Source organism: Actinomadura mexicana (genome assembly GCF_900188105.1).
Classification (GTDB): domain Bacteria; phylum Actinomycetota; class Actinomycetes; order Streptosporangiales; family Streptosporangiaceae; genus Spirillospora; species Spirillospora mexicana.
Map to the genome: position 1 here is coordinate 343,215 of NZ_FZNP01000004.1, position 115,343 is coordinate 458,557.

The following is a 115,343-nucleotide window of genomic DNA, read 5'->3' on the forward strand; positions in this document are numbered from 1 at the left end:
GGCCACAGACCGATAGGGCTGCTGCGCTCGTTGCCGAACGGGGCGAATCGGCGGACGCTCCAGTTGTCCTGGTCGACGGCGTTGACGGTGGTGTCGGCGCTGCCCTGGTAGTCGGGAACGAGGAACTGGACGGTGGAGCTGGAGGTGCCCGTCCGGTAGGCGACGTTCTGACCGGCGTGGCTGTAATAGCGGACCGCGGTGACGGTTCCGCTCGGTGACACCTTCACTTCCTGGCTGGGCAGGTAGAGGGTCTTGCCGTTGGTGTCCTTGCGGATCAGGCGGTTGGCGGCAGCGTCATAGATGTAGCTGGCCAGTTCCTTACCCGCGTCATCGGTGACCTTGGACAGGTTGCCCTCAGCATCCCAGACCAGCTTCTGGCCGGGGTGGGTGGTGGTGCTACCGAACCTATCGTTGGTGAGCGGTACTGACGTTGCCGTGTGCGATCGGGGTACTCGGCGATGAGCGGGATCGGCCGAAACCAGAGGGAGGCGCGATGCGCGCCGTAGAGATCAACTGCACGCTGAAACGCTCGCCCGAGACGTCCAACACGAGGCGCTCGCGGCCGTGGTAGCAGACGCCCTGCGGGCCAGAGACGTCGAGGTGGAGAGCATCCGCGCCGTCGATCTGGACATCCCGTCCGGCGTGGAGACCGAGCTGGGCAAGGGCGACCCGTGGCCCGCCGTGCACCGGTCACTGCTGGAGCCGGAGATCCTCATGCTCGCCTCGCCGACCTGGGCCAGACAGCCGCCTCGATCGCCCAGCGGGCCATCGAGCGGATGGACGCGATGCTGTCCGAATCCGACGACGATGGCCGTCCGGCCGCCTTCAACCGGGTCGCGGGCGTGATCGTCACCGGTAGCGAGGACAGCGCCCACCACGTGGTCAACAATCTGAGCGGTGCGCTCAACGAGTTCGGCTACAAGATTCCCGGCCAGGCCTGGACGTACTGCAACAGGGGTCCGGGACCGGGCCCAGCTACCGGGGGAGCACGGAGGGACGGGCCCGGTCGGAAAGCACAGGCCGGGCGATGGCCTCCAACCTGGTGACGGCCGCCTCGGCGCTGGCCGGAAACCGATCCTCGCCCCGCCGTCCCGACGAGCCGTCCTGGCGCGGCGTCGCCGGCCCAGTAGTACGACTAGAAATTCAGGTGCGGAGCATTGGACGCATTGCCCCACGTGAGCACCTTCCGCAGACCCTGCTTGAGCATGGTGCGCTGGGACCGGCTCACATCGGACAGGCCCACCGTCACCCTTTCGTCCGCGCCGAGGGCTTCCGCGGCTTCTGCGGTGAACACGAAGACGGCCAGGTCATCGATGATCTGGCATTCGAGGAGGCCGCCGGCGTAAGTGCCGGCGGGGGCCGCGATCGAGTAGGTATCGCCGGGGCCAGGTTCGCCGGTCAGGATGGAGAAGGTCAGATACTGACCATCCCCGGACATGGTCTCAGACAAGCCAATGGTGTAGCTGTCGGAGTTGGCATCTTCCCCGACGACATCGGCGCCGAACCCCCAGACCCGCACGGGCTCTGGGGGGCCTCCGTCACCCACATACTCGGGATATTCGTCGATCCACACGTCGTGGAGGTGTTCTCCAGTCTTATAGGGCGGGAAGATCGATGCCGCGGTTATATCCGGCATCTCGGCTAGCACTTCGACGCCTTCGAAGAGGTACGTGAGGCGCGTGGCGCCCAGGAACCACTCGAGCCCTACCATCGGTGATGCCGCGACTTCCGCAAGAGTGCCGTCCTGCGGGTTCCTTGCGCGGAGCACTTCAATTTCAGATCTTGCCGCTTCATCGATGCCGGCAAGATCGGCAATGCGAATCTTCATCGGAATCGCAACGAAGTACTCATCGCTCATCTCAGTCCCTCTTCACAGCCGACGGTGATGAGGTGCCGACTCTACCACTCGTGTCGAGGTAGTGTCGGCGAAGGGCAGGGCGAGCGCCGAACAGGATGGAAAGGTATCCAGTAGGCGGGAGATATCGCGCCTACTCGGCTTCCTCGGCGCGCACCCAGAGTGGGCCCCGGGGTGCGCGCACTGAGTTGTCAGCGCCGAGACGAGCGCAGGTACCTCAGCCATGTTCGGCCTCCGTTGGACTGCCAGACCGCCTCGCCGGGAGCGTTGTACACGATCGTTATCCTCCCCCCGGATTCGCGATACCATTTGTTCATGGTGCCCTTACAGACGTTGCATGCCGCATAATCTCCAATCATGACGACGCTGTACCCAGGGCGAACATAGGAGCGGAAATGACGGTACGCCTTCGGCTCTGTATGAGCCGCCTGCATCGCCTTGGGAAAACCCTGCTCTATCTGCTTGGAGGTCAGGTCATGGAAGCCGCTCTTGAAGGTTTTGGTGCGCAGGATCTTTCCTTTTTCATCCAGAATCAGGACTCGGAGATTATGGAGGCCTTCTGCTTCCACTCTTCCCCCCAGTCGCTGCCGCCGCCGCCACGACGACGGGTATTTCTTTTCCTGCAGTGTAGGAAATGCACCAATCCGGATTGTCCTCGCAGATGAACTTACCCATCATCGGGTCGGTCCAGTCGCACGCGAGCCTGTTTCCCTCGCTGCAATTATCCAGGAGTCTTGCCGGAATCCTGCTTCTTGCCTTGTTCCTCGCCGCCGCAAGTGCACCCGAGGAAGGCGCGACGATTACCTTGTTTCCCAGCGTCGTCGTCCGGGATTTGATGTCCTGCTCTGGGCCGTAGTTGTCGGGTCCTGGATCACGTCCGTTGGGCCCCATGCCATTGGGTATGCTGTTACCGTCGGTATCGGTGCATCCACCCATCGCCGGGGCGCACCGGCTCTGCTCCGGCGTCGGACATGCGCCTACATCACAGCGAGTCTCCCCAGACGGGTCACTGTAGGTGACAGGGGAGTTTCCGGCGTAGGTGTAACCGTTCATCTGCTGCGGATCGGCTGCGTCGATGACGGGGTCCACCGAGATGAAACGGCCGGTATCGGGGTCGTACTCGCGGGCGCCGAGATGGGTCAGGCCCGTCGGGTCGGCTGTTCCCCCGAGGAAGCCCCTTTCGTTAGGCCAGCTATCTTCCTCGGCCGTTCCGCGTGGTTGCCCGAAGGGGGTGAACCTGCGAACAAAGGACTTCTGGTCGCCGGCGTTGATCGCGACCTGAGAGGTTCCCTGGTGATCGCCGATCAGATAGCGGACTCCGGAGGAGTCACGCATCGCCACGTTTGCTCGCCGAAGGTGTAGTAGCGGGTCCCGGCCGCCGTGGCGGCTCCCGCGGGTGCGCGCACTTCGGCGCCGGGGAGATAGAGCGTGGCGCCGGTGGGATCGCGGCGTATGAGGCGGCTGCCGTCGACGTCGTAGACGAAGCTGGTGGTCTTGTCGCCCTCGGTGACCTTGGCGAGGTCACCTTCGGGCGTCCATTCCAGCTTCTGCGTGCTGCTTCCGATCTGTCGAGTGGTGGGGTTTCCCGCGGCGTCGTACTCGTAGCTCTCGGTATTACTGGCTGGACCGGTGAAGGGGCTGTCACCGGTCTGGGTGACGCCTCCGAGCCTGTGGGCCTGGATGCTTTCTCCGACTCCCGGGCCTCCCTTGTATTGGTAGGTTCGGGTGGAGATCAGCGTTCCGGAAGTATCGTATGCATCTTCCTTCTGACGGCTGCCGTCGAGTTTGTAGGTGTATGCCAGCCTGTAGGGGGCAGGGCCGCCGGAGGTGGAGGGAGCCGCTGGACATTCGCTTTGCGAAACCGCCCAGGCGTCCGTGAGCCGCCGTAGGTGGTCATATTTGAAGCATTGGGTGTCGATACCGGCGGTAGAAACATCGGATATCTGCAGGATGTTCCCTGCAGCGTCGTACTTGTAAGTGGATTCGCGGTCGTTGCCCGCTACATTTTCCCGGTATGTTCGGGAGCCTGCGAGCCGCTGCGTCCCGTACTCCCAGCTCAGGGTATTCCATGCCCGCTTATCACCTGCGCCGAATTCGACCAGCTTTATCTTGCCTGTCGGCGTGTACTCGGTGGCGTTGACATAGGTGCCGATTTGGCCGGCCATTCGTGTCGGCCGCTGGAATTGATCGTAGGACAGGCTCAACGTCTCTTGCGCGAGGCCGCCGACTGCCGGAACGGTCTCGTCCTTGGGCGTCCCGTCCAGGTTGTAGGTCTGGCTGAAGGTGTAGTGACCGGCCAGGGCGCCTTCGGTACCCGGAATGTCGATGCTGGTCGATTCGGGGCGGCCGAGCACGTCATAGCCGGCGACCTGCTTGGTGTAGTCCCCGTTGGGGCCGTGCCTGGTGGAGGACGCTAGTTTGCCTTTGCCGCGCGTCGCCGTGTCGTAGGTCCAGGAAGCCAGCAGGGGGCCGGTCTCGGATCCTTCTCGCTTCCCGGTCGGACGTCCGAGGCCGTCATAAGCGTTGAATACCGTCGCGCCACGCGCGTCGGTCGTGGATTCGATCCTGTCCAGGTCGTCGTAGGTGTACGTACTGGTTCCCGCGTCCGGGTCCGTAACCTCGGTCTTGCGGCCTCGAAGGTCGTACGTGTAGGTCCAGATGTTGGCGGACGGGTCCTTGACGGTGGTCAGCAGGCCTGCCGGGCTGTAGCTGTACTGCGTGCCGTCGTACACCCCCGAAGGGCTGCCGCCGCGATATTCGCGGCGCTCAACTATCTGACCGCGCGCATCGGTGAACTCCGCGGTCGCTGTGCCGCCTTCTGGCGGATCGACAGCTTTCCAGTTCCCGCCGTACGTAGTGGTCGTGCGCCACTTCTCTTGCGCTCCTTCGTCCTTGCCGACCAGAAGCCGTTCGACGGTTTGCCGGCCGAGACCGTCATACGCATGGTCGGTCTGCGTCTCGACGTCTCCCGGAAGCTCGACTCCGAAGAGCGCGGGCTGCGGGGCGCCGGCGGCAGAGTACTCCTCATACTCCTTCGCGATCGCTCCCCGCGAGTTGTAGAAGGTGTCGCTGATCAACCGGCCCGCCGGTCCTGGCAGCTGCGTCTGGCGTGTGCGTAGCAGGCCGTCCAGCAGTTCGACCGACGCCTGCTGGCCTTCCGTATTGGTCAGCCTCTTTGTGGTGACGGCGACGATCTGTCCCTCAGCGACCCGGTAGCCCATCTCCAGACTGGGAGAACCCCCGCCCGCCTTGGGCCGGTTCGGCAGCCATGCCTTGGTGAGGCGCCCTAGTGCGTCATATTCCAGATCCGTGCGCAGGTTGCCGTTGGAGGTGTCGAACTTGACCGAAGGCAGGCCCCATGCGGGATCCAACTGTTCCGTGGCCTTGAGCGCCGTGGTGAGGTTTCCAGGAATGGCGGGGGGTGTGGTGGTGACGGTCTTCGTTGTCAGGCCACCGGTGTCGGTGTAGGCCGTGGTCGTCGTTTGCTCCAGCGCATTCGTCACCGTCAGAGGCCGACCGAACTGATCGTAGGTCGTCTCCTTGTCGGTGACGTACTTCGCCTTGCTTCCGTCATGGTCCGACACCTGCTGAGTCTTCGTGATGGCGCCCTTGGTGGGTGCGTCACCGAATTCGCCCTGATCGTAATACGTCTGTACATCGGAGATGAGCTGCTTTGACCTGTCCACCTCCGCGCCGCATTTCACCGAAACTGTCTCGACCCGGGACTCGTAGGAGACCATCCATTTGTCAAGGTTGTCGGCGTATTCGGTGCGAGCGCACCTGTCGTCGATGGCGGTGGAGACGTCGCCGAAGTCGTCGACCTGCTTGACGCGGCCGACCTTCTTCAAGTCGGTCTCGTAGACCGAGGCGACCTTGGTCTCGCGCCAGGTGCCGCCATCCATCGCGGTCCAGGTGCGGCTGTTGTCGGTTTGCACTGCCTCCGCGGTGACAGTGCTCCACGACCGTGTCCTGGTTGCGGTCTTCAGCCGCCACGGTACGTTGACGGTCTTGTCGTGGACGGTGCCGCCAGGGCCGGCGTAGTTGACGGTCTTGAGGACGAAGCCGTCCAAGCCCTCGGCATCGGTGTGGGTGCCGCCTTCGCCATCGGAGACGGTGACGCTCTTGCTGCCTCCGTCAAGGGCGGCCTTGTCGCCGTGCATGCGCGCAGGTAGTACGTGTCGGTCTGCGTGGACGGGTTGGCAAGGCTTCCGGTCTTGACGCGGACCTGGCCGTATCCGCGCCATTGGGACCAGGTTTTGAACTTCTCGCGGGTAAGGCCGTCGTCATCGTCGAAGTGCCAGGCCGCATCTCCGATGTACTCGTACTGGGTGGCCATGTCGGGAGAACCGCCGGTGCGGTCCTTCTCCACCACCGATGTGGTGACGAACCTGTTGAACCAGTCATCGTGGGGAGTGGTCTGACCCGGTAGGTGCCAGATGGAGGGGTAGCAGCGTTTGGTGTTGGTCTGGGGTGTCGGCGGCGCGGGTCTGTCCAGTTAACGGTGTAACTCGATCTTGCGGGGTCTAGTTGGGGGCGGCGGCCAGGCGGCCTTCGAAGGTGATCTCGAAGGCGTTGAGGGCGGCCTTCCAGCGGGTCATCCAGCGTTTGCGGCCGGTGCCGGTGGGGTCCAGGCTCATGACCGCGAGGTAGACGCATTTGAGTGCGGCCTGCTCGTTGGGGAAGTGGCCGCGGGCCTTGACCGCACGGCGGATGCGGGCGTTCACCGATTCGATGGCGTTGGTGGAGCACACGACCTTGCGGATCTCGGGATCGAACTGCAGAAACGGCACGAACTCGGCCCAGGCGTTCTCCCACAGCCTGATGATCGCCGGGTACTTGGCGCCCCAGGCCTCGGCGAACTCCAGCCACCGCTCCATCGCCGCCGATTCGGTAGGTGCGGTGTAGACCGGCTTGAGCGCCTTGGCGATGGCGTCCCAGTCCTGCCGGGCGGCGTAGCGGAAGGAGTTGCGCAGCAGGTGCACGATGCAGGTCTGCACCAGCGCCTGCGGCCACACGTGCGCGACAGCGTCCGGCAGGCCGGTCAGCCCGTCGCAGACCACCATGCAGGCGTCGGCGACCCCGCGGTTCTTGAGTTCGGTGAGCACGTGCAGCCAGTACTTGGCGCCCTCACCGCCGTCGCCGGCCCACAAGCCCAGGATGTCGCGAGTGCCGTCGGCGGTGACGGCCAACGCCACGTAGATGGGGCGGTTGGCGACCTGCCCATCACGGATCTTCACCTGGATGGCGTCCAGGAAGATCACCGGATAGACCGGGTCCAGCGGCCGGTTCTGCCATTCGACCATGCCGTCGATGACCTTGTCGGTGATGGTGGAGATGGTCTGCTTGGACACCGACGCGCCATACACCTCGGCCAGGTGCGCCGAGATCTCGCCGTGGGTGAGGCCCTTGGCGCTCAGCGACAGCACCATCTCATCCACCCCGGTCAGCCCCCGCTGCCGCTTGCGCACGATCTTCGGCTCGAAGCTGGCGTCCCGGTCGCGGGGCACCTCGATCTCCACCGGTCCGACCTCGGTGGTCACCGTCTTGGAGCGATGCCCGTTGCGGGAGTTGCCTCCACCCTCGCCCGCCCGGTCGTGCCGGTCATAGCCCAGGTGATCGGTGATCTCGCCCTCCAGCGCGGACTCCAGCACCTGCTTGGTCAGCTGGGCCAGCAGCCCGCCCTCACCGGTCAACTCCAAGCCCTGCTCGCGGGCCTGCGCGACCAGCTTCCCGACCAGGTCCTGGTCGACCCGGCCCGCGCCGCGGCTCTTGGAGGGCTTGTCGGACTTGGCCACCACGCCGTCCGCCTTCACTTCAGTTGTCGTCATCAGGTGTCACTCCTTGATCAGGAGTTACACCGAAAACCGTACAGTCCCGGTGTCGGGACCCTGCGCGGCTCGGTCCACGACCTCACCGCGGCCCGGATCTGGGGCGTCCCCCGGGCCCTGGCCGCCACCGGCCTGCTGGTGCTGGCCGACAAGGCCTACCAGGGCGCCGGCGCACACATCCTCACGCCCTACAAGGGACGCAACAAGCCCGAACCGCAAAAGGACGCCAACCACGCACACTCCAAGCTCCGCGGACCCGGCGAACGAGCGAACGCCCAGCTCAAGTCATGGCGAATCCTGCGAAAGCTGCGCTGCTGCCCCCACCGCGCCAGCCGCCTCGCCAAAGCCAACCACACCCTGCAACTCCGCGAGACCGCATCTCACTGAAAAAGGCTCACTGTTGACCTGGGGTCACCCCTGATCACCAGGAAGGCTGTTCGCCTTGCCCTCACAACACCCGCCCGAGTTCCGACGCCGCGACATTGAGCTGGCGCGCCAGGGAGACGAACCGCTCGTCCAGCCCGCCTTGGACCTGGAAATCAGCTGTTCCTGTCCACTGAACCGAATGAACCAGACTGACGCGACGGCTATAAGACAGGGTGAAACCGGCCGGACGGAAGGTGCCCACAATAAGGAGCTGGCCGAATTATGGCGCTGTAAACGGCCGTTGGAAACCGACAACAAGATCCTCAAGCGGGCCGCCGCTGCTTCGCTCCAGTATCCAGGGAAAGGGGTGTTGTGCCAACCGCAGAGCCAGTAGCGTGATCGGACGGAGTCCGGGAATCACTGGGAGTGGCGAATGCAGGCACCCGCGACCGTCGTGCAGCTCGCTCTGCTCGTCTTTCTGGTGCTGCCTGGAGTCACCTACCAGTTCGTCCGAGAACGTCGCCGGGGACCTGTGCCCGGTGAGCGTGATCTCGGTGAGCGGGTGCTGCGGGCAATCGTCGCGTCGATCGCGCTGGACGCTCTGTACACCGTGGTGGCGGGGCCGGCGTTGATTCGCCTGGCTCGGGGCACCGGCGGGGGCTGGGACGGCTTCGCGGAGCGGTCGCGGGTGGTCGGCTTCGTCGCCGTGGTGCTGTTCCTCGTCGCACCGGCCTCAGCCGCGGTCACCGTTTCCCTGGTGGATCGACAGCGGCGCAAGGCTCGGTTCCTGCGTACGCCCAGCGCCTGGGACCATGCGTTCCGCGACCGCGAACCGTGCTTCGTGCGCGTGCGACTCAAGGACGGCAACTGGGCGGGCGGCTGGTATGGCAACCGGTCGTACGCTTCCTCGTACCCGCACCCGGCCGAGCTGTACCTCGAATCGGCGCGCGCGATGGGCCCCGACGGAGCATTCGGGGCGCGCGTACACGGGACGGCTGGCCTGCGGCTGCGAGCGGAAGACTTCGACGTGCTGGAGTTCATCGAAGCCGGAGAACCGGCGGCTATGCCGGAGGAGGAGCGGTGATGTCAGACAACCCCGATCTCTCGCCCGAAGAGGCGGCGCTGCTGGAGAAGATCACAGAACGCGGTTACACTCCAAAACGCAAGGTCACCGAGCCTGATGAGGCGCCCGGCGGACCGGCAGGCACCTCGCAAGGCAACGAGGATTGACCCGTGAGGAGCGGGCCTGCGGACGGCTTGGCCGATCGGTTCTGGGAGGCGTTCAGCGTGGCCCGGCACAGCCCGGACCCCGCATCGGTCGAGAAGGCGATCAACCTCGGCCGTGACCTGCTGGCCGCCGAAGACGTGGCCCAGCGCGACTCGGTGCTGTCCAATCTCGGGGGCCTTCTGCAAACCCGCTACCACCAGACCGGCGACCTCCGGTTCCTGCGGGAAGCCGTCCGGAAAGCCATTGAGGCTTACCTCCTGGCGTTCGAAAGCCCAGAGAAGTCGGCCAGCTACGCCAGCAACATCGGCATGCTGCTACACACCGCGTTCCTGCAGAACCAGGACCACGGGACCCTGGCCGAGGCCCTGGAGTGGAGCCGAACGGCCGTCGATGAGGAACCGTCCACGGAGAAGGCGTCCTACCTGGGCAACCTCGTCGTCGCGCTGCGGACGGCGTTCACTTTAACGAAGGACCTAGACCTCCTAGCGGAAGCCGTCGAACACGCGCGGGCCGCCGTCGCGTGCTCCCCCGACAACTTGATCACCGCGAGGGTCCTGCACCTTCTCGCCGTGGTTCTGCACGACTGGTCCCGTGAGACCAGGGAGAGCAGTGTCATGGATGAAGCTGTCGACACGGCGCGGCAAGCGGTGGATCTAACGCCGGCCGGGTCGCCTGAAGTGCTCGACCGATTGCAGAGCCTCGCTTACCTGCTCGACAACCGCTACCAGGCTCGTGGGGTGCCGGATGATCTGGCCGAGCTGCTTCGGGTCGGGCAAGCCCTGGTAGCCCACACCCCGGTCACGGATCTGCGGCACTCGCAGAACCTCGCCGAACTGGCTATCACGAAACGAGACTGGGCTGCGCTCACCGGCGAGCACCTGGGATTAGCTGGCGATTGGGAACGCGCCGACTCCGACGCCGAAGCGTGCGGTCGGTATGCCGCCGAGTTCAGGCAAACCCGGGATCCGACCCTGCTTGAGTGGGCGATCAGGCTCGGGCGCTCGGTGGCGGCCGCGACCCCCGCCGGGCACCCGCGACGCGGCATTCGCCTGGATCATTTCGCCGCGGCGCTGGCCGCCCGCGGGGAAGAGCTGGGTGACCACGCCGCGCTGGCGGAGGCCGTCACCATCGAGCGGGATGCGGTCGCGTGCACGTCGGAGGGCCATCCGCTGCAAGCCCAGTTCATGGGCAACCTCGCCGTCAACCTGAACGCGTTGTTCCACGCGACCGGAGACCTAGCCCACGTCATAGAGGCGATCGACGTCGCTCGCCGTGCCGCCCAGGCCACCGCCGGGCAGGGGAACCACTCGCGTGCGCTCGGCACCCTCGCCGTCGTGCTGCATAACCGTTTTCGGGTAACCGGTGAGCTGCAGGTGCTGTCGGATGCGGTCGACCAGGCGCGGGAGTCGGTCCGGCTCGGCGCGGGCTTGGTCGCCGGGCATGCCCAGCGGCTTTCCAATCTTGGCGCCATGCTGTCCGACTGGTTCACCAGGACGGGCGAGGCGAGTGTGCTCTACGAGGCGATCGACGCGCACCGCGCGGCCGTGGATGTGACGGCGGACGACGACCCGCACCGGGCAGTGCGGCTGGCCAATCTCGGCGGTGTGCTGGGGATGGCGTACGAGAGGTTCGGCGACCGGAAGGCGTTGGGGGACGCGATCGCCGCGCGTCGCGCGTCCGTGGCCGCGACTCCGGAGGACAGCCCGGACTGGCCCGGGTACGCGGCAAGCCTGGCCGCCGCGCTCGGCGACTGGTGCACGAACCCTGTAGCACCCGCCGCCGCGCGACGGGAGCCGCCGGATCCACAGGTTCTCGACGAGGCGGTCGGCCTGGCCCGCAGTGCGGCGCGGCGGCCTGAGAGGGACGCCCCTTCTCAGGCGGGTTTCCTGACCGACGTCGCCGGCGTCCTAGCGCTCGGCTTCCGGCACCTAGGTGACGCCGACGCGCTGACCGAAGCGCTCAACTGCTACCGGAAGGCCGCGACGTCTGCCGGATCACCGGTGGGGAGCCGGGCGGTAGGGGCGTACCGGTGGGGTGATCTGGCCGTCGAAGCCGGGCAGTTCGAGGCGGCTGCCGAGGGATACGCCGCCGCAGTCCGGTTGCTGCCCCGGCTCGCCGGGCGTCGTCTGGGCCGCGAGGACGCCCAGTACTGGCTCGGCCAGTTCGCCGGGCTCGCCGCCGACGCGGCTGCGTGCGCGCTGGTCGCCGGCGACGTGGTGAGCGCGGTGACCCTGCTCGAATCCGGGCGCTGCGTGCTCGCTGCCCAGGCCCTCGACAGTCGCGACGATCTCGCCGACCTGTACGAGCGGGCGCCCGAGCTGGCCGAGCGCTTCCGGACCCTCGCCGCGGAGTTCGAAACCGACACTACGAGCGACCGCGTGGCCCTCACCGATGAACTCGACGCGGTGACCGATCGAATACGTGCGCTGCCCGAGATGGAGCGCTTCCTCCGGCCCCCCCTGCTCACCGACCTCACCGCGCAGGCGCACCAGGGCCCGATCGTGTACGTCAACGTCAGCCGGCACGGGTGTGACGCGCTGATCATCACTCTGGACGGGGTCCGGTCACGCGCGCTGGACGGTCTGAGTGAAGAGGCCGTGAGGCACCGCGTGCGCGCTCTGCACGCCGCGTTCACGGAGGGGCGGCTGGAGGCTGAGCAGGCGATCCACGACACCCTCGAGTGGCTGTGGGACACGGTCGCGGGCCCTGTGCTCGGCGAACTGGGGTTGACGGCGGAACCGGCAGCGGACGGTCCGTGGCCGAGGATCTGGTGGGCCCCAGTCGGGTTGCTCAGCCTGCTCCCCCTGCACGCGGCGGGCCACCACCGCGATGGTGGACCTGTGCTCATTGACCGTGTCGTCTCCTCGATAACGCCGACGATCCGCGCTCTAGGCCACGCCCGTGCGGGTCGCCGCGACGACGGGAACGAGCCGCGGCCGCTGGTGGTCGCGATGCCGCACACGCCGGACGCCCCGGACCTGCCCGGCGCACAGGTCGAAGCCGACCACCTGGCCGCTCTCATACCCGGTGCTACGGTCCTGGTCGGCGCGGACGCGACTCGTGACGCCGTTCTCGACGCCTTGCCGGCCAGCGGCTGGGCGCACTTCGCCTGCCACGGGTACAGCGACCCGGATAACCCTTCGGACAGCCACCTCGCGCTGCACGACCACCACCGCGCGCCGTTTCGGGTCCTGGACATCTCCCGCCTGCGCTTGCGGAATGCGGAGTTCGCGTTTCTGTCCGTCTGCGACACGGCCCGCACCACCGCGCACCTTTCCGACGAGGCGATCCACCCGTTGGCGGCCTTTCAGATAGCCGGGTTCTCCCAGGTGGTCGGCACGCTCTGGCGCGTCGACGATGCCGTGGCACCAGCCTTCAGCCGACAGATCTACGGCGAGTTGATCGCGGATCAATCCGGGCCATTGTGCGCGTCGACGGTGGTCCATCGCACGGTCAGGCAATTCAGGACGAGGTATCCGAACTTGCCGTCAGTGTGGGCTGCATACGTCCACGCGGGTGCTTGACCACGCGCACTCCGTCGTTTCGGAGGCTGATCGGCAGCCGGCCCAGACGGCTGCGTCGGTAACAGCCATCGGCATCCGCTCATGGCTCAGTTGATGTCGTGGCTGAAGGCGGTGCCACCGGTCGGGGGCCGGACTGTGGCACCGTCGAAGCCCCGGGTGGCTGTTGGCGACCGCGGCTACGACCACGACAAATCCCGGGGCCTGGTGTAGGCCAAGGGCATCAAGCTGGTCAACGCCCGCCGCGGATCCACACACGAATCGGCCTGGCGCACCGCTAGGGCCTGTCCGGTAGATCTTGGTGTTTGGCTGAGGTCGATCTTTGGGTGTGGGTTGAGGGTGTGTCATGGTGCGACGGCATGAGTTGACCGATGCGGCGTGGCGGCGGATCGAGCCGCTTTTGCCCGCGCAGCCCGTTCGGAGCGGCCGGTGGGCCGATCACCGCACGGTGCTGAACGGGATCTTATGGAAGCTGGACACCGGTGCTCCGTGGCGGGACCTGCCCGAGCGGTACGGCAACTGGAAGACCGTGTACGAGCGGTACCGGCGGTGGGCCGCCGACGGCACCTTCGACCGCATCCTCACCCACGTGCAGGTCCACGACGACTCGGTCGGCCGCATCGACTGGACCGTCAGCTTCGACTCCACCATCGTGCGCGCGCACCAGCACGCCGCCGGTGCCCGCGAAAAGGGGAACCGGACGGGACGAACCCGGCATCACCGGCGGCCGGGCAGGCCCTCGGGCGGTCACGGGGCGGCCTGACCACCAAGGTCCACCTGGCCGTCAACGGGCTCGGAATGCCGCTGTCGATCGTGGTCACCGCCGGCAACGTCAACGACTGCACTGCCTTCCCCGACGTCCTCGCTGGGATCTGGGTGCCGCGACCTGCGCGGGGGCGTCCGCGGTGCCGGCCGGACCGGGTGATCGCCGACAATGCCTACAGCTCGGCGGCGATCCGCCGGACCCTGCGCCATCCCGGACTCGTCTCCAACGATGGTGTCGGTCACCTGGCGTCTCCTTGATCATCGGATCCGCCGTTAATTAGGCACTCCCCTCCGGTAACCCCAACTATTGAAGCTCTCTAGAGCACAAGGTCCTGTTTCCTGGATCTCCTGAGGTGATCAGGGGGCTGGGGTCAGGCTGTTCAGCCTGGGTGGTCGAGGGGATCTGACGAATGGTGAGTGGGAGCGGCTGGAGCCGCTTCTGCCGCGTGGTGGTGGTCAAGGCGGCGGGTGGAGTGATCACCGGGTGGTCATCAACGGTGTGCTGTTCCCGGTCCGGACGGGTGTGCCGTTGCGGGACATGCCGGAGCGTTTTGGGCCGTGGGAGACGGTCTACAAGCGGCATCGTCGCTGGTCGGCCGATGGGACCTGGGAGTTGCTGCTGTCGCGGGTCCAGGCGGCCCAGGACGCCGAGGACGCGATCGACTGGGAGGTGTCGGTGGACTCCACCACGGCGCGGGCCCATCAGCATGCCGCTGGCGCACCACGGGCGGCGCCGCCGGTGGTTGCTGCTCAGAAGGGGCCTCACGGCGGGACAAAGCAGGGCGATCCGGTGCTGGACAAACGCGCCTATGTCTACCTCGGCACCGTCACCGTCGCCACACTCGCGATCTGGCTTCGCACCTGATCCAAGAAACAAGACCTCTAGAGCCGTGGAACGCCACTCGATCAAGTGCAGACAGCGGGAATGATGCATGAGAAACGCGTCGAGTTCGGTGTCGTTGGCGCGGGCGCCGCGCCGCGCGGCACTCGGCGGCCAGCGCCGTGACATGCGCTGGCCAGCGTCCGCGGTTTGCCGTGCCCACGCAAGACGTAGCTGGCCGCCCCATCTACCCGGGCACGATGACCGGCTCGCCCACATCGCGTAGGGTCCGCCGACCATGTCGGCGTACCTCAGCAGAGAGCGCCGACTCGCGCGGGCCGCAAGATTCTCAAGGCAGCCAGCATGGCATCCGCCGCCGACCTCGACCGGCCCCGGATGGCGCACTCAGGATGATCGACCGTCTGGGTGAGCGCTTCGGGAAGCTGCGAAGCGTACGGTGGCTCCCGAAACTGGCTCCCGAGACTACGAAGCGCTCATTGGAACACACAAGATCGCGCCGTGAGCGGCGCTGTGACCTGCGGAAACTTGGGGTGGGCGATACTGGGTTCGAACCAGTGGCCTCTTCGGTGTGAAGCAAAGCAGAGAAGTCGATCTAAGTCCATCCGAGTCGAACGGGGAGCCTCTCACCTGCAAAAACGCCCTGACTACGTCGAGTTGGGTCGATCGGAGCCTGACTGCGGTGGCTCCCGAAATTGGCTCCCGAGGGCACGCGGAAGAATCCTGAGGGAACAGCGCTGGTCTCTCTACATGGCAGGCGTGGAGGCCGATAATGGTTTCTAATACTACTATCAGGGTTTGTGATCTAAATCTGGATGTGGTGGTGGCGGAGCCAGCGTTTCCAGTAGTGGGTGCTGCGGACGCGTGCTTGGCGGGTGCGGCGCAGGATCGACCAGGCCAACGCGTGGTCGAGGGATCTGGCGGCGGCGCTGGTCAGGTGTGCCAGGAGACGGCGGATCTCCGCCGGGGTGAGGGGGACCAGGCCGCGGTTGCTTTTGGGGCGTGGGCGGCGGTGACGGCGAGGTAGGCGTGGGCGAGCATGGCCAGGGTGATGTGCCGATGCCAGGCGTCGTACCGTCTGACCTGGTATTGGTCCAGGCCGACCTCGTTCTTGGCGGCTTGGAAGCATTCCTCGATCGCCCAGCGGGCGCCGGCGACGCGGACCAGTTCCTGCATGGTCGTGCCCGCCGGGCCGAAGCACAGGTAGAAGGCCAGTTCGAGTTCGCCTTGTTCGTTCGGGGTGAGGCTTCGGCGCACCAGCAGCCACCGCCCGAACGCCTCGGGCCCGCCGAGGTCGTCGCCGGGGTGAGGCTCCAGACCGGCCATGGCCCACTCGTACAGGCGCTCGCCCTTGGCCCCTTGGCCGGCCGATAGCTGCTTCCACGCCTCGGCCGGTGCGTCGGCGGTGACGGCGTCGGCGCGTGACCCGCCGTTGCCGTAGCCGATACCGGGTCCCAGTGACTGGCTCTTGGGCACCGCCACCACGTATCCGACTCGGCGTTCCTCCAGATGGCGGCGGAACTTATGGTCCTGGCCATAGGCCTCGTCCGCCGTCACCCACCGGGCCGGGGCCCCGACACCGCCGCCGTTCAGCGCTCTGTCCAGCATCCGTCCCGCCAGCACCGGCTTGGTCGCGAACCGGGCCTGCCCGGGAATGCCCGCGCGGGCGCAGCGTTCCCGGTCGGCCAGCCATGACTTCGGCACATACAGTTCCGCATCGATCAACGCCGCCCGCGCGTGGACGCATAGGCCACAAAGACGCCCAGCCGGCAGTTCTCCACCCGCCCGGCAGTGCCGGAGTACTGCCGCTGCACCCCGGCCGATCCGGTGCCCTTCTTGATGAACCCGGTCTCGTCAACGATCAGCACCCCCGAGTCGGCCCGAGGTGCTCAAAGACGTACTCGCGCAGGTCATCCCGTATACCCGACACATCCCAGCGGGCGTTGCCCAGCAACCGCCGCATCCGGTCCGGCGCCGCATCCCCCGCCGCCTCGGCCAACTGCCAGCTGTTCTTGCGTTCCACCGGCGCCAGCAGCCCGGTCACATACGCCCGCGCCTGCCGCCGCGGCTCCACCCCGACGAACCGGCCCGCCACCCGAGCGAACAGGTCATCCAGCCCCGCCACCCACGACTGCAGAACGTCTCCACCCCTGGAGTGATCCCCCCTTGGAGATCTCGGTCTGGTCGAGGTCGGGACGTGAGACGGCCACCGCTGTGATCGTCTGGGTGTGTGTGAACCAGACGATCGGCGGTGGCCGTGCCCCTTACTGTAGAAGATGTCGACCCGGCCGGGTGGGCTGATGGGTTCGATGAGCTTTTCGCGCAGGTGGTGGCTCCCGTTCCTGGACGGCGGGAGCCCCGGGTGCGGGCCCGATGGTTTCTGCTGGGTTTGCTGAGCGGACTGGAACGCAAGAACGGCTGGTCGGCGGAGTTCGCCGGGTACACGCGGCCGGACGGGATGCAGCGGCTGCTCAACCACGCCCGCTGGGACGCCGACCAGGTGCGGGAAGCGCTGCGGGCGCAGGTGGCCGAGCGGCTCGGCGACGCTGAACGGGGTGCTGGTGGTCGACGACACCGTGGTTCGAGAAGAAGGGCCGCCGCTCGGCCGGGGTGCAGCGTCAATACACCGGCACCGAAGGCAAGATCACCAAGTGCCAGATCGGGGTGTTCTGCTCGTATGTGAACCCCGACCAGCAGCGGGTTCTCATCGACCGGGAGCTGCATCTGCCCGAATCCCGGTTCGCCGATCCCGACAGGCTCGCCGACGCGGGCATCCCCGAGGGTGCACTGTTCGCGACCAAGCCGGAGCAGGCTTGGCGGATGATCGAACGCACCTGCGATGACCCGCTGCTGGTGTTCGGGTGGGTGACCGACGACGAGGCCTACGGCGACAACACCGCGCTGCGCCGCCGCTGTACCGGCCGCGGCATGAACTGCTGTTCGCGGTCTCCCGCGACCACCCACTCGTACTCGGCGGCGCCCGCACCCGGGCCGACACTGCGTTCGCCGACCTGGACCAGACAGCGTGGCAGCGGGTCTCGTGCGGGGACGGAGCCAAGGGCCGCCGCTGGTACGACTGGGCGTGGATCGGCCTGGGTGAACACCAGGGCGAACACCACTTGGGGGCTGTCCCGCCGGTCGATCAGCGACCCCACCGACCTGGCGTCCTACCGGTGCGCAGCCAACCGGCCGGTGGACCTGCCCGAGCTGGTGCGGGTGGCCCGGCTCCCGCTGGAGCATCGAGGAATGCTTCCAAGCGTCCAAGAACGAGGTCGGCCTGGACCACTACCAGGTCCGCAAGCACACCGCCTGGTACCGGCACGTCACCCTGGCCATGGTCGCCCACGCCCACCCGGCCTTCCTGGCCGCCGGCCCGCCCCCAGACCCCGGCGCCCCAGACTCCGGCGACACCAACGATGGCGAGGCTGACGACCTCGCCACACAGGGGGCCCGACCAGCAGGGACGGTCACGTCCCCTCGACGCGGACCGGGACGAATCCGGCGAGATGGTCCCGCTCACCGTCAACGAGATCCGCCGCCTGCACACCCACCTCCACCAACCCCGGCACCCACCCCAACACCGAATCCGCTGGTCACGCTCGCGACGCCGCCACCAAACCCGCGCCCGCCGCTGCCACTACCAACGACAACGCCGCCTCATCGATCACTAAATGCGGCTGGAGTACTAACTTAGCGACCAGAAACAAGTCCCGCGAGTCGGACCATATCAAGTCCACCTACACAGCTTCGACAAATCACCATGCCCACGCAAAAATGGGGCTTTAAAATCACAGTCCCCTTCGTGTGATAAATTCACCAATTAGGGCGACTCAATCAGTCCTTCGCAATGGCCCAAAATGTGACGGAGATCGGGCATCCCCAACATCTTCATGCCATTTACAATGGGAAGCAACGATAAAGTCCGGTCCACCGTTGATCAGGAAAACATTTTGCCATTCCTCATGGCCCTCTACTACCTCACGTCCCGAATCGCCAACTCCAAGTTGGTCAATGACAAGAGCGGCATATTCGTGGCTCAGGAGAATGCGTCGAACATTACTGAAAAGGACATCGATACGCGTCCGCTCTCTTTCGATATTTACACTACGAATCAGCAGCTGCGAATAACTCACCGAGTAATGCCACAGCCGGAATTCTCGGCTCCATCCAATCAGGCGCTCCACGTCTAACCTCCAAGGAACTCTGGTATTGGCATATCGACTACGTCACCGCCTCGGTAGAAGATTATACTGTCCCACGTGCGACGCCCTCGCCGAACTGCATCTCCGATGATCGCCATCTCTCTCTCCGTTGTGAACCAATTATCACCTTTTCCGTTGTCATATGCTGCCTCAAATAGATCTGCAGGCCCCGCTTCGCCCTCAAATTTAGGATGAGGCTTAAATCCGTCCAGTGTCACATGAATTTTTGTGTCTGGATTTTCCATTGCAACTTCCCGGACTGCTGCGAGCGCGCCATCTCGATCCAGATGCGTAAACGTCTTCAGGCCTCTGTCAGCAGCGAACTGAGCCAGTTTACCCTCTTTCTGTATGCCGAGGGCGATGCCACAGTTGTGAACCAGGACCGAGGTGTCACCAACTGCCACATAATATGTATGGATGCTGGTGATTGTGAGGTTGTGGACGCTCTGATGATGTACAGCCCAGTGGCGGGTGGAAGCGACCTGGACGTAGGTGCCGGCACTGGTGCGGAGCCACATACCCGGCTTGAGGTCAGCGGCCTTGACCCAATCGTTGGTGTCGCCGGCCACCCAGAAGGGATGCCCGTCGGTGGCAATAATCGCACTGGACTTGGTGCCCCGGCTTCCCGTCAGGCCCTTAATATTATTAAGGCGAGTGGCACCTGGAACGAGTTGAGGAGCATCAGCTTTTATGCTGATTTGCACTAGCTTCTTGTCGCCTCTACTGGCGATGACAGCCTGTACCGGCTGCGCCGATGTTTTCCCCGTCTTGGGGTCGGTGGCGAGTACCTTATCCCCTACTTTGATTTTTCCGATACTGCGGCGGCTACCGTCCGCCATTACAACTTGCGTTCTAGGGACAAAACTGTTGCATAGTCTCGTTACCAATCCAGCCGCCTTCACTCCTTCGGCGGCTCGTCTTGCTCGCCAGGCGATTCTTGCGAGTTTGGCGACCGGCCTTGCAGCTTTTCCTACCACAGGGATGAGGCCTATACCTGCCCACACGCAAGACCCGGCACTCTTTCCGGTAACGCATTGTTTAATATCGTCATAGCCGATGTACTTGCTAATCGCCCACTTGGTCGCGTCAATTCCATCGCGCCAATCAAGAGGCGGGGGCGGTGGGCCCTGCGGTTCCGCCAGCTGCCGAAGCTTGTCCCGCGGCGTATAGCAGACCCCCGCCCCGTAGACCGCGGTTACCGAGCAGCCTCTCCAGCCGCCCGCCGAGTTTCCGGATCCAGAGCGCCCGGAAGGCCTACGGGTTTTCTGGCCCGTGTGATTTCCAGGTGGGCCGCAGTCGTGGCCGCATCCACCGGCGCCGCCGTGCTTCGCTGGTTCCGAGTGGCCGGGATTTACTACACCGATGCCGCAAATGTCAGGGGGGCATAGGCCGTCGGGGTCGGCGTGGGTGGTCGGGTTGTTGTTGGCGTAGGAGTAGCCGTTCATCTGTTGAGGATCGGCCGGGACCATGACGGGATCGACTGAGATGAAGCGGCCGGTGTCGGGGTCGTACTCGCGGGCGCCGAGATGGGTGAGGCCTGCGGGGTCTTGGGTGCCGCCGAGGAAACCTTTGTCGTTGGGCCAGGTGGCATCGTCGTCGAAGCCGCGGAGAGACCCGAAGGGAGTGAAGCGGCGGACGGTGGCCTGCTGGGTCGTGGCATTAACAGCGACCTGTGATGTGCCTTGAGTGTCGCCGGTTAGGTAAGTGAGCGCGCCGTCGGAGGTGCGCATGGCGACGGTCTGGTCGCCGTAGCTGTAATAGCGGGTGCCGGTGGCGGTCGAGGCGCCGGTGACCGCGCGGAGTTCGGTGCCAGGCAGGTAGAGGGTGGAGCCAGTGGGGTCTTTGCGGATGAGACGGTTGCCGTCGGCGTCATAGATGAAGGAAGTGTCGTTGCCGTTTTCAGTGAGCTTGGTGAGTTCGCCTTCGGCGTCCCACTCCATGGTTTGAGTCGGGTTGGAGGGGCTTGTGCCTATGGCGCGGGTGAGTGTGTTGCCGGCGTCGTCGTAGGTATAGGTGTCGGTGCGTTCTCCGTCTGGCCCGGTTTGAGCAATGCTGTTGAGCCGGTTGCCATGGCCGGGAGTTGCGTAAGTGTAGGTGCGGACGGTGTCGGTGACGCCGCCAAGTCCGTGGCGGGTTTCGTTGGTGCGGTTCCCGGCCTTGTCGTAGATGAAGCTCTGCCAGTACGGGGCGGGGCCACCGATGGCTGGGGCGGATGGTTCGCTGGCGCAGGCATCGGTAGTGCCTTGTGTCCAGGCTTGGGTGAGGCGTTGCAGGGGGTCGTAGGAGAAGCACTGGTTGTCAGTGCCGTCGTGGGAGAGATCGGTGATTGAGGTGATGTTGCCGGAGTCGGTGTAGTGGTAGGTGGCTTGGCGGTCTGTGCCGGCAATGCCTTCACGTGTGGTTGTCGCGGTGTCGAGCCGTTGGGTGCCGTGCTGGTACGTGAAGTCCTGCCACACGCGTTTTCCGGCCGAGCCGAGTTCGAGGATCTTCGTTTTCCCGGTCGGGGAGTAGACGGTGTTGCCGACGTAGGTTGTGGTGATGTTGTTGACGGTCTTGGTGAGGGTGAGGGGGCGCAGCCAGTCGTCGTATTTGTAGTTGAGCGTCTCCAAGGGGAGGCCGCCTGCCGCGGGCACCGTGTTGGATTGGACGGTCCCGTCAAGGTTGTAGGCAGTGGAGAAGGTGTAGGAGCCGACTAGTGCCCCTTCCTTCTGAGGAATTGTAATGGTGGTGGCTTGGATGCGTCCGAGAACGTCGTAGGCGCGGATCTGGTTGGTGTATTGGGCGCCGTCAAGGTGCCGGGTGGCGGTGGCGGGTTTTCCTTTTCCGCGGCTGACGGTGTCGTAGGTGAAGGTGGTGAGCAGGGGGCCGTCGGCGGTGCCCTCGTGGGTGGCTGTCTTGCGTCCCAGACCGTCGTAGTCGACGAAGATCTTTTTGCCGCGGGCATCTGTGGTGGACGTCAGTTGGTCGAGGTCGTTGTAGGTGAGGGTGGTGGTGCCCTTGTCGGGGTCGGTGGTTTGGGTCTTGCGACCGCGTAGGTCGTAGGTGGTGGTGAAGGTGTTGCCCGACGGGTCGGTGACCGAGGCGATCTGGCCGGCTGGCGTGTAGGTGTAGTGGGTAGCGTCGTAGTCGCCGGTGGGCGTTGCAGTCTGGTACTGGCGACGTTCGGTTACCTGGCCGCGGGCGTTTGTGATCTGCGCGATGGGGGTTCCGCCATCGGGCGGGGTGACTGAAACACGGTTGCCGCCGCCGTAGGAGTAGGTGGTGCGCCACAGCTCCTGGGCCGGCTGGTCACCGTTGTCGGTGGAGAGCCACTCGATGCTCTTGCGGCCGAGGCCGTCGAAGCTGGTGTGGCTCTGGGTTTCGACTGCGCCCGGGGCCTCGATGCCGAAGAGTTCGGTGTCGGGTTCACCAAGGGCCGGGTAGGTAGCGTAGGTCTTGGTGACCTGGCCGCGATCGTCGTAGAAAGTGTCGCTTATCAGTCGTCCGCTGGGACCAGGGCTCTGGGTCTGGCGGGGTCGCAGCCATCCGTCTAGCAGCTGAATGCTGTCCAGGCGCAGGCCGCTGGCGGTCACGGTTTTGGTGATGACTGCAACGATCTCGCCTTCGATCACGCGGTATTCGAACTGGTAGTTGGGGGAAGGGTCGCTGCCCTTCACTAGGTTGGGTAGCCAGACCTGAGTCAGTCGTCCGAGTCCGTCGTAGACCAGGTCGGTGTGAAGGTTGTTGGCGTCGATCGTCCGAGTGGGGTGTCCACGAGCTGGGTCGAGTTCCTGAGTGTTGGTCAGGGCGGTAGTGGCGTCACCGGCTTTGGCCGGCGGGCTCTTGCTCTGGACTTTGGTGGTCAGGCCCTGGATTTCGGTGTAGGCCGTGGTGCTGGTCTGTCCCTTGGCATCCGTGACCTCTGTGGTCCGGCCGTAAGCGTCGTAGCGGGTCTGCGCCTGCGTCACGTATTCGGGCGTCGCACCGTCATAGGTCGCGACGTTTTCGATCTTGGTGACGTCGCCCTTGGAGGGTGCCTGGTCTAGGTCACCATTGTCGTAATAGGCGCGGACGTCGGAGATGACCTGGGTTGGTCGGTTGGCGGTAGCGGTACAAGCGACCGCGACGGACTCCACGCGCGAGGGGGTCGTCACTATCCAGGCATCGATATTGTCGGCGTAAGTGGTGCGTGTGCAGGCGTCGTCGTCGGCGGTGGTGATGTCGCCGAGGTCATTGACTGCGGTGGCACGGCCGACGCCAGGCCCGGTGCTGGTGTAGTCGGTATCGGTCTTTGTTTCGGTCCAGCCGCCACCGTCCTTGGCGGTCCAGGTATGAGTGGTGTCTGTGCGAACGACGTTGGCGGTGGTGGTGCCCCAAGACCGTGCTCGCGTTGCGGTCTGCACCCGCCAGGGGGTGTTAACGGTCTTGCTGTGGACGCTGCCGCCGGGCTTGGTGTACTGGACGGTCTTGAGGGGGAAGCCGGCCAAGGCATCGTGGTCGGTGTAAGTGCCACCCTCACCGTCAGAGACCGTAACGGTTTTCTCCCCACCGTCCTTGGTCTTGCGGTCCCCATCCATGCCACGCAGGTAATAGGTGTCGGCCTGAGTGGAGGGGGCGGCGTAGTCGCCGGTCAGCACGCGAACGTGCCCGTAGCCGCGCCACTGCGACCACGTCTTGTTCTTCTGTTTGGTGAGCCCGTCATCGTCGTCGAAGTGCCAAGCCGCGTCGTCCGGGTACTCGTACTTGGTGGCCATGTCCGGGGACAGGCCAGTGCGGTCGGTCTGGATCACAGAGGTCACCACGTACTTGTGGAACCAGTCGGTGATGAAATCTTCCTGTCCTGGGGGTGTCCAGATCACCGGCATGCAGCGTGTGCCGTTGGTTTCCGGCGTCGGTAGGTTCGACAGGGAGCAGTCGGGTTCGGAGTAGGCGATGTCGATCTGGCCGCCGGACTCGTCGTCGATTGCGCCGAGCCGGTAGCGGATGTAGCGCAGGATGTCGTCGCCGGTCTTGTCCAGGCGGTTGTCCATCTGCATGTGGTGAAAGGTGACCTTCGGCAAGGTCGTTCCAGTCCCCTCGGCGGTGTAGCCGGTGTGCTGGATCTGCTGGAGCAGAAGGTCTCGCTCGACGTCAGCCGTTCCCCAGTCGTGGTTCATCGCCCAGGAGTCGACCGGGCGGTACCCGGAACCGTCTGGTTTGAGGATCTGGGTGGTGACCTTGCTCAGCCGCTGGCGGGACCAGAACGTGGGCGCCACTGTGCCGTGGGTGTCTTTGCACTCCTGTCCGGAGTCGCAGTGCAGGTCCCACGGCACGTCCCACCATTTGTCCGGGTTGGTGCCGATTTTGGAGGGGTCGCAATCGAAGGTGTCGGTGGGGATGCATCTTTCAGCGGTAGTGAAGGTGACTTGCGCAGGAGGCTTGGCTGACAAGTTGTCCTTGCGCAGGCCGTAGGAGATCGTCTTGAGGTAGCCGCCGCGGACGTACGGGGTTTCGTCCTCGGGCTTGAGGTTGCGGCCGTAGTGGTTGGTCTCCTGGCCGTAGGTGTAGAGGATCACGTTGCCATGCGGGTCGACGACGTAGTCCAGGTTCCAGCGGTAGGCCTGCTGGCACCAGGAGTCGGCGAACGCCGACTTGTGGCATGGTTCGTCGGCGTCATCACCGAAGACCGGTGTCGTCCAGGTCGAGTCGGTGTCCGGCTTGCCGGTGACCCGGTTGAGACCGAAGAAGTACTGAGTGCCGTCGGTCGTGGTGACCTTCCAGTACTCCCCGTCATCGTCGCCGTTTGCGTTGGAAGAGCTGGTGAGCTTCTCAAACTTGGTGCCGTCGTCACCGCGCGTTCGCCAGGTTCCGTCGGCGGCTTTGATCAGCTCCCCGCCCTTGCCGTTCCACGTCACCGTGGCGTTGTCATAACCCCAGCACTGGTCACCGGGTGAGTTGCCCCACTCGTCCTTGGGGGCGCCGTCGTCCTCGCACGACTTGTAGCGGCGTTCGATGTAGCCCGGCCATAGGTCGAAACCCTCGCCGACCCAGGATGGCTGTCCGTTGGTGTTGGCGGTCCGGCCGTCCACGCTCGCCGAGGAATAGGAGAGCGTCACGTCGGGCGCTAGGCCGCTGGGCACAGGGGGGACCTGCATCGGATACGACCATGTGAAGTCTCCGCCGCTGCCGCCGCCCTGCCAGGTCGCCGACGCCTCCAACGAGGTGGACTGGTAACTCCCCTGCGAACTGGACGAACCGGCTGCGGCGACGAGCAAAGTGGCGTTCTGCGGTGCGGCGCCTGCTGGCGACCCGGAGGTGGCAGCAGGCGCGGCTTCCACCTCGGCGGTCAGGGTCTTGCTCGTCCCATCGTTGTTCAACATCACCTGCTTGCCCGTTCGGCAATGAGGCGAATTGGGCGTCGTTAGGGCACACGGTGGCAATTGAATGAGCTGCAGGCGCGCGCCATAGGCACCGCCGAACGCTTGAGCGAACGTCGAATAGTCCAGTCGGACTTTGACCCGGCCGGGGACTGCGGCATCGGTGCGCGCCACGGTGAAGGCCAGCCCGTCCAGTCCGAGGTTGGCCGCGGCTTGCCGTTCCAGTACCTGAAGTCGAACCTTGTCCGCTACCGGTAGGGCGCGGGCGGTCCTTGTCTGTTGCGCTGGGGGGAGCACTTGTAGCGGCAGGCTCCCCGCCTGAACACGACCGCTTGACGCGGCGCTGGGAACACGGACCTCGGCGGTGCCCGGCTTGGGCCAAGCTGCCTTCGCCGCTGGCCCAGGTTTAGTCGATGCGTGAGCCTTGCGTGGGCGGACCTTCAGGTTGTGCCCGGGAACCGGCTTCTCGTGATCGCTGACCGTGGGGGGGTGAGAGTTGGGAGGTTCGGCTGTTGCCGGCACAACCGTGACCAACCCAATCGGCATCGCCAGCGTCATGACGGCCGCGGCCATGCTCACGATGCGCCGCGGTCCCAGGAGCAGCACCTTGCGGGGGGTGCGTCTCTGCAGTTTGCGGGGTGCGTTCACGACATCCTCCATCGCCGCCACCTGTCAGAGGGGCGTGAGCATCACAAGTTCGGCAAGAGGTCAGCAGTGTGCGGGGGGACTCGGTCGGCGGCGCGACAGGAACCAGTCGGTCAGGGGCCGTCGCTGGTCTCCCGCTCGACCGGAGCCGCCAAGGTCTGGATCTGGCTGGCGGTTAGGGCACCTTGATAGACCCATAGGTCATCGATTGCGTCCGGCCAAAATTCGGTGCCGTCGGCTGCTCCGAGTTTGCTGCGGCCCACCTGAAGGCCGCCGTTGCTGGCTTCGAAGCCCAGGACGCCGTCCTCCTCCGAAATCTCATCGGCGGTCTGCTGAAGTTCTCCGTTGACATACAGGCTGAGGCGGTCACGCAACGCGTCGTACACGATCGCCAGGTGTTCCCACTCCCCCGGCAGGAACTTCGAGTGCGACGCCACCAGGGGCGTTGCGGTCACAGTGTCGGTGTTGCGCATCACCGCTTGCCATCCGCCCTGATCCTCTGGATCTGCACCCGGGACGTACCGGAGCGTGACCGCATTGGTATTGGTTCCTGCCTGGGAGAATACAGTTGCTGGTTTTAGCGGCCTTTCCGTGCTGCGGACCCAGCCCGCGATCGTAAAGCTTTGCTCTGTCTCAAGCCCCAGCGAAGTCTCGGCGAAGGCCCCTGGCTGAGCGAGAGATAGGCCTGCTGGTGAAGCCCAGATGCTGAATCCTGCGTCGGAAGATATTTCCGCCCCGTTCTCTAGCGTCAACGCGGGCACTTCCTGCTCTTCCGGCTCCCCTGGGCTGGCCACGCCCTCAGCGGTGTTGAGTTTCCAACGCCCCTTCAGAACCGGATACTGCTTCACCAGCTCCTCGACTTCGGGACCTCCCACGCTGCGGTCGTAAACACGCACGTCATCGATCAGCCCCGGCCAGAAGTCCACGGGATTCTCTGCATACTGTGCGCGTCCGATCTGCAGGCCGCCGGTCGCGTTCCACACCGAGGTAACTTCGGCGCTGTCATTACCCACAACACCATTGACATAGATCCGGAGACGTTTGAGCGCGGAGTCCCAAACGCCGACCAGGTGCGTCCAGGCGCCAGCCTGCGCAGGTGTCGCGGACTCTGCCTGCCACCATCCCGGGTCGTCGGAGTCAGCCGCCGTGCGAGCGAACACCCAGCGTTGCAGATGTTTCACGTATTTCAGGTAGAAAGCGCTCTTGTTGTTACCCTCCGCGGACAGCGCCGTGAAGTCATTGCCCGCAGCATTCGGGTCAACCCACACCCACGCTGCAACCGCAAAGCTCTTGCTGGTGTCTATGACCGGAGTCTCGGTGGAGGCATATCCGGTCGAGCCGTCCAGTTTGATCGCACGGCCGTCCTGCCCGTCAACTCCCACAACGGAGCCGCCGTGCGCGGTCGCGGAGATCGTGGGCTCGCCTTCGCGAGTCACCGCCTGCAGGGTGGTTCCGCTCTGCTCGTCCAGTGTGAACCGAGCTTTTGCTGGTCTACCTAGATTAGCCAGGAAGTTGTAGGTGTATGTGGCTCCCCGCTGTGAAGAGGGGGTGTACGCCACTACGTCTAGATGGTTGGGGCCTGATCTAGAAGGAGCGATCTGGACCTGGCGAGCAGCGCCGGCAGTAGTACTCAAAGTGCTGTAGTAGAAGCCGTTCAACCACAACTCGTAGCGATCAGCGAGCTGGGCGCTGTCGCTTATCGTGAACGTACCCGGGGTGCCCACGCCATCGTGCCAGTTATCGTCTTCCGGGTAGTCCGTTGAGGTAACGCTCGGTTTGGCCGGCAGGTCCGGATCGTAGTAAAAGTAGCAGCCAGTCTGCGCACCATCGTAGCTCCACGGTCCCCATTGCTCGCCGTCCCAGGCCCTCACACCCCAGCCGATCTTCTTTCCATGCGGAATCGTCAAAGGCAACTGCTGCTGAAACTGAGTGTTTGAAGTCTTCGCCGGCGTCAGTCCAGAGGTCCATTTCGGACCCCAGTCCGAGCCATCGGCATTATTTGCCCAGTGGAGCGTGAACTGGCCTTGTACCTTGTTCTTGTCTTCGTCGTCCGGATCGATCAAAGTAGCAAAGACCTTTGGAACGGTGTTGACCCACTTCGCGCTCCCGGATACGCAAGTGCCTCCCGGCATCGCGAACATCGTGTCGGTATCAGGCTGCTTCGGTGGGTTGTTGTACTGCACGTGGAGGTAAGCATCGTCAGCGAATCGCTTCCACCAGTCCATTGTCGATTCGCTGTATGCCTTCAACCCTAGGGTGATACTTCCATATCCCTTGTTCACTGCATCCTGCACGTGCGAACGCAGATTGGCGCCTCCGAACTCCACCGGGGCCTTCGAGCAGTGAACTACATCCTTCGAGGTCAGATGCTCAAGCCATACTGATGACTTGTTGGTGTTGTTCCACGTCGCATACGACTGCAGCGTCGCCGTCCGCCACAATTGAACCGAAGTCGGGTTGTCGCAGTTGTAAGCACTGGTTTCGAACGGGGTGAACTCCACACTTTGGATATAGCGGCCCTTCAGGGATGGCAGGGGCATGCGAAAGAATAGTCGTTTGGTCTGGTTCTTCACACAGTTCGGGTCCTTAGCCACCTCACAGCGCCCCATCCCCTCGGTCGACTTCCCAGCAAACTTGTAGTACGACTGGTCCGGCCACCCTGATGAGACCATTCCCCAACCGGTTGCCTTCTTTGTGTCCCATACCGGATCGATGTATACCGGAAAAGTGGTGTCCGGTGCGGTCAACATCCCTTGATCCGGCGTCAAGGTGAGCTTGCCGTCCCCGACGGATACCTCGATGGGAGCCGTCTTGGCTCCTTCCACAGGCTCTTCGGCCGGATCTACCGTTGCTTGGGTGCGGGCCTGCGGGGTCCCGTAGGCTGCCTGAGAGGAGTCCCACATGAAAGGGGACGGTGCCTCGAAAACCACAGCGCCCGAACTGGCGTCAACTGCTTTTAGTACCCCGCTGCTTTCCTCCTCACTCACAGATAGGCGGGTTGTCGACATTGCCAATGCCAAGGAGGAAACCCGCGGATCTCTGGCCGCCTCCGCCGTCTTGATCACCAAGACGTGCGCAAATCCGTCCGCCTGTGCTCGCAAACGCAGATCAACGTCTGGGCCGGCCACGCCGCTGTACACGGCTGTGTCCCCAGAGAGAGTCGGTTCCGGCAGTGCCTGCGGCCACGAAAGCGCCAACTTGCGACCGTACCGCGTCATCTGCACCATCGGGCCGGTCCCACCAGTCGAGAACTTCAGCCCAACTGTCGACACATTTGGGACGATCGTTTCGCCGGAGCGATGCAGACTAGTGTCGATGTCCGCCCATTGGTCCCCCTGCCGGGCACGTATCGGCCGGAGCCGCTCTTCGACATCGATGCGGCCGTTCGGCAGGGCTCGCACCGTCCGGTTCTCTCCGCGCTGCGACACGATCTCCACTGACTCACCGGTCAGCTTTGCCTTCGCGACCGCTTGCTGCTCCGTCAAATCCGGTTGCGGTTCCTCAGCGAGGGCTGGGGGTTTCGGCGACACGACAGCCAATGGAGCCTGAAGCGCTCCGGCCACCATTATGAGAACCAAGAGGCGGGCCAGCGGTGCCGGTCGGTGAAACAAAAGCGACCGAATGACAGGCACACGACGGGCTGTGACACCGCGACCCATATGGACCCCAAGGTGTAAAGGGCTTGTTAAAGCTGCCTTAACGTAACCCGCCCCCCGGGCTAGGGGAAGATCTCTCGTTGATCTTCGCTTAGTGATCTGAGTCACAGGGATCAGCGGTCATCCATCTGGATCACTTAAGCGTCCTCTACTAATTCTCGTTGAACACTAGGACGGGTTGTCATCGGTTCGCTTCAGAAAGTGATCACATGGCTGACCGTATGCGGTCGTGGGCCGATGTTTAAGCAACAGATGCTTGCACTCTGGACCGGTTTCAATGAGCAGTCAGCGTGCTACTACGATGATACGCTCGCTGCCTTCCGGGATGGCCCTGGCCTCCCTGGGCCGCAGGACGCCAGCCCCGCTTTTCGCTGGGACCAACTGAGCCGATCCCCAGCCGAGGTAAGGCCGTGGGATACGAGGCGTCCCCAGTCAGATTTGGTCAGCACCCCCACGGGTCTGAAGCGCTCCGCCGCCCCTTTGGCCTGACGCGTGGCTGTTTGCGTACCTCACCCACTGGTCCTTCTTCTCTGCCCTCTGTGTCAGGCTCAGATGAGTGTCAATGGCCGTTTGGAACTGGCTCTGACCCACTTTGCGTGATCGCTGCGGGCCGCGAGGGTCACGGTTCGGGTGTTCTCGTCGGTAGTGTGGATCTTGATCGCGAGCATGGTCGGTGTCGATCACGGAAGTGCTCACGGTCCTGTTTCCCCATCTCGCCGACGTGTGCGTCGAGCGGGTGTCTCTGGTGGGCCGGTCCGTACGGATACGCGCCAGAACCCGGGCTGTCGAGGCCATCTGCCCGAAGTACGGGCACACGGCGACCAGGGTGCACAGCCGTTATGAACGGCGGCTCTGCGATTGGCCGGTCGCGGGACAGAAGACCATCCTCCACCTGCAGGTTCGCCGGCTTTTCTGCCGCAACATCGGGTGCACCAAGAAGACGTTCGCCGAGCAGGTTCCGGGGCTGACCGTCCGGCATGGCCGACGCAGCGCCCGGTTGACGGAGGCGTTGCGGTCTATCGCGCTGGCGTTGGGCGGCCGCGCGGCCGAGCGCTTGGCCGGACGCCTGGTCTCCACGGTCGGCCGCTCGACACTTCTGCGGTTGATCCGCGGCAGCGGCCGATCCACGACCACCGACACCCCGTGTGCTGGGGATCGATGATCCTGCCTTGCGGCGCGGTGCGACTTACGGCGCCGTTCTGGTCGATGTGGAGACCCGGCGTCCGGTTGACCTGCTGCCGGACCGGTCAGCCGCGTCGGTCGCTGCGTGGCTGGAGGCCCATCCCGGCGTCGAGGCGATCTGCCGAGATCGCGCCGGATGCTACGCCGAGGGCGGCCAGCGCGGAGCACCCCTGGCGATCCGGGTCGCCGACCGCTGGCATCTGCTCCATAACCTGACCGGTGCCGTCGAACGGGCCGTCGCCCGTCACCGCAGCGGTCTCCGCGAACCGCGGCAGGAACCGGCCCCCCGCCGACTGCTGCCGACGCCGGCGACGTCGGGGAGAGCCCGGGTGCCACCCGGACCCGGGCGCGTCATGACGAGGTCCACCAGGCTACGCGTCGCGACCTGACCATCACCGAGATCGACCGTGACCTGCGCCTTGACCGCAAGACGGTGGGCCGCTACCTCAACGCGGCCATCGCAGAGGAGCTGCTGCCCGAGGGGCGTTGCCCCCGAACGACACTCCTGGACCCACATCGTGGCTACCTGCATGCGCGGTGGGGATGAGGGTTGCCGCAGCACCGACCGATTGCCGGAGGAACTGCGCGCACGCGGCTATCGCGACACCGCCCGGACCTTGCGCCGAGTCACTGCTCAGCTGCGCGCACATGCCGTCCGGACCACACCGCCGCCGGTGCCGAAGGTTCGCGAGGTGACTGGCTGGATCGTCACGCCGCCCGACAAGCTCACCGACGATGACCGGCTCGCCCAACATCGCGCACGGTCCGCCAACCATGTCGGTGTACCTCAGCGGAGAACGCCGACTCGCAGCGGGCCACAAGATCCTCATGGCAGCCAGTGCGGTTCGCCATCGACCTCGACCAGCACTTGATGGGGCACTCAGGATGATCGACCGTCTGGGTGAGCGCTTCGGGAATCTGCGAAGCGTACGGTGGCTCCCGAAACTGGCTCCCGAGACTACGAAGCGCTCATCGGGACAGACGAGATCACGCCGTGGACGACGCTCTGACCTGCGGAAACTTGGGGTGGGCGATACTGGGTTCGAACCAGTGGCCTCTTCGGTGTGAACGAAGCGCTCTCCCACTGAGCTAATCGCCCCTGCGGAACGTGCGTTCCGACGTCGGAAACTCTAGCGCATGTCGGGGGGTGGTCGCGCGCCGGTTTTGCGCCTGTGGAGGCGGGGGGGCGCCTTGCCTGGCGGCGGGGGTGAGGGACGGACGGGAGTCGATTGGTTACGCTTGGCGACTGTGGCGTCAGGTCCAGAAGGTGGGGTCTTCGATGTTCCAGGGCAGCGTCAGGCCGTAGACGGCCAGGTAGGCGGTCAGGGCGGCGGCGAGGGCTACGGCGGCCAGGGCGCCGAGGATGGTGTTGCGGCGGCGGGTGCGGGGGTCGAGGGCCTTCTCCTTGGCGCGGTCGGCGGCGGTTCTGGCGCGGTGGAGGGCGCGCTGGGCCCAGGCGAACTCGGTGGCGAGGATGGCCAGGCCGATGACGATGCCGAGGAGGCCGGGGCCGGGGGTCACCATCATGATCAGGCCGCCGGTGAGGACGGCGGCGCCGGTGAGGAAGACGGCGGCGCGCCAGGCGGTGTTGAGGAGGGGGTTGCGCCGGATCCGGGCGCGGAAGCGGTGCGAGAGGCGCGGTTCCGGCGGTGGGGCCTCTTTTTCATGATTTATTGCCACGGTTTTACCCTAAGGCAGCGGATGGGCCCGCGGGGGCCCGGGGGAGCGCGCGGATCGGCCTGCGGGGCAGGCGGGCCGAGGCGAAGGAAACTTGCGAATGATCCGCTTTTGCCCTGGTCAGACGCGGGTTTTGCTATGGTGAGATGGATCACAAACGCCGGGGACGCCGGAATGTTCGGCCGAGTTCAAGCAGTTAGGCGTCATAGATCGCGGGGATGTCGGTGAGAAGGAGTACCGCCACCGAGGCACCCCGTGAGCCAGCGGGACCGACGTAAGAGGGAATGGCCATGAACAGCAGTACCACCGTCTCAGCAGAGCTGGGCCTTCGTCTCGTCGTCCCCGACCGCACGACCGTCCCTCTGCTGGCCGGGCTGGAGTACGCGGCCGACGACCCGTACGCGATCCGGATGGCCTTCTACGTGGGCGACGACGAGCCGGTCGAGTGGATCTTCGCTCGGGAGCTGCTCACCGTCGGCATCGTGCGCAAGGTCGGAGACGGGGACGTCGAGGTCTGGCCCGGCGAGGACGACGGCACGCTCAACATCGCGCTGTCCTCCCCGTTCGGGGACGCGCTGTTCGAGGTGCCGCTCTCCCCTCTCGCCGACTTCCTCCACCGGACGTACCAGGCGGTGCCCGCCGGCGAGGAGAGCGAGTTCATCGACATCGACGCCGAACTGGAGAACCTGCTCTGGCCGTCCTAGCCGGACAGGCGCGCGATGTGGCGCATCTTGTTCATGGCGTCCAGGGCGGCGACCTTGTAGGACTCGGCCAAGGTGGGGTAGTTGAAGACGGCGTTGACCAGGTAGTCGATGGTGCCGCCGCAGCCCATGACCGTCTGGCCGATGTGGACGAGTTCGGTGGCGCCGGTGCCGAAGACGTGGACGCCGAGGAGCCGCCGGTCCTCCGGTGAGACGAGGAGTTTCAGCATCCCGTAGGAGTCCCCGATGATCTGGCCGCGGGCGAGCTCGCGGTAGCGGGACACGCCCACCTCGAAGGGGATCTTCGCCTCGGTCAGGGCGTCCTCGGTGCGGCCGACGAAGCTGATCTCGGGGATGGTGTAGATGCCGATGGGCTGGGTCTCGTGGATCTGGGAGACCGGTTCGTCGCAGGCGTGGTGGGCGGCGAGGCGGCCCTGCTCCATCGAGGTGGCCGCGAGGGAGGGGAACCCGATCACGTCCCCGACCGCGTAGATGTGCGGGACCTCGGTGCGGTAGTGCTCGTCGACCTTGATCCGGCCGCGGTGGTCGGCGGCGAGGCCCGCGGCCTCCAGGCACAGGTCGCCGGTCATGCCGTGGCGGCCGGCGGAGTACATGACGGTGTCGGCGGGGATCCGCTTGCCGCTCTCCAGGACGGTGATCGCGCCGTGCGCCATCCGCTCGACGGACGCGACGCTCTCGCGGAACCGGAAGGTGACGGCCAGGTCGCGCAGGTGGTATTTGAGCGCCTCGACGATCTCCAGGTCGCAGAAGTCGAGCATGCGCTCGCGCCGCTCGATGACGGTGACCTTGGTGCCGAGCGCGGCGAACATCGAGGCGTACTCGATGCCGATCACGCCGGCGCCGACGACGACCATGGTCTCGGGGATGCGGTCCATGTGGATGATGCCGTCGGAGTCCATGATCGTTCGGTCGTCGAAGTCGACGGTCTCGGGCCGCGCCGGGCGGGTGCCCGTCGCGATCACGATGCGGTCGGCGGTGAGCTTCTGCTCGCGGTCGCCCGTTCCGCTGACGGCGATCGTGTCGGGCTGCAGGAAGCGGCCGGTGCCGGGCAGCACGGTGACGTGGTTGCGGGCGAGCTGGCTGCGGACGACGTCGGTCTCGCGGCCGATGACGTGCTGGGTGCGCATCCCGAGGTCGGCCACGGTGATCTCATCCTTGACCCGGTAGCTCTGCCCGTACAGCTCGCGCTGGTTGAGCCCGGTCAGGTAGAGGACGGCCTCACGGAGCGTCTTGGACGGGATCGTCCCGGTGTTGATGCAGACGCCGCCCATCATGTCGCGCCGGTCGACGATGCCGACCCTGCGGCCGAGCTTGGCGGCGGCGATGGCCGCGCGCTGCCCGCCGGGCCCCGAGCCGAGGACGAGGAGATCGAAGTCGCTCACGCTCCCCAGTCTGACGGCCGAACACCGTGCTGATAAAGGCTTTCGCCGGACCTATCCCGATCCCAGGAGGCCGCCGGCCAGGGTGTCCAGGCCGGCCTTGACTCGGTCGAGGGGCATGCCGCGGGTCCGGCGCTGGTGGAGGAACAGGTTCGCGGCGAGGGGGGCCAGGAGGGCGTCGGCCAGGTAGGCGGCGTCGGCGTCCGGGCGGATCTCGCGGAGCAGGATCGACAGATGCCGGTGGTAGAGCCTGTACGAGCCGTCGCGGAAGCGGGCCTCGGGCGGGTCGGACTCGGCCATCAGGAGCAGATCCGCCTGCGCCTCGGTGCGGTCGGCCAGGGCGTGCAGGAAGGCGCGGATGCGCTCGGCGGGGGCGGCGCCCGGGCCGAGTGGCGCGGGGCCCTGGATGAAGGCGGCCTGGAAGTCGCGCTCGCGGTCGTCGATCACGGCGTAGACGAGCCGGGCCCGGTCCCCGAACCGGCGGTACACGGTTCCGACGCCGACCCCGGCGGCCCGCGCGACCTCGTCCATGGAGACTGCCTCGGGCCCGCGGGTCGCGATCACCTCCGCGGCCGCGCGCAGGATGCGGCGGCGGTTGTGCGCCGCGTCCGCCCGCTCGGCGGGCGGCCGCCCGACCACGGGCAACTCCCGCATCCAGCCCCCTCTCGGCACGGCATCAGCGTAACGGGTTTGTATCCGGAAAGTTCTCCGGTTAAGCTCGCCAAGCGGAAATTTTTCCGGTTGAAGGCGGGAGCTGGGATGACGATGGATCTGGCAGGACGCGTGGCGCTGGTGACGGGCGGCGGGCGCGGCATCGGAGCGGCGATCGCGCGGCGGCTGGCGCGGCATGGCGCCGACGTCGCGGTGACCTACGTCCGGGCCCCGGAACGGGCCGCCGGCGTCGTCCGCGAGATCGAGGCGGCGGGCGGGCGCGGGCTGGCGATCGCCGCGGACGCCGCCGACCCCGCGGCCGTCGTCGCGGCCGTCGACCGGGCGGCGGCCGAACTGGGCCGCCTCGACATTCTGGTCAACAACGCCGGGATCGCGCCCTACGGGCCTCTGGAGGACGTGTCGGCCGACGAGATCGACCGGACCCTGGCCATCCACGTCCGGGCGGCGTTCGTCGCGGCGCAGGCGGCGGCCCGCCATCTCGGGCCGGGCGGCCGCGTCATCAACATCGGCAGCAGCCTCGCCGAGCGCGTCCCCTGTCCCGGCTGGACGCTGTACGCCATGAGCAAGTCGGCGCTCACCGGTCTCACCCGGGGCCTGGCCCGGGATCTCGGGCCGCGCGGGATCACCGCCAACGTGGTGCAGCCGGGCTCGACCGACACCGAGATGAACCCCGCGGACTCCCCCGACGCCGAGTTCGAGCGGGGGTTCACGGCACTCGGCCGGTACGGCCGCGCCGAGGAGATCGCCGCGATGGTCGCGCATCTCGCGGGTCCGGGCGGGGACTATGTCACCGGTGCGGCGATCGCCGTGGACGGGGGGTACGCAGCCTGATGGCCTGGATCTTCCTGCTGATCGCGGGGTTGACGGAGTTGGTGTGGGCCACGGCGCTGAAGCAGTCGGACGGCCTGACGCGGCTCTGGCCGACCGTCATCGGCCTGTCGGTGGCGCTGCTCAGCGTCGTGGTGCTGTCGCTGGCGCTGCGGACCCTGCCGGTCGGGACGGCGTACGCGGTCTTCGTCGGCCTGGGGGCCCTCGGCGTCGCGCTGGTCGGCATGGTGGCGTTCGGCGAGAGCGCGTCGCCGGCCCGGCTGGCGTTCCTCGGTCTGATCGTCGTCGGTGTGGTCGGTTTGCAGGTCCTGGAGGGCTCTTAGCGGGGGCAAGATCGGGCAGAGTGAGGGCATGGCGAGGGAGATGCTGGGGATCGACATCGGCGGGTCGGGGATCAAGGGCGCGCCGGTCGACCTGTCGGACGGGTCGTTCACCCGGGAGCGGTTCCGGGTGGACACGCCGCGGCCGTCGAAGCCCAAGGCGGTCGCGAAGGTGCTCGCGCAGGTCGTGGAGCACTTCGGGTGGGACGGGCCGGTCGGGGTCACCTATCCCGGGGTGGTGATCGGCGGCGTGACGATGTCGGCGGCGAACGTGTCCGGGCACTGGATCGGGCTGGAGGCGCAGGCGCTGATCGCGGACGCCACCGGGCGGGAGGTCACGCTGCTCAACGACGCGGACGCGGCGGGGATCGCGGAGATGCGGCTCGGCGCGGGACGCGGGCGGCGCGGCACGGTCGTCGTGCTCACGCTGGGGACGGGGATCGGCAGCGCGCTGTTCAGCGACGGCGTGCTCGTCCCGAACACCGAGTTCGGGCACCTCCAGATCGACGGCGAGGACGCCGAGATCCGCGCGGCGGCCAAGGCGCGGGAGGAGCACGACCTCAGCTGGAAGAAGTGGGCGAAGCGGCTCAGCGTGTACATGGGCCATCTGGAGGCGCTGATCTCCCCCTCGCTGATCATCGTGGGCGGCGGGGTGAGCAAGAAGTCCGAGCACTTCCTCCCGCTGATCGAGGGCGTCCGGGCGGAGATCGTTCCGGCGCGGCTGGTGAACAACGCGGGCATCGTGGGAGCGGCCATGGCGGCGGACGCCGCTCATGGTGGAGGGGCGGACGCCGCTCATGGTGGAGGGGCGGACGCCGCTCATGATCGAGAGGCGGACGACTCCATGGTGGAGGGGCCGGCGCCGCGCGGTCCGTCGAGGCCGCGCGCTAGGACGTCCTGAAACGGACGGTCGCGATCTCCCAGGGCCGCAGCGCCAGCGTGGCCGTCCCGTCGTGCACGTCGAGCGGGATGCCGGGGCGTCCGCGCAGGTCGACGCGGATCGCCTCGGCGAGGTCGCCCTGCAGGACGGCCGTGGTGGGATGCGGGCACTGGGCGACCATCCGGGTCTCGGTCCAGCCGTCGCGGAGGCGGAGCGAGGTCATCGCCACGCCGTCGCCCGTGATCGAAAGGCCCGTCCGGGGGGGCGGGACGGGCGCGGCGGCACGTCCGTAACCGGCCGCGGCAAGCAGGTCGTGGCGGTATTCCTCGGCGGCCTGCAGAACGTCGGATCCGGGCGCTTCGCCGGAGTACGGCATGATCGCGAGGCCGACCGCGCGCTCGCCCCGGCACTGCGCCTGCGGCGTGGGGAGCTGCGGCCCGGCGGGCTGGTCGCGGTAGGCGTTGCGGTCCCGCGACAGGTAGCCGATCGAGCGCAGCAGGGTGAGGGCCATCTCCCGTCCGCCGAGCACCTCGTACTCGGTGACGTGCTCCAGCAGGACGGCGAGGCCGCCCGCGGCGACGAACCCGGACGCGGGGAAGGTCGGCACCGGCCGCTCCCCGAAGCCGCCCTCGGCCGTGGGGCCCCGCTCGACGATCGCGAACTGTCCTTCGGCGAAGGACGAGCCGGCCTGGCGCGGCAGCGACATGTGCAGCCGGACGCGGTGGTCGTCGCACCGGTTGTCGAACGCGACGCGCAGCCGCAGGAAGGGCTCCCCGGCGCGCAGTTCGGCGCGGGTGGTGACGGTCACGTCCTCTTCGGCCTCGGACCGGGCGTCGCGCGGGACGTCCCCGGAGGCGGGCCACCGGTAGGTCCGGACGATGTCGAGCGCGGCGACGAGCGGCCCGTCCCACACGGGCCGGACGTGCACGGTCAGGGGGTCGCCGACGATGCGGTCCTCGGCGGGCGGCGCGTGGTTGTAGGAGTCGCCGAGGTCGCCGCCGTCCACGACGCGGCCGACCCCTTCGACGACGTGGCCGGACGGGGTGCGCAGCTGGAGCGTGCCGTCCTCGCGGGCCTCGGCGCGCAGCAGCCCGTTGTCCAGGACGTTCCCCTCGGCCTTCACCGGCCCTTCCGCGGCGCCGCCCGGCGCGACGGGCCGGACGGCGGTGAGCCCCAGGGCGGGCACGTCGACCAGCGCGGCGACCGTGCGGCGCGGATCGGCCAGGATCCGGACGCGCCAGTCCCCGTCGGCGTCGCGCAGCGCCTCCCGCACCTCGCCGATGTCGAACGGGACGTCGGCGCGGGACGTGACACGGAAGGTGAGCGCGCGGTCCTCCCGGGAGACCGTCCAGTCGCGGATCTCCTGCCCGAACAGCACCCGCCCGTACACCCGCTCCAGAAGTACCGGCAGCTCGGAGGCCGGGTGGACGGCGTCGTCCAGGACGGTGGGCGCGATGTCGAGCGTCTGGACGGGGACCGGCCGCCCGTCCCCCGTCACCAGCCCGGGTTCCCCTTCGCACGCGATGTCCAGGGTGACGAGGCCGGTCCGCCGGGCGGGGGTCGGGTTGAACACCAGGTGCGAGCCGAGCGGCACCGTCGCGGCGCGTTCGGCGGTGACCAGGTCGCAGACCGCGCGGCCGAGCTGCTCTGCCTCCGCCATGCGCGCCGCGACCTGCTCGGCGGTCTCGTCGCTGCCGCATCCGGTGACCGAGTCGTGGCAGCTCACCTCGATCAGGCGCCGCCACGCCAGGTCGAGGAACCGCTGAGCGTCGCCGGTGTACCAGAGTGCCGCCAGCGGTTCGGCGTACCGCTCCACGAGCCGCTCGGCGCGTCCCATCAGCTGCTTGAGCCGGACGCGGGCCGACAGCACGCCGGGCAGGATGTTGGCGCGGGCGTGCGACCGCAGCTCGCCCCGGACGCGCGGCAGGCCGTCCACGGACGGCTCCTCCCCCGCGAAGTACCCGGCGAGCGTGTCCAGGCGCATCGCGGGCCCGGCGGAGGCGACCCGGTCGGCGAGGTCGGCGGCGGGCGCGGTGTGGTCGGCCCCGTACATGGCCAGCAGCGGGCCGCCGCCCGGGTACCAGCGGCCCATCGCCTCCGCGAACCCGGCGACGCGGCCGGGCAGCAGGGACGCGCCGTCCTCGAACTCCTCGAACATCGACGCGGCGTTGCCGTAGCCGCCCTCGGGGAGGTACTGGGTGCGGATCGCGGTGCCGTCCGGCGCCTCCCAGGCGAACGCGCGGGTGCGGACCCGGTCCGGGACGCCGCGCCACACGCAGGCGTGCTCGATCCCCGCGAGCCTGAGGATCTGCGGCGTCTGCGCGCAGTGCCCGAACTGGTCGGGCAGGTAGCCGACCATCATCGCGGCGCCCAGCTCCTCCGCGCGCCGCAGCCCGAGCTCCAGGTTCCGGACGATGTTCTCCCCCGAGCACAGGAACTCGTCGTGCAGGATCTGCCAGGGCCCGACGGCGAGCCGGCCCTCCCGGACGAGCGCGGCCAGCCGCTCGCGCCGCTCGGGACGGATCTCCAGGTAGTCGTCGACGGCGGCCATCTGCCCGTCCAGGGTGAAGTGCCAGCGCGGGTCGGCCTCCATCCCGTCGATGACGCCGTCCAGCAGCGACACCAGGCGGAGCCGGAACCGCTGGAACGGCAGGTACCACTCGCGGTCCCAGTGTGTGTGCGGCACGACGACGATCTCTGAGCCCTCGGCCCGGCCCGCTACCCGCACAGTGCGATCACCTCGTTCTCGTGGGTCTCCAGTCGGTGCATGCCCGCCTCGTCCGCCGGCATCCGGACGCGGTCCCCCCGGACGGCGGTCCGGCGCCCGTCCGGCCGGACCAGCACGGTCCCGTCCGCGCCGAGGGCGACGATCTCGTCGGCGACGCGCAGCAGTACCGGCGCGTCCAGGCCGATGGACACCGCCGTCCGGCCCGCCGCGATCCCGCCCAGCACGTCCTGCTCCTCGGCGAGGACCCAGGTGACGGGCTCGCCGAGGTTCTTCGTCTGCGCCGGGTCGTGGAAGTCGCTGCCGCCGAGCGGGACGACGCCCTGCGGCCGCCATACCTGCGCCCAGGCCAGCGGGGCGCCCCAGCGGCGGTCCCACCAGGACGAATGCCAGATCTCGGCGTAGCGCGGCCGGTGCTCGGCGGGCAGCGGGCGCCGCCAGGCGCAGTCGCCGCTGAGCGGGTGGTTGATCGACATGAGCCCGCCGCGCGCGGCGGCGGAGGCGGCCCAGTCGGCGCTCGGCCCGCGGAAGTCGATCCAGCCGGTGTCGCCGAAGACGTTCGCGTGGCCGAGGTCGGTGGTGAGCTCCTGCCCGGGCAGCAGCAGGACCCCGGCGCGCGCCCCGGCGGCGGGCAGCTCGGGGTGGTGGCTGACGGTGTTGTGGTCGGTCACCGCGAGGTAGTCCAGGCCGCGGGAGGCGGCGAGGCACGCCAGTTCCTGGACGGTGAGCGCGCCGTCGCTGTGGACCGTGTGCGAGTGCAGGTCGCCGGCGAGCCAGCGCATCCCCTCCGGGGCGGGGAGTTCCGGGCGGGACTGTCGTTCCGGCCGTGGAGGAGGCGTTTCGTCCGGCTGCCTTGGGTTCGTCCCAGAGGTGGTGACGGTGACCTCGTACGGGACGCCGTCCGGTGGAACCCGGTGCAGCCCCAGCCAGACGTGCCACAGGCCCGGTTCGAGCTCGCCGGGGAGATATCCGGGCGTCGCCCAGTCGGCGCCAATCGTGAACCGGCGGCGCGCTCCACCGGACCAGCCGCGGAACCCGTCGGGCCCATGGCAGCCCAGGTCGATCACGCCGCCGTCGAAGGACAGCTCGACCGTGACGGACGCCGTCCCCCTCGGCACCTCGAAAGGGAGTTCGCGCAGACCCTGCTCCAGCCGGTCTTCGAGGCTCCACCGTCCGCTGTGCACGGTCATCCGCTCCTCCCGTCCCTGGTCAAGGGCGCCGCCGCCCGCCCGGTCTCGTCGCCACCGCCCGTCACCAGCTCACCGTCGCGGTAGAGCAGGACGCGCCCCGGACGCGGCAGTGCCCACCCCTCCGCGGAGTACCGGGCCTCGAAGCCCTCCCCCACCACGACGCGCACCGCCTCGCCGTCGACGTCCAGGGTCACGAGTGAGGACGCGCCGAGGTTCTCCACGACGGACACCCTCCCGCCGAACGCCCCGGCCACCGGCTCGGCGCTGAACTCCATGTACTCGGGGCGTACCCCGCACACGACCTCCTGCCCGTCCAGGACGAGGCCGCGCGCCTCCTCCGGGACGGGCAGCTCGATCCCGCCGACCGCGACGGCGGCGCCGCGGACCGTGCCGGGCAGCAGGTTCATCGGCGTCGAGCCGATGAACGAGGCCACGAACAGGTTCACCGGACGCCGGAACACCTCCGCGGGCGTGCCGACCTGCCGGATCTGCCCGGCCTGCATGACCGCGATCCGGTCGGCGAGCGCCAGGGCCTCCGCCTGGTCGTGGGTCACGAACACCGTCGTGCACCCGAGGCGGTGCTGGAACCGCTTCAGGTAGGTGCGGGCCTCCAGGCGGAGCCGCGCGTCCAGGTTGGACAGCGGCTCGTCCAGCAGAAGGACCCGCGGATCGGCCACCACGGCGCGGGCCAGCGCGACCCGCTGCTGCTGGCCGCCCGACAGGTTCCCCGGACGCCGGCGCTCCAGCCCCTGGAGACCGAGCTCCCGGACCGCCTCGGCCGCGCGCCTGTACCGGACGGCGCGGCTCTGCTTCCTGACGCGCAGCGGATAGGCGATGTTGTCCATGACGGTCATGTGCGGGAACAGCGCGTAGTCCTGGAACACCATGCCGACCTCGCGGCGCCCCGGCTGGAGCCGCGTCACGTCCTCGTCGCCGAGGCGGACCGTCCCGGCCGTGGCCGCCTCCAGGCCGGCGATCGTGCGCAGCAGCGTCGTCTTCCCGCAGCCGGACGGGCCGAGCAGCGCGAAGAACTCGCCTGCCGCGACGTCGAGGTCGAGCGCGTCCAGGGCCCGGACGGCGCCCGGGTACACCTTCGTCAGCCGCCGGATCGTGATGGACCCCATCAGCGCTTGATCCCTCCGTGGAAGCGGAAGCCGTACCGGCGGCTGACGAACAGGTACATGAGCACGACCGGCAGGGAGTACAGCAGCGAGAACGTGGAGATCAGGGGCAGGTCCGGCTGGCCGCCCTCGGTGTAGAACGTGTACATGATCACCGAGGCGGGGGCCTTGTCCGGATCGCGCAGGAGCAGGAACGGCATGAGGAAGTCGCCCCACACCTGCGCGACCGTCCAGACCGCCACGGTGGCGAGCCCCGGCCGGATGACCGGGACGACCACGTGCCGCAGGACCTGCAGCGGGGAGGCGCCGCAGACCCGCGCGGCCTCCTCGTAGGACGTGGGCGTGGCGTCGGTGAAGTCCTTCAGCAGGAAGATCGCCGCCGGCAGCAGGCCGCCGGTCAGCACCAGGATCACGCCGAGCCGCGAGTCGATCAGGTGCAGGTTGAAGGCCAGCAGGAAGACCGGCACCATCGCGGCCGTCCCCGTGATGATCGACGACAGCAGGAGCAGGACGTAGAGCAGCAGGTCCCGGCCGGGCACCCGGACCCGGCTCAGCGCGTACGCGGCCAGCGACGCGGTCGTGACGACGAGCGCGGCCGTCCCCGCGGCCAGGAGCACCGAGTTGCGCAGCGACGCGAGCGCGTACGGGTTGTCCAGCAGGACCCGGAAGTTGTGGAGGGTGAACTCGGGCAGCGATGCCGAGATCCCCGGGTCGGCGTCGAACGGCGCGAAGGCCAGCCAGAGCAGCGGCAGCGCGAAGAACCCGAGCACGGCCGAGACGAACGTGGCCAGGCCGATCCGGCGCAGGATCTCCCGTACGGTGCCGTTCACGCGGCCGCCCCCTCCGCCGCGCCGGCGTCCCCCGTGCGGGCGTCCCCCGCGGGCGCGTGCGCCGTGCGGGCGCGGCCGCGGTCGCGCAGCGTCCGCAGGTAGACCAGCGCGATCACCAAGTTGATCAGGATCATCACCAGCGAGATGGCGGCGCCGAAGCCGAGCCGGCCGTCCCCGAGCGCCGTCCGGTACACGTACACCGACATGATCTCCGAGCGCCCGTCCGGGCCGCCCGCGGTGATCAGGAAGGGGGTGAAGTCGTTGAACGTCCACAGGCTGACCAGCAGCAGGCTGGTCAGCGCGTGGCCCCTGATGCGCGGGAGCACCGCGTCGCGGAGCGTCTGCCACGTCGAGGCGCCCGCGAGCCGCGCCGTCTCCAGATGGGACGGTGGAACGTTCCCGAGCGCCGCCCCGTAGAGCATCATCGAGAACGCGGTCCCGCGCCAGACGTTGAACACGACGACGCACGCCATCGGGTGGTCGAGCAGCCACGCCGTGCCCGGGGTGCCGAGCACGGCGTTGAGGGTTCCGCCGTCGCGGTCGAGCAGCGCGATCCACAGGAACGCGATGACCGAGGACGGCAGGATCCAGGCCAGCAGCACCAGTCCCTCGACCAGGCGCCTGACCAGGCCGGACCGGTCGCGCATCACCCACGCGATCGAGAAGCCGAGCAGCGTCTGCCCGATCACCGCCGAGCCCAGGACGAACTGCAGCGTCAGCCACAGCGACCGGTGGAAGTCCCCGTCGCCGAGCACCGTCCGGTAGTTGTCCGTCCCGACGAACCGGGGCTCGCTGGCGGCGATACCGGTGAGCCGGTAGTCGGTCGTGCCCAGGTAGAGCGTCCAGAGCGCGGGGAACACCAGGAACACCGCGACCAGGACCAGCGCCGGTGCGACGAAGGCGGCGGCGCGGCCCCGCCCCAGTCCGGCCGCGTCGCCCCCGAAGGACGGCGCGGCCGCGGGCGCGACCTCAGCGCGGGGTGACGTGGGCGGCGCCACCGACGATCCCCTCCAGCTTCGCGGCGTACTCGGCGGCGGCCTGGTCCGGGCTCCTGCCCGACACCACGCTCGCCGTGGCCTCCTGCAGGGCCGTCGACACCTGCGGGTAGGCCGAGAGCCCCGGACGGTACGACGTGACGGGCAGAACCTTCTCCGCCACGAACGTCAGGAACGGGTCGCCCGCGAGGATCTGCTTGTTCACGTCCGTCCGGGACGTGATCTCCGGGGTGCCGGCCGTCCGCGCCCTGACCATCTCCGGGGAGTTCATGAAGGCCAGCAGTTCGAACGCCTGCTGAGGGTGATCGGTGTTCGGGTTGAGGACGGTCACCGAGCCGCCCGACATGCTCACGAACGACTGCCCGCGCAGGCCCCGGCCCTGGGAGACGGCGGGGATCAGCGCGTAGCCGACGTCCTCGTCGCGGGTGGGCATCTTCGCGACGCCCGTCTTCGGGTTGAGGACGTCCCGCCAGAAGTAGTCGCCCTCGAACAGGATCCCGACCTTGCCGGCGGCGAACTCCTCGAACGACTTGTCGCGCCCCTTGGCCTCCTGCTGGAGCCTGGGGTCGCCGAGGCCCTCGCTGCCGTAGACCTGCGCGTACAGGCCGAGGACCTGCTTGAGCGCCTGGCCGCCGCCCGTCCACCTGCCGTCCGCCCAGATCTCCGCGCCCGCCCCGGCCAGCAGCGGGAGCGCCCCCTGCATGCTGGTGGCCTCGCCCATCGCGGTGCCCGCGTTCAGCTGGATCGGGGTCACGCCGGGGACCTTCTTCAGGGCCCGGCCCGCCGCGATGATCTCCTGCCAGCTCTTCGGCTGCCAGTCGGCGGGCAGGCCGGCCCGCGCGAACAGCTTCCGGTTGAAGAAGATGAGGCGGCCGTCGGTCGCGGGCGGGACGCCGTACCGCTCGCCCCCGAACATCGCCAGCCGCTGGACCGATCCGGGGATCTGCGACCAGCCGTCCCAGGCGCCGGCGGGTGCGCCGACCGCCTTCGAGAGCGGTAGGACGTAGCCGGCCTGGGCGAACTCGCCGACCCAGATCCCGTCGATGTCCATGATGTCGGCACCGGAGCGCGACTTCAGGTCGAGCGCCAGCTTGGTCTTGTACACCTCGTCGTCCACGCCCTGGCCGCGGAACGTCACCTTCGCCGTGACGCCCCTGGCCTTCTGCGCCGCGACGAACTTCGGGATCACCGTCCTGGTGATCCACTCGGCCTCTTCGGTGTTCTTGCCGCCCTCGATGGCGTTGCGGGTGATCGTCAGGGAGAAGCTCTTGGCGTCCTTGCCCCGGTCGGGGTCCGTCGAGGATCCGCCGCCGCACCCGGCGAGCACCGCGCCCGCCAGCGCGAGCGCGGCCGCCGCGCCGATCCGCCTCCTGGAGAAGTCCCTGGAAGAGAAGACCATGGGTGACCTCCTACAAGCGTCACCACATAACGTGAACGAAGAATTCGATCACGTAAAGACTCGGAGATCGTTTTTCTGGTTCAGGGGTCCATCAGCTCGGCGGACCGGGCCGCGAACGCCTCCAGCGCCTTCGCGGTGATCGGACCGGGGGCCGCCGGGAGGACCGTCCCGTCCACGGCCCGGATCGGCTGGACGTCGCGGGTCGTGGACGTCAGGAACGCCTCGTCCGCGCGGTACAGGTCGTCCAGCGCGACGTCCTCCTCCTCGCCGCCGCACCACTCCAGCGTGAGCGCGCGCGTCACCCCGGCCAGGCAGCCCGACGACAGCGGCGGCGTGACGAGCCGCCCGCCGAGCACGACGAAGATGTTGCTCCCCGTCCCCTCGCACAGGTTCCCTGCGGTGTTGCCGAAGATCGCCTCGCCGCCGCCCCGCTCGTGGGCGTGGGCCAGCGCCAGCGCGTTCTCGGCGTAGGACGTGGTCTTGAGGCCGGACACGGCGCCCCGCTCGTTGCGCGGCCACGGCACGACCGTCACGTCCGCCGTCGCCGGGAACGGGTCCTGCGGGCCGACGATGATCGACACGGTCGGGCCCTCGTCGCCCCGCGCGGAGCCGAGGGGGCCGGGGCCGCTCGTGTAGGTGATGCGGATCCGGGCCAGCGGCCACTTCGGGGCGGCGGCGAGCACCTCCAGGGTGCCCTGCGCCAGAGCGTCGTGGTCGGGCTCGGGCAGACCGAGGCCGGCCGCCGAACGGGCCAGCCGCCGCAGATGCCGGGTCAGCGCGAACGGCTCCCCGTTCGTCACCTTCACGGTCTCGAAGATCCCGTCCCCGACGAGCATGCCGTGGTCGAAGACCGACACCGTCGCCCGCTCAGGGTCGAGCAGTTCCCCGTTCAGCCAGATCCTGGCCTGCTCCGTCACCGGAAGCCACCTCCAATAGCCGAGCCGCCTTCAGCTCGGTCTCCCGCCACTCGCGACGTGGGTCGGACCCCCAGGTGATGCCGGCACCGGTGCCGAACCGCAGCAGCCCGTCCTCCGCCCAGAAGGTCCGGATGCCCACGGCCAGGGCGCCGCGCCGGGAGTCCGCGTCCACCCACCCGATGGCCCCACAGTACGGCCCCCGGGGGACGGGTTCGAGTACTTCCAGCAGCCTCAACGCGCTCGACTTCGGGGCGCCCGTCACCGAACCGGGAGGAAACGTCGCCGCGATCAGTTCCGGCCAGCCGCCCCCCGCCAGCCGCGCCCGGACGGCCGACACCAGGTGGACGAGCCCGGGATGCTCCTCCAGCGCGCACAGCTCCGGCACGCTCACCGAGCCGGTCTCGGCGACCCGTCCGAGATCGTTGCGGACCAGGTCGACGATCATCACGTTCTCGGCGCGGTCCTTGGGAAGCAGGTCGTCCGCCGTCTGGCCGGTCCCCTTGATCGGACGCGACTCGACCATCCGCCCGTCCCGCCGCAGGTACAGCTCGGGCGAGGCGGAGGCGACCTCCAGGCCCGGCACCTCGAGCGTCATCGCGTAGGGCGCGGGATGGCGCTCGGCGAGCCTGGCCCCCAGCCCGGCGATCCCGGCGCCGCCGGGCAGCTTCGCGGAGAGCACACGGCAGAGGTTGGCCTGGTAGACGACACCGTCCGCGATCGCGCCCCGGATGCGCTCGACCCCCGCGACGTAGGCGGCCTCGTCGAGCGAACTCGTCCACTCCCCCGGGCCGGCCCACGCGCCCCCCGGATGCGGTGCGGGCCTCACCTTCTCGAACCGGGCGCACGTGACCTTCCCCTCGTAGGTCACCACGACCGCCCACCAGCCGCGCGAATCCAGCGCCGCCAGGTCGGAGGTCACGTCCGCGAGCCCGGTGGCCAGCAGGCCCCCGGCATAGGCGAAGCTCACCCCAGCACGCACCCGAACGAATCGGCCAGACCCGCCAGCCCGGCATCGGTCACGACCAGCGCCCGCCGCGTGCCGCCCCGCTCGAACCAGCCGAGCTCGATCATCCGGCCGGTGAGCGCCTCCCCCAGCGCCCCGTTCAGGTGCGGCCGCCGCTCCGTCCAGTCGAGACAGTGCCAGGCGAACCTCCGCCGCGCGCTCCGCAACGCCTCCAGATCCAGGCCCAGCGCCTCAAGGCGCTCCTCGCCCTTCTCCGTCACCTCGTAGGCGTCGCCGCCGGCCGCCTCGATCAGACCGCCGTCCACCAGTGCCGCGAACAACGTCACCCCGGCGACGCCGGCGAGGTGGTCGTAGCACGTCCGCGCCTCGTGCAGGCGCCGCGCGTCCCGCGACTGCCGCAGGCTGTTCACCCGCACCGGCGGACTGATCCGCGACAGCGCCTCGATCACCTGGGCGACCTCGCTCCCCCGCAGCCGGTAGTACCGGTGCCGCCCCTGCTTGACGACCGTCACGAACCCGCCGTCCAGCAGCCGCGACAGATGCGCGCTCGCCGTCTGGGCGCTCACCCCGGCCGTCCTCGCCAGCTCCCCCGCCGCGAGCGGACGCCCGTCCAGCAGCGCCGTCAGCATCGCGGCCCGCGCCCGGTCCGCCAGCAGTGCCGCGACCGGCGCGAAGTCCACACTCACGACCTGTTCCGAGCCCATGCCACCGAGCCTAGGCGACCCGCTCTTCGACCGGCGTCGAAGCATCCGCGCCCCGCGCCACCGCGTAATCCGGTTCGCATCGCCGCCCCGGACGCGCTAATGTTTTCCCCGTCGCCGCAGGGCGCAAGCGGAAGTGGCTCAGGGGTAGAGCATCACCTTGCCAAGGTGAGGGTCGCGGGTTCAAATCCCGTCTTCCGCTCTGAGGGGCCTTTCAGGCTATGACCAGAAGGTCTCCTTCTGGTGGAGTGGCCGAGAGGCGAGGCAACGGCCTGCAAAGCCGTGTACACGGGTTCAAATCCCGTCTCCACCTCAACCCGTACCTCCCCGGAGGGCACGGACCCGGGCGATTAGCTCAGTGGGAGAGCGCTACCTTGACACGGTAGAGGCCACTGGTTCAATCCCAGTATCGCCCACGAGGCGGGCAAGCCTGCTCAGTGAGCTTTGCTCACTTTCGCTGGTGCCCGCCATGCCTCCCCGGGAGGCGACCCCGGACCCCCGATATGGGGGACTCCGTCCCCCACGCCCCCTGCGCGCGGGCGGGATTGGGTGCACATTCTTCGGGCCCCTTGATCGGCTCTGGCACACCGGCTTTGCCGGAGTCTGGGCCCATCCTCTTCCCCGGGGCACGGCCTCTTCGGGCTTCGTCACACCCAGCAACTTCTCGGGCTCCCGCCGCGCGGCGACAAGGCGCCGCGGACTCGTAGCAGCCCGTCCTCCCTTTGGCCGACCTCGGCCGCTCCTGGTTGGCGGTCATGTCGGGCATCAGCACGATCCTGAACCCGGGGTCGACCTGCTCGGCCGCCTTACCATGGTCCTCAACACCGTCATGGTCGTCGTGTTCCAGGTGCGAGCCAGCCGCGGCATCGACTCCCCCGCGAGCGGCGGCGGCGCCTACCGGCGGGCGGGTGTGGCCTTCCTCCTCTCCTGCTCGTTCGTCTCGCTGTCCGCGGGGACGCCAGTGTGGGCCGCCGCGGCGCTGCTGATGACCGCCGTCGTCGTGCACACGCTCGGTGAGCTGTGGCATTCCGCAGGGGGCTTCATCGTTCGCCCTCGCCCCAGACCATGCCACCGGCCAGTACCTGGGCGTGTTCGGCCTGGGCGCCGGGCTGGCCGAGGCCATCGGCCCGGGCCTCCTCATCTTCCTGTGCATCACGTGGGGACGTCCCGGCTGGTACGTCGTGGGGGCCCTGTTCGCCTTGACGGGGCTGGCGGCGCCGCTGGCCGTCCGGTGGGCCCAAGGACCGCGCGGGCTCCGGGTCTCCTCCGGAAGTGTCCCGACCGTCTGAACCTGCGGGGGTGCGCCAGGGGTCATGATTGACATTAGGCAGGCGAATACCTGCATAATGAGGGCGTGAATCCGAGAGGGATGGATCCGGTCTTCAAGGCGTTGGCCGATCCCACGCGGCGCCTCCTGCTCGACCGGCTGCGGGAGCAGAACGGGCAGACGCTGCGTGAGCTGTGCGAGCGGCTGGACATGGCGCGGCAGTCGGCGACGCAGCATCTCGACGTCCTGGTGGGCGCCGGCCTGGTGACCGTCGTCAGGCGGGGGCGGGAGCGGCTCCACTACCTCAACCCGGCGCCCATCCACGAGATCGAGGAGCGCTGGATCTCGGAGTTCGACAGGCCCCGCCTGCAAGCGCTCAGCGCCATCAAGACCCAGGCAGAGGAGTACACCATGACCGGCGAATCGACGACCGTCCCGACCTACGTCTATGTCACCTACATCCGCGCCAGCGCGGAGCAGGTGTGGCGCGCCCTGACCGACGCGGATCTGACGGCGCGCTACTGGGGACACGCCAACATCTCGGACTGGCAGCCGGGCTCGCCCTGGGAGCACCGGCGCTCCGACGGGTCAGGCGTGGTCGACGGCGTCGGCCGCGTACTGGCGGCCGAGCCGCCGACGCGCCTGGCCATCACCTTCGAGGACTCCCCCGGCGTCGAGCCGCCCAGGGACGCGTCGGTCGTGACCTTCCTCGTCGAGCCGCACCACGACATCGTCCGCCTCACCGTGACCCACGAGAACCTCCCGAACGAGGAGATGCTCAACGGCATCTCGCAGGGGTGGCCGGCCGTCGTGGCGAACCTCAAGTCGCTGCTGGAGACCGGCGACGTCCTCCCGCAGGTGCCGTGGGAGATGTCCGGAACGCACGCCTGAGCCGGCCGGCCACGAGCAGGAGGACATCATGGACACCGCTCCGCTGCGGGACGCCTACCGTGCGCTGCTGGACGCCGCGGCCGAGGCCGCCGAGGCGGCCGACTCCGATCCCGTCCCGCCGCCGGGCGAATGGAACGTCGAGCAGATCCTGGCGCACGTCAGCATCATCAACGCCGTCACGATCGCGGCCGTCTCCGCCGTCGCCTCGGCGGCGATCGCGACCTATGACAACCGCATGTCCCAGGAGGCCTGGACCATCGAGCGCGTCATCGCGCAGGCCGGCGGCAGCGCTGGACTCCGGAGCCGCATCGCCGTACAGTCGGACGCCCTCTGCGCGTTCGGGCCGATGCTCGGCGACGCCGAACTCGACACCCTGGTGCCCACCCGGCTGGTGTCCAACGGCGCACTCCTGGTCGACCAGCCCGTGCCCCTGCGCGACCTGATCGGTGGTCTCGCGGAGACGGAGCTGCCCGGCCATACCCGGCAGCTCCTGGCCCTCGCGCCGAGCGGGGCGCCCGGCTAGGGCGCGGTGCCGGCGCGGGCGTGGTTGCCGAGGACGTGGGCGAACAGGGCCGGGACCCGGGTACCGCCCACCGTGTCCGGGAGCACCTCGGGGTTCAGCGTCCATTCCGCGCCCACCCACGAGTCGCCGATGGAGCCCTCGCTGGAGGGCAGGTCGTTGCAGGACTGCCGGACGCGCATGGTGCGCACGGACTCGGCCGCGGGCGTGTCGGTCTCCACCAGGAGCACGGGGACGCCGACCAGCGGTCCGTCCTCGACCAGGCGCAGGAGGTGGTGCGCCTGCTCGCCGTCGAGCGCGGCGCCGGCGTCCAGGACGACGACCACGCGCAGCGGCGGTCCTGCGGACGGCCCGTCGTCGCCGCCGATCCGGCGCAGGTCGACCAGGTCGAGGAGGCGGCGGAGGCGTTCGGCGGCCGCCGGGCCGGTCGCCACGCCGCCGCCGAGCATGCGGGCGGTGGTGGACGGGTCGAACCCGTGCAGCCAGCCGGCCCCCGACAGGCCGGCTGCGTCGATCACCTCCAGGCCGACGAGCCCGGGCGGGACGGCCGCCAGGAACCGCGTCACCAGCGACCACGCGTAGGCGGCCGAGTCGCCCGGCATGTTCCCCCGCGAGATCCACACGGCGCGCCGCAGCGGCAGCCGGAGGATGAGCGGCACCTGCAGGCCGGGCAGCTCGGCGGTGGACAGGCGGCCCAGCAGCATGCCTTCGGCCAGGTCGGGGCGGGGCTGCCAGGTGAGCCAGGCCGGCGCGTCGAAGGGCGCGGCCTCCGGGGTGACCTGCGGCTCCACCCGGGCCAGTTCGTCGCGGAGCTGCCCGGCGTCGGCGCGCAGCCGCTGGTCGGCCGCCTCCATGAGCCGCTGGAAGCCGCCGGGCGGCCTGCGTCCGGCGATCTCCTCGTTGCGCACGACGAGCGCGTGCTCGGTGGAGGAGCGGAACGCCGCCAGGGATCGGCTGGCGTCCTCCCAGACGAGCCAGCACCGCTCGACGTAGCCGACCTCCGAGGCGGGCGGCGGGCCCGCGGGCCGCGAATCCGCGGGCGGGGGGCTCGCGGGCGGCGGGACCGCGGGTGAGGGGACCGGCGGGGGCGGGCCGACGGCGGGGGTGGGCTCGGGTTCGCCCGGGTCGTCCACCTCGATGCCGTGCGCTTCGAGCAGCTCGGCCAGGCCGCCGGCGTAGCCCTGGCCGACGGCCCGCACCTTCCAGCGGCCGTCGCGGCGGTAGAGCTCCAGCCCGATGATGGCCCTCTCCGGGCCGAGGCCCGGGACGGTGAACTCGACGAGCGGGTCGCCGGTGCCGGAGGTGAGGACGAGCCGGGGCGGCGGCATCGTGCCGAAGGTCGTCGCGCCGGTGAGGCTGACCGCGATCAGCACCGCCGCGGCGTCGGCCGGGACCGCGTCGAGGTCGACCTCGACGCGCTGGCGGCCGTCGCCGGACCAGCGCACGCCGGGGGCTTCGGGCGCGTTGTAGAACACCAGGTCGGCGTCGGAGCGCGCCCGCAGGCCGGGACCGACGAGCAGGGCGCTGACGTCGACGGGGACGGCGCAGGACGCGGTGGCGGTCACGCGCCGGGCGGGCAGCGGTGCGTTGGCGCCGGGTGGCAGTTCGGCCATGGGCGGTCAGGCGAGACCGATGATCGTGGGCAGCATGTCCTGGAAGGTGCGGCCGTGGCAGGGCTCGCCGATGGCGTTCATCTTCCAGATCTCGCCGTGCCGGTAGAGGCGGGCCATCACCATGGCGGTGTGGGCGCCGCCGCCGGTCAGCGTGTAGCGGGCCAGTTCGCCGCCGTCGGCCTCGTTGACCAGGCGGCAGAAGGCGTTCTCCACCTCGTTGAACGTCTGCCCGTTGAAGGAACTGACGGTGAACACCAGCGAGGTGACGTGCACGGGCAGCCTGCCCAGGTCGACGATGACGGACTCGTCGTCGCCGTCGCCCGCCCCCGTGAGGTTGTCGCCGGTGTGCCGGACCGAGCCGTCGTCGCTGACCAGCTTGCCGAAGTAGACGACGTCGGCGAGGTTGCCGTCGGCGAAGAGCACGCAGGACGCGTCGAGGTCGATCTCCCGCTCGCGGGAGCCGAAGAAGCCCTTCTTCTTCACCGCGTCCCACCCGAGGCCCATCCGGACCATGCTGAGCGCACCGCCGGGCTTCTCCAGCGATATTCGCTGACCCTTCACCATTGAGACGGTCACAACCGTCGCCTCCTCGCTGTCCCTGAAGGCACCCCGAACACGGTGCGCGCACAGCCTTTCAGCCGATCCGCTCGTTGTCATCCGATTCGCGGCTCAGGTGTCGCAGGCGATGCCGATGGCAAAAGGAGGCCCAGGCCGAATGTGGTCTGGGCGTCCTTTTCACGGGGTCAGCCGATTTCGGCGCCGAAGACCTGGAGGGCCTCGGTGACGGGCTGGAAGAAGGTGACGCCGCCGGTCCGGCAGTCTCCCGAGCCTCCGGAGGTGAGGCCGAGCGCGGTGCCGCCGGCGAAGAGGGGGCCGCCGCTGTCGCCCGGCTCCGCGCACACCGTCGTCTGGATCATGCCGGTGACCGTCCCTTCGGCGAAGTTCACGGTGGCGCCGGTGGCCGTGACGCTGCCGGAGTGGACACCGGTCGTGCTGCCGCTGCGGAACACGCGCTGGCCGACCACGGCCTCGCCGGCCTCGGTGATCTCCTGCGCCTGGCCGTTGTAGAGGTTCACCGCGCTCTGGGCGGCACCGCCCTGCTCGGTCTGGACGAGCGCGAAGTCGTTGCCGGGGAAGTCGCTCGCCACCGTCGTTCCGAGGGCCTCGGCGCCCTGCTGGTCGGCGGCCCAGTTCTGCACCTCGTTGCCGCAGTGGCCCGCGGTGAGGAAGAAGTCCTGCCCGCCGCGCTCGACGTTGAAGCCGAGCGAACAGCGCGCGCCCTGGCCGAAGATCGCGTCGCCGCCGAGGGCGAACGTGTGCAGCGTGCCCTGGATGCGGACCATCCGGACCGCCGCCCCCATCTGGCGGGCCGTGCGCTGGACGGCGGCCATCCGCGCGCCGGTGACCGAGTCGTCCGTCCACACCGTGACGCTGGACGTCGCGGGGTCCACGGCCCATCCGGTGCCGGGGATGTCCGACACCGAGCGGCGCAGCGCGCCGGTCACCCGCCTGAGCGTCGCCGGGCTGCGCCGCGTCATCTTCGGGATGGCCCCCGCGGCGCGCACCGCGGCGGCGTCCGTGGCGTTGGTGACCGTGACGACGGGGCGTCCCGCCGAGTCGACGTAGGCGCCGGTCGTGCGGTCGCCGAGCCGGCCGGCGATCCGGGCGGCCTTCGCGGCGGCCTGCCCCGCGGGCGGCGCGGCGTTCCCGCGGCCGGCCCGCGCGTCGCCCGCGAGCCTGGCCTCCTGGCCGCCCGACCGCCCCTCGGTGTGCACGACGTACAGCGAGCCGGCCAGGAGCCCGGCAGATCCGGCGGCCACCGCGGTCGTCGTGACCGCGGTGCGCAGCCGGCTGTTCCTCACGCTCTTCCGGCGCCTCATGAACCCTCCCGGTTCCGGGGTGTCGATCTACGCGTGGGGGTACGCGCCCCGGCGGGACTGAGTTCAATGCGCCCCGGTGCTCCCGCGTCCTGCCGCCGGGCCGGGGGGCGTGTCCGCTCCCCCGGCCCGGCGGGGCCGGGTCAGCCGCCCAGACGGACGGCGCTGCTCGCCGTTCCTCCCTTCGCCGCCTCGAAGGCCACGGTGAGGGTGCCGGTCGCGCCCGGCACGGTCACGGTGGTGGTGCCCGCCTTGCGGATCTCGACCTGCCTGGTGCCGAGCAGCCTCCCGTCCCACACGTGGACGTGCGCGGTGCCCGGTCCGGTCGCGAGGAGCCGGACGGTGGTCGAGCCGCCGGAGACCGCCGGTCGGCCGGCGATCCTCGCGGTGTCGGAGCGCGGCGCCGCGGGGCCGGCCGCGAGCGGGACGCCCGTGCGCACCGCCTGGATGATCGACTCAGGCGCGTTCACCGACCGCGTCGCGTCGGTCGGCATGACCGGCGCCGGGGGCGTGGTCGGCATGCCGGACGGCGGGGTGTGGCCGGGCAGGGACACCAGGCCCCACCGGTACGGGTCGCCCTGGACGCCGCCCCAGGTCGACCAGCCGATCCGGGTCTGGCCGGTCTTGTCCTGGGTGTCGGAGTCGTAGACGAAGACGTTCAGGCCCATGCGCCGCGGGTCCACCGCGGTCGGCAACGCCGTGAACGGGATCTCCGCCTCGACGACGTACCCGTCGTAGGGGTCGGCGACCGTCGAGGCGACCTTCATGCCGGGCGCGGTCTCCTCTCCCGGGCCCTGGCGCGCGTCCGCGTCGCGTTCGAAGCACGGCTTCCCGTCCGACATCTTGGGGAAGATTCCGGTCTTGAACGTGGTGGAGGTGTTCTCGGAGTCGCCGCGCGGGTCGATCCCGATCTCGACCGAGTCGGTGCGCCAGTGCCGCTTGCAGTCGTCGGCGCCGAGCACCGTGCCCTGCTTGTCGTCGCGGACCTCGACCAGCACGTGCAGCGCCTTGTCGGTCCAGGTGACCTTGCCCGTGGCCGAGCAGTCGTCGGCGGACTCGCACGCCGACCCCTCCCAGCGCCGGGACAGGTTCAGTTCGGGCCCGGGGTACTCGCCGGGCGACTCCTTGCCGTCGACCGCCGGCGCGGTCGGCGCCTTCGGCAGTTCGGCCGCCGGGACCAGTTCCAGGGCGCCGTTCTGCACGTCGGCGTCGCCCGAGGAGGAGGTCGTGGTGATGGTCAGGTCGTAGTCGCCGTCGGTCCCGCCCTCGTTCGAGGTGGGCAGCGACTTGTCGGTGTTGGTGACGGTGAAGGTGGCCGAGCCCGTCCTGCCCGCGTCGAGGGTGTAGGGCTTGGACGCGGCGTCGGCGGTGAAGCCCGCGGGGAGGCCCAGCCCGACCGTGCCGGACTGCGCCGATGCGGTCGTGTTGGACAGGTCCACGCGCACCTGGCGGGACGCGCCGGACGCCAGCGTGAGCACCCGCTTCACCTGCCCCGTCAGGGCCGGGACGCCCGTCCTGTCCGCCCAGGTGTCGAAGTCCGAGACGCGGGGCAGCGGCTCCAGGACGCCGGTGACGGCGGGCCGGACCTCGACGGAGGCGGCCGTCTGGCCCTCGGCGCCGCCGCCGGTGAGCGTCGCCGAGAGCTGGGTGCGCCCGGCCTTGACGCCGGGCGGGGGCGTGACGGTGAAGGTCGCGGTGCGCTCGGACCGGCCGACCGTCCCCAGCCCACCGGAGCCTGTCACGTTCCAGCCGGTCGGGACCGCGAGCGTCGCCTTCGCCGCCCGCAGCCGCTTGGGCGAGCTCGCGTGCGCGGTCACCTTGAAGGGCCGTCCCGCGGTCACGCCGTACGCGTCCGTGGTCAGCGAGAACCGGCTGCCGAGCGGCAGGCCGCCCTTCGCGGGCAGCACCGCTCCCTCCAGCATCGCGGAAGGGTCGGTGTTCCCGAGCGTGAACGGAACCCGGCTGTGGATCTGCCGGAAGTAGTCGCAACCGATCTGGGCCGGGTCGGACGGAACGTCCGGGAACCCGCCCCAGCCCTGGCTGACGTACGTCCGCTGGGCCTCGCGCTCCACCTGTGCCCACGTCTTGCCGCCGTTGCGGGCGGACGCGCGTCCTCCCCACACGCCGTAGGTGACCGACGCCGCGGCGGACGGCGTCCCCTTGGCGGCGCAGCCGGAGCCGGCGGGCCCCGACGCCCCGCCGGTCTGGAACAGGCGTCCCGGCGCCCAGGTCCGCAGCCCCTCCCCGCCGAGTTGCGCGGGGTAGGACTTCGGGTCGGCGGCGGCGAAGTAGGCCTCGGTCGCGAGCCGCGCGGCCTGCTGGTGGTTGCCGTGCTGGCCCGGAAGCGGCGCGGGGACCATGGTGACGATCACCTTCGGCCGCGTCTCGCGGACGAGCCGGACGACCTTCTCCAGGGTCTTGTCGTGGTCCCAGGTCTCGGCGGTGAGCGGCGTGCTCACGGTGTAGTAGAAGTCGACCTTGTCGAGGTAGTGGATGTCGGTGACGCCGGCCTTTCCGACGGCGCGGCGCTCCTCGTTCTCGCGGAGCAGCCCGAGCGCCGGGCCCTCCTCGGTTCCGGAGGCGTTGCCGCCGCCCTCGCCGCGGGTGACGGTGAGGACGCCGACCTTCGCCTTGGCGTCCTCGTTCCACTGGCCGAGGGTCGACAGGGCGCCGGCCTCGTCGTCGGGGTGAGCTCCGACGAACAGGACGTCGAGCCGGCCGTCGGCGGAACCGGCGCCGCCCGGACCGGCCGCCTGCGCGGGCGGGCCCGCGAGGGCGACGGACATGGCCGCGAGCGCGGCGGACAGGACTGCGGGTAGGGCGAGTCTTCGCATGAACTCTCCTGTTCTTTCCCTACTCCTTGACGGCCCCCGAGAGCATTCCTGCGATGAACTGGCGCTGCAGGAAGACATAGACGATCACGATGGGCGCGGCGATGATCAGCGCGCCCGCCATGAGCAGTGAGTAGTCGGTCTTGTGGGTGCCCTGGAAGAAGGACAGCCCGAGCGGCGCGGTGCGCAGCCCCTCGTCGGAGTTGACGATGACCAGTGGGAGCAGGAACTCGTTCCAGGTCCACATGGTGGTCAGCAGCACCATGGTGAGGATGGCGGGGCGGCCGACCGGCACGAGCACGCGCCACAGCGTCGTCCAGCCGGACGCGCCGTCGATGCGCGCCGCCTCCAGCAGCGAGCGGGGGATGCTGCGGAAGTAGGCGCGCATCCAGAACGTCCCGAACGCCACCGACATCGCCACCTGCGGAAGGATGAGCCCGGCGTAGCTGTTGTCGAGCCCGGCCGACCTCAGGTCGAAGTACAGCGGGACGACGATGGCCTCGGTCGGGATCGTCAGCCCGGCCACGAACAGCAGGAACAGCGCGCCGGAGCCGCGGAACCGCATGGTGCCGAGCGCGTAGCCCGCCATGATCGACAGCACCGCGGCCGTGACGACGGTGACGGCGGTGACGATGACGCTGTTGCGCAGGTAGGTGGCGAAGTGGCCCTCGCGCCAGGCCGTGCCGAACGTGGACAGGTCCGCGTGCGGCAGCTGGAGCGCCTGCGCGACGACCCCGACCATCGGGAACACCGCGATGACCGAGAAGACGACGAGGATCGCGTGGTTGATGAACCGTTCCGCCCGGACGTTCATGCGTCCTTCCCTTCCACGAGCCGCCGGACGCCGGCCGTGACGGCGAACGCCAGCACAGCCAGCGTGACGCCGATCGCGCAGCCGAGGCCGACCTCACCGGTGTTGAACGTGCGGTTGTAGACCTCGTAGGCGGGGACCTTCGTCGCGTCGCCCGGCCCGCCGGAGGTGGCCATGTAGATGAGGTCGAAGTTGCGGATCGCCATGATGGTCGTCAGCGTGAGCGCCACCGCCAGCTCGCGCCGCAGCCCCGGCAGGGTGACGGCGAAGAACTCGCGGACGGGCCCGGCGCCGTCGATCCGCGCGGCCTCGTACAGCTCCCGCGGGATCTTCTGGATCCCCGCGAGGAACAGCACCATCGCCAGGCCGATCCCCACCCACGTCCCGACGGCCCCGACCGCGGGCAGCGCGAAGGTGAAGTCGCCGAACCAGCCGCGCCGCCAGTCCGGCAGGCCGAGGGCGTGCAGCCGGCCGAGGACGGTGTTGACCGGCCCGTCGGCGGAGTACACCCACTGCCACGCCACGGCCACCGCGACCATCGCGACGACCTGCGGCAGGAACAGCACGGTCCGGAAGAACGTCAGGCCGCGGATCTTCGTCCGCGACATGGCGCCGACCAGTACGAACGCGATGCAGCACGGCAGCACGGAGTAGAACAGGACGAGGACGAGCAGGTGTCCGAACGCGCCGCGCAGCGACGGGTCCGACCAGGTGGCGGTGTAGTTGGAGAACCCCGCCCACGTCGCCTCGCCCAGGCCGTCCCAGTGGTAGAGGGAGAACTGCGCCCCCCGAGCCAGCGGCCACAGCAGGAACGCCCCGTAGACCAGCAGGGCCGGCAGGGTGTAGAGCCAGCCGATCCGGCCGGGCTCCCCGGGGGACCCGGAGGCGGCGCGGCCGCGCCGGTGCGTCGCGCGCGGGGCGGACGCCTCGCGCCTGGGCTTGGGGGTCTTTCGCCGCGCGACGGTCGTCATGTGCGGGCTCCTTGGTCGTGCGTCCGGCACGGCCCCGCTCCCGGCCGCGCCGCGGACGAGGCGCGGCCGGAGGCGGGCATGGCCGATTCCTACTTCTTCTTCTGGAAGGCGGAGTAGTCGTCCTGCGCCGCCTTCATGACCTCATCGGCCGGCTTGCGTCCGGCGAGGAGCTCCTGCAGCGGTCCGCCGAACCCGTCGGTGAAGGTGGGCGTCGCGTAGTCGAGGTACGGGGTGATGCCGTCGTTCTTGCTCAGCTCGGCCCACGCCGTCGACACCTCCTTCAGCAGCGGCTCGGCCGGCTGCCGGGAGGGCGCGGCGAGCGCCGGCAGGTTGCCGGTCTCGACCGAGACGTCCATCGCCTCCGGGGAGGTGATGAAGTTGATGTAGGCGGCGGCGACGTCCGGGTGCTTGCTCTTGGCGGTGATCGACCAGGGCAGGCTCTCGCCGCCCATCGTCGCCGACGGCGCCCCGGCCTGCGCCGGGGGCGGCAGCATGAAGCCGACCTTGTCCTTCATCTTGCCGTTGAGCTCGGACGCCCACCAGGTCCCGCCGAACATGAACACGCCGTCGCCCTTGGCGAAGTTGACGGGGGTGTCGTCCCACTTGACGGCGTTGGCGTCCTTGGTGAAGTACCCCTTCTTGGACCAGTCGCCAAGCTTCTGCGCCGCCTGGACGTTCGGGGCGTCCGTCCAGGAGCCGCCGCTGCCGAACACGAGCTTGCGGACGGCCTCCTTGTCGGCGGCGCCGTCCTGGAGGATGCCGTACAGCTGCATCGCCGGCAGCTTCTCCAGGTTGCCGAACGCGATCGGGACCTCGCCCTTGCCCTTGGCCGTGGCGAGCGCCTGGTCGAACTCCGCCCAGCTCTTCGGCGGCTGGACGCCGAGCTTGGCGAGCTTCTCCTTGTTGTAGTAGAGACCGACGATCTCGCCGTTCAGGGAGACGCCGTACAGGCTGCCGGACCCGATGAGCTTGCCGTCCTTGGTGACGCTGTTCAGGTCCGTCAGGCCCTTGGGATAGCGTTTGCGCCACCCGTAGACCTGGTCGTAGGAGTCGAGCGGGAGGAGCATCCCGGCCTTGACGTACTGCGCCATGGACGCGTAGCCCTGGTTGGCCTCCACGACGTCGGGCGGGCTGCCGCCCGACAGCGCGAGGCGGAGCGTCTTCTGCAGGTCGCTGAACGACCGCGACACCCGCTTGATCTTCACGTTGGGGTACTTGGCCTCGAAGCGCTGGTTCAGCGCCTCGATCTGCTTCTTCTGCCCGCCCTGGACCTCCTGGTCCCAGACGGTGAGGGTCACGTTCCCGGCCTTGGCCACGTCGGTGCTCACCGCGGCGGGCGCCTTGCTCTCCGGCTCGTCGCCGGACGAACCCGGGGCGCACGCCGCCGCGAGCACGGTCGCGAGGGCCGCGACCGCCGCGGCCGCCCCTCTCCTCGTCAGTGTCGGCATTCCTACGGCTCCCTATCGCTCTGTGTCCTGCTGCGTCCGCGCCGGTCGGGGACGGCGCGCTAGTGGTCGGCCCGGAGGGTGGGCTCGGCCCGGACGACGGTGTCGGTCGCCGAGTCGGGGATGAAGTCGACGACGAAGGAGTACGGTTCGAGGACGGACTCGGGCACCTCTCCGGACTCGCCGAACGCGGCGATCTCCCCCCAGCACGGTGCGCCGAGCGAGCCGCTGCGGTGCCGGACCGACAGGCCCGCGCACAGGTTGGCGAACCGCAGCCGCTCCACGAGCGGGAGGCCCGCGAGCGTCCCGAACAGGAACCCGGCGCCGAACACGTCGCCGGCACCGGTCGCGTCGAGCGGCCGCACCGGCAGCGCGTCGGTCTCGGCGACCTCGCCGGTCACCGAGTCGATCGCGATGGCGCCCGCGCCGCCGCGCTTGACGACGACGACCGGGACCCGCTCGGAGAGGGCGCGGGCGGCGTCCTCCGGTGTGCTCGTGCGGGTGTAGGCCATGGCCTCCACGGCGTTGGGCAGGAACACGTCCACGTGCTCCAGCCGGTCGAGGACCTCGCTGGACCACGTCTCGGTGGCGTCCCAGCCGATGTCGGCGAAAACCGCGGCGCCCGCCCGCCGCATCTCCTTCGCCCAGCCCGGCACCGGATGCTCGATGTCGACGAAACAGGCGCGCGCGGCCGGCGGCGGGGAGCCGAGCACCGCCTCCGCGTCGACCGTCTCGCCGGGGTCGAGGTCCGGCAGGGGCCTGGTGTAGGTGACCATGCTGCGGTCGGAGTCGTAGGCGAGTGACACCGTGACCGGGGTGGGCCAGCCCTTGATGCGGCGGGAGTGCCCGAGGTCGATGCCCTCCTGCTCGGCGAGCGTCCGCCACAGGTAGGAGCCGAACATGTCGTCGCCGAACGGGGCCGCGAGCCCGACCCGCAGGCCGAGCCGGCTCATCGCCACCGCGATGTTGGCGGCGCCGCCGGGCGCCGAGCCGAGCCCCTCGGTGAACATCTCGGTCCCGGGCGGCGGCAGGCCCGGCAGCCCGGTGAAGATCATGTCCATGAAGACCTGGCCGCTCAGGAAGACGTCCAGCTCGGGCGCCGGGCCGGGGGCGTCCCCGCCGCGCAGCAGGTCGCCCGCCGGGACGCGCTCGGTGCACGGGTCGGCCATGGAGGGTTCGGGCGGCTGCCCGGGGGCCGCCGCCCCGCCCTGGGCGGGGCGGTCCACGGGCGGGCTCCCGTCCAGGATTTCCACTGTCATCACGACTCCTCACGGGAGAAGACGGCGGCGACCTCGGGGATCTGGTCGATGTAGCCGTCGAGCAGCAGCCGGCCGATCCGCGCCGAGTCGACCAGGGGGTGCAGGGCGAAGGCCTTGGCGGCCTCGGTCCGCGAGCCGGTCACGGCCGCGCCGACGGTCAGCCGCTCGACGGCCTTGACCTGCTGCATCAGCCCGGCCTGGTGCAGGTCGGGCTGGTCGAGCGGGAGCGGGTGGACGCCGCCGGCGTCGACGGTGACGGGGACCTCGACGACCGCGTCCGGGGGCAGCGCGGTGACGGTCGCGCCGTTCCGCACGTTGAGGATCATGGTGGCGGGCTCGTCGCGGCTGATCGCGGCCATCACGTTCAGCGCGACCCTGGCGTAGCCCTCCTCGGCGGGGTCGACGCCGGAGTGGTCGTCGAGCGCCTCGCCGGTCCGGGCGCCCTTCATCTCGGCCATGTAGCTCGCGCTGCGGGAGGCGACCGTCTCGCGCCACAGCTCCATGGCCGCGCCGCCGGAGGCCGCCGCGATCCGCTGGTAGAACGCCTCCTGCTGCTTGAGCAGGAACTCGCCGCGCGTCTGCGGCGCGTCCAGGGTGGCGCGGACCGCCTCCCGGTTGAAGTAGTAGTAGTACAGGTACTCGTTGGGGATCAGTCCGAGGTCGCGCAGCCACTCGCGGCCGAAGACCACGCCCTCCTCCAGCGTCCCGAGCAGGTCGTCGTCGGCCAGCAGGCGGGGCAGGACGTCCACGCCGTCGTGCAGGACGCGGCGCATCCAGCCGAGGTGGTTCAGTCCGACGTAGTCGAGCCGGATCCGGTCCGGGTCCAGGCCGAGCGCGGCGGCCACCCGCATGCCGAGGCCGGACGGGGTGTCGCAGATGCCGAGCACCCGGTCGCCGAGCACGCCCTGCATCGCCTCGGTGATCATCCCGGCGGGGTTGGTGAAGTTGATGACGTAGGCGTCCGGCGCGAGGGCCTTCACGCGATGCGCGATGTCGAGCATCACGGGGATGGTGCGCAGCCCGTAGGCGATCCCGCCGGGGCCGGTGGTCTCCTGGCCGAGCACGTTCAGGTCCAGCGCCACGCGCTCGTCGCACACCCGTCCGCGCAGGCCGCCCACCCGGACGGCGGCGAAGACGAAGTCGGCTCCCTCCAGCGCCTCGTCGAGCCCGGTGCCGGTGAACACGCGGGGGGCGTCCTGCACCCCATCGGCGAGCGCCGCGAGGACCTCGGCCATCCCCGCCAGGCGGCCGGCGTCGGAATCCTGCAGCCAGACCTCCTCGATGCGCGGGGAGCCGGGGTCGCGCAGCAGGGCCTGGTACACGTAGGGCACCCGGAACCCGCCACCGCCGAGAATGGCCAGCTTCATGCGATGTACACCTTCCCGCCCGCCTCTCGGCAGACCTCCAGAGTCCGGGGATCGGCCCCGGCCGTCGTGACCAGCGCGTCGACACGGTCGAGCGAGCACACGCGCAGGGAGCCGGTGCCGGGGAACTTGGCCTCGGAGGCGACCAGCACCACCCGGTCCGCCGACTCCAGCATCGCCTGCTTGATCGGCGTCTCGACCTCCATGTCGTCCATGACGTGGCCGTCCGGTCGCACCCCGGTGCAGCTCAGGAACACCAGGTCGGCGCGGACCTGGCGGAGCGCGGTCTCGGTGAGCGAGCCGACGAGCGAGAGGTAGTTGCGCCGCACGACGCCGCCGAGCAGGCACAGCCGGACGGCGTCGTCGTCGCGCAGCTCGTCCAGCACGGCCAGGTTGGCGGTGATGACGGTGACGGGCCGGCCGCGCAGGTGCCGGGCGAGGAGGCGGGTGCTGGTGCCGATGTCAAGGACCACGACCATGTCATCCTCCACCAGCCTCGCCGCCCGCTCGGCGACCGCCGCCTTCTCGGCGCTGTCGTGCTCGGCCGACGCCGCGAAGGAGATCTCCGGCGCCGCCGGGCGCGGGGACAGCGCCGCTCCCCCGTAGGTGCGCAGCAGCTCGCCGTTGCGGTCGAGCACGTCGAGATCGCGGCGGATCGTGGACTCGCTGACCTGGAGGGTCTCGGCCAGCTCCCGGACGGAGGCGGCGCCCTTGGCGCGCAGGGACGACACGATCTGCGCCCGTCGCATGCTCGATGTCACGCCGTGGAAGGTAACACCGCTGCTCGACATCCGTCATCACCCTGGCGGAAACCTGCTCGAAGTCCGTCATTCACTTCTCTGACGTGCGCGGACACGGTCAGGACGGCAGTGGAGTCAGCGGACGCTGTCGAATACTCGGAACGTTCCACAGGCGTACGGGCGGAGCGTCGGAGGGTCCCGCGCGGACTGTCAGGACGGAAGGTCAAACCAGCGGAAAGGGGCCCCTTGACGGCCATATAATTCCCACCTTAAATCATGGTGTGAAATAACGCGCGTGTTCTGAGGGGCCCCGCTCACCCACCCACGCGAAGGGGATGCGCGTGCATCCCGTCCCGCCCCGAGGGCCGTCCAGGAGAGCCTGGCCGGCCGCCGTCTCCACCCTGCTGCTCATGGTCGCGCTCGCCGTTTATGAGCCGCTGGTGACCGATGCCGGGCGGCCGCAGCCGTGCCGGCGCGATCGGTATCCCGGCCACGGCTGGCCTTCCGTGCTCATACTCGAAGGAGGAGCCCGGTTTTCGAACGAGAACACGCATCGGGCAGCGCGGAGGACGTGGGCGGTGAGGCCGGACTTGGACCAGGTTGTGGCGGTTCTCGCTGGGCAGCTGGTCCTGTCGGCAGCGGCGTGCGCCGGGCCGACGGGCGCCGTGACCGGCAGTGTGCGGGTGCGGCCGCGTAGTCCGGGTGGTGCGGGTGCGGTCCTCGCATGTTCATGATGTTTTCTGCTCTCTACACTTCTGTTTCGAGCATTACTGAGCATAAAGTCTCCGAACGGATCGAACTTCGGGAGGGCTCATGGCCGGGAACCGCATCACGACCGAGATCGCCGCGCAGCCGGAGTGCTGGCGACGGGCCGCCGTGCTGGCCGCCGGGCTGCGGGACGCGCTGCCGGCCCGCGGGGAGCGGGTGGCGGTCGTCGGATGCGGCACCTCCCTGTTCATGGCGCAGGCGTACGCGGCCCTGCGGGAGGGCGCCGGGCACGGGGAGACCGACGCCTTCGCCGCCTCGGAGATGCCGGGCGGCCGCCGCTACGACCGGGTGCTGGCGCTCACCAGGTCCGGGACGACGACCGAGGTCCTGGCAGTCCTGGACCGGCTCGGCGGCTCGGTCCCGACGACCGCGATCACCGCCGCCCCGGACACGCCGGTGTCCCGCAGCGCCGGGCGGCTGATCGTCCTCGACTTCGCCGACGAGGAGTCGGTCGTGCAGACCCGGTTCGCCACCACCCAGCTGGCGCTGCTGCGCGCGCACCTCGGCGAGGACCTGACGGCCGCGATCGCGGCCGCCGAAGTCGCGGTGGCCGACCCGGTCCCGCCCGAGCTGCTGGACGTCGAGCAGATCACCTTCCTCGGCCGCGGCTGGACGGTCGGCCTCGCACAGGAGGCCGCCCTGAAGATGCGCGAGGCCGCGTGCTTCTGGACGGAGGCCTACCCGGCGATGGAGTACCGGCACGGACCGATCAGCATCACCGGCCCCGGCCGGGCGGTGTGGATGTTCGGCGACCTTCCGGACGGCCTCGGCGAGGAGGTGGCCGCGACCGGCGGCCTGCTGCGCGCCGCGGGCGCCGACCCGCTCGCCGAGCTGGTCCGGGTGCAGCGGCTCGCGGTCGCCCGCGCGAGCGCGGCGGGCCTGGACCCGGACCGTCCCCGCCACCTCACCCGCTCGGTCATCCTGGACGCCGCGCCCGGCGGTCCGGCGGCATGATCCTCACGGTCACGCTGAACGCCGCGCTCGACGACACCTACGAGGTGCCGGACGTGCGGCTCGGCGCGGTCCACCGGGTGGCCGCGGTGCACTCGCGGCCCGGCGGCAAGGGCGTCAACGTGGCCCGGGTGCTGCACGCCCTCGGGCACGAGGTCGTCGCCGCCGGGCTGGCCGGCGGCCACGCGGGGCGGCGCATCGAGGAGGGGCTCGGCTCCCTCGGCGTGCCCGCCGTGTTCACTCCGCTCGCCGCGGAGTCGCGCCGGACGGTCACCATCGTCGGCGCCGAGGCGACGATGTTCTGCGAGCCGGGTCCGGAGGTGACCGGCGCGGAGTGGGCGGCGTTCCACGCCGGCTTCGCGTCCCTGGCCCGCGACGCCGCCGTCGTCGTCCTGTCGGGGAGCCTTCCGCCGGGCGTCCCCCCGGACGCCTACGCGCGGCTCGCCCGTCTCGCGCCCGGCCCGGTGATCCTGGACGCCGACGGGGAGGCGCTGCGCCTCGGGCTCGCCGGAGGCCCCGGCATCGTGAAGCCGAACGCCGAGGAGCTGGCCCGCGCGAGCGGCACCGGCGACACCGCCGCGGGGATCCGCGCGCTCCGCGAGGCGGGCGCGGGGGCCGTGGTCGCCTCGCTCGGCGCCGGCGGCGTCCTCGCCGCGACCCCGGACGGCGTCCTGCGCGCCGCGCTCGACCGTCCCGTCGCGGGCAACCCGACGGGCGCGGGTGACGCGCTCGTCGCCGGGCTCGCGGCGGGCCTGGCCGCCGGGCTGCCCTGGCCGGACCGCCTCCGCCGCGCCGTCGCGCTGGCCGCCTGCGCGGTCCGCTCCCCCGTCGCCGGCGAGATCGACCCCGCCGGGCTCCCCGCGCTGCTGCCCCGCGTCACCCTCCGGACCGAGGAGAACCATGCCGCTCACCCCCATGAGTGAGGCCATCGCCGCACCGGCCGCGCAGGGCCGCGGGCTGGGAGCGTTCAACGTGATCCAGTTGGAGCACGCCGAGGCGATCGTCGCCGGCGCGGAGCGGGCGGGCGCGCCCGTGGTGCTCCAGGTCAGCGAGAACTGCGTCGCCTACCACGGCGCGCTGGCCCCGATCGGGGCGGCGGTGCTGGCGCTCGGCCGCGCCGCGTCCGTCCCGGTCGTCGTCCACCTGGACCACGCGACTTCGGCGGACCTCGTCAGCGAGGCGGTCGCCCTCGGGTTCGGGTCGGTGATGTTCGACGCGTCCGGCCTCCCGCACGAGGCGAACGTGGCGTCCACCGCCGAGGTCGCCGCCCGCTGCCGGGCCGAGGGGGTGTGGGTCGAGGCGGAGCTCGGCGAGATCGGCGGGAAGGACGGCGTGCACGCCCCGCACGCCCGCACCGACCCGGAGGAGGCCGCCGGGTACGTGGCCGCCACGGGCGTGGACGCCCTGGCGGTCGCGGTCGGCACGTCCCACGCGATGCTGACCCGCGACACCGTCCTCGATCTCGCGCTCATCACCCGGTTGCGCGCGGCGGTGCCCGTCCCGCTGGTCCTGCACGGGTCGTCCGGGGTACCCGACGACGGGCTCGCCGCCGCCGTCGAGCACGGCATGACCAAGATCAACGTGGCGACGCAGCTCAACAAGGTGTTCACCGCGGCCCTCCGTGAGCGGCTGGCCGCCGATCCCGGCCTGGTCGACCCGCGCCGCTACCTCTCCGCCGGCCGCGGCGCGGTCGCCGCCGAGGTCGCCCGGCTGCTGCACGTCATCCGAGCGGGCGGCCGACGCGATAGGTCACGTGGGTGACCAGGGGCTTCCGGGACGCGGCGACCGGCTCCAGCGCCAGGTCGCCGACGCCCTCGAACAGGCGCTCGCCCGCCCCGAGGACGATGGGGGCGACGTGCAGGCGGAGCTCCTCCAGCAGGCCCGCCGCGAGGTACTGGTTCACGGTGCTCGCTCCCCCGGCGATCGCGACGTCCTCGTCCCCCGCCGCGGCCCGCGCCCGGGCCAGCGCCGGCTCGATCCCGTCGGTGACGAAGTGGAACGTCGTGCCGCCCTTCATCTCGATGCTCTCGCGCGGGTGGTGCGTCAGCACGAACACCGGCGCGTGGTAGGGCGGCTCGTCGCCCCACCAGCCCGTCCAGTCCGGGTCCCAGGACGGGCCGCGGTCGGGGCCGAACATGTGGCGCCCCATGATGTAGGCCCCCGCCGAGGTGATCTTCGCGATCGCCTCGGCGTTGGCCTCCCGCTCCTCGAACATCCACCGGTGCAGCCGCTCGCCGCCGTCGCCGAGCGGCTCCTCCGGGCGCTGGTTCGGGCCCGCGACGAAACCGTCGACCGAGATTCCGATGTCACAGGTGACCTTGCCCATCGTGTCGCCTCCTTGGCGGGCGCCCCGGCGGCGCCCTTCACCAGTGGATCGGAGCCGCGCCCGCGTTCTCTACATCCCGGACCCCGCGAAGATGAGATCTTTTGAACCCACGGCCGTGGGCCGGACGTGCTGTGGGGTGTCGCGTGCGCGGCGGGAGCCCGAACCGGGGAGGACGACCTGACCACCGACAGCCGCTTGGAGCGGATCACAGACGAAAACGAGCCGGCCGACGCCCCGGAGGCGGGTGGGCGGCCGGGATGGCGGCGGGTGGCGGCGCGGGCGGTGACCGGCGCGGCGTTCCTGCTCGTGCTGGTCGCGCTGGTCGCGCCGGCCGAGTTCGCCCGCCTGGCCCCGGGGGCGTTCGTGCGCGTGCCGGTCGAGGGCGTGATCGGCGTCGCGCTGGTCCTCGTGCTCCCGGCCAGGGCGAGACGGTACGCGGCGGGGGCGGCGGGGGCCGTTCTCGGGCTGCTGCTCGTGCTGAAGGTGCTGGACATCGGGTTCGACGCGGTGCTCGTCCGGCCGTTCGACCTGGTGCTGGACTGGCCGCTGCTGGGGCCGGCCGTGGAGTTCGTCAAGGAGTCGTCCGGGCAGGCGGGGGCGGTCGCGGCCGTCGTGCTCGCGGTCGTGCTGGCGGTCGCCGTGGTCGTGCTGACGGCGCTGTCGACGCTGCGTCTGAGCGGTGTGGCGGTCCGGCACAGAAGGCCGGCGTCCTGGGCCGCCGGTGTGCTGGGGACGGTCTGGCTCGCCTGCGCCGTGCTCGGGGCTCAGTTCGTCCACGGTGTGCCGGTGGCGTCCAGGAGCGCGGCGGTCCTCGCCTACGACCACGCGCGGCAGGTGCGGACGAGCCTGAACGACCGCAAGGAGTTCGCCAAGGCCGCCGCCGTGGACGGGTTCCGCGACACGCCGCCCGACAAGCTGCTGACCGGGCTGCGCGGCAAGGACGTCGTCCTGGCGTTCGTGGAGAGCTACGGGCGGTCGGCCGTGGAGAGCCCGCAGTACGCGCCGCGGGTCGGCGCCGTCCTCGACCAGGGGACGCGGCGGCTCCGCGCGGCGGGGTTCTCCGCGCGCAGCGGCTGGCTCACGTCCTCGACGGCGGGCGGCGGCAGCTGGCTGGCGCACGCCACGCTGCTGTCGGGCCTGTGGGTGAACAACCAGCAGCGGTACCGCGCCCTGGTGAACAGCGACCGGCTGACGCTGAACGGGGCGTTCCACCGCGCGGACGCCCGGACGGTCGCGCTCATGCCGGCGATCACCCGGGCCTGGCCGGAGGCGTCCTTCTACGGGTACGACAAGGTCTACGACGACCGGAACCTCGGCTACCGCGGCCCGCGCTTCAGCTTCGCCACGATGCCCGACCAGTACACCCTGTCGACGCTCCAGCGCACCGAGCTGGCGAAGGACGACCGGGCACCGGTGATGGCGGAGACGGCGCTGGTGTCCAGCCACGCCCCGTGGGCGTCCGTCCCACGGCTCGTCCCGTGGGAGCAGGTCGGCGACGGTTCGGTCTTCAACGGGATGGGCAAGGGCTACGACGCGCCGTGGCCCGCGCCCGGCCGCATCCGCGCCGAGTACCGCACGTCGATCGAGTACACGCTGAACACGCTCGTCTCCTACCTGGAGACCTACGGCGGCAAGGACACCGTGCTGGTCTTCCTCGGCGACCACCAGCCCGCGCCGCTCATCACCGGGCCGGGCGCGAGCCGGGACGTCCCGATCACCATCGTGGCGAAGGACGGCGCCGTGCTGGACAGGATCTCCGGGTGGGGGTGGCAGGACGGGCTGCGCCCCGCCAGGGACACTCCGGTGTGGCCCATGAGCGCGTTCCGCGACCGATTCTTGACCGCGTTCGGAGGCTGAACGGAGATCGGGGGGACGGTCTCCGGGAAGGGTGGCGGCGTGACCTCCTTGTCCGCGGAGCCCGGACGGCCCGCGGCGCCAACGGCCGAGCCGCCGCCGGGCCGGTTCCGCGCGCTGCACCGGCGCTGGGTGCTCGCGGCGGTCGTGGTGGCGCTGCTGGCCCAGATGGCCGCCGCGATGGTCACCACGGCCGTGCAGCAGAGCCCGACCGTCGACGAGCCCGTCTACATCAGCACGGGCGTGGTCTACCTCCGCGAGCACGACCTGCGCCACAACGCCGAGCACCCGCCGCTCGGCAAGCTCGTCATCGGGGCCGGGGCCGTGCTCGCCGGCCCGCACCTGCGCACCCCTTTCACCGGCAGCGACTACAGGCTCGGAAGGCAGTTCCTGTACCGGTGGGGCAACGACGCGCAGCGGGTGCTGCTCGCCGGGCGGCTGCCCGTCATCGCGCTGACCCTGCTGTTCGGGCTGGTGGTCTTCGCGTTCGCCCGCGACCTCGCCGGTCCGGCCGGCGGCCTGGCCGCGCTGGCCCTCTACGCCTTCTCCCCCGACGTCATCGCGCACGGGTCGCTCGCCACGCTGGACGTCCCCACGGCCGGTCTCCTGCTGACGTCGGTGTGGCTGCTCTGGCGCGCGAGGCGCAGACCGAGGCTCTACCTGCCGCTCGCCGGGGCGGCGCTCGGCGCGGCCTTGGCGACCAAGATGAGCGCGCTTCCCGCGCTGCCGGTGCTCCTCGTCCTGGCGGCGGTGTCGGTCTGGACGTCCCGCCCGCCACGCCGTCCCGTGACGACCGCGGTGCTGTCGGCGGCCGGTGTCGGCGTCCTGGCGGTCGCGGTGGTGTGGGCGAGCTACCTCGCCGTCGACCCCCGCCTGCGCTGGGCGGCGCCCGCCGACCTGCCGTCCGTCGGCGGCCTGCGCGGGGCCGCCGCCGGCTGGCTGCCGTTCCCCCGGCCCTTCCAGGACGGGATGCGCGCGCAGTTCGGATTCGAGGACATCCGGTGGACCGGCTACCTGTTCGGTGACGTCTACCGGGGCTCTCGCTGGTACTACCTGCCAGCCGCGCTGCTGGTGAAGACGCCGCTGGGCATGCTGATCCTGTGGGCGGCGGGCGTCGCCGCGGTGGCGGCGCTGCCCCGGCTGCGCCCGGCCGCGCCGTACCTTCTCGCGCCCACGGCCGTGCTGCTGGCGGTCGCGATGACCGGTTCGCGCGACCTCGGCGTCCGTTACGCCATCTTCGTCCCGATCTTTCTGGCGGTGGCGGCGGGCGGCGCGGTCCTCGTCCGGTGGCGGTGGGCACGGGCCGCGGCGGTCGCGCTTCTGCTGCTCGTCGCGGTCAGCTCGCTGCGGGCCTTCCCCTACTACCTGCCGTACTCCAACGAGGCGTTCGGCGGCCCGTCCAAGACCCACCTGCGGCTGCACGACTCCAACGCCGACTGGGGCCAGGACCTCGGACGGCTCGCCGACCGCCTCCGGGAGCGTTATCCGGGCGAGCCGGTCTGGCTGGTCTTCAAGGGCAGCGGCGTCCCGTCCGCCTACGGCATCCACGCGCGCGACCCGCTCACCGCGCCGCCCGGCGAGGTGCGCGGGCTGCTGGTGGTCTCCGACAGCTGGATCGTCAAGAACGACCCGCGGCTGACGCCGCTGCTCCGCACCAGCGAGCCGATCGACGAGGTCGGGCACTCCGTCACCATCTTCCGCCGGCCCGCTCCGCGCCCGTAGCGCCTTCCCCGGGCCGCCGGGTCAGCGGCGGCGGGTGTGGGCGCGGGACCAGAGCGCCGCCCAGCCGCCGTGCGCCAGCCAGGACGCCGGGACGCGGAGACCGTGCTCGGCTATCTCGTCCCAGAACACGGCCGTGTCGCCGCCGAGCTCGCGGGCGGCGGGCAGAGCGCGCTGCCAGGGGCCCTCCTCGTCCTCCAGGGTCGTGGCCGGGAAGCCGGGGACGGTGGTGGTGCGCGGCGGCATGACGGGGACGAGGCCGATGTCCGGCGCGGCGCAGGTGGTGGCGACGGCGAGCGCGCACAGCGGCTGCTCGGCCGTCTGCTTGGCGAAGGCGCGGGCGATGACCGGGGCGTCCTGGAGCGCGAGGGCGCCGATCGCACGGCGGACGCGGCGCGCCACCAGGTCGAGGGAGTAGGCGTCGGCGACGTCGGGGCGCTTGACGAGCCTGCGCAGCGTCTTCGGCAGCGGCGGCTCGCCGAGCAGGAGCGGGAGGTGGTCGTAGCGGTCGCGCAGCGCCGGTTCGAGGGCGTCGAGCGCGGAGCGCAGGGGGCGGTGACCGGAGGCCGTCCAGAGCCGGACCAGATCGGTGGCGCCCTCGTCCAGGGCGCGGCCGACGGCCCCCGTGAGCTGCGGGCCGCCGAGGCGGCGCAACCGGGCGAGCGCGGCGTCCGGCCCCGTCCCGGCCACGGCGGCGAGGGCGCCGAGCGCCTCCGGGGCGGCCCGCGCGTACGACCGGAGCGCGAGCTCACCGAGGGCGGGCCCGGCCTCCTCGACGAGGCGGGGCGCGGCGCGCCGCCGGGCCGGACGCGCCGGCGGGAGCTCCTCCGGCGCCTGCGCGGTGTCGTCCTTGGCAGGGCCGGGGATCTCGGCGATCCAGGCGCGGAACCGCTGTTCGAGGGTCTCCTCCGGCGCGTCGTTGAACCTAGCCGCGATCTCGCTGACCCGCCAGCCGCGTGAGGCGGGCCGAAGCGGCATCAGTTCGGCGTTCACGACCAGCAGGCCGTCGGCGTCGTAGAGGCCCGCGAGACCGCTCCGGCCCTCCTTGGCCTCCTCGACGTAGGCCGGTCCGGCGATGCAGTTGCCCATGTAGTCCGCCCATTCGGCGACGTCCCGGGCGCTGTGGGCGATCTTGAGCCGGAGGCGGGTCCCGGGGACGGTCGCGCCGTCCAGGGCGGCGAGCGGCGCCGGGACGGCGAAGTCGCCGGTGAGGGCCTCGGCGATCGCGGTGGCCGACATCAGACCCGCGGTGAGGGCCTCCCAGGTCCGGGGCGCCCGGGGCGGGACGCCGCCGAGCGCGACCAGCTGCGCCGCGCCGGAGACGGCGCCCATGAGCGAGTCGAGGCGCGGGGTCAGCGGCTCGCCGGCCGGCGGCGGGTCGTGGTCGTACCAGGGATCGCCGGTGCCGGGGGTGGGCTGCGCCCGCTCGTGCCCGTGCAGCCGGGCGAGGGCGTCGATCAGGTCGGCGTACCAGAGGAGGTCGGCGGCGGTCTCCACGGTCGCCGGGTCCTGACCGGGAGCGAGCCTGCGGCGCAGCGGCTCGGCGTCGCCCAGCATCGGCCCGCTCCACGGCGGGATGCCGTCCCATTCGGCCGGCGGACGGTCGTACCCGGCCGCCTCGCGCCAGCTCTCCAGACTGGGCGACCACTCGCGCAGAAGGTCGTCGTGGGTCCCGACCATGTCACCCATCAGACGCCCGATGTCCTCGAAGACGATGAGCGCGAAGTCGCGGGCGCAGGCCAGGCGCGGCCTGACATAGCCGGCGGTCTTGGCGTCCATCGGCCTGCCGGCGGCGAGCCTGCGCGCGAGGTCGCGGACGTAGGCGCCGGGACGCGCGGGGAGGCCGGTGAGCCCCGGCACGCGCCGCGCCGCCTTCCCGGCGGCCCAGTCGGGCATCAGGGACGCGGCCGCGCGCAGCACCGGGGCCGACCGCTCGAGGCCGTCCTCCAGGCCGTGGTCGGCGACGGCCACGGCGGTCCGGAGCAGCGCGGTGGCGGCGATCGCGTCCGCGAAGGCGCGCTGGAGGCGCTCGTGCCAGTACCAGCGGCCGGGGGTCCAGCGGGCGATGTCGGCGAGCGAGGGGTTCTCGTCGCTCAGGTCCATGCGGACCTGCCACACGATGTGCTCGTCGTCGTTGTGGCGGCGGCGCGCGCGCAGGTCCTCGAGCCGGTCGCGGCGGCTCTGCGTGGCCAGCCGCGCCTCCCTCCGGGCGAGCCCGGTCCGGTGCTCGGCGACCCGCTCCCACAGGTCCAGGATCAGCGCGAGCCTGCGGGGCGCGGGCACCGGCCCGAGCACCTGCCGCAGGTACCCCGCGAGCACGGACGGCGATCCGCCCGGGGTGAGGTCGACGCCTCCGGGCGCCTCCAGGGCGAGCACCTGCTCGATCTGCTCCGGGCCGAGGACGTCGCTGGCCGCGGACGCCAGGTGCAGCGCCGCCCAGCGCCCCTCCTCGGCGGCCCGCCCCGCGGCCGCGCCGACCCGCTTGGTGACCGCGGGCCCGAAGAGCGCGACGAGCACCCCGGCCCGCTCGCCGAGGCGGTGCGCGCCGTGGAGGCCGACCGCCCGGAGCGCGGCCAGAACGGCGTCCCGCTGGTCCCCGCGCGCCCCGTCCAGCCGCGCGGAACGGAATCCGCCGCCGAGGTCGACGCCCGCTCCGGCCGCGACGGCGCCTCCGTCGGCGACGAGCAGCGTGAGCTTGCGCACCGCGTCCGCCACGTCGTCGGCCGGAGCCTCCTCGGGTCCCAGCGCGACGGGTGTCCCCGGCCGCGCGTCCACCCGGTCCAGGAGCCGCTGCGGTCCGGAGGGACGGGCGATCCAGGCATGGCGCCCGGACGCCACCACTCCCCCAGAAAGCCGGATCTTCATCCGCCCCATCATCCTCCCGGCGGCCGAACCGGCCAACGGATTTCCCCGCATCCGGAGACCCGTGTGGTTTTCTGTGGGCATGTACGACGTGATCATCGCGGGCGGCGGGCACAACGGCCTGGTCGCGGCCGCCTACCTGGCGCGCGCCGGCAGGCGCGTGCTGGTGCTGGAGCGGCTCGGGCACTTCGGCGGGCTGGCGGTCTCGGCGCGCGTCTTCCCCGGCGTGGACGCGCGGCTCTCGCGGTACTCCTACCTGGTGAGCCTGCTTCCGTCACGGATCGTCCGGGACCTCGGCCTGCGCGTCGAACTGCGCGGCCGGCGGTTCGCCTCGTACACGCCGGTCGGCGACGGCGGCCTGCTGATCGACAACGGGGACCCCGCGCGGACGGCGGCGTCCCTCAAGGCCGACGCCGGCGCCTGGCGCCGGTTCTACGCGATGGCCGGGCACGTCGCCGAACGCGTCGCGCCGACCCTGCTGGAGCCGCTGCGCGACCGCGCGGAACTCCGGGACGCGGTGGACGACCGCGAGGCGTGGCGCGACCTGTTCGAGCGGCCCATCGGGGACGTCGTGGACGAGCGCTTCACCGACGACACCGTGCGCGGCGTCGTCCTCACCGACGCGCTGATCGGCACGTTCGCCGACACCTGCGACCCCGCACTGCTGGCCAACCGGTGCCTCCTCTACCACGTCATCGGGAACGGGACCGGCGACTGGAACGTGCCGGTCGGCGGCATGGGCGCGGTGGCCGGGGCCCTGGCCGACGCCGCCCGCGCCGCCGGGGCCGAGCTGCGCTCGGGCATGGAGGTCCTGCACGTCGACCCGGCCGGAGAGGTGACGTTCCGGGACGCGGACGGCGCCGAGCACGCCGTCTCGGCCAGGTGGGTGCTGGTCAACATGCCGCGAGAGGGTTCCGCCGAGGGGTCGCAGCTGAAGGTGAACATGGTGCTCTCGCGGCTGCCGCGGCTGCGCGACCCGTCCGTCCGGCCGGAGGAGGCGTTCGCGGGCACCTTCCACATCAACGAGAGCCGGGAGCAGATCGACAGGGCCTATCGCGAAGCCCGCGACGGGCGGGTTCCGGCCGTCCCGCCCGCCGAGGTGTACTGCCATTCGCTGACCGATCCCTCCATCCTCGGACCGGAACTGCGGGAGGCCGGGGCGCACACCCTGACGCTGTTCGGCCTGCACATGCCGGCGCGGCTGTTCCGGGCGGACCCCGACGGGTCGCGCGCCGCGGCGCTGCGCGCGACGCTGGCGTCCTTCGACGCGGTGCTCGCCGAGCCGATCGAGGACTGCCTCCTGCGCGCCCCGGACGGCACGCCGTGCCTGGAGGCGAGCACGCCCGTCGACCTGGAGAACGCGGTCGGCCTCCCGGGCGGCCACATCTTCCACCGCGACCTGTCGTGGCCGTTCGCGGAGGCGGCCGGGGAACGCGGGCGGTGGGGCGTCGAGACCGAGCACCCGCGCGTGCTGCTCTGCGGGGCGGGCGCCAGGCGGGGCGGAGGCGTCAGCGGGATCCCGGGCCACAACGCGGCCCGCGCCGTCCTGGACGCCGGCTAGGAGCGCCCGCAGGCGCGGTGCAGGGCCGCGACCGCCGCCGCGGGGTCGTAGGACGGCAGCACGGCGGCCAGATGGCCGTCCGGGCGGACGATGTGCACCGTGTCCGGGCCGGCGTCCAGGGCCGTCCGCAGCACCCCGTCGGCGTCGATGGAGTCCAGCGCGTGGATCTGGTGCGGTATGTCCGTCGGCAGCCTCCCGCCGCGCACGCCCTGGGTGAGCACCACGAACCGCGTGCCGAACAGGCGGCGCAGGCGGGTCGGCTCGCCGTCCACGACGCACGGGCCGTCCGGGCAGAGGACGCCCGGCAGCGGCGGGCGGACGAGCCCGGGACCGCGCGGGAAGTCCTCCACCGGCCCGGCCGGTGTCGTCAGCGGCGACTCCAGGTACCAGTACGGCTCGGCGAGCCTGCCCGAGTCGATGATCGTGCGGGGGTCCGGGTGCGTCCGGGCCGCCTCCAGGGACTCCAGCCGCCGCGCCCGCTGCCGCGGGGTCTGCGGGACGAGGAACTCCATCGTCCGCGTGGTCACCCGCAGGTTCTCCCCGGCGGCGGCCCGTCGCTCGGCGTCGTAGCTGCGCAGCAGCGCGGGCGGGGCCCAGCCGTGCCGGACGAACGCGAGCTTCCAGGCGAGGTTCTCCGCGTCCTGCAAGCCGGAGTTCAGGCCGCGGGCGCCGAAGGGCGCGTAGACGTGGGCGGCGTCCCCGGCCAGGAACGCGCGGCCGGACGCGAACGCCGCCGCGCACCGCTCGTGGAACCGGTACACGGTGGCCCACACGACCTCGTACGGGGCGTCCCCGGTGATCCTGCGGATGCGGGCGTCCAGCGCGCCCGACCCGCGCTCGGCGTCGAGGTCGTGGTCGGCGGGGACCTGCCAGTCGATGCGCCACGTCCCGTCCGGGCACTGGTGGACCAGGACCTGGCGCCCGGGGTTCCAGTCGGGGTCGAAGAAGAACCGCCGCTCGCTCGGGAACGGCAGGTCCGCCCTGATGTCGCAGATGAGGAACCGGTCGGTGAAGGTGCGGCCGGGGAAGCCGATGCCGAGCAGGTCCCGGACGGCGCTGTGCCCGCCGTCCGCGCCGACCAGATGGGTGCCGCGCACGGTGGCCCCGGCGTCGGCCTCGACCCCGTCCCCGTCCTGGCGCAGCCCGGTGACGCGATGCCCGTACCGGATCTCCACCAGCGGTTCGGCGGCGGCGAGGTCCCGCAGCCGCGCCTCCACCTCCGCCTGGGAGATGTTGATCCAGGGCGGCACTGCGCCGCGCCCGGCGTCGGGGAAGGTGACGGCGAACAACTCGTCCCCGCGGTAGTAGGTGCGGCCGGTCGTCCACGTCACCCCGCGCGCGATCATCGGTTCGGCGCACCCGACCCGGTCGAGCACGTCGAGGACGTCCCGCTGGAAGCAGATCGCCCGGGACCCGGACGGGTCGCGGCGGGCGGCGGCCTCCAGCACCACGGACGGCACGCCGTGCCGGGCCAGGAGCAGCGCCGTGACCAGGCCGACGGGTCCCGCCCCCACGACGACGACCGGTTCGCTGCCCCTCACGCGTCCACCTGATCACGTCGCGGCGTTCCCGGCCACCTCCCGTGCGCGCTCGGCGGCCCGCTCGATCGTCCGGTCGGCGACCCGCCGGTCCTGCCAGCCGCGCACGTCGGTGCCCTTGCCGGGCTCCAGGCTCTTGTAGATGTCGAAGAAGTGCGCGATCTCGTCGAGGATGTGCTCGTGGACGTCCCGCAGGTCGCGGATCCCGGCGTAGCGGACGTCCCCGGCCGGCACCGCGAGGATCTTGGCGTCAGGGCCGCCCTCGTCGTGCATCCAGAACACCCCGACGCTGCGCACTTCGACCACGCACCCGGGGAAGGTGGGCTCCTCCAGCAGCACCATCGAGTCCAGCGGGTCGCCGTCCTCGGCGCAGGTGTCCGGGATGTAGCCGTAGTCCAGCGGATACTGCGTCGAGGTGAACAGCATCCGGTCGAGCCGGATGCGGCCGAGCCGGTGGTCCATCTCGTACTTGTTGCGCGATCCCCGGGGGATCTCGACGATCATGTCGATCTCCATGAATCCCTCCCCAGGGGAGCACTACCCCAGGAGTGGCCCGGCCACGTCAGTGGGCGGCGGCGTTCCAGTCGGGGCCGGCGCCGACGGCGACCTCCAGGCCGACCGCGAGCGGGTAGGCCGTCGTCATCCCGGTGCGGACGATCTCCCGCACCGCGTCGGCCTCGCCGGGCGCCACCTCCAGGACGATCTCGTCGTGCACCTGGAGCAGCAGGCGGCTGGCCAGCCCGGCGGCGGTGAGCGCCTCGTCCACCCGCAGCATCGCGATCTTGACGATGTCCGCGGCGGAGCCCTGGACCGGGGCGTTCAGCGCCATCCGCTCGGCCGTCTCGCGGCGCTGCCGGTTGTCGCTGTTCAGATGGGGCAGGTAGCGGCGGCGGCCGAGGACCGTGCGGGTGTAGCCGGTGGCCCGGGCCTCGGCGACGACGTGGTCGAGGTAGTCGCGGACGCCGCCGAGCCGCTCGAAGTAGGCGTCCATCAGCGGGCGTGCCTCGGCCACCGGGACGCCGAGCTGCTTGGCCAGGCCGAACGCCGAAAGCCCGTAGGCCAGCCCGTACGACATCGCCTTGATCTTGCGGCGCATGTCCGGGGTGACGGCCTGCGGGCGGGCGCCGAAGACCTGCGCGGCCATCGTGGTGTGCAGGTCCTCGCCGGACTCGAACGCCGCCAGCAGCGTGGGGTCCTGCGACAGGTGCGCCATGACGCGCAGTTCGAGCTGGCCGTAGTCGGCCGTCATCAGCGACGCGTAGCCCTCGCCGGGCGTGAACGCGCGGCGGATGCGCCGCCCCTCCTCCGTCCGGATGGGGATGACCTGCAGGTTCGGGTCGGCGGAGCTGAGCCGGCCGGTCGCGGCGACGGTCTGCTGGAAGCTCGTGTGGATGCGGCCGTCGGCGCCGATCTCCCGGATGAGCCCGGCGACCGTGGAGCGCAGCCGCGCCTGGTCGCGGTGGCGCAGCAGGGTCTGCGGCAGGCCGTTGTCGGTCCGCGTGGCCAGCCAGGTCAGCGCGTCCAGGTCGGTGGAGTACCCCGACTTGATCTTCTTGGTCCGCGGCAGGTCGAGCTCGCCGAACAGCACCTCCTGGAGCTGCTTGGTCGAGCCGGGGTTGAAGCGCCGCCCGGCGATCTCGGCGGCCTCGTCGGCGGCGCGCTCCATCCCGGCGGAGAAGTACCGTTCCAGCTCGTGCAGGAGACCCGCGTCGACGTGCACGCCGGCGCGCTCGGCGCGGGCGAGCAGGCGCGACAGCGGCAGCTCGACGTCCCGCAGGACCTCGTCCATGCCCGTGGACGCCAGGTCGGCGGCGAACACGCCGGCGAGGTCGAGGACGGCGCGGGCGCTCAGCATCAGCCCGGCCGCGCCCTCGGCGGACGGGCGGCGCCCGAGATGGCGGCCCGCGAGGTCGGCGATCCCGTAGGCGGCCAGGCCCGGCAGCAGGAGGTAGGCGGCCATCGCGGTGTCGGTGGCGATCCCGTCGAGGTGCCAGCCGCGCTCGCCGAACACGCGCAGCAGCGACTTCACGTCGTGCAGCGCCTTGGGCCGGCCGGGGTCGGCCAGCCAGGCGGCGAAGGCCCGCTCGTCCTTCGCGGAGAGGCCGGACGGCTCGAACGACGCCGCGTTCCCCTCGCCGGTGGCCAGCGCGATCCGCTCGATGTCGCCCGCGCCGCGCGCCCACGTGCAGTCGGCGGCCAGCCCGGTCAGGCCGGTCGCGTGCGACCCCAGCCAGCCGGCCAGCTCGTCCGGCCCCAGCTCCCGTCCCCGGACGGGCTCCGGCTCGGCGTCCTCCGGCGGACGTCCGCCGCCCGGGTCCGCCGCGAACAGGCGCTGCCTGAGGCTGGCGTTGCGGAACTCCAGCTCGTCCAGCAGGGAGGTGAAGGCGGTCAGGTCGTAAGGGCGCCGCCGCAGGTCGGCGGGCGCCACCGGGAGGTCCAGGTCGCGCACGAGCTCGGTCAGCCGCCGGTTGAGCGCGACCGTGCCGGCGGCGGCGCGCAGCCTCTCGCCCGCCTTGCCCTTCACCTCGCCGGCGTTCTCCAGCAGGACCTCCAGCGAGCCGTGGTCGCGGACCCACCTGGCGGCGGTCTTCTCCCCGATGCCGGGGATGCTCGGCAGGTTGTCGGACGGGTCGCCGCGCAGCGCCGCGAAGTCGGGGTACTGCGCCGGAGTGAGCCCGTAACGCTCCTCGACCTCGCCGGGCGTGTACCGGATCATCTCCGACGCCGTCCGGTAGAAGTACAGGACGGTGACGTCGTCGCTGACGAGCTGGAGCACGTCCCGGTCGCCGGTGACGATCAGCACGTCCATGCCGTCCGCCTCCGCCGTCGTCGCCAGCGTCGCGATGACGTCGTCGGCCTCGTAGCCGGGCGCCCGCAGCACCGGCACGCTCATCGCCGCGAGGAGCCGGTCCAGGACCGGCAGCTGGCTGCCGAACTCCCGGGGCGAACGCGCCCGGGTGGCCTTGTAGTCGGGGAACGCCTCGGTGCGGAACGTCTGCCGGGAGACGTCGAACGCGACGGCCGCGTGCGTGGGGCGCTCGTCCCGCAGCACGTTGGCGAGCATGTTCGCGAACCCGTACACGACGTTGGTCGGCTGCCCGGAGGTGGTGGTGAAGTTCTCGACCGGCAGCGCGTAGAACGCCCGGTAGGCCAGCGAGTGGCCGTCCAGGAGCAGGAGGCGGGGCCGGTCCGTCATGTGTCACATCCTCGCAGGCGGGGTACCGGGCAAGGAACCGGCGGAGGGGGTGTTGGCGACGGCATGACCAAGATCGAACTCGGGCGGCTCGGGATCTGGCGTCCCTGGCCGCAGTTGAGCCCGGAACTGGCGAGGGACGTCGAGGAGCTCGGCTACGGCACGGTCTGGATCGGCGGATCGCCGACCGATCCGGACATCGCCGGGCGGCTCCTGGCCGCGACCGACCGCATCGTGATCGCCACCGGCATCGTGAACATGTGGAGCACCCCGGCCGAGGAGGCCGCCGCGGCCTACCACCGGCTGAACGGCGCGCACGGCGACCGGTTCCTGCTCGGCGCCGGCATCGGCCACCCCGAGCGGGACCGGGAGTACCGCAGCCCGTACGAGACGATCGTGGACTACCTCGACCGGCTGGACACCGAGGGCGTCCCGGCCCGGGGGCGGGTCCTCGCCGCGCTGGGCCCGAAGGTGCTGCGGCTGGCGGCCGAGCGCGCCGCGGGCGCGCACCCGTACCTGACCACGCCCGAGCACACCCGGTCCGCGCGGGAGATCCTCGGGGCGGGCCCGCTGCTCGCGCCGGAGCAGAAGATCGTGCTCGAACCCGATCCCGTGCGCGCCCGCGTGATCGCCAGGGACGCCCTGGGCCCCTACCTCGGGCTGGGCAACTACGTCGCCAGCTTCGAGCGGCTGGGCTTCACCGGCGACGACGTCGCCGGCGGCGGCAGCGACGCGCTCGTGGACGCCCTGGTCGCGCACGGCGACGCGGCGGCGGTGGCCGCGCGGCTGGCCGCACACCTGGACGCGGGGGCCGACAACGTCGCCGTCCAGGTGCTGACCGAGCCCGGCGGCGATCCCCGTCCCGCCCTGCGGTCGATCGCCGGGGCGCTTCTCTGACCGGGACGCCGCTCCGACCGGCGCCCCCGTCCGCGCCGGGGCCGGACGCACCGAGGGACGCGCCCGGGGCCGGGCGCGTCCCTCGTTGCGACGGGTCCTACCGGGTCGCAAAGTTGCCGATCACGTCCGGCGCGGCGCGCTTGCCGGGCTGCGCCCGCCTGCGGGCGAGCTCGTTCCCGTTGACCGTCAGGGTGCTGTGCGCGAACAGCTCGGTGACCGCGGCGGTGCCGTCGATCATCTGGTCGAAGCCCTTCAGGTTCACGTTGTCGTAGCGGTCGCAGGCCTGGTGGTAGCACGGGTCGTAGGCGAGGCCCGCGGTGCCGCCGTACAGCTTCGCCTGCTCGGGGGTCTTGATGCCCTCGGCGCCGGTGAACAGGCCGCCGGCGGGGATGCCCACCGTGATGAAGGCGTTGTAGTCCGAGCGCCCGTTGAACGGCGTCGGGTCGGTGGGCAGCCTCCGCCCGCCGAAGTAGTCGGCGAAGGCCTTCTCGATCGCGCCGGATCCGGCCGGGGCCTCGACGTTGTTCTCGCCCGCGCTGTTGTCGCCGTCGTAGACGAAGTTCACGTAGTTGGGCGAGGCGAGCATGTCGAAGTCGAGCATCAGCGCGACCTTGTCGCGCTCGGCCTGCGGGAGGTTGTCGACGTAGTACTGCGAGCCGAGCAGTCCCTCTTCCTCGGCGCCCCAGAAGGCGAACCGCACCTTGTTCCGGACCTTGGACCCGAGCTTGTCGATCTGCTTGGCCATCTCCAGCAGCGTGGCGGTGCCCGAGCCGTCGTCGTTGATGCCGGGCCCGGCGGCGACGCTGTCGTTGTGCGCGCCGACCACCACGACGTTGTCGGCCCTGCCGCGCCGGGTGTCGGCGAGGACGTTGGCGGCCTGGCGCTTGTCGTTCTGGGTGTCGGTCTTCACCCGCAGCGTGACGCCGCCGTTCTGCGCCTGCTGGACGAGGGCCTTGCCGACCGCGTTCGTCGGGCCGACCACGGGGATGTCGTAGGGCGTGGTCAGCGTCCCCCCGACCGGGCCCGGCTCGGTGGGCAGCTGGTAGATGACGACGGCGGCCGCGCCGGCGGCGATGGCGTTGTCGGTCTTGACGGAGAAGAAGCAGCCGCCGCGCTGGATCAGCGCGATGCGGCCCTTCGGGAACCCGGCGAAGTCGCCGGCCTCGCACCCGCTGCCGGATCCGGTGGCTCCCGGGTCGACGGGGGTCGCGGGTGCGGTGACGTCTCCCGACCCGGAGTACTGCAGCGTCTCGAAGTCGCTGTGCGGCGCGAACGTCTTCGGGTCCGGCGCGGTCTCGGCGAGGACCGGCTCCGACAGCTCCTGCCAGAAGTCGAACTCGAAGTTCTGGATCGTCGGCGTGTATCCGGCCCGCTTGAGCTGGTCCGCGATGTACCTGATGGTGATCTTGTTACCGGGCAGTCCCGCGGCCCGGTTGCCGCCGTTGGCGTCCGAGATCTTCTGCAGGTTCAGCTGGTGGTGCCGCACGTCGCTCAGCATGACGAGCTTGGCCAGCTTGGACTGGGCCGGCCCGGCGGCTTGGGCGGGCGCCGCGGCCACGGTGGTGGCGGCGAGCGACAGCCCGGCGAGGACGGCTAGCGCGGCTCTGCGCATGCTCGGTCTCCGTTGGGTGGGGGGACAAAGTAAACCGAAGCTTGACATGTGTCATTTCCTGCAACAAGACACGACTCCGCATCAAAACGGCCAATATTGGCCTAGTTCTTCACCGTGTTAACACGGTTGACATGTCTCCGCCGATTCCCCTCGCGAACCTTCCGCCACCCTCATGCGCCTTGCCCGGCAAGGCCGGGAGGGCCAATCAATTACAAGATCACTAAATTCCAGCCGACGTACTGACCTGCGACGACATTGGAGAAAGGGCGGGCGGTGCGCGGCAGGGCCGGCCGCGCCGGCGCAGTACCCGCAAACCGCCGCGCACACGCCCGGGACGCGGCCGTTCACGCGGTGCACGCGAGAGATCACGAGTCGCCGCAGATAATGCCTCTGGTCTCCGGCAAATCGAACTAAGTATGCTCCGGTCCCGCCAGGTCGGTCGGGGACGACCGGGGTCGAAGACGATCAGGAGTGTGGGCCGGTGACCAAGCCCGAACAGGTTCATGGCTCCCGTGGGCGGCCGCGCACGCGGCCGGTCGGGCGGCGGATCGCGATGCTCCTCGCCATTCCGCTCGCCGCTCTCGTCGCGCTGTGGGTGTTCTCGGCGGGGACGACGCTGTCCGCCGCCCTGCAGCGGTCGGAGTTCACCCGGATGTACAAGGAGGTCGGGCTGCCGGCCGGTAGCGTCATCGGGGCGCTCCAGCGCGAGCGCGCCACCGCCGTGGCCGTTCTGGCGGCGCGGACCGACGCCGGCAGGAGGGCCTACGCGGACCTCGCGGCCAAGACCGACGCCGCCGTGGCGAGCTTCCGCTCGGCGGCCTTCAAGCCCCGCCTCAGGAACGCGATGGGCCCGGAACTCTGGCAGCGCATGGAGGCACTGAACGACAGCCTCGACCAGCTCGAACCGCTGCGGACCCAGATCACCCAGGGGGCGGCCAGCACGGTGCAGGCCATCGACGCCTACAGCGGCTTCTCCGACTCGACGTTCCGGCTCCTGACGACCTTCATCAGCGTCAACGACACGGCGGTCTACCGGCAGAGCGCCGGGATCACCCACTTCTCGTGGGCGAGCGACTTCATGCTCCGCGAGGACGCCCTGATGTCCGCGGCCGGCACGCGCCGGCTGAGCGCGGTCGAGCGCACGGCCTTCGCCGGCTGGGCCGGCAACCGCGAGCAGTTCTTCTCGCTCGCGCGCACCGAGGTGACCGGCGAGCTGTCCCGGGTCGTCGAGGAGCTCGCCACGTCGGCCGCGTACGGCAGCTTCACCCTGATCGAGAACCAGATCCGCCGGCAGGGCCTCAATCCCGGCGCCCGGCAGTGGCGGGCGGGCACGCAGGAGCTGACCCCGATGTGGTTCACCTCCTCCTCCCGCCTCGGCGACGTCCTGAACGACGACCTCGTCGAGCCCGCCGGGCACCGGATCATGCTGCGCTTCTACCTGGCCTGCGTCGTGGGCCTGCTGATCGTGGCCGCCTCGGTCGCGCTGTCGGTGCTGTTCGCCCGGCGGCTCGCGCGGGAGCTGCGGGACCTGCAGGCGTCCGCGCAGCGGCTCGCGCACGAGCGGCTGCCCGCGGTCGTGGCCCGGCTGCGGCGCGGCGAGAAGGTCGACGTCGACGCCGAGGCGCCGCGCCCGGAGCCGGGGCGGACGCGGGAGATCGCCCTGGTGGCCGACGCGTTCGACGCCGTCCAGCGCACGGCCGTCGGCACCGCGGTCGGCGAGGCCGAGCTGCGCGCCAGCATCAACCGGGTCTTCATCAACCTGTCGTGGCGCAGCCAGTCGCTGCTGCACCGGCAGCTGCGGCTGCTGGACCAGATGGAGCGGCGCGCGGCCAGCCCCGAGGAGCTGGACGACCTGTTCCGCCTCGACCACCTGACCACCCGCATGCGGCGGCACGCAGAGGGCCTGGTCATCCTGTCCGGGTCGCCGACCGTCCGCGCCTGGGACCACCCGGTCGCCGCCGAGGACGTGGTGCGCGCCGCGATCGCCGAGGTGGAGGACTACACGCGGGTGGAGGTGACCGGCGCGTCCTCGGCCGCGGTCACCGGCGACGTCGTCGCCGACGTCATCCACCTGCTGGCGGAGCTGATCGAGAACGCGGCGTCGTTCTCCCCGCCCGCCACGGAGGTCACCGTCAAGGTCGAGACCGTCGCCAACGGGCTGGCCGTCGAGGTCGTCGACCGGGGCGTCGGCCTGGAGCCCGACGAGCTGGCGGAGCTGAACCGGCGGCTCGACAGCGCCGCCGAGTTCGACCTGGTCGACACCGAGCGGCTCGGCCTGTTCGTCGTCGCGCGCCTCGCCGCCCGGCACGGCATCCAGGTCTCGCTCCAGCCGTCCCCGTACGGGGGCACCACCGCGATCGTCCTCGTGCCGCACGCGCTGGTCGTCCTCGACGACGAATGGCACCTGGCGCGCGGCCGCGGGGCCGGGGCGCCGCAGCCGGTCGGGTCGGCGGCGCACGGGGGCGGGGGCCCGGCACGGCTCGGCCGCCCGGCGCGTCCGGCGCTGCCCGGCAGGATCGTCCAGGCGCAGCCGTCCGACGAGGTCGCCGGCCTGCCCGCCGGGCCGGGCGCCGTGCCGCCGCCGGCGCCGCCTTCCGACCCGCCCCTCGCCCCGCCGCCGGATCCGCCCGAACCGCTCGCGGGGCGGGCCCGGCCGAACGGCGCCGAGCCGCGGCCGGGCGGGGTGGAGGACAGCGAGGTCACGGGACGGCTCCCGCGGCGGGTGCGCCAGCGTGCCCTGGCCCCGCAGCTGCGCGGGCGGTCCGCACCGCGGCACGCCCAACCCGCCGCGGCGGCGGGCGAGGACGATTTCGAAGAACCGAACCCGGAGCTCAGCCGCGACCTGATGGCGTCGCTGCAGTCGGGATGGCTGCGCGGCAGGGTCGACGACGAACCGGGCGAACTGGATCCACGCGATGAATGGGGGGAGTCATGATGCGGCAGGGCAACGCTTCCGGCGAGCTCGACTGGCTGCTCGACGATCTGGTGCAGCGGGTCGGCGAGGTGCGCCAGGCCGTCCTGCTGTCCAGGGACGGCCTGGTCATGGGCGCTTCAGGGGACGTCACCCGCAAGGACGCCGAGTTCCTCGCGGCGCTCTCGTCGGGTTTCCACAGCCTGGCCAACGGGGCCCGCGAGCACTTCCAGGCCAAGCAGGTGCGGCAGACCGTCGTCGAGCTGGACGGCATGCTGTTCTTCGTCATGCCCGCGGGCAACGGGAGCTGCCTCGCCGTGCTGAGCGACGCCGGCGGCAACGCGGGGCTGGTCGCCTACGAGACGACCATGCTGATCAAGCGGGTGCGGCGCACGCTGTCGGCCCAGCCGCGCGGCACCGAGTCGCAGGATCCGCCGGTGCGCTCGGGCGCGTCAGGCTAGAGCCGGCCGTGGAGAGCCCGAGAGAGCGCTGGGTCGGGTCGGACGCCGGCCCGGTCGTCCGCCCCTACGCGGTCACCCGCGGGCGCACCCGCCCCCGCGGGCCCGTCCTCGACCTGGTGACCGTCCTCGTCGCGACCGGCCGGACCCCGGCCGACCGGGTCTGGCTGTCGCGCGAGCAGCGGCGGCTGCTGGAGCTGTGCGGGCGGCCCTCCACGCCCGCCGACCTCGCCTCGGAGACCGACCTGCCGCTGCGGGTCGTGCAGATCCTGCTGGCGGACCTGCACCAGTACGGCCTGATCGAGGAGATGCCGCAGGCCGAGCAGACCGAACGCCCCGACCCCCGCATCCTCATGAGAGTCCTCGATGAACTCCGCCGCCTCTGACCCGACCGCCACCGCGCACGGGCGCGACGACGACGTCCCGCTCCACACCCTGAAGGTCCTGGTGGCCGGCGGCTTCGGCGTCGGCAAGACGACGCTGGTGAGCGCGGTGAGCGAGGTCCGCCCGCTGCGCACGGAGGAACTCCTCACCGACGCGTCCGTCGGCGTCGACGACCTCGGCGGCGTGGAGGGCAAGACCACCACGACCGTGGCGATGGACTTCGGCCGGCTGACGTTCTCCGGCGGGGTCCGGCTGTACCTGTTCGGCACGCCGGGCCAGGAGCGGTTCTGGTTCATGTGGGACCAGATCGCCTACGGCGCGGTCGGCGCCATCGTGCTGGTCGACACCCGCCGGCTCAGCACGAGCTTCGCGGCCATCGACTTCTTCGAGCAGCGGGGGCTCCCGTTCGTCATCGCGGCGAACCGGTTCGAGGGCGCCCGCCGCTACACCGTGGAGGAGATCCGCGACGCCCTCGACGTCGACCCGGAGATCCCGGTCATGATGTGCGACGTGCGGAGCCGGGAGGTGGCGCGGGGCGTGCTGGTGGCGCTCGTCGAGCACGCCCTGCAGGCGGCCCGGAGCTAGCCGGCCGCCATCCGGGCCACGATGAGGGACGCGAGCGCGGCGTAGGCGGCCGAGTCGTCCAGGCCGGTCTGCGCCTTGATCTCGCCGCGGTGGATGGACTCCATCACCTGCCCGGCGACGGCGCCGACGAACGCGGCGTCGCCGCCGGGCGCCGCCTCCCGGACGAGGCCCTGCACGCGCCGCACCGCGTACCGGGTGTTGCTCTTGTAGATCTCCCGCGCGGGGGCGAACGCGTCCAGGTCGGCGAAGAACGCGGCGGACGCGGGGGCCAGTTCGCCCGAGATGGCCCGCAGGTAGGCGCCGACCCGCTCGCGCGGGTCGGCGTTGCCGTCGAGCGCGGCCTCCACGCGCTCGGTGGCGCGGCGGAAGAAGGCCCGCACGACGGCCGTGATGATCTGCTCGCGGCTCGCCGCGACCGAGTAGAGCGTGCTCTTGGAGCAGCGCAGCAGCGCGGCGAGGTCCGCGACGCCCAACTCGGCGAACCCGCGCTCCAGGAAGAGGTCCATGAGCCGGTCGATCAGCGTCTCGCGCCGCCGAGACGCCCGGGTCGCCCGCTGGTCCACCGAGGTCATGACGGCGACAGTACCAAAACGGGTTCGCCGGTACCGCCTTTGGTACGGTTGGCGGTGCCGAAAGGAGTCCGCCCATGCCCGCCACCCGGCACCTGCCGACCTCTGAGTCCGAGGACCTGATCGCGCTCACCCGCGAGATCGCGGCCAAGGAGCTCGCGCCGCACGCCGCGGACGCCGAGCGCACCGGGACGTTCCCCCGCGGGGTCTTCACGACGCTGGGCCGGGCGGGCCTGCTGACGCTGCCGTACCCGGAGGAGTTCGGCGGCGGCGACCAGCCTTACGAGATCTACCTGCAGGTCCTCGAGGAGATCGGGGCGGCCTGGGCGAGCGTCGGGGTCGGCGTCAGCGTCCACGCCCTGTCCTGCTTTCCCCTGTTCTCCTTCGGCACCGACGAGCAGCGCGCGCGGTGGCTGCCCGGCATGCTCTCCGGCGAGCGCCTCGGCGCGTACTGCCTTTCGGAGGCGCACGCGGGCTCCGACCCGGCCGCGATGCGCGCCAGGGCCGTCCGCGACGGCGACTCCTACGTCCTCAACGGCGCCAAGGCGTGGACGACCCACGGCGGCGAGGCCGACTTCTACACCGTCATGGCCCGCACGTCGCAGGAGAAGTCGCGCGGCATCTCCTGCTTCCACGTTCCCGCCGACACCCCCGGCCTGGAGTTCGACGAGCCCGAGGACAAGATGGGCCTGATGGGCTCCACCACCGCGACCGTCCGCCTGGTGGACGCGCGCGTCCCCGCGGACCACCTGATCGGGCACGAGGGCCAGGGGCTGGCCATCGCCCTCGCCGGCCTCGACGCCGGCCGCCTCGGCATCGCCGCCGTCGCCACCGGCCTGGCCCAGGGCGCGCTCGACACCGCCGTCGCCTACGCCAAGGAGCGCGAGGCCTTCGGGAAGGCCATCATCGACCACCAGGGACTCGCCTTCGTCCTGGCCGACATGGACGCTGCCGTCGAGTCCGCGCGCGCCACCTACCTGTCCGCCGCCCGGCTCAAGGACGCGGGCCGCCCCTACGGCCGCGAGGCGTCCGTCGCCAAGCTGATCGCCACCGACAACGCCATGAAGGTCACCACCGACGCCGTCCAGGTCCTCGGCGGCGCCGGCTACACCCGCGACTTCCCGGTCGAGCGCTTCATGCGCGAGGCCAAGGTCATGCAGATCTTCGAGGGCACCAACCAGATCCAGCGCCTGGTCATCTCCCGCCACCTCGCCCGCTAGCCGGAGCCGGCACTTCTACCTGCTGCTTCTCGGGATCTTCTTGCGTCACAATCCGAAGACCACCGGGCGGCCGCCCAATGTCGCGGCGGATGTCCGCACGCCCAGATCACGTTCTACGACTGCCGTGCTAGGCAAGTCGGTGCTCAGTCCTCTGCCGAGTCCGCGAAGGGTGCCTGAGTCAATTCACAAAGGGCAGATATGCCGCTCCCTGGCCCTGACGAGAACGGCCTCTTCATTGTCTTGCGGGGCCGAAAGGGTACAGCTCCTCCCCCGGAGGGGAGGAGCTGCCGTTGGACCACACGCCGGCGCCGGCTTGCCGCCGGCGCGGGTCTAACTCAGCCGTTCAGCCGGGGCTCCGGCTGCGGCGGCTTCCCCGGCGGGATCCTCGTGGGGAGGTCGTCGGGGGGAGACGTAGGCTGCTTGGACATCATGTCCTCCTGGTTCTGGACCTTAGGGGGTGACGGTCAGGCGCTTACTTGCCGCCCGTCTTGTCGCCCTCGTCCTTGATCGGGGTCCCGGAACCGCCCTTGTTGCCGTCCTTCTGATAGGTGCCCATGCGGGAACCCTCCTTGGTTTGTCCTAACAGCTGCCGCTCTGGCAGCTCACGAGGAACAGTCCACAAGGGGGCCCCAGGCGCAATCCCGAAGCCGGGTTGTGAAGATCACAGTCATTTCGCAATGGGCTTGTCGGCCCCAGCGTCTACGCCGGGGCGTCGGCCCCTCTCCCGGAAGTCGTCACCGCGTCGGTGACCAGGTCCAGCGCCTGGTCATCTCCCGACGCCGCGCTCCCGCAGCTTGCGGGCGATGTGGTCGGCGGTGAACGGGGAGCCGTCGGCCAGTTCCTCGGGGCCGAGGCCCTTGCGGGCCGCGTCGGCGTAGGCGTCGAACAGGTCCTCCTTGGCTGCCTCGACCTGCTCCACGAGGTCTTCGTACCGGGTGGTGGCGAGTCTGACCTTCGCGTCGGCTTCCTCAGGACCCATGCGGCGCAGAATATCGGAACCCCGTCGCGAGAACCTCGGCGGGTTTGCGGGCGGTTTGTGCGGCATGTCACGGTCTGCCCTCGGCCCGGAACCTACCGTCGGGGCATGTGGCAGTTCGTCGTGTGGGGGCTCATGGGGGCCGCGGCCAACCGCACGCTGGCGTTCCTGGAGGCGAACCGGCGCGTGAAGGGGCCGCCCTGGCGCTACCCGAAGGGGCCGGGCGGCCGGTACTACCTGTTCGCCTGCGCGCTGCACTGCATGCTCGCCGCGATGGTGACGTCGGCGGCCGCGGCGAGCGACTTGATCGACGCGCCGTGGCTGGCGTTCGCGTGCGGTGCGAGCGCCCCGGCGGTCATGGCGAAGCTCGGCCGGTACGCGCTCTGGGCGCTGCCGCCGGGGCCGGGCGGCGACGGTGAGGACGACGGGCCTGGTCGGGCCGGATGAATGGGGGATGCGATGCCGAGTCCTGATCGCGGCTGGCGCGGGCTGCTGGAGGCGTTCTCGGACGCGCCGGCCGCCGGCGGGCCGGGCACGGCGCCGCCGGGCGGAGCGGGGCGGCGGCTGCTGGAGGCGTTCTCCGACGCCTCGCCCGCCTTCGCCGCGGACGGGCGCGGGCCCGGACCCGTGCCCGCGGCGGATCCGGGGCGGGCGCTCGCGCGGGGGGTCGTGACGTTCGGCGCCCTCGGGGCGGTGTGCACGGCGTGGGCGGCCGCGGAGACCGGGATTCCCGCGGCGGCGCTGCTCGCCGCGTTCACGTTCGCCGTCCTGGCCCTGTTCGTGGCGCCGCTGGCCGGGTTCGCGCGCGCCAGGGCCGCGGCGGCCCTGGCGCAGGGGACCCGCCCGCGGACCGCCGACCGGGCCGAGAGGCTCCGCGACAGCTTCTGGCACGCGCTGGGCTCCGAGGAGCGCGACGCCATCCGCGGCGTGGCGCGTGCGTGCACCTTCGGGCCGGGCGCGCCGATCCTGCGGCAGGGGTACCCGGCCGACTACGTCGTCGTCCTCCGCTCGGGGTGGACGAAGGTCCGCGTCGACCGGGCGGGCGAGGAGCGGATCGTGGCGGTCCGCGGTCCCGGCGACCTCATCGGCGAGCGGGCGCTGTTCGAGGGCGATGCCTGGTCGGCCACGGTCATCGCGCTCGACACCGTGGAGGCGCTCGTCGCCGGCGCGGCGGACTTCCGGCGTGTCGTGGAACGCCACGCGGGCGTGCAGTCGGTGCTGGAGAAGCAGGCGCACGACCGCACCGTCGAGGCGGCGGCCCGCACCTCCGGCACCGAACTCGCCGACACCGAGCGCCGGCTGGCCGCGCTGTTCACCACGCTGTCGCGGGCGCGGGACGGGGCGCTCCCGCTGACGGGCCCCGAACTGGCGGGCTGGACGTCGTCGTCGCCCGCGGCGGTCGCCAGCGTGCTCAGCGAATGGGACGGCGCGGGACTCGTCCACGCCGGGGACGGCACGATCGACGTGCTCGACCCGGTCCGGCTGGAGCGGCTCACGGCGGGCGGCGAGCCACGCCCGGCGGCCGTGTCCGGGTCCCTGTTCCTCACGGGACAGGACTGCACGATCGTGTTCACCGATGTGGTGGGGTTCGGCTCCTCCGGCCGGACCGAGGCGGACCGAGCGGCGATCCGGCGGGTGCTGTTCCAGTCTCTGGAGGAGTCGTTCGCCGCCGCCGGAGTGTCGTGGGCGGCCTGCCACCGGGAGGACCGCGGGGACGGTGCGCTGCTCGTCGTCCCGCCGGGGGTTCCGGTGAGCGCCCCGGCGGATCCCCTCGGGCGGGCGCTCGCCGAGCGCATCGACCGGCACAACCGCGGCGCGGCCGAGGGGCAGCGCTTCCAGGTGCGGGTCGCGGTCGACGCGGGCCCGGTGCACGCGGGGCCGGAGGGGGTCACCGGGGCGGCGCTCGCCCGCGCCGCCAGGCTGCTGGAGTCGGACGTCCTGCGGCGGCGGTTCTCGGCCGTCGCGCCCGTCATCGGCCTGATCGTCTCCGCGGCCGCGCACCGGGGGATCGCCGGGGCCGGACCGGAGTTCGAGCCCGTCGAGGTGCGCGAACCGGACCCCGGCGACGCCTGGCTGCGCCTCTTCCCCGCCACGGGCTAGAAGCGGCGCCCGCCGCGGACGGCGCCGGCTAGAGGCGGACGTACTCGTAGTCGAAGGGCTGACCGTTGATGCCGTTGCGGGGCGGGGCGATCCAGGCGGCGATCCTGCCGCGTTCGTGGACGGGCCGCATCAGCGACCGGACGTGCGTCTTGTCGACCGCCGTCGGGAGCCACGCGCCCCTGCGCCGCTCCCACTCGGCGGCGTCGAGCATCTCGCCGTCCGGCGCGGCCTCGACGCCGGCGAAGGCGCCGACCCTGCGGTTGAAGGCGATGCTCGGCAGGCGGAGCCGCTGCGGGAGCCCCGCCTCGGACAGGATGCGGTTCCAGCGGTTGACGCCGCTCTGGCAGTCGGCGATGTAGGCGCGGCGCAGGTCGGTGTTCAGGCCGACGAGCGCGGCGACCTCGGTCTGCCCGATGCCTCCGTCGACGAGGGCGTCCACCATGACGGCGTCGTCGGTCAGGCGGTGGTCGTCCTGGCGGCGGTCCTCCATCCAGCGGCCCTTGAGCCCGGCCGTGTAGTAGTTGGCGACATTGCTGGACGTCTCGGAGCCGAACAGGTCGAGCGACACCGAGTAGTGGAAGTTCAGGTACTTCTGCAGGACGTCCAGGGAGATCCCGCCGTGCGGGGCGACGTCGTCGGTGTCGTGCTCCTTCATCAGCTGGACGGTCCGCTCGACGACCCGGTCGATGCCGGTGGTGCCGACCATCATGTGGTGCGCCTCCTCCTTGAGCATGAACTCGCAGGTGCGCGACAGCGGGTCGAAGCCGGACTCCTTCAGCGTGCCGAGCTGGTACTTGCCGTCCCGGTCGGTGAAGTAGGTGAACATGAAGAACGAGAGCCAGTCGGGGGTCTCCTCGTTGAACGCGCCGAGGATGCGGGGCGCCTCCTCGCTGCCGGAGTTGCGGCGCAGCAGTTCTTCGGCCTCCTCGCGACCCTCGCGCCCGAAGTGGGCGTGCAGGAGGTAGACCATCGCCCACAGGTGGCGGCCCTCCTCGACGTTCACCTGGAACAGGTTGCGCAGGTCGTAGAGGCTGGGGGCGGTGGCGCCGAGGTTGCGCTGCTGCTCCACGGACGCGGGCTCGGTGTCGCCCTGGATGACGATGAGGCGCTGGAGGTCGGCGCGGTACTCGCCGGGGACCTTCTGCCATGCGGGCTCGCCCTTGTGCGCGCCGAAGCCGATGCGGCGGCCTCCGTCGCGCTCGGCCAGGAAGATGCCCCACCGGTAGTCCCTCATGGCGACGTGCCCGAAGTGCGCCCAGCCCTCGCGGCCGACGTCGACCGCCGTGCGCAGGTACACCTCCCGCGTCGGCAGCGACGGGCCCATCGACTCCCACCAGGACAGGAAGTTCGGCTGCCACGACTCCAGGGCGCGCTGGAGGCGCCGGTCCTCGTGCAGGTCCACGTTGTTGGGGATCTTCTCGGTGTAGTCGGCGGTGGTCGCCATCGCTCAGACTCGCTTTCGGTCGAAGTCGGCGCGCCGCCCGGTGCCGTAGCGGCGCAGGGCGCCGTCCGGACCGGACGCGTTCGGGCGCGTGAAGATCCAGTTCTGCCAGGCGGACAGCCGTCCGAAGATCTTGGTCTCCAGGGTCTCGGGGCCGGGGAAGCGGTAGTTGGCCTCCAGGCCGGTGAGCGCGTCCGGGCTGAAGCCGGCCCGCTCCTCGACGGCGATGCGGATCTCCTCGTCCCAGTCGATGTCGTCGGGCGCGAAGGTGACCAGGCCGATGCGCTCGGCGTCGGCGGCCTCCAGCGGCCTGCCCGCGGCGGCGCCGGCGGCGGCCAGCGCGGCGCCGTCGCCGAGGAACCGGGTCGCGAGGCGGGTGAGGCCGTTGCCCATCGGGAGCGGGCCGAGGTTCATCGCGTCCACGGTCACCGCGGCGGGGTCGGCGTCCGGATCGACGTCCTCGAAGACGCCGTCGAGCTGGTAGGAGCGGTCGGCGGCGAGCGCGACCTCCAGGAGGGAGCCGGAGAAGCAGCTTCCGGGCTCGATCAGGGCGATGAGGCTGCGGCTGGTGACGTCGAGCCGCTTCAGGGTCCGCTTGAGGTAGTGCACGATCTCGTTGGCGAGCCAGTCGCCGGCGTTGCCGAGCAGCAGCCGGTCATGGGCGAGGACGTGCTCGGCCGTCCCCCGCGTGCGCAGCACCCAGGTGCCGAGCTCCGGCTCGTTGGTCCGCAGGTCGAGGATGAGGTCGTCCAGCTCGCGGGTCATGGCGAGCGTCCAGAAGTCCGCGCCGCGGAACTCCCCGGGGGGCGCGGCCGGGCCCGCGATCGTGATCTCGACGGCGCCCGCGTCGCGGTCCAGCTCCGCCGAGACGTGCCGGTAGGCGATCGATGCGTCCGTGCGCTCCTTGCCGAGCGGCGTCAGCGCGATCCCCTCGGCGTCGCGCGGACGGGACGAGCGGGCCGCCAGCTCCCGCGCGCGTTCGGCGACCGTCTCGTCCCAGGCGGTCCGCGGGACGGCCTCGTCCACCAGGCCCCAGGCGACGGCCCTCCCGCCGCCGAGCCCCTCGGCCTTGGTGGAGAAGTAGTCGGCCCGGTCGCGGCGGACGCGCCGCTTGTCCGACACGCGGGTCAGGCCGCCGGTGCCCGGCAGGACGCCGAGCAGCGGCAGCTCCGGCAGCGAGACCGCCGAGGAGCGGTCGTCGACGAGCATGATGTGCTCGCAGGCGAGGGCCAGCTCGTATCCGCCGCCGGACGCGGTGCCGTTCAGCGCCGCGAGGTAGGTCTGGCCGGAGTTCGCCGTCGCGTCCTCGATGCCGTTGCGGGTCTCGTTGGTGAACTTGCAGAAGTTGACCTTCCAGGCGTGCGGGGACGCGGCCAGCATCCGGATGTTGGCGCCCGCGCAGAAGATCCTCTCCTTGCCGCTGGTGACGACCACCGCGCGCACCGCGGGGTGCTCGAAGCGGAGCCGCTGGACGGCGTCGTACAGCTCGATGTCGACGCCGAGGTCGTAGGAGTTCAGCTTCAGCTCGTACCCGGGGACCAGCCCGCCCTGCTCGTCCACGGCCATCGTGAGGGTGGCGACCTGGCCGTCGACGTCGAGGCGCCAGTGCCGGTAACCGGACGGGTCCACCCGGAACTCCACGTGCGGGCTGGTCATGCGCTGTCCTTCCGCCGGTACCGTCTCCATCATGCTCTACAGATTTCGCACTATGCGTCAAGAGTTTGTAGCACTTCGACTCGCGCGGACGCCCGTGGCCAAGCGGGCCCGGGGACGAGGTCAGGGGGCCGCGAGCAGGGCCGAGGCGAGCTCGCGGACGGCGAAGCGGCGCAGCTTGCCGGTCGGCGTCGTGGGCAGTTCGTCCACGACCAGCACGTCGCGGGGACGCTTGAACGACGCGAGGCCCGCCCGGCAGAACCCGATCAGTTCGGCCGGCTCGGCGGCCGCGCCCTCCTTGAGCACGACGCAGGCGACGGGCTTGTCCAGGCCGTCGGCGTCCGGCAGCCCGACGACGGCGGCCATCGACACCGCGGGGTGCTCCAGCAGCCGTTGCTCCACCTCGGCCGGCGACACCCAGATGCCGCCGGCCTTGAGCATGTCGCCCGTCCGGCCCAGGCAGGTGTAGAAGCCGTCCTCGTCCACAACGTAGGTGTCGCCCGTCCTCAGCCACTCCCCCTGGAAGACCTGCCGGGTCGTCTCGGTGCGGCACCAGTAGCCCGTCGCGATCGACTCGCCCTTCACCAGCAGCGAGCCCGGCGTCCCCGGCCGGGCGTCGGCCCCGGCGGCGTCCACGACCCGCAGCTCGTACCCGGGGACGGCGGTGCCCGTGGTCCCCGGGCGGACCCGGCCGGGCCGGTTCGACAGGAAGATGTGCAGGCACTCGGTGGAGCCGATCCCGTCGATGATCTCCACGCCGTACCGCTCGGTGAAGCGGCGGCACAGCTCGGCGGGCAGCGGCTCCCCCGCCGACACCGCCAGCCGGACGGACGCGAACGCCTCCACCGGGACCTCGGCGTTGAGGATCGCGGCGTAGAAGGTCGGCACGGCGAAGAACAGGGTCGGCCGGTACCCGGCCAGCCGGCCGGCCACCGAGGCCGGGGTCGGGCGGTCCGGATCCAGGACGGCGGTCGCACCGGCGGCGAGGGGGAAGAACAGCGAGTTGCCGATCCCGTAGGCGAAGAAGAGCTTGGCGACCGAGTAGCAGCGGTCGTCCGGGCGGATCCCGAGGACCTGGCGGCCGTAGGTCTCCACGACATGCCGGATGTTGGCGTGCCGGTGCATCGCGCCCTTCGGCCGGCCCGTCGTGCCGGAGGTGTAGAGCCACAGGGCGCTGGAGTCGTCCGAGGTCGCGTACGGTTCGGCCGGCGCGCCGCCGCGGGCGCGCCCCTCGCGGACCAGGTCCCCGAACGGGTCCACCCGCACCCCCGCCGGGGCCCGGAGCGCCGCGTCCCCCTCGACCGCCACGCGCCGGATACCGGGAGCGTGCGCGAGGGCCGCCTCCGCGGCGACCGCGAACCGGTCGCTGACCAGCAGCACCCTGGCGCGCGCGTCGGCCAGGAGGCCGCCGAGTTCGGGACCCGTCAGCATCGTCGACACCGGGACCGGGACGGCGCCGAGCCGCATCGCGCCCAGGATCGCGGCGGCCATGGGCGGGCCGTCGGCCATGAACAGCACCACCCGCTCCTCGGCGCGCAGCCCCCAGCGTTCGAGACCGGCCGCGATGTCCCCGGCCAGCTCGGCGAGCTCGGCGTAGCTCAGGTCCCCGCCCGGACCGGTCAGGGCCGTCCGGCCGCCGCCGGGCCCGGACGCCGTCCGGAGCAGGTAGTCGGAAGCGTTGAAGGTGTCGGGCGGGACCGGTGCGGTCGCCGTTCCAGCGGTCATCGAGGTCTCCCTTCGCCGGGAACCGTGCCCCCAATGCTCTACATAGACGAAACGCTAGTCAATAGACTTGTGGAACGACGGGAGTCCGGGCGGAACCCGCGCCGGACCCGCGCGATACTGGACCGCGTCCATGGACGGGCGCGCCCGTCAGGGCCTGGAGGAGGAGCACATGGCCCGAACCGGCGAGGACGCCGCGCATCCGGAGCCGAGATTCCGGCGCCGGCGCGAACTCGGCGCGGCGAGCGCGCGGTCGCTGCTGCTGACCGTGCTGGGCGAGTTCGTCCTGCCCGGCGGCGAGCCGGTGTGGACGGCGACGTTCCTGCGCGCGCTCGGTCTCCTCGGCGTCGAGGAGAAGGCCGTCCGGCAGGCGCTCGCCCGCAGCGCCGGCGAGGGCTGGCTCGCCGGGGAGCGGCACGGCCGCCGCACCGCCTGGCGGCTCACCCCGTCCGGGGAGCGGCTCCTCACCGACGGCACCGAGCGGATCTACGGCTTCGGCCGCCCGGTCGGCGCGTGGGACGGGCGCTGGCTGCTCGTCCTCGCCACCGTCCCGGAGACCAGCCGCCGCCTGCGCCACCTGCTGCGGACCCGGCTCGCCTGGAGCGGCCTCGGCAACCTCTCCCCCGGCGTGTGGGTCAGCCCGCACCCCGAGCGCGAGCCCGAGGTCCGGGAGGTCCTCGCCGGGATCGGCGTCGCGGACGGCTCCACGCTGTTCACCGGGCGGCTCGGCGACCTGGCCGAGGCGCGGCGCGTGGCGCGCCAGGCGTGGGACCTCGACGAGATCGGACTCGCCTACGAGGACTTCCTCGACGCCGTCGGCGCGCTGCGTCCCGCCGACGACCCGGGGACGTTCGCCGCGCACACCAGGCTCGTCCAGGAGTGGCGCCGGTTCCCGTTCCTCGACCCCGGCCTTCCGGCGGCGCTCCTGCCCGACGACTGGAGCGGCGCGCAGGCGGTCGCGCTCTTCCACGAGCGGCACGACACCTGGCGCCCCGTCGCCGACCGCCAGTGGAAGGCGATGAGCGGCTGACGGCACCCGCCGCCCCTGGGCACCCGGAGGGACGGGGTGTAGGCGACGCGTCCCCGGGAAGTCGGGTAGGGGCCGGTGTCGTCGATGGGAGTCGTGGAATGGGCAGCCTGATAGGACGGAACCTGCTCGCCGGAGCCGATTCCGACGTCGCCGCCGGCTCCGGCTACGCCGACCATCCGCCCCGCATGGGTTTCTTCACCGACACGTCGGTGTGCATCGGCTGCAAGGCGTGCGAGGTGGCGTGCAAGGAATGGAACGCCGTCCCCGAGGACGGCCTCGAGTTCACCGGCATGTCCTACGACAACACCCAGGGTCTCGGCGCCGACACCTGGCGGCATGTCGCGTTCATCGAGCAGAGCAAGCCGATCGGCGAGGCCGAGACCGGCGTCGACCACGGCGCGGCGCCGGGCGCGGGCGGCATGCGCTGGCTGATGGCCTCCGACGTGTGCAAGCACTGCACGCAAGCCGCGTGCCTCGACGTGTGCCCCACCGGCTCGCTGTTCCGCACCGAGTTCGGCACGGTGGTCGTCCAGGAGGACATCTGCAATGGCTGCGGCTACTGCGTGCCCGCCTGCCCTTACGGGGTCATCGACCAGCGCAAGGGCGACGGGCGGGCCTGGAAGTGCACCCTGTGCTACGACCGGATCGGCGTGGGTCAGGAGCCCGCGTGCGCCAAGGCGTGCCCGACCGACTCGATCCAGTTCGGCCCGCTGGACGAGCTGCGCGAGCGGGCCGCGCTGCGCGTGGACCAGCTCCACGACCTGGGCGTCGAGGACGCGCGCCTCTACGGGCACGACCCGGACGACGGCGTCGGCGGCGACGGCGCCTTCTTCCTCCTGCTGGACGAGCCGGAGGTGTACGGGCTGCCACCGGACCCGGTCGTCACCACGCGCGACCTGCCGTCCATGTGGCGGCACGCCGGAGTCGCCGCCGCCACGCTGCTCGGCGGGCTCGCCGCCGTCTTCGCCGCACACGGCCGCAAGGGGGACGCGCGATGAGCTCGTCGGAGGTCGGCAAGGAGGGCGTGCGCGGCGAACGACCCGGCCGGGAGGCTGAGATCGGCAAGGGCCCGCGCGGACGGGGACGGCGCGGAGGGCGCCGGGGCGGCCGCGGCGAGAAGGCCATGGTTCCGGAGGCGGAGTTCACCTCCTACTACGGCAAGCCCATCCTGAACCCGCCGGTGTGGAAGTCCGTCGACATCGCGGGCTACTTCTTCCTCGGCGGGCTGGCCGGCGCGGGGTCGGTGCTCGCCGCCGGCGCCCAGCTCACCGGGCGGCCGGCGGCCGCGCGGGCGCTGAAGATCTCCTCGCTGGCCGCCATCGGCGGGTCCACGGCCGCGCTGGTCCACGACCTCGGGCGGCCGAAGCGGTTCTACAACATGCTGCGCGTCATGAAGCCGACGTCCCCGATGAGCGTCGGCTCCTGGCTGCTGGCCGCCTACGGCCCCGCCGCGGGCGCCGCCGCCGCGCTGGAGGTGACCGGGCTGCTCCCGCGCCTCGGCCGCGCCGCCACCGCCGGAGCCGCCGTGCTCGGCCCGGCCGTCGCCGCCTACACCGCCGTGCTCGCCGCCGACACCGCCGTCCCCGCCTGGCACGAGGCGCACCGCGAGCTGCCGTTCGTCTTCGTCGGCTCGGCCGCCGCCGCGGCGGCGGGCATGGCGCTGGTCGCCTCGCCCGTCCGGGAGAACGCCCCGATGCGCACCGCCGCCGTCTTCGGCGCCGGCCTGGAACTGGCCGCGGCCAAGGTGCTGGAGCGCCGCGCCGGGCTGGCGGCCGAACCGTACAAGCGCGGCAGGGGCGGAGCCTACATGCGCGCGGGCGAGATCCTCTCCGCCGCGGGCACCGCGGGCTGCGTCCTGCTCGGCGGGCGCAGCCGGGCCGCGGCGGCGCTGAGCGGGGCGGCCCTCCTGGCGAGTTCGGCCTGCACGCGTTTCGGCGTCTTCCACGCGGGCGTGCGGTCGGCCGAGGACCCCAAGTACACCGTCGTTCCCCAGCGGGAACGCCTCGCCGCACGCGGCGCGGCGTCCACCTCCTGAGGCTGTCACCTTTCTGCAAGTTCATTGAAATCTTGCGCAAGCCCTTGACCTGACTGCAAGAAGAGAGCATTCTCGCGTTGCTCGCGGACGGCCGTCCCCCACCCTTCAGGCGCCCGCCAGGCGCCCTGTGTCAGGAGTTCGCCGAATGTCTGCAAACGACCCCCCACGCGCAAGAGCCCCCCGCCGCCGGTCGCTGCTCGCCGCCGGCCTCCTCGTCCTCGCCGGGACGGCGCCCGCCGCAGCCCTGCTCCCCGACCGCCCCGCCCGTGCCGCCGCCTCCCTCAACGACAGCGACGTCACCGCCAACCTCTGGGAGTGGAACTGGCCGTCCGTCGCGGCCGCGTGCACCGACCACCTCGGGCCCGCCGGGTACGGGGCCGTGCAGGTCGCGCCACCGGCCGAGTCGGTCAGCCTGGCATCGACCAGCGACGGCGCCCACCCGTGGTGGGAGGTGTACCAGCCCGTCTCCTACGGCCTGACCAGCAGGCTCGGGACCCGCGCCCAGTTCTCCTCCATGGTGGCGGCCTGCCACGACGCGGGCGTCCGCGTCTACGTGGACGCGGTCGTCAACCACATGGCCGGCCACAACAACACGGTGAACACCACCTACGGCGGCTCGGCCTTCGATCCCGGCGGGTTCGCCTACCCGGCCGTCCCGTACGGGTACGGCGACTTCCACCACGCCAACGACGGGTACTGCAACGACGACGACGCGGGCATCGACGACTGGAACAACACCTCCGAGGTGCAGAACTGCGAGCTGGTCTCGCTGTCGGACCTGAAGACCCAGTCCGGGTACGTGCGCGACAAGATCACCGGATACCTCAACGACCTGGTCGGCCTCGGCGTGGACGGGTTCCGGGTCGACGCCGCCAAGCACATCGCCCAGAGCGACTTCGCCGCCGTCAAGAGCGCCTTGCACACCACCACCGCCGAAGGCAGGGCGCCCTACATCGCGCAGGAGGTCTTCCCCGGGTCGACCACGGCCGATCTGAAGCCGGCGGCGTTCACCGGGAACGGCGACGTGCTCGGCTTCTCCTACGCCCAGGGCCTGAAGACGCAGTTCCAGAATGGGACGCTGTCGAACCTGGCGGGCATCCCGTCCTGGTCGCTGGACGCGGACGGCTCCCGGACCTACACGATGATCACCAACCACGACACCGAGCGGGACGGGTCCACGCTCAACTACAAGAACGGCTCCGACTACACCCTGGCGACCTACTTCCTGCTGGCCTACCCGTACGGCAGGCCCTCGGTGTACGACGGGTTCACCTGGTCGTCGGCCGGGCAGTCGCCGCCCGCCGACTCCCGCGGGTTCGTCACCGGCGCGACCTGCTCGAACGGCTGGCAGTGCAGCACCCGCTCGACCGGGACGAAGGGCATGGTCGGCTGGCACAACGCGACCGCCTCCGCCACGGCGGTCGGCAACTTCACGGCCACCGCGGGGAACGTCATCGGGTTCAGCCGCGGCTCGGAGGGCTGGATCGGGCTCAACGACTCCTCCGGACCGTCCACCGCGTCCTACCGGACCGGGCTCGCCGACGGCGTCTACTGCGACGTCATCACCGGCGGCCTCGGTTCGAGCGGCTGCCAGGGCACCGCCGTCACCGTGTCGGGCGGGACGGCGACCGTCACGATCCCCGCGGGCGGCGCCGTCGCGATCCACGCGGACGCCCGGACCGGGCAGACCCCGCCGCCCACCTCCGGGACCGTCTCCGACACCTTCAACGTCAACGCCACCACGACCTGGGGGACGAGCGTCCACCTCGTCGGCGACGTCCCGGCACTCGGCTCGTGGGACACCGCCAAGGCGGTCGAACTGTCCCCGTCCGGCTACCCGATCTGGAACGGGACGGTCACGCTGCCCGCCAACACCAAGATCGAATACAAGTACATCAAGAAGACCGGCGCGGGGGCCGTGACGTGGGAGAGCGGGGCCAACCGCACCTACACGACCGGCACGTCGAGCCGCACCGCCAACGACACCTGGCGATAGCGCACCGCGGGCCGGCCTCCCCGCGCGGGGAGGCCGGCCCCGGCACGTGTCAGGAGCGCGGCGTGCGGAACAGGGTCTCCTGGGTCAGGCTGGCGACGAGCACGCCGTCCCGGGTGTGGATCGTTCCGGTGTACCAGCCGCGCCCGGCGGCGACCGTCTGCGGGACGAGGTCCATCAGCACCCAGTCGTCCATCCGGACCGGCCGGTGGAACCAGACGGCGTGGTCGAGGCTGGGCCCCGACCGGGCGGCGCCGTCGTGCAGCGCGATCAGGCCGCTGGAGATGTCGGACAGGTACGTCAGCACGCACGCGTGCAGGAGGTCGTCGTCCGGCAGCGGCGCGGTGCAGCGCGACCACAGCCGCGTCGGGAAGTCGGCCGCATCGTAGGGCTGCGGCGGCACGCGGCTCTCCATGGAGAACAGCCGCGGGACCGGCGAGGCCGGGAGCTTGTCCGGCCCCGGGACCTGCGGCGCCGCGTGCACCTGCCGGTCCTCGTCGTCGGCGGGCTGCTGGAACGACACCGACATGTTGAAGATGACCTCGCCGCCCTGCAGCGCCACCACGCGGCGCGCCGAGAACGAGCGGCCGTCGCGGTCCCGGTCCACCCGGAAGATCGTCGGCCGCGCGGCGTCGCCGCCGCGCAGGAAGTAGCCGTGCAGCGAGTGCGGCAGCCGCCCCTCCGGGACGGTGCCGCCCGCCGCGCGCAGCGCCTGCGCCGCGACCTGCCCGCCGTACAGCGGGTACGGGTCGTCGAAGACGAGGGCGCCCCGGTATAGGTCCCGGTCGAGCTCTTCCAGGTCCAGCAGGTCCAGAACGGAGTGGAGGGAGACCGACCGCGCTTCGGGCTCTTCGGAGATCGAGGGTCGCACGCTCGCGACGTTATCCGACCCGGGCGCGGTCCGGCCGGGCGGGCACCGCGCGTCAGCCCTCCGGCGTCCCGGCGGGGCGCTTGCCGGGCCGCCAGAAGGCGGCCAGCAGCAGGGCGGCGCCGAGCCCCCCGGCCAGGGCCGTGACGGCCAGGCCCGTCCAGCCCGACAGGTCGTCCTCGACCCCGAGGACGCGGTCCAGGGACACCGCGCCGCCGCCGAGCGCGCCGGCGGCGCACGCCACCATGATGATCATCACGACGTACTCGTAGCCCTGCCCGGGACGGAAGATGAAGAAGCCGTTGCGCGCATGGGCGGTGACCAACGCCACCACCATCGTGCCCACCGCCCCCGCGGCCGCCAGCGGCGTGAGCAGCCCCAGCAGCAGCAGCACGCCCGCACCCAGTTCGGTGCCGGTCGCCATCAGCGCGTGCAGCCGCCCCGGCCGCAGACCCATCGACTCGAACCAGCCCGCAGTCCCCTCGATCTTCCCGCCGCCGAACGCGTGGTTCCAACCGTGCGCGACCAGGGTGCCTCCCACGGACACCCGCAGAATCAGGGAGGCGATGTCCGTCCCCGCCGCCTCGACAGCCATGCCCGGCCCCTTTCCTCGTGCGCTGGAACGTCCAGCAACGTACCGGAACACGCGGCGGTCGATCGCTCCTCGGGGGTGGTCAGCCCTTTGTATGCGCGGCTGCCAATCACGGCGCGGCGTTTCCTCAACGCCCTCCGTATCGCGTCCCGGACGGCCGGGCTCACCATGTCGGCACCCGTCAGCCCAGGAACGTACTTCTGAAGGGATGCCCCCATGAGATTCCGACATTCCGGCGCGCCGGACGCCGGCGGGCGGCCGCGCCGCGGCCTGGCCGCACTCGCGGGCGCCGCCGCACTGGCCCTCGCCCTCGTCCAGGCGCCCGCCGCGCACGCGCTCCCCCCGCAGGACGTGCCGGGGGTCGGCGTCGACACCGGGCGGTTCAAGCTGCCCATCGGCTGCACGATCGCGCTCGCCGGCCTGCCGGTGTTCTACCTGCCGACGGACGTGGACGTGCAGGGCGTGGCGCCCGTCCAGCTCGGGCCCGGCCAGGAGTTCTGGCTGACCCAGGGCTCGGGGAGCATCACCTTCCCCGAGTGGCTGACCGCGCTGGCCCCGATCCTCGGGATCGACAGGGCCGACGCCCGGGTCACCGACCTCACCATCGGCGCGAGCGGCTCCACCCCCCCGGCCGTCAACATCGCCGAGGACGAGCCGTTCGAGATCAAGGACATCGCGGTCGAGGCCGGCAAGCCCCTCAAGGTCGGCCTGCCGCTGTCGGGGACGTTCGACGTCGGCCCGTACAAGGCGCCCGCGGGCGGCAAGGTCACGCTGGCCTTCGACCACGCGTTCGCCGAGGTGGACCTGAAGTCGCGGGCCGGGTTCAGCCTGCCGATCACGGCCGACTGCAAGCCGTCGGCCGGAAACGCGCTGCTGACGATCGGTGTCGGCGGTGCGCCGGGGCGGCCGCCCGCCAAGATCTCCGGTGCCCCGCTGAACTTCCCCGAGCCCCGGTCGAACGAGCTGGTGGGCATCATCAACGCCCCGTACAGTTGCTCCCTCGGCGGCGAGCCGCTCGACGTCGGCATCGCGGTCGGCGCCCGCATCCCGCTCGTGGCCAGGCGGGGCGGATCGTTCTCCTTCACCGAGGCGAGCGGTGCGCTGGTGATCCCGGCCGGTACGGTGAACCGGCTGGCCGACAAGGGCTACGGCTCGGCGTCCGGCAGGGTCACGGCCCTGAACCTGGAAGTGGAGGGCGGCACGCCGGCGAGGCAGAATGTGATCCCCGCCGGCGGCATCGCCATCCCGAGGACGCCGCTCGTGCGGGACAGGCAGATCACGGTGCCGCTGCCCGGCGCCGGCACGCTGACCGCCGGGCCGTTCACCCCGGCCTCCGGCGCCGAGAGCGTCTCGGTCGGGCTCGGCTCGGCCGCCGCCGAGCTGTCCTTCGACGGCGCACCCGGCGCCGCCCCCGCGGCGTGCGACGCGCCCTCCCCGAAGGTCTACCTGGTCGACAACCCGGTGACCTGACGGGCGGCCCGGCCGGACGGCGGCGGCGCCCCGCCGTCCGGCCGGCCGCACCGCCCGCTCCCCGCATATCCGGTCGCCCGTGGGGCAGATCACAGAAAGTCAGGCTTCGCATCGCGTCACATCCGGGTGCGTGCCGCCCCTCTATCTCTGTGAACGGCGCGGCGCGCGGAGAGCTTGGGAGGCGGCATGGACAGCGTGGCGAGGAAATTCGACCTGACGATGCTGTACGCCGCCTACGACGCCTTCCGCCGCGACGCGGCCCGACTGGAGACGGTCGCGGATCCGGAGACGGCGACCCGGCCCGGCTCCGCCTTCGGCTGGGCCGCGGCCGCGGCCAGCTGGACCCTGTTCACCTCCCACTGGAGCCTCCAGGACCGTGCCGAGAAGAACGCCCTCTGGACCGTCATGTACGCCAAGGCCGCCGACGGGCCCGGTCGGATCGGCGTGGTCATCGACGCCATGGCGGCGCTGGCGTTGAAGGCCGTCCCGCTGATCGACGGCGTGGACGCGGCGCTGGAGCACCGCGACCGCGGCGCTCTCGCCGGGTACGCGCGCGACCTGCGGGCCTCGGTGGACGCGCTGCTGGACTTCAAGGAGTCCAACGCCCTGCCCCTGATCCAGGAGACCCTCACCCCGTTCGAATGGGGCACCTTCGACGTGGAGATCCGCCGCGAACTGGGCCTGCGCGGGCTCGGGGTGTTCCTGCCCTGGCTGCTCGACGGCGCCCCGGACGGCACCCGCCGCGCCGTGCTGGGGCTGCTCCCGCCGCCGATCCGGCTCTGCTACCGGGCGCGCTGGCGCCCGCGCTACCTGCGCCGCGGCATGCTCGCCGTCCCGGCGCGCTGACCGCCGCCCCGCCGCGACCCGCGCGTCACCGCCTCGTCGTGTGACGCGCTCCACATTCCGGAGATGTCACATTCATCTGCTCTGAACGGTCTCATCCCCAGAAGCGCGACTGCCCAGAGCGCGACGGAGGGATGCGGACGATGGCGGGAACGAGGGCGCCCGGCGGGGCGAGGGCCGGCACGCGGAGGCCGCCCAGGGGACTGGAAGTCACGACGCGGGCGCTGGACGAGCGGTTCGGCACCACCGGATTCGCGCGCAAGGCGCTGCGCAAGGCGTTCCCCGACCAGTGGACCTTCCTGCTCGGCGAGATCGCGATGTACTCCTTCGTGATCATTCTGTTGACCGGGGTGTACCTGACACTGTTCTTCAAGCCGAGCATGCACGAGGTCGTCTACAACGGCTCGTACACGAAGCTGAAGGGCGTGGAGATGAGCGAGGCCTACGCCTCCTCCCTCAAAATCAGCTTCGATGTGCGGGGCGGCCTGCTCGTCCGGCAGATCCACCACTGGTCGACGCTCATCTTCATGGGCTCGATCCTCGTGCACATGCTCCGCAACTTCTTCACCGGAGCGTTCCGCAAGCCCCGCGAGCTGAACTGGCTGATCGGCATCGCCATGTTCATGCTCGTGATGCTGAACGGCCTGTTCGGCTACTCGCTGCCCGACGACCTGCTGTCCGGCACGGGCCTGCGCATCCTGGAGGGCGTGCTCGCGTCGATCCCGCTGGTCGGCTCCTACGCGGTGATGTTCCTGTTCGGCGGCGAGTACCCGGGCACCGACATCATCCCGCGCCTGTACGTCATCCACGTGCTGCTGATCCCCGGCATCCTGGCGGCGCTGATCCCGCTGCACGCCGTGGTGCTGACCTGGCGGCAGACGCACACGCAGTTCCCGGGCAAGGGCAGCTCGAACACGACCGTCCGCGGCTACCCGTTCTTCCCCGTCTTCATCGCCAAGACGACGGCGTTCTTCCTGTGGGTGCTGGGCGTGACGACGCTGCTGGCCGCGTTCTTCCAGATCAATCCGATCTGGCTGTTCGGGCCCTACGACCCCGGCGCGATCAGCGCCGGGTCGCAGCCCGACTGGTACATGGGCTGGCTGGAGGGCGCACTGCGGATCATGCCGTCCTGGGAGATCAGCGCCTGGGGCCACACCGTCGCGATGAGCGTGGTCGTCCCGGCCCTCGTGGTGCCGGGGCTGCTGTTCACCGGTCTGGCCGTCTACCCGTTCCTGGAGCGCTGGGTGACCGGCGACTCGCAGATCCACCACCTGCTGGACCGGCCGCGCGACGTCCCGGCGCGCACCGGCATCGGCGTCGGCGGCGTGGTCTTCTACGGGGCGCTGTGGCTGGCGGGCGGCAACGACGTCCTGTCCCACAAGTTCGACGTCTCGCTGTTCTGGACGACGTGGTTCTTCCGCTTCCTCATCATCCTCGGACCGGTGCTGGCCTACGTCGTCACCTACCGGATCTGCGTCGGCCTGCAGCACCGCGACCTCGGCCTGGCCCGGCACGGGCTGGAGACCGGCGTCATCCGCCAGTCGCCGGACGGGGGGTTCAGCGAGGTCGAGCGCCCGCTCCCGGACGAGGCGATCGCCGCGATCACCGATCCACGCCCGGCGCCCGCCGCCGACCTGGACGTCCCGCCGCCCGTCGAGGACGTCGACAGCCCCCGCGGCCGCACGGCCAGGGGGCGCGCGCGCGCCGCCCTCAACCGCCGCTTCCGGGCCGACCTGGCCGCCGTCCCCGAACGCCGCCCGGTCGAACCCGACGGCGAGCGGCCGGCGGTCGAGGAGCAGGCCGCCTCACGCTGACCCGGAGCGCTCGAACAGGAGGCGGATGACCGGGTCGGCGGCCTTCACGGGATCGTCGCCGAGGTCCCGCAGGGCGCCGCTCAGCCACAGGTGGGCGAAGCCGTGCACGATCGACCAGGCGGCGATCCCGGCCGTCCGGTCCCCCGCGGGACGGCCGGGCGCGGCGCCGCGGACGCCCTCGGTGAGGACCCGGCCGGCGCGGTCGCGGGCGGCGGCCACCTCCGGGTCGTCGGGGCGGTAGAGCGCGGGCGCGAACATGACCTCGAAGTGGACCCGGTGCTCGACGGCGAACCGCACGTAGGCGAGCCCGACGCCGTGCAGATCGCTCCCGGCGGCCTCCATGGCGTCGGCGAACAGCGTGTACCCCTCGGCGGCGACGGCCGTCAGCACGCCGGTCTTGTCGCCGAAATGGTGGGCGGGCGCGGCGTGCGACACCCCGGCGCGGCGCGCCAGCTCGCGCAGGCTCCACGTCGCCGGGCCCGCCTCCGCGATCGCCTCGATGGCGGCGTCGAGAACGGCGCGCCTCAGGTTTCCGTGGTGGTAGCCGTCGCCGCTCATGCCCGGAATCCTAGGGCGGGAGGACGGGCGGGCCGTCAGTCCTGCTCCTTGGCGAACGCGCGGAGGCGGGCCAGGTCCACCACGATGACCCTGCGCCAGCCGGTGCGGATCAGGCCCTCGCGGCGCAGGCCGCTGAGCGCGCGGGCGACGGTCTCCCGGGAGGCGTCCATCCAGCTGCCGAGCTCCTCCTGCGACAGCGGCGGCCCGATCTCGATCGACCCGTCCGGCGCGGGCGGGGCGTGGTGGGCCGAGCGCTCCGCCAGGTCGGCGAGCAGGGCCGCCAGGCGCTCCGGGCCCCGGCTCGTGATGTGGGCGGTCAGCCGCCGGTCGGAGTCGTCCATGCGCTGGACGAAGGTGCCGGTGACGAGCATCCACACGTCCGGGTGCGCGTCCAGGAACCCGGTGAAGCGGGCCGCGGGCACGACCAGGGCGCGGATCGGGGACAGCGCGGTGACGGTCGCGGCGCGCGGCCGCCCGCCGAGCACCGCGCTCTCGGCGAGCAGGTCGCCGGGGCCGCGGACGGCCAGCACCACGTCGTGGCCGTCCTCGGTCGCGGAGGTCACCTTCGCCCAGCCCCGCTCGATGATGATCACATGGTCGGACTCGTCGCCCTGGTACACCAGCGGCGCCTTGACCGGGAACGTCCGGGGACGCGCGGCGTTGCGCAGAGCGGTCCGCTGCTCGGGTTCGAGCGCGGACCAGAACGCCGAAGGCGGGGAGGACGCCGCGTACGGTACCAACAGCCGCCTCCTTTGCTCAGGGTTACCTGAACTGTAAACCCGCAGCCCTCACTTGGGGACGGCGATGAGGCGCACGGCGAGCCCCGTGAAGACGGTCCCGCTGAAGATGTTCAGGCCGCGGGCGACGCGGCGGCTGCGCCGCAGCAGGTTCGCGAGGCGGCCGGAGAGCAGGCCGACGCAGGCGTCCACGGCAAGGCCGAGCAGGACCAGCGTGACCCCGAGAACGAGCAGTTGCACCATCGGACGCCCCATGGAGGGGTTCACGAACTGCGGCAGGAAGGCGATGTTGAAGAGGATCACCTTGGGGTTCAGCAGGTTCGTGACGACGCCCTGCCAGAACGCGCGAAGCCGGCCCGGGCCGGCGGGGGCCGCGCCCTCCTCGCCGGGTTCGCCGCGGTCCCGGAACGACTTGACGGCGAGGTAGAGCAGGTAGCCGGCGCCGGCCCAGCGCAGCACGTGGTACAGCGTCGGCAGCGCGGTGAACAGGGCGGAGAGGCCGAGCGTCGCGGCGACCGCATGTGTCAGGGCGCCCGTGGCGACCCCCGCCGCGGCCATGAGGCCCGTGACCGGACCGCCGCGCCCGCCCATCGCGACGATGAACATCATGTCGGGGCCGGGCGTGACGCAGAGCGCGAAGGCGGCGACAACGAACGCCGCGTAAAGGGAGGTATCGACCATGCCGAAATCATGCGCCAGAAGACCGCCGCTCCGCGAGAGCATTACGCGCCGGCGTCCTCGCGGTGCCCGGCGGCGGTCCGGGCGTCAGCCGCCCCCGGGCGGCCGGGTCTCGACCGTCAGGGCCTCGTGGTCGAAGGACAGGTACCCGCCGATCTTCGCCGCGTCCTCCAGGGGCTCCTCGTACGACCAGGCGGCGTCCTCGGCGCCGGCCAGCGACCAGTACGTCGCCTCGCCCTTGTAGGGGCAGGCGGTCCGCTTCTCGCTGCGGGTCAGCAGGTCGCGGCGGACGTCCTCGGCCGGGATGTAGTACCGGTTGCGCAGCCCGGTCTCCGACAGCAGCTTCGGCCGGGCGGTCTCGGCGACGACCTCGCCGTCGAGCAGCACCCGCACGCGCCGGGACGTGGCGCGGGCGTCGACGCGGTGGAACGGGTCGCGCAGATGGCCGTGGACCTCCTCGTCCTCGTCGAACCAGGCGTCCATCCGGTCCCAGTAGAAGGCCATGTGCCCGCGCAGCCACGCCGACTCCGGCTTCGGCTCCGGATACCCCCAGACCGCGTTCTCGGCCGTCCGGTCGCCCACCCGCACCGTCCAGTACGCGGCGTCGCCCTTGAACGGGCAGTGCGTGGTGTGGGCGGTCTTCTCCAGCAGATCGGAGCGCACGTCCTCCTCGGGGACGTACAGCACGGGCAGCAGCCCGGTCTCGTGCAGGAGCCTCCCGCGCCCGGTGTCCAGCACCGTCTCCCCCGCGAACCGGGCGCGCACCCGGCGCGGGAAGTCGTGCATGAACAACCGGTGCGCCGGCCCGTCGATCGTGAAGTTGACCTCGTCGCCGGGCGAACCGGCGAGCGGGCCCTGTCGCATGGTCAAGGACATGGCGCGGCTCCTCACACTGCCTGACTACTGGACGCCGGTCGGCATCGTCTCCAGTTCATCACGGCGCGCCGCCGCCAGGCGCAGCGGCTGGAGGCGGCGCGGAACCGGCCCGGCCCGTCGTGGCGGTCGGCGAGCCGTGCCGGGACGTGCCGGCGCCGGTCCCGGTCCGGCCGCGCTAGGCGTCCCGCCGGATTCCGGTGGTGCGGGCGCGGTAGTCGCTGGGCGTCTGCCCGTAGGCGGCGCGGAACGCGCGGCTGAAGGCGGCGGCGTCCGGCAGGCCCCAGCGGTTGGCGATCGCGCCGATCCGCTGCGTGCCGAGGAACGGGTCGCCCAGTTCGCGGCGGCAGTGCTCCAGGCGGCGGGTCCGGACGTACCGGGCGACGGTCGTCCCGGTCGGCGCGAACACCCGGTAGAGCTGGCGGACGGAGATGTGGTGCGCGGCCGCGATCGCGGCGGGGCTCAGCGACGGGTCGTGCAGGCGCGCCTCGATCCACTCCTCGATCGCCCGCAGCATCTCCGCTCCCTCCGGCGACGGGCACGAGGGCGCGCCCAGCCACTCGCCGGCCGCGCCGGTGACCAGTTCGACCAGCGCGCCACCGAGGTGGTGGGCGTAGATCTCGTCGGCCGCGGTTCGGTCCCCCGCGGCGGGCTCGGCGCCGCTCTCGGCCAGGGCGCCGAGGAAGGACGACACGAGCCGCCCGGTCCGCGGCCGCCCGCCGAGCAGGGTGCCGCCGAACGCGGCGAGCCGCTCCCGCGGCAGCGGGACGGCGCTGTGCGGGATCACGACGGTGAAGATGTGGTGGGCGTCGAAGGAGATCTCGACCGGACGGGTGAGGTCGTAGAACACCACGTCCCCCGCCTTGGCCACGGCCCGGCGGCCGTTCTGCCGCAGCACGAACGAGCCCCGCAGGACCAGGCCGAGCTTGTAGCACTCGCGGGTGTCGCGGGCGATCTGCCGGGCGCTGCGCCGCACCGCGTGCGCGGGCGCGTACACGTCGCCGGCCTCCACCGGACCCAGCGCCCGGCCGCTCAGCCGGGCGGCGAACCCGCCGGGCAGGTGCGGCTGCACGTGGAACGGCCCGAAGGCCGAGCTGATCAGGTGGCGCCAGAAGTCCGCCTGGTCGCGGGCAGGGTGGTCCGAGGTGTCAACGAGCGTGGGCATGACGCTCCTCCGGTCGGCGGGCGGGTCTCGGACGCCACTCGCAAGGCTTCTACGGCGCGTCAGGAAGGTCAATGAGTGAGTCAGCACGACGCTTCGGGCGGGCTTTGGCACTCGCCGCCAAAGTCACGGCACGCAACGGCAAGACCGCCCCTTCCCCGGCGGCCTATACATGTCGCGGACCGACTCCCAGGGAGCCCGCCAACCGGAAGACCCCGGACGACCCCCGAGAGGAACCCCCATGCCAGCGGACGAGCAGGAAACCGGCACCGGCCACGACTCCGGAACCAGCACCGGCACCGGCACCGGCCAGGAGAACGGCATCAGCCGCAAGAACTTCATCGTCGCCGCGGGCGCGGCGGGCATCGGCGCGCTCGCGCTGCCCACCGCCGTGTCCGCGGTGGCCGCGCCCGCGCAGGCCCGCGCGGAGCAGCAGCCGCTCACCCCCACGCCCAAGTGCGACGACGGGGACGACTCCCCGACGCACTCGCAGATGGAGGGCCCCTACTTCAAGCCCGGCTCCCCCGAGCGCGCGTCGATCGTGACGCCCGGCATGCCGGGGACGCCCCTCACCGTGTCCGGGACCGTCTACTCGCTGTCGTGCAGGCCGGTGGCCCACGCCCTGCTCGACTTCTGGCAGGCGGACTATTACGGCAATTACGACAATTACCGCTATACACTCCGAGGACATCAATACACGGACGCCTCGGGACGATTCACCCTGACGACGATCGTGCCCGGCCTCTACCCCGGCCGCACCCGGCACATCCACGTCAAGGCCCAGGCCCCCTACCAGCAGATCCTGACGACGCAGCTGTACTTCCCGAACGAGCCCCGGAACGGCTCCGACACGCTCTACGACCCCGCGCTGCTCATGAAGGTCCAGACCGGTCCCAGCGGGCGCACCGCGAAGTTCGACTTCGTCCTGCAGGTTCCCTGACCGGGGGCTCCGCAGCCGGATTCCGTCACGGCTCCCGCGGAATCCCGCCCCCGCCAGGGCACCGGCGCGCCTTGGCGGGGGCACCCGCTATGAGGCTGCGGGGGCACCCGCTATGAGGCTGCGGGGGCACCCGCTATGAGGCTGCGGGGGCACCCGCCGTGAGGCCGCGGGGGCTCCGCCGTGAGGCCGCGGGGGCTCCGCCGTGAGGCCGCGGGGGCTCCGCCGTACAGCTGCGGGAACTCCCGCCTGCGGTTTTTTGGCCAGGTCCCCCCGGCGTGTCCCGCCGTTTCGCGGGGAACGGGACCGAGACGTGATGCGAATCGCCCACGAAACGGCAAAGGAATGGATAGTCTCCCACCGATCACTTTCAGTTGTGTAAGGAATCTGGGAGCACACGCCGCATGAGCGCTGCCAACCGGGCACAGGTCATCACACGGTGGGGGGCCATCGCCTTCATGGCGGCCGCGGTCCTGACCGCCACCGCCGGTGGCTTCGCCCAGTCCTATGCCGGTCTCTATCACTGGGCCCTGGAACACGGCCTGCGGGGCTGGAAGGCCGAATCGTTCCCCCTGCTGGTCGACCTGTTCATCATCGTCGGTGAACTCGGGCTCTTCCTGCTGGCCATCGACGCCTTCGTCATCAAGCGCCGGGCCCTCATGAGCTGGCTCGACTTCTGCCTGCCGCTGACCATCGCCCTCGCGGGCTGGACGGCCAGCCTCATCTTCAACGTCGGCCACGTCGGCCACAAGACCTTCTCCTTCCAGGCGACGGCCGCGGTCCCGCCGATCGTGTCGATGCTCGGCCTGTTCGTCCTGCTGCGGACGCTGCACCGGTACGTGTCACAGAAGACCGAGGAGGAGGAGGCCAAGCAGCCCGAGCCGCAGACGCGCGCGATCGCCGGGCCGGTCACGCTGAACCAGATCACGCTGATGCCGCTGCGCAACACCGGCCCGTTCCCGCAGATCCAGGTCCCCGGGTACTCGGGCAAGGCGATCGAGCCCGGGACCGCGGGCAGGGCCGAGCCCAAGGGAGCGCCCGCGGGCGAGGCCGCTCCGGCCCCGGCCGCACCGGCCGCCTCCGCTCCGGCCCCGGCCCCCGCCGCGACCGAGACCCCCGCGCCCGCACCGGCCCCCGAGCCGGAGCTGGCCGTGGTCAGCGCCGCGTCCCGCGGCAGCCTCAACGGGCGCAGCTCCTACGGCACCGCCCCCGAGGAGGACGCGCCCGCCGGGCCCGCGCCGGAGAACCTGCGGTCCCTCGTCATCGACATCCTCGAACGCCGCCACGGCGACGTCGCCGCGACCCTCGCCGAGGTCAGGGCCCAGGGCCACCGCTGCGACGAGGCCGAGATCCAGCGGATCAGCGACAACCACTGGTTCCCGTACGCGGTGTACCGGCTGCTGGCCAAGCACCACGGCGACGGCGAGCTGGTCGCCCAGGAGCTGAGCGCTCAGGGCATCGTCTACGACCAGGTGACGCTGGACGCGCTCGTCCAGTCCTGGCGCGTCTGACCCGCGCTCTCCGCGCGTTCCGGACCGGCCGCCCGCCACCGCGGGCGGCCGGTCCGCGCTTTCGCCACCCCGGGTTCGCGGCCTAGGGGTCGCGCTGCCGCTCCTCGGACGGGTCGGTCCGCAGCCGCGCGTGCAGGCCGCCGTCCACGCGCAGGACGTGCCCGTTGAGCTGCGCCGCCGCCGGGGACGCCAGGAACAGCGCCGCGTCCGCGACCTCCTCCGGCGTGGTGGTGCGCCCGGACGGCAGGTCGGTCGCGGGCCGGACTTCCCCGACGACGCTGGCGGGGGCGATGCAGTTCGCGCGGATGCCGAGACCGCCCAGCTCCACGGCGATCGCCCGGCTGAGCGCCTCGATGCCCGCCTTGGTCACGTCGTAGGCGCTCTGGTTCTCGTGCGCGCGGGACCCGCCCGGCGAGGACAGGCTGACGATCGTCCCGCCGCGCCCGGCGTCGCGCCAGTGGCGGACGGCCCGCACCGACAGCAGGTACGCCGAGCGCAGGTTGGCGGCGATCACCGCGTCCCACACGCCGGCGTCGATGCCGATGAACGGGGTGCGCAGCCCGGTCATCGCGGCGTTGTTGACGAGCACGTCCAGGCCGCCGTCCCGCGCGACCCTGGCGAAGACGGCGTCGGCGACGTCCTCGCGGGCCAGGTCGCCCGGCATCGTCGCCACCCGCGGGTCGCCGTCGTGGACCGCGAGGCCGCCGGCGTCCACGTCGACGGCGAGCACGGCGGCGCCCGCGTCGGCGAACCGCCGCACCAGCGCGCGGCCGATCAGCCCCGCCGCGCCGGTGACCAGCACCCGCTCCCCCGTGTGGTCGAACCGGACTGCGCTCATTCGGCCGGGGCCTCCCTCACCTGCGCGACGATCTGCGTCGGGTTGACGAACATCAGGGCGATGACCAGCAGCACCGCCGACAGGGCCATGTAGATGACGGCCATCGCGTCGATGGCCTGCGCGGCGCGGATCCCGGGCGTGAACGCGGCGCTGTAGAGCGCGACGACCAGTGTCTGGCTGTCGGCGTCCGCCACCAGGAACGTCAGCTCGAACATGGCGACGGTCCGCACGAGGACCAGGATCCCGGCGGCGAGGATCCCCGGCAGCAGGAGCGGCACCAGCACCCGCGCGAACACCTGCCGGGTGCGTGCGCCGCACATCCGCGCCGCCGACTCCACGTTCGCGTCGATCTGCTCCACGAACGGCGTCATCACCAGCACGACGAACGGCAGCGCCGGGACGAGGTTCGCCGCGACCACGCCCGTCATCGTCCCGGCCAGGTGCACCTTGTACAGGACGGTCGCGAGCGGGATCCCGTAGGTGATCGGCGGCAGGACCACCGGGAGCAGCAGCAGGACCGTCACGGTCCGCCTGCCGGGGAAGTCGCGCCGCGCCAGCGCGTAGCCGGCCGGGACGCCGATCACCAGCGACAGCGCGACCACGATCAGCGTGATCTCCAGCGTCGCGGTCAGCACGTCGCCGAGCGCGAACTCCGCCCAGGCGTCGGAGTACCACGCGCCGGTGAAGCCCTGCGGCAGCCACCCGCCGAACCACTTCGTGCCGAACGAGTTCACGACCACGGAAAGGATCAGCGCGGCCAGATTCACCAGGAAG

Annotated in this window: 88 protein-coding genes, 4 tRNA genes and 5 pseudogenes (2 of these 97 cut by a window edge); 43 read left to right on the plus strand and 54 right to left on the minus strand. The window is 71.0% G+C overall.

What is annotated here, in order from left to right:
- Positions 1 to 482 carry the 5' portion of an RHS repeat-associated core domain-containing protein gene (locus CHC11_RS12930; protein ID WP_089311939.1) on the minus strand. Its footprint begins 439 nt before the window's first position, so 482 of the gene's 921 nt are visible here — the first part of the coding sequence; it begins with the start codon at positions 480 to 482; its stop codon lies off the left edge, out of view.
- An 82-nt stretch (positions 483 to 564) separates the two neighbouring features.
- On the opposite strand from CHC11_RS12930, the gene CHC11_RS42070 reads away from it, so the two are divergent.
- The gene (locus CHC11_RS42070; protein WP_218826058.1) at positions 565 to 846 is read left to right on the plus strand and encodes a flavodoxin family protein; all 282 of its coding nucleotides are present in this window, start codon (positions 565 to 567) and stop codon (positions 844 to 846) included.
- Between the two features lie 289 nt (positions 847 to 1,135).
- Here the strand turns inward: CHC11_RS42070 and CHC11_RS40275 are convergent, their stop codons facing one another.
- The 5 genes from CHC11_RS40275 to CHC11_RS12950 all read right to left on the minus strand — a co-directional run bounded on the left by CHC11_RS40275 (position 1,136) and on the right by CHC11_RS12950 (position 7,683).
- Entirely contained in the window at positions 1,136 to 1,858 is a 723-nt protein-coding gene (locus CHC11_RS40275; RefSeq protein WP_143227054.1) for a hypothetical protein, read from the minus strand.
- A 188-nt stretch (positions 1,859 to 2,046) separates the two neighbouring features.
- On the minus strand, positions 2,047 to 2,424 hold the full coding sequence (locus CHC11_RS40280; RefSeq protein ID WP_179278832.1) for a hypothetical protein: 378 nt from the start codon (positions 2,422 to 2,424) through the stop codon (positions 2,047 to 2,049).
- Positions 2,402 to 3,190 carry an RHS repeat domain-containing protein gene (locus CHC11_RS12940; protein WP_245919173.1) on the minus strand — a complete coding sequence of 263 codons (789 nt, stop codon included), beginning with the start codon at positions 3,188 to 3,190 and terminating at the stop codon, positions 2,402 to 2,404. Before CHC11_RS12940 ends, CHC11_RS40280 begins: the two co-directional genes overlap by 23 nt.
- Positions 3,160 to 6,015 carry an RHS repeat protein gene (locus tag CHC11_RS12945; RefSeq protein ID WP_179278833.1) on the minus strand — a complete coding sequence of 952 codons (2,856 nt, stop codon included), beginning with the start codon at positions 6,013 to 6,015 and terminating at the stop codon, positions 3,160 to 3,162. The genes CHC11_RS12940 and CHC11_RS12945 overlap by 31 nt, the downstream gene beginning before the upstream one ends.
- Positions 6,016 to 6,378: 363 nt before the next feature.
- On the minus strand, positions 6,379 to 7,683 hold the full coding sequence (locus CHC11_RS12950) for an IS256 family transposase (RefSeq protein ID WP_089311942.1): 1,305 nt from the start codon (positions 7,681 to 7,683) through the stop codon (positions 6,379 to 6,381).
- 54 nt (positions 7,684 to 7,737) lie between these two features.
- Between CHC11_RS12950 and CHC11_RS12955 the strand changes: the two are divergent.
- The 6 genes and pseudogenes from CHC11_RS12955 to CHC11_RS12980 form a co-directional block, all read left to right on the plus strand.
- Positions 7,738 to 8,070, plus strand: a pseudogene (locus CHC11_RS12955) (transposase family protein); the annotation flags it as partial.
- 412 nt (positions 8,071 to 8,482) lie between these two features.
- Positions 8,483 to 9,133: a DUF6338 family protein gene (locus CHC11_RS12960; RefSeq protein WP_089311943.1), complete on the plus strand. Its 651-nt coding sequence runs from the start codon at positions 8,483 to 8,485 to the stop codon at positions 9,131 to 9,133.
- Positions 9,133 to 9,279: a hypothetical protein gene (locus CHC11_RS41285; protein WP_179278834.1), complete on the plus strand. Its 147-nt coding sequence runs from the start codon at positions 9,133 to 9,135 to the stop codon at positions 9,277 to 9,279. Before CHC11_RS12960 ends, CHC11_RS41285 begins: the two co-directional genes overlap by 1 nt.
- A 27-nt stretch (positions 9,280 to 9,306) precedes the next feature.
- Positions 9,307 to 12,801 carry a CHAT domain-containing protein gene (locus tag CHC11_RS12965; protein WP_218826060.1) on the plus strand — a complete coding sequence of 1,165 codons (3,495 nt, stop codon included), beginning with the start codon at positions 9,307 to 9,309 and terminating at the stop codon, positions 12,799 to 12,801.
- Positions 12,802 to 13,144: 343 nt separating this feature from the next.
- Positions 13,145 to 13,782, plus strand: a pseudogene (locus CHC11_RS12970) (IS5 family transposase); the annotation flags it as partial.
- A 166-nt stretch (positions 13,783 to 13,948) separates the two neighbouring features.
- Positions 13,949 to 14,326: pseudogene (locus tag CHC11_RS12980) on the plus strand (IS5 family transposase); the annotation flags it as partial.
- Positions 14,327 to 14,469: 143 nt separating this feature from the next.
- Here CHC11_RS12980 and CHC11_RS43850 read toward each other — a convergent pair.
- Both CHC11_RS43850 and CHC11_RS12985 read right to left on the minus strand, forming a co-directional pair.
- A pseudogene (locus CHC11_RS43850) lies at positions 14,470 to 14,616 on the minus strand (hypothetical protein); the annotation flags it as partial.
- 576 nt (positions 14,617 to 15,192) lie between these two features.
- Positions 15,193 to 16,538: pseudogene (locus CHC11_RS12985) on the minus strand (IS701 family transposase).
- Between the two features lie 473 nt (positions 16,539 to 17,011).
- Here CHC11_RS12985 and CHC11_RS43855 point away from each other — a divergent pair.
- On the plus strand, positions 17,012 to 17,830 hold the full coding sequence (locus tag CHC11_RS43855) for a transposase (protein ID WP_089311947.1): 819 nt from the start codon (positions 17,012 to 17,014) through the stop codon (positions 17,828 to 17,830).
- A gap of 401 nt (positions 17,831 to 18,231) precedes the next feature.
- Here the strand turns inward: CHC11_RS43855 and CHC11_RS40305 are convergent, their stop codons facing one another.
- From CHC11_RS40305 to CHC11_RS13000, 3 genes are all read right to left on the minus strand, one after another.
- Complete coding sequence (locus CHC11_RS40305; RefSeq protein WP_143227057.1) at positions 18,232 to 18,585, minus strand: hypothetical protein; 354 nt, start codon at positions 18,583 to 18,585, stop codon at positions 18,232 to 18,234.
- A gap of 2 nt (positions 18,586 to 18,587) precedes the next feature.
- Positions 18,588 to 25,598 (minus strand): RHS repeat-associated core domain-containing protein, encoded by a 7,011-nt coding sequence (locus tag CHC11_RS12995; RefSeq protein WP_143227058.1) that lies wholly within the window; start codon positions 25,596 to 25,598, stop codon positions 18,588 to 18,590.
- 98 nt (positions 25,599 to 25,696) lie between these two features.
- The gene (locus CHC11_RS13000; RefSeq protein WP_179278835.1) at positions 25,697 to 29,068 is read right to left on the minus strand and encodes a LamG-like jellyroll fold domain-containing protein; all 3,372 of its coding nucleotides are present in this window, start codon (positions 29,066 to 29,068) and stop codon (positions 25,697 to 25,699) included.
- 844 nt (positions 29,069 to 29,912) lie between these two features.
- Between CHC11_RS13000 and CHC11_RS13005 the strand changes: the two genes are divergently transcribed.
- A complete protein-coding gene (locus CHC11_RS13005; protein WP_089311950.1) occupies positions 29,913 to 30,401 on the plus strand; it encodes a transposase family protein in 489 nt (162 codons plus the stop codon).
- A gap of 46 nt (positions 30,402 to 30,447) precedes the next feature.
- Positions 30,448 to 30,810, plus strand: coding sequence for a transposase (locus tag CHC11_RS43860; RefSeq protein ID WP_425427310.1), 363 nt, complete (start codon positions 30,448 to 30,450; stop codon positions 30,808 to 30,810).
- A gap of 638 nt (positions 30,811 to 31,448) precedes the next feature.
- Here CHC11_RS43860 and CHC11_RS13015 read toward each other — a convergent pair.
- Both CHC11_RS13015 and CHC11_RS13020 read right to left on the minus strand, forming a co-directional pair.
- Positions 31,449 to 31,520, minus strand: a tRNA-Val gene (locus CHC11_RS13015).
- Positions 31,521 to 31,675: 155 nt separating this feature from the next.
- Positions 31,676 to 32,101: a TIGR02611 family protein gene (locus CHC11_RS13020; protein WP_089311952.1), complete on the minus strand. Its 426-nt coding sequence runs from the start codon at positions 32,099 to 32,101 to the stop codon at positions 31,676 to 31,678.
- Between the two features lie 287 nt (positions 32,102 to 32,388).
- On the opposite strand from CHC11_RS13020, the gene CHC11_RS13025 reads away from it, so the two are divergent.
- Entirely contained in the window at positions 32,389 to 32,802 is a 414-nt protein-coding gene (locus CHC11_RS13025) for an SsgA family sporulation/cell division regulator (RefSeq protein ID WP_089312133.1), read from the plus strand.
- On the opposite strand, the gene sthA is transcribed toward CHC11_RS13025, so the two are convergent.
- Positions 32,799 to 34,202 carry a Si-specific NAD(P)(+) transhydrogenase gene (gene sthA, locus CHC11_RS13030; protein ID WP_089311953.1) on the minus strand — a complete coding sequence of 468 codons (1,404 nt, stop codon included), beginning with the start codon at positions 34,200 to 34,202 and terminating at the stop codon, positions 32,799 to 32,801. The genes CHC11_RS13025 and sthA overlap by 4 nt on opposite strands.
- Before the next feature lie 51 nt (positions 34,203 to 34,253).
- Positions 34,254 to 34,853, minus strand: coding sequence for a TetR/AcrR family transcriptional regulator (locus tag CHC11_RS13035; protein ID WP_089311954.1), 600 nt, complete (start codon positions 34,851 to 34,853; stop codon positions 34,254 to 34,256).
- 105 nt (positions 34,854 to 34,958) lie between these two features.
- Between CHC11_RS13035 and CHC11_RS13040 the strand changes: the two genes are divergently transcribed.
- From CHC11_RS13040 to ppgK, 3 genes are read left to right on the plus strand one after another with little or no spacing between them, the layout of a single operon-like run.
- The gene (locus CHC11_RS13040) at positions 34,959 to 35,702 is read left to right on the plus strand and encodes an SDR family oxidoreductase (protein ID WP_089311955.1); all 744 of its coding nucleotides are present in this window, start codon (positions 34,959 to 34,961) and stop codon (positions 35,700 to 35,702) included.
- Entirely contained in the window at positions 35,702 to 36,022 is a 321-nt protein-coding gene (locus tag CHC11_RS13045) for a DMT family transporter (RefSeq protein WP_089311956.1), read from the plus strand. Before CHC11_RS13040 ends, CHC11_RS13045 begins: the two co-directional genes overlap by 1 nt.
- Before the next feature lie 28 nt (positions 36,023 to 36,050).
- A complete protein-coding gene (ppgK, locus tag CHC11_RS13050) occupies positions 36,051 to 36,920 on the plus strand; it encodes a polyphosphate--glucose phosphotransferase (protein WP_089311957.1) in 870 nt (289 codons plus the stop codon).
- On the opposite strand, the gene CHC11_RS13055 is transcribed toward ppgK, so the two are convergent.
- The 9 genes from CHC11_RS13055 to CHC11_RS13095 form a co-directional block, all read right to left on the minus strand.
- The gene (locus CHC11_RS13055) at positions 36,907 to 39,585 is read right to left on the minus strand and encodes a glycoside hydrolase family 38 N-terminal domain-containing protein (protein WP_245919142.1); all 2,679 of its coding nucleotides are present in this window, start codon (positions 39,583 to 39,585) and stop codon (positions 36,907 to 36,909) included. The two genes, ppgK and CHC11_RS13055, sit on opposite strands and share 14 nt — an antisense overlap.
- 32 nt (positions 39,586 to 39,617) lie before the next feature.
- Positions 39,618 to 40,814, minus strand: a complete 1,197-nt coding sequence (locus CHC11_RS13060) for a CehA/McbA family metallohydrolase (protein ID WP_089311959.1) — start codon at positions 40,812 to 40,814, stop codon at positions 39,618 to 39,620.
- A complete protein-coding gene (locus CHC11_RS13065; RefSeq protein ID WP_089311960.1) occupies positions 40,811 to 41,938 on the minus strand; it encodes an ABC transporter ATP-binding protein in 1,128 nt (375 codons plus the stop codon). The genes CHC11_RS13060 and CHC11_RS13065 overlap by 4 nt, the downstream gene beginning before the upstream one ends.
- Positions 41,938 to 42,765 (minus strand): carbohydrate ABC transporter permease, encoded by an 828-nt coding sequence (locus tag CHC11_RS13070; protein ID WP_089311961.1) that lies wholly within the window; start codon positions 42,763 to 42,765, stop codon positions 41,938 to 41,940. The genes CHC11_RS13065 and CHC11_RS13070 overlap by 1 nt, the downstream gene beginning before the upstream one ends.
- A complete protein-coding gene (locus tag CHC11_RS13075; protein WP_089311962.1) occupies positions 42,762 to 43,763 on the minus strand; it encodes a carbohydrate ABC transporter permease in 1,002 nt (333 codons plus the stop codon). Before CHC11_RS13075 ends, CHC11_RS13070 begins: the two co-directional genes overlap by 4 nt.
- Positions 43,735 to 45,159: an extracellular solute-binding protein gene (locus tag CHC11_RS13080; RefSeq protein WP_089311963.1), complete on the minus strand. Its 1,425-nt coding sequence runs from the start codon at positions 45,157 to 45,159 to the stop codon at positions 43,735 to 43,737. Before CHC11_RS13080 ends, CHC11_RS13075 begins: the two co-directional genes overlap by 29 nt.
- An 80-nt stretch (positions 45,160 to 45,239) precedes the next feature.
- Positions 45,240 to 46,076, minus strand: coding sequence for an aminotransferase class IV (locus CHC11_RS13085; protein WP_245919144.1), 837 nt, complete (start codon positions 46,074 to 46,076; stop codon positions 45,240 to 45,242).
- Complete coding sequence (locus CHC11_RS13090; RefSeq protein WP_245919146.1) at positions 46,027 to 47,043, minus strand: chorismate-binding protein; 1,017 nt, start codon at positions 47,041 to 47,043, stop codon at positions 46,027 to 46,029. The genes CHC11_RS13085 and CHC11_RS13090 overlap by 50 nt, the downstream gene beginning before the upstream one ends.
- The gene (locus CHC11_RS13095; RefSeq protein WP_089311964.1) at positions 47,040 to 47,744 is read right to left on the minus strand and encodes an ArsR/SmtB family transcription factor; all 705 of its coding nucleotides are present in this window, start codon (positions 47,742 to 47,744) and stop codon (positions 47,040 to 47,042) included. The genes CHC11_RS13090 and CHC11_RS13095 overlap by 4 nt, the downstream gene beginning before the upstream one ends.
- Before the next feature lie 127 nt (positions 47,745 to 47,871).
- On the opposite strand from CHC11_RS13095, the gene CHC11_RS13100 reads away from it, so the two are divergent.
- The 6 genes from CHC11_RS13100 (at position 47,872) to CHC11_RS13125 (ending at position 50,422) form a co-directional block, all read left to right on the plus strand.
- Positions 47,872 to 47,943 (plus strand) — tRNA-Gly (locus CHC11_RS13100).
- A gap of 40 nt (positions 47,944 to 47,983) precedes the next feature.
- Positions 47,984 to 48,054 (plus strand) — tRNA-Cys (locus CHC11_RS13105).
- Positions 48,055 to 48,085: 31 nt separating this feature from the next.
- Positions 48,086 to 48,157, plus strand: a tRNA-Val gene (locus CHC11_RS13110).
- A 597-nt stretch (positions 48,158 to 48,754) separates the two neighbouring features.
- Positions 48,755 to 49,030: a hypothetical protein gene (locus tag CHC11_RS42075; RefSeq protein ID WP_218826062.1), complete on the plus strand. Its 276-nt coding sequence runs from the start codon at positions 48,755 to 48,757 to the stop codon at positions 49,028 to 49,030.
- A 65-nt stretch (positions 49,031 to 49,095) separates the two neighbouring features.
- Positions 49,096 to 49,899 (plus strand): ArsR/SmtB family transcription factor, encoded by an 804-nt coding sequence (locus CHC11_RS13120; protein ID WP_245919148.1) that lies wholly within the window; start codon positions 49,096 to 49,098, stop codon positions 49,897 to 49,899.
- 28 nt (positions 49,900 to 49,927) lie between these two features.
- A complete protein-coding gene (locus CHC11_RS13125) occupies positions 49,928 to 50,422 on the plus strand; it encodes a hypothetical protein (protein ID WP_218826063.1) in 495 nt (164 codons plus the stop codon).
- On the opposite strand, the gene CHC11_RS13130 is transcribed toward CHC11_RS13125, so the two are convergent.
- From CHC11_RS13130 to CHC11_RS13175, 10 genes are all read right to left on the minus strand, one after another.
- Positions 50,419 to 52,032 carry a TerD family protein gene (locus CHC11_RS13130; protein ID WP_089311967.1) on the minus strand — a complete coding sequence of 538 codons (1,614 nt, stop codon included), beginning with the start codon at positions 52,030 to 52,032 and terminating at the stop codon, positions 50,419 to 50,421. The two genes, CHC11_RS13125 and CHC11_RS13130, sit on opposite strands and share 4 nt — an antisense overlap.
- 6 nt (positions 52,033 to 52,038) lie before the next feature.
- Positions 52,039 to 52,608: a TerD family protein gene (locus tag CHC11_RS13135; RefSeq protein WP_089311968.1), complete on the minus strand. Its 570-nt coding sequence runs from the start codon at positions 52,606 to 52,608 to the stop codon at positions 52,039 to 52,041.
- Between the two features lie 167 nt (positions 52,609 to 52,775).
- Entirely contained in the window at positions 52,776 to 53,912 is a 1,137-nt protein-coding gene (locus CHC11_RS13140; protein ID WP_089311969.1) for a S1 family peptidase, read from the minus strand.
- A 140-nt stretch (positions 53,913 to 54,052) separates the two neighbouring features.
- Entirely contained in the window at positions 54,053 to 56,743 is a 2,691-nt protein-coding gene (locus CHC11_RS13145; RefSeq protein WP_089311970.1) for a sugar-binding protein, read from the minus strand.
- A gap of 19 nt (positions 56,744 to 56,762) precedes the next feature.
- A complete protein-coding gene (locus CHC11_RS13150) occupies positions 56,763 to 57,554 on the minus strand; it encodes a carbohydrate ABC transporter permease (protein ID WP_089311971.1) in 792 nt (263 codons plus the stop codon).
- Positions 57,551 to 58,522, minus strand: coding sequence for a carbohydrate ABC transporter permease (locus tag CHC11_RS13155; protein ID WP_089311972.1), 972 nt, complete (start codon positions 58,520 to 58,522; stop codon positions 57,551 to 57,553). The genes CHC11_RS13150 and CHC11_RS13155 overlap by 4 nt, the downstream gene beginning before the upstream one ends.
- Before the next feature lie 89 nt (positions 58,523 to 58,611).
- Positions 58,612 to 59,970, minus strand: a complete 1,359-nt coding sequence (locus CHC11_RS13160; RefSeq protein WP_089311973.1) for an extracellular solute-binding protein — start codon at positions 59,968 to 59,970, stop codon at positions 58,612 to 58,614.
- A gap of 59 nt (positions 59,971 to 60,029) precedes the next feature.
- Positions 60,030 to 61,226, minus strand: a complete 1,197-nt coding sequence (locus tag CHC11_RS13165; protein ID WP_245919150.1) for a carbohydrate kinase family protein — start codon at positions 61,224 to 61,226, stop codon at positions 60,030 to 60,032.
- Positions 61,226 to 62,593 carry a 6-phospho-beta-glucosidase gene (locus CHC11_RS13170; protein ID WP_089311974.1) on the minus strand — a complete coding sequence of 456 codons (1,368 nt, stop codon included), beginning with the start codon at positions 62,591 to 62,593 and terminating at the stop codon, positions 61,226 to 61,228. Before CHC11_RS13170 ends, CHC11_RS13165 begins: the two co-directional genes overlap by 1 nt.
- Complete coding sequence (locus CHC11_RS13175; RefSeq protein WP_218826064.1) at positions 62,590 to 63,351, minus strand: DeoR/GlpR family DNA-binding transcription regulator; 762 nt, start codon at positions 63,349 to 63,351, stop codon at positions 62,590 to 62,592. Before CHC11_RS13175 ends, CHC11_RS13170 begins: the two co-directional genes overlap by 4 nt.
- A 792-nt stretch (positions 63,352 to 64,143) precedes the next feature.
- Here CHC11_RS13175 and CHC11_RS13180 point away from each other — a divergent pair.
- Genes CHC11_RS13180 through CHC11_RS13190 form a run of 3 tightly spaced genes read left to right on the plus strand, consistent with a single transcriptional unit; the run spans position 64,144 to position 66,810 of the window.
- A complete protein-coding gene (locus CHC11_RS13180) occupies positions 64,144 to 65,052 on the plus strand; it encodes an SIS domain-containing protein (RefSeq protein ID WP_089311976.1) in 909 nt (302 codons plus the stop codon).
- Positions 65,049 to 65,972 carry a 1-phosphofructokinase family hexose kinase gene (locus CHC11_RS13185; RefSeq protein ID WP_089311977.1) on the plus strand — a complete coding sequence of 308 codons (924 nt, stop codon included), beginning with the start codon at positions 65,049 to 65,051 and terminating at the stop codon, positions 65,970 to 65,972. The genes CHC11_RS13180 and CHC11_RS13185 overlap by 4 nt, the downstream gene beginning before the upstream one ends.
- Positions 65,950 to 66,810 (plus strand): class II fructose-bisphosphate aldolase, encoded by an 861-nt coding sequence (locus tag CHC11_RS13190; protein ID WP_089311978.1) that lies wholly within the window; start codon positions 65,950 to 65,952, stop codon positions 66,808 to 66,810. The genes CHC11_RS13185 and CHC11_RS13190 overlap by 23 nt, the downstream gene beginning before the upstream one ends.
- Here the strand turns inward: CHC11_RS13190 and CHC11_RS13195 are convergent.
- Positions 66,770 to 67,375 (minus strand): dihydrofolate reductase family protein, encoded by a 606-nt coding sequence (locus tag CHC11_RS13195; protein WP_089311979.1) that lies wholly within the window; start codon positions 67,373 to 67,375, stop codon positions 66,770 to 66,772. The genes CHC11_RS13190 and CHC11_RS13195 overlap by 41 nt on opposite strands.
- A gap of 195 nt (positions 67,376 to 67,570) precedes the next feature.
- Here CHC11_RS13195 and CHC11_RS13200 point away from each other — a divergent pair, with 195 nt between their 5' ends.
- Both CHC11_RS13200 and CHC11_RS13205 read left to right on the plus strand, forming a co-directional pair.
- Entirely contained in the window at positions 67,571 to 69,232 is a 1,662-nt protein-coding gene (locus CHC11_RS13200) for an alkaline phosphatase family protein (protein WP_218826065.1), read from the plus strand.
- Positions 69,233 to 69,271: 39 nt separating this feature from the next.
- A complete protein-coding gene (locus CHC11_RS13205) occupies positions 69,272 to 70,951 on the plus strand; it encodes an ArnT family glycosyltransferase (protein ID WP_218826066.1) in 1,680 nt (559 codons plus the stop codon).
- Between the two features lie 21 nt (positions 70,952 to 70,972).
- On the opposite strand, the gene CHC11_RS41300 is transcribed toward CHC11_RS13205, so the two are convergent.
- Positions 70,973 to 73,813 (minus strand): hypothetical protein, encoded by a 2,841-nt coding sequence (locus CHC11_RS41300; RefSeq protein ID WP_179278836.1) that lies wholly within the window; start codon positions 73,811 to 73,813, stop codon positions 70,973 to 70,975.
- A gap of 79 nt (positions 73,814 to 73,892) precedes the next feature.
- On the opposite strand from CHC11_RS41300, the gene CHC11_RS13215 reads away from it, so the two are divergent.
- Positions 73,893 to 75,371 (plus strand): phytoene desaturase family protein, encoded by a 1,479-nt coding sequence (locus CHC11_RS13215; protein WP_089311981.1) that lies wholly within the window; start codon positions 73,893 to 73,895, stop codon positions 75,369 to 75,371.
- Here CHC11_RS13215 and CHC11_RS13220 read toward each other — a convergent pair.
- The 3 genes from CHC11_RS13220 to polA are packed head-to-tail and all read right to left on the minus strand — an operon-like array spanning position 75,368 to position 80,105.
- The gene (locus tag CHC11_RS13220) at positions 75,368 to 76,912 is read right to left on the minus strand and encodes an FAD-dependent monooxygenase (RefSeq protein WP_089311982.1); all 1,545 of its coding nucleotides are present in this window, start codon (positions 76,910 to 76,912) and stop codon (positions 75,368 to 75,370) included. The genes CHC11_RS13215 and CHC11_RS13220 overlap by 4 nt on opposite strands.
- Positions 76,913 to 76,924: 12 nt before the next feature.
- Positions 76,925 to 77,425 carry an inorganic diphosphatase gene (locus tag CHC11_RS13225; RefSeq protein WP_089311983.1) on the minus strand — a complete coding sequence of 167 codons (501 nt, stop codon included), beginning with the start codon at positions 77,423 to 77,425 and terminating at the stop codon, positions 76,925 to 76,927.
- Between the two features lie 46 nt (positions 77,426 to 77,471).
- Positions 77,472 to 80,105 carry a DNA polymerase I gene (polA, locus tag CHC11_RS13230; RefSeq protein WP_089311984.1) on the minus strand — a complete coding sequence of 878 codons (2,634 nt, stop codon included), beginning with the start codon at positions 80,103 to 80,105 and terminating at the stop codon, positions 77,472 to 77,474.
- A gap of 63 nt (positions 80,106 to 80,168) precedes the next feature.
- On the opposite strand from polA, the gene CHC11_RS13235 reads away from it, so the two are divergent.
- On the plus strand, positions 80,169 to 80,999 hold the full coding sequence (locus CHC11_RS13235) for an LLM class F420-dependent oxidoreductase (protein WP_089311985.1): 831 nt from the start codon (positions 80,169 to 80,171) through the stop codon (positions 80,997 to 80,999).
- Positions 81,000 to 81,096: 97 nt separating this feature from the next.
- Here the strand turns inward: CHC11_RS13235 and CHC11_RS13240 are convergent, their stop codons facing one another.
- Positions 81,097 to 82,611 (minus strand): M20/M25/M40 family metallo-hydrolase, encoded by a 1,515-nt coding sequence (locus tag CHC11_RS13240; RefSeq protein WP_089311986.1) that lies wholly within the window; start codon positions 82,609 to 82,611, stop codon positions 81,097 to 81,099.
- Positions 82,612 to 83,092: 481 nt separating this feature from the next.
- Between CHC11_RS13240 and CHC11_RS13245 the strand changes: the two genes are divergently transcribed.
- From CHC11_RS13245 to CHC11_RS13260, 4 genes are read left to right on the plus strand one after another with little or no spacing between them, the layout of a single operon-like run.
- On the plus strand, positions 83,093 to 85,546 hold the full coding sequence (locus tag CHC11_RS13245) for a sensor histidine kinase (RefSeq protein ID WP_143227059.1): 2,454 nt from the start codon (positions 83,093 to 83,095) through the stop codon (positions 85,544 to 85,546).
- Positions 85,543 to 85,983 (plus strand): roadblock/LC7 domain-containing protein, encoded by a 441-nt coding sequence (locus CHC11_RS13250; protein WP_218826067.1) that lies wholly within the window; start codon positions 85,543 to 85,545, stop codon positions 85,981 to 85,983. Before CHC11_RS13245 ends, CHC11_RS13250 begins: the two co-directional genes overlap by 4 nt.
- A gap of 8 nt (positions 85,984 to 85,991) precedes the next feature.
- Positions 85,992 to 86,366, plus strand: a complete 375-nt coding sequence (locus CHC11_RS13255; protein ID WP_089311989.1) for a DUF742 domain-containing protein — start codon at positions 85,992 to 85,994, stop codon at positions 86,364 to 86,366.
- Positions 86,347 to 86,949 carry a GTP-binding protein gene (locus CHC11_RS13260; protein ID WP_089311990.1) on the plus strand — a complete coding sequence of 201 codons (603 nt, stop codon included), beginning with the start codon at positions 86,347 to 86,349 and terminating at the stop codon, positions 86,947 to 86,949. Before CHC11_RS13255 ends, CHC11_RS13260 begins: the two co-directional genes overlap by 20 nt.
- Here CHC11_RS13260 and CHC11_RS13265 read toward each other — a convergent pair.
- Positions 86,946 to 87,521, minus strand: a complete 576-nt coding sequence (locus tag CHC11_RS13265) for a TetR/AcrR family transcriptional regulator (RefSeq protein ID WP_089311991.1) — start codon at positions 87,519 to 87,521, stop codon at positions 86,946 to 86,948. The two genes, CHC11_RS13260 and CHC11_RS13265, sit on opposite strands and share 4 nt — an antisense overlap.
- A gap of 74 nt (positions 87,522 to 87,595) precedes the next feature.
- Between CHC11_RS13265 and CHC11_RS13270 the strand changes: the two genes are divergently transcribed.
- A complete protein-coding gene (locus CHC11_RS13270) occupies positions 87,596 to 88,738 on the plus strand; it encodes an acyl-CoA dehydrogenase family protein (protein WP_089311992.1) in 1,143 nt (380 codons plus the stop codon).
- Between the two features lie 766 nt (positions 88,739 to 89,504).
- Here CHC11_RS13270 and CHC11_RS13275 read toward each other — a convergent pair.
- Positions 89,505 to 89,717, minus strand: coding sequence for a hypothetical protein (locus CHC11_RS13275; protein WP_089311993.1), 213 nt, complete (start codon positions 89,715 to 89,717; stop codon positions 89,505 to 89,507).
- 105 nt (positions 89,718 to 89,822) lie between these two features.
- Here CHC11_RS13275 and CHC11_RS13280 point away from each other — a divergent pair, with 105 nt between their 5' ends.
- Together CHC11_RS13280 and CHC11_RS13285 are read left to right on the plus strand one after the other, a co-directional pair.
- On the plus strand, positions 89,823 to 90,161 hold the full coding sequence (locus CHC11_RS13280; RefSeq protein ID WP_089311994.1) for a hypothetical protein: 339 nt from the start codon (positions 89,823 to 89,825) through the stop codon (positions 90,159 to 90,161).
- 12 nt (positions 90,162 to 90,173) lie between these two features.
- A complete protein-coding gene (locus CHC11_RS13285) occupies positions 90,174 to 91,814 on the plus strand; it encodes a cyclic nucleotide-binding domain-containing protein (protein ID WP_143227060.1) in 1,641 nt (546 codons plus the stop codon).
- A gap of 28 nt (positions 91,815 to 91,842) precedes the next feature.
- Here the strand turns inward: CHC11_RS13285 and boxB are convergent, their stop codons facing one another.
- The 3 genes from boxB to CHC11_RS13300 form a co-directional block, all read right to left on the minus strand.
- On the minus strand, positions 91,843 to 93,258 hold the full coding sequence (gene boxB, locus CHC11_RS13290) for a benzoyl-CoA 2,3-epoxidase subunit BoxB (protein WP_089311996.1): 1,416 nt from the start codon (positions 93,256 to 93,258) through the stop codon (positions 91,843 to 91,845).
- A gap of 3 nt (positions 93,259 to 93,261) precedes the next feature.
- Entirely contained in the window at positions 93,262 to 94,911 is a 1,650-nt protein-coding gene (boxC, locus tag CHC11_RS13295; RefSeq protein WP_089311997.1) for a 2,3-epoxybenzoyl-CoA dihydrolase, read from the minus strand.
- A 120-nt stretch (positions 94,912 to 95,031) separates the two neighbouring features.
- Positions 95,032 to 96,633 carry a benzoate-CoA ligase family protein gene (locus CHC11_RS13300; RefSeq protein WP_089311998.1) on the minus strand — a complete coding sequence of 534 codons (1,602 nt, stop codon included), beginning with the start codon at positions 96,631 to 96,633 and terminating at the stop codon, positions 95,032 to 95,034.
- Between the two features lie 130 nt (positions 96,634 to 96,763).
- Between CHC11_RS13300 and CHC11_RS13305 the strand changes: the two genes are divergently transcribed.
- From CHC11_RS13305 to CHC11_RS13320, 4 genes are all read left to right on the plus strand, one after another.
- Positions 96,764 to 97,660, plus strand: coding sequence for a PaaX family transcriptional regulator (locus CHC11_RS13305; protein ID WP_218826068.1), 897 nt, complete (start codon positions 96,764 to 96,766; stop codon positions 97,658 to 97,660).
- Positions 97,661 to 97,845: 185 nt separating this feature from the next.
- Positions 97,846 to 98,658: a 4Fe-4S dicluster domain-containing protein gene (locus CHC11_RS13310; RefSeq protein ID WP_245919178.1), complete on the plus strand. Its 813-nt coding sequence runs from the start codon at positions 97,846 to 97,848 to the stop codon at positions 98,656 to 98,658.
- Positions 98,655 to 99,695: an NrfD/PsrC family molybdoenzyme membrane anchor subunit gene (gene nrfD, locus CHC11_RS13315; RefSeq protein ID WP_089312000.1), complete on the plus strand. Its 1,041-nt coding sequence runs from the start codon at positions 98,655 to 98,657 to the stop codon at positions 99,693 to 99,695. Before CHC11_RS13310 ends, nrfD begins: the two co-directional genes overlap by 4 nt.
- Positions 99,696 to 99,840: 145 nt before the next feature.
- The gene (locus CHC11_RS13320) at positions 99,841 to 101,691 is read left to right on the plus strand and encodes a carbohydrate-binding module family 20 domain-containing protein (protein WP_089312001.1); all 1,851 of its coding nucleotides are present in this window, start codon (positions 99,841 to 99,843) and stop codon (positions 101,689 to 101,691) included.
- 49 nt (positions 101,692 to 101,740) lie between these two features.
- On the opposite strand, the gene CHC11_RS13325 is transcribed toward CHC11_RS13320, so the two are convergent.
- Together CHC11_RS13325 and CHC11_RS13330 are read right to left on the minus strand one after the other, a co-directional pair.
- On the minus strand, positions 101,741 to 102,559 hold the full coding sequence (locus CHC11_RS13325) for an acyl-CoA thioesterase (RefSeq protein WP_089312002.1): 819 nt from the start codon (positions 102,557 to 102,559) through the stop codon (positions 101,741 to 101,743).
- A 52-nt stretch (positions 102,560 to 102,611) separates the two neighbouring features.
- A complete protein-coding gene (locus CHC11_RS13330; protein WP_089312003.1) occupies positions 102,612 to 103,151 on the minus strand; it encodes a DoxX family protein in 540 nt (179 codons plus the stop codon).
- Between the two features lie 213 nt (positions 103,152 to 103,364).
- On the opposite strand from CHC11_RS13330, the gene CHC11_RS13335 reads away from it, so the two are divergent.
- From CHC11_RS13335 to qcrB, 3 genes are all read left to right on the plus strand, one after another.
- Complete coding sequence (locus CHC11_RS13335; protein ID WP_089312004.1) at positions 103,365 to 104,618, plus strand: hypothetical protein; 1,254 nt, start codon at positions 103,365 to 103,367, stop codon at positions 104,616 to 104,618.
- Positions 104,619 to 104,804: 186 nt separating this feature from the next.
- Positions 104,805 to 105,464, plus strand: a complete 660-nt coding sequence (locus CHC11_RS13340; protein ID WP_089312005.1) for a hypothetical protein — start codon at positions 104,805 to 104,807, stop codon at positions 105,462 to 105,464.
- A gap of 140 nt (positions 105,465 to 105,604) precedes the next feature.
- A complete protein-coding gene (gene qcrB, locus CHC11_RS13345) occupies positions 105,605 to 107,275 on the plus strand; it encodes a cytochrome bc1 complex cytochrome b subunit (RefSeq protein ID WP_089312140.1) in 1,671 nt (556 codons plus the stop codon).
- Here the strand turns inward: qcrB and CHC11_RS13350 are convergent.
- The 5 genes from CHC11_RS13350 to CHC11_RS13370 form a co-directional block, all read right to left on the minus strand.
- The gene (locus CHC11_RS13350; RefSeq protein WP_089312006.1) at positions 107,267 to 107,833 is read right to left on the minus strand and encodes a TetR/AcrR family transcriptional regulator; all 567 of its coding nucleotides are present in this window, start codon (positions 107,831 to 107,833) and stop codon (positions 107,267 to 107,269) included. The two genes, qcrB and CHC11_RS13350, sit on opposite strands and share 9 nt — an antisense overlap.
- A gap of 35 nt (positions 107,834 to 107,868) precedes the next feature.
- Positions 107,869 to 108,573 (minus strand): Crp/Fnr family transcriptional regulator, encoded by a 705-nt coding sequence (locus CHC11_RS13355; protein WP_245919152.1) that lies wholly within the window; start codon positions 108,571 to 108,573, stop codon positions 107,869 to 107,871.
- A 48-nt stretch (positions 108,574 to 108,621) separates the two neighbouring features.
- On the minus strand, positions 108,622 to 109,251 hold the full coding sequence (locus tag CHC11_RS13360) for a LysE family translocator (RefSeq protein ID WP_089312141.1): 630 nt from the start codon (positions 109,249 to 109,251) through the stop codon (positions 108,622 to 108,624).
- Positions 109,252 to 109,335: 84 nt separating this feature from the next.
- Positions 109,336 to 110,124: a DUF427 domain-containing protein gene (locus CHC11_RS13365; RefSeq protein ID WP_089312008.1), complete on the minus strand. Its 789-nt coding sequence runs from the start codon at positions 110,122 to 110,124 to the stop codon at positions 109,336 to 109,338.
- A gap of 175 nt (positions 110,125 to 110,299) precedes the next feature.
- Positions 110,300 to 111,286 (minus strand): AraC-like ligand-binding domain-containing protein, encoded by a 987-nt coding sequence (locus CHC11_RS13370; RefSeq protein ID WP_089312009.1) that lies wholly within the window; start codon positions 111,284 to 111,286, stop codon positions 110,300 to 110,302.
- 238 nt (positions 111,287 to 111,524) lie between these two features.
- Between CHC11_RS13370 and CHC11_RS13375 the strand changes: the two genes are divergently transcribed.
- Positions 111,525 to 112,223, plus strand: a complete 699-nt coding sequence (locus CHC11_RS13375; RefSeq protein WP_089312010.1) for a dioxygenase family protein — start codon at positions 111,525 to 111,527, stop codon at positions 112,221 to 112,223.
- Positions 112,224 to 112,624: 401 nt separating this feature from the next.
- Positions 112,625 to 113,731, plus strand: a complete 1,107-nt coding sequence (locus CHC11_RS43415; RefSeq protein ID WP_089312011.1) for a DUF2637 domain-containing protein — start codon at positions 112,625 to 112,627, stop codon at positions 113,729 to 113,731.
- Between the two features lie 82 nt (positions 113,732 to 113,813).
- Here the strand turns inward: CHC11_RS43415 and CHC11_RS13385 are convergent, their stop codons facing one another.
- Positions 113,814 to 114,569 carry an SDR family NAD(P)-dependent oxidoreductase gene (locus CHC11_RS13385; protein WP_089312012.1) on the minus strand — a complete coding sequence of 252 codons (756 nt, stop codon included), beginning with the start codon at positions 114,567 to 114,569 and terminating at the stop codon, positions 113,814 to 113,816.
- Positions 114,566 to 115,343 carry the 3' portion of an ABC transporter permease gene (locus CHC11_RS13390; protein WP_089312013.1) on the minus strand. Its footprint extends 77 nt past the window's final position, so 778 of the gene's 855 nt are visible here — the last part of the coding sequence; its start codon lies off the right edge, out of view — the gene reads right to left on this strand; the stop codon is at positions 114,566 to 114,568. Before CHC11_RS13390 ends, CHC11_RS13385 begins: the two co-directional genes overlap by 4 nt.

Bases quoted from the DNA above. Each gene is read 5' to 3' on its own strand.
- CHC11_RS13160 (WP_089311973.1), bottom strand. From the start codon at position 59,970: ATGCCGACACTGACGAGGAGAGGGGCGGCCGCGGCGGTCGCGGCCCTC.
- CHC11_RS13280 (WP_089311994.1), top strand. From the start codon at position 89,823: ATGTGGCAGTTCGTCGTGTGGGGGCTCATGGGGGCCGCGGCCAACCGC.
- CHC11_RS13185 (WP_089311977.1), top strand. From the start codon at position 65,049: ATGATCCTCACGGTCACGCTGAACGCCGCGCTCGACGACACCTACGAG.
- CHC11_RS13275 (WP_089311993.1), bottom strand. From the start codon at position 89,717: ATGGGTCCTGAGGAAGCCGACGCGAAGGTCAGACTCGCCACCACCCGG.
- CHC11_RS13375 (WP_089312010.1), top strand. From the start codon at position 111,525: ATGCCAGCGGACGAGCAGGAAACCGGCACCGGCCACGACTCCGGAACC.
- CHC11_RS13060 (WP_089311959.1), bottom strand. From the start codon at position 40,814: ATGACCGTGCACAGCGGACGGTGGAGCCTCGAAGACCGGCTGGAGCAG.
- CHC11_RS13215 (WP_089311981.1), top strand. From the start codon at position 73,893: ATGTACGACGTGATCATCGCGGGCGGCGGGCACAACGGCCTGGTCGCG.
- CHC11_RS13170 (WP_089311974.1), bottom strand. From the start codon at position 62,593: ATGAAGCTGGCCATTCTCGGCGGTGGCGGGTTCCGGGTGCCCTACGTG.
- CHC11_RS12960 (WP_089311943.1), top strand. From the start codon at position 8,483: ATGCAGGCACCCGCGACCGTCGTGCAGCTCGCTCTGCTCGTCTTTCTG.
- CHC11_RS13260 (WP_089311990.1), top strand. From the start codon at position 86,347: ATGAACTCCGCCGCCTCTGACCCGACCGCCACCGCGCACGGGCGCGAC.
- CHC11_RS13130 (WP_089311967.1), bottom strand. From the start codon at position 52,032: ATGGCCGAACTGCCACCCGGCGCCAACGCACCGCTGCCCGCCCGGCGC.
- CHC11_RS13045 (WP_089311956.1), top strand. From the start codon at position 35,702: ATGGCCTGGATCTTCCTGCTGATCGCGGGGTTGACGGAGTTGGTGTGG.
- CHC11_RS13140 (WP_089311969.1), bottom strand. From the start codon at position 53,912: ATGAGGCGCCGGAAGAGCGTGAGGAACAGCCGGCTGCGCACCGCGGTC.
- CHC11_RS13310 (WP_245919178.1), top strand. From the start codon at position 97,846: ATGGGTTTCTTCACCGACACGTCGGTGTGCATCGGCTGCAAGGCGTGC.
- CHC11_RS12945 (WP_179278833.1), bottom strand. From the start codon at position 6,015: ATGCACGGCGACAAGGCCGCCCTTGACGGAGGCAGCAAGAGCGTCACC.
- CHC11_RS13095 (WP_089311964.1), bottom strand. From the start codon at position 47,744: ATGGGCTCGGAACAGGTCGTGAGTGTGGACTTCGCGCCGGTCGCGGCA.
- CHC11_RS13300 (WP_089311998.1), bottom strand. From the start codon at position 96,633: ATGACCGCTGGAACGGCGACCGCACCGGTCCCGCCCGACACCTTCAAC.
- CHC11_RS13065 (WP_089311960.1), bottom strand. From the start codon at position 41,938: ATGGGGTCCATCACGATCCGGCGGCTGACGAAGGTGTACCCGGGCGCC.
- CHC11_RS13080 (WP_089311963.1), bottom strand. From the start codon at position 45,159: ATGGTCTTCTCTTCCAGGGACTTCTCCAGGAGGCGGATCGGCGCGGCG.
- CHC11_RS13240 (WP_089311986.1), bottom strand. From the start codon at position 82,611: ATGCGCAGAGCCGCGCTAGCCGTCCTCGCCGGGCTGTCGCTCGCCGCC.
- CHC11_RS13195 (WP_089311979.1), bottom strand. From the start codon at position 67,375: ATGGGCAAGGTCACCTGTGACATCGGAATCTCGGTCGACGGTTTCGTC.
- CHC11_RS13305 (WP_218826068.1), top strand. From the start codon at position 96,764: ATGGACGGGCGCGCCCGTCAGGGCCTGGAGGAGGAGCACATGGCCCGA.
- CHC11_RS13040 (WP_089311955.1), top strand. From the start codon at position 34,959: ATGACGATGGATCTGGCAGGACGCGTGGCGCTGGTGACGGGCGGCGGG.
- CHC11_RS13155 (WP_089311972.1), bottom strand. From the start codon at position 58,522: ATGACGACCGTCGCGCGGCGAAAGACCCCCAAGCCCAGGCGCGAGGCG.
- ppgK (WP_089311957.1), top strand. From the start codon at position 36,051: ATGGCGAGGGAGATGCTGGGGATCGACATCGGCGGGTCGGGGATCAAG.
- CHC11_RS13320 (WP_089312001.1), top strand. From the start codon at position 99,841: ATGTCTGCAAACGACCCCCCACGCGCAAGAGCCCCCCGCCGCCGGTCG.
- CHC11_RS13150 (WP_089311971.1), bottom strand. From the start codon at position 57,554: ATGAACGTCCGGGCGGAACGGTTCATCAACCACGCGATCCTCGTCGTC.
- boxC (WP_089311997.1), bottom strand. From the start codon at position 94,911: ATGACCAGCCCGCACGTGGAGTTCCGGGTGGACCCGTCCGGTTACCGG.
- CHC11_RS13340 (WP_089312005.1), top strand. From the start codon at position 104,805: ATGGACAGCGTGGCGAGGAAATTCGACCTGACGATGCTGTACGCCGCC.
- CHC11_RS41285 (WP_179278834.1), top strand. From the start codon at position 9,133: ATGTCAGACAACCCCGATCTCTCGCCCGAAGAGGCGGCGCTGCTGGAG.
- CHC11_RS13365 (WP_089312008.1), bottom strand. From the start codon at position 110,124: ATGTCCTTGACCATGCGACAGGGCCCGCTCGCCGGTTCGCCCGGCGAC.
- CHC11_RS13335 (WP_089312004.1), top strand. From the start codon at position 103,365: ATGAGATTCCGACATTCCGGCGCGCCGGACGCCGGCGGGCGGCCGCGC.
- CHC11_RS13125 (WP_218826063.1), top strand. From the start codon at position 49,928: ATGGACACCGCTCCGCTGCGGGACGCCTACCGTGCGCTGCTGGACGCC.
- CHC11_RS13165 (WP_245919150.1), bottom strand. From the start codon at position 61,226: ATGACAGTGGAAATCCTGGACGGGAGCCCGCCCGTGGACCGCCCCGCC.
- CHC11_RS13145 (WP_089311970.1), bottom strand. From the start codon at position 56,743: ATGCGAAGACTCGCCCTACCCGCAGTCCTGTCCGCCGCGCTCGCGGCC.
- CHC11_RS13225 (WP_089311983.1), bottom strand. From the start codon at position 77,425: ATGGAGATCGACATGATCGTCGAGATCCCCCGGGGATCGCGCAACAAG.
- CHC11_RS12950 (WP_089311942.1), bottom strand. From the start codon at position 7,683: ATGACGACAACTGAAGTGAAGGCGGACGGCGTGGTGGCCAAGTCCGAC.
- CHC11_RS43415 (WP_089312011.1), top strand. From the start codon at position 112,625: ATGAGCGCTGCCAACCGGGCACAGGTCATCACACGGTGGGGGGCCATC.
- CHC11_RS13180 (WP_089311976.1), top strand. From the start codon at position 64,144: ATGGCCGGGAACCGCATCACGACCGAGATCGCCGCGCAGCCGGAGTGC.
- qcrB (WP_089312140.1), top strand. From the start codon at position 105,605: ATGGCGGGAACGAGGGCGCCCGGCGGGGCGAGGGCCGGCACGCGGAGG.
- CHC11_RS40275 (WP_143227054.1), bottom strand. From the start codon at position 1,858: ATGAGCGATGAGTACTTCGTTGCGATTCCGATGAAGATTCGCATTGCC.
- CHC11_RS13370 (WP_089312009.1), bottom strand. From the start codon at position 111,286: ATGCCCACGCTCGTTGACACCTCGGACCACCCTGCCCGCGACCAGGCG.
- CHC11_RS13250 (WP_218826067.1), top strand. From the start codon at position 85,543: ATGATGCGGCAGGGCAACGCTTCCGGCGAGCTCGACTGGCTGCTCGAC.
- polA (WP_089311984.1), bottom strand. From the start codon at position 80,105: ATGACGGACCGGCCCCGCCTCCTGCTCCTGGACGGCCACTCGCTGGCC.
- CHC11_RS13025 (WP_089312133.1), top strand. From the start codon at position 32,389: ATGAACAGCAGTACCACCGTCTCAGCAGAGCTGGGCCTTCGTCTCGTC.
- CHC11_RS13270 (WP_089311992.1), top strand. From the start codon at position 87,596: ATGCCCGCCACCCGGCACCTGCCGACCTCTGAGTCCGAGGACCTGATC.
- boxB (WP_089311996.1), bottom strand. From the start codon at position 93,258: ATGGCGACCACCGCCGACTACACCGAGAAGATCCCCAACAACGTGGAC.
- CHC11_RS41300 (WP_179278836.1), bottom strand. From the start codon at position 73,813: ATGAAGATCCGGCTTTCTGGGGGAGTGGTGGCGTCCGGGCGCCATGCC.
- CHC11_RS13360 (WP_089312141.1), bottom strand. From the start codon at position 109,251: ATGGTCGATACCTCCCTTTACGCGGCGTTCGTTGTCGCCGCCTTCGCG.
- CHC11_RS13035 (WP_089311954.1), bottom strand. From the start codon at position 34,853: ATGCGGGAGTTGCCCGTGGTCGGGCGGCCGCCCGCCGAGCGGGCGGAC.
- CHC11_RS13285 (WP_143227060.1), top strand. From the start codon at position 90,174: ATGCCGAGTCCTGATCGCGGCTGGCGCGGGCTGCTGGAGGCGTTCTCG.
- CHC11_RS13265 (WP_089311991.1), bottom strand. From the start codon at position 87,521: ATGACCTCGGTGGACCAGCGGGCGACCCGGGCGTCTCGGCGGCGCGAG.
- CHC11_RS12940 (WP_245919173.1), bottom strand. From the start codon at position 3,190: ATGCGTGACTCCTCCGGAGTCCGCTATCTGATCGGCGATCACCAGGGA.
- CHC11_RS13330 (WP_089312003.1), bottom strand. From the start codon at position 103,151: ATGGCTGTCGAGGCGGCGGGGACGGACATCGCCTCCCTGATTCTGCGG.
- CHC11_RS13350 (WP_089312006.1), bottom strand. From the start codon at position 107,833: ATGAGCGGCGACGGCTACCACCACGGAAACCTGAGGCGCGCCGTTCTC.
- CHC11_RS13235 (WP_089311985.1), top strand. From the start codon at position 80,169: ATGACCAAGATCGAACTCGGGCGGCTCGGGATCTGGCGTCCCTGGCCG.
- nrfD (WP_089312000.1), top strand. From the start codon at position 98,655: ATGAGCTCGTCGGAGGTCGGCAAGGAGGGCGTGCGCGGCGAACGACCC.
- CHC11_RS12995 (WP_143227058.1), bottom strand. From the start codon at position 25,598: ATGGAGGATGTCGTGAACGCACCCCGCAAACTGCAGAGACGCACCCCC.
- CHC11_RS13190 (WP_089311978.1), top strand. From the start codon at position 65,950: ATGCCGCTCACCCCCATGAGTGAGGCCATCGCCGCACCGGCCGCGCAG.
- CHC11_RS13385 (WP_089312012.1), bottom strand. From the start codon at position 114,569: ATGAGCGCAGTCCGGTTCGACCACACGGGGGAGCGGGTGCTGGTCACC.